This is a genomic window from Lentzea alba, from assembly GCF_011067745.1.
GTDB classification, from domain to species: domain Bacteria; phylum Actinomycetota; class Actinomycetes; order Mycobacteriales; family Pseudonocardiaceae; genus Lentzea; species Lentzea alba.
The window spans coordinates 92,281-207,623 of the sequence record NZ_JAAMPJ010000015.1; the positions used below are offsets into that span (position 1 = coordinate 92,281).

Here is a 115,343-nt window from a genome sequence, read left to right on the forward strand (position 1 = left end):
GTCTGCCCGGGGGCCAAACCCCCCGTCGGAGGGGCTCCCCCCGACCGCCGGGGGGGCCGGGCGCCACCGCGCCCGCCACCACGGTCGTTTCAGCTCAGCACGCTTCCGTCGAGCCGTTGTCGCTGAGGTACGCGTCTGCGAACCAGCCCTGTTTCTGCGTGCCCGCGATACGTCCCCAGGTCCACGCGCGGAGACCGCCCGCCTCGTCGCCGTACGTGAAGCAGTGGTAATAGATCAGCGTGTTCTTGCCGGCCAGGCCCAACGCGGCGCAGTGGGTGTGCGGGCCGACCCGGTAGCGCAGATCCGTGGTCGTCCTGCCCTCGCCGCTGTCCTTGTTCGAGTGCGAGTGGCTGCAGTCCATGGTCTGGACGGGTTCGTTCGGCGCGCCCTCGGAAGTGGCCGCGGCCACCCCACTTGCGCTCAACAGAGCCGCCGCGACGACCCCGGACATCGTCAGCATGGCCTTCCGGCGCGAATTCCTCATGGTTCCCCCTCAATCGCTCGTGATTGTCACCGGCCCGAGAAGGATGCGATGCGGCGCTTGCCTGGCGGTTTCCCCCTGCTTGCCGCAGGCCTGACCGCGGGCGCCCGCCCAGTGCGTGGTGTGCTCAGCAATCCGCACAGCAGCTGAGGCAGGCGCCGCACCAGCGCGGCGTCACCGCCACCATCCAGGAGCGCCTGCGGGACTTTCCGAGGTGGACAAGGGCAAGACGTCCGGCCCGGTCGTCCTGGAGGACGGCAGCGTGCTCGCCGGGGCCGTGGCCGGCAACCCGCGGATGGGCGGACAAGTGTGGTGAGCGAGGTGCTGGGCAACCTGATCACCAACGACTTCCTCAAGCTCCTGGATGGCCGGAACCGGCAGATCGTCGTGCTGCTGAACAGCGGCGTCACCAGCAAGACCGAGATCGCCGACGTCCTCGGGTATGCCAACCACAGCGCCGTGTCGAAGCGCCTGGTGCAGATCTGTCGGGCCGCCGAGGCGTCGGTCCTCGTCCGGCATCTCCCTCCAGCGGCGCTGAAAGTGCGCGACCAAGGACACGACGTCCTGCTCAGCGTTGAAGTACTGGTTTGCCACCATGTGCGCGGTCAGCATGGATGCGTGTGCGATCGGCTCCCCGTCGAGGCGGACACCAAGGTCCGGCGCCGTCTCGTCGGGATCTTCGTTGCCGTACAGGTGCTCGTTGAGAACAAGCATCATCCATGCCAACGACTCCGCAGCGGGCAGCGTTTCGTCGGAGGCGACGTAGCAGTGGCGCAGCGCGTACTCGATCAATTTCAGCACGTTGTGCTCGGTGACGACGTAGCTGCCCTTGTCGATCTGAGCCAACACCTGCCCGAGCACAGGTGGTGTGAAGGGCTCTTTCGCGAAGTCGCGATCGACGACTTGACGCTCAGTACCGCGTAGCGGATGTGGCGAGTCTGGAAGTAGCTGCGGACGATGTGCGGTTGGCGTTGGCGGCGACGTAGGAAGCGGCGGTCCGGTGGTGCGCGGTCATGCGCTCGTTCTCGCCGGTCGTGCCTGGGTGGGGTCCCAGCCGCTGACCGCGCCACGGAAGTCGGTCCGGTCGGCGGCGACCGCGGAGTTCGCGGTCGCCGCCTGGGGATCAGGTGCGGGTCCACCTCTGGTTGGTGCCGCCGTGGCAGTCCCAGATGATGACCTTCGTCCCGTTGGCGGTGGCGCCGCCGTTGACGTCCAGGCACTTGCCCGACGCCACCGCCGTCACGCTGCCGTCGGAGTTGACGCGGAACTGCTGGTTGCCCTGGCCATTGCAGTCCCACAACGTCACGGCGGTGCCGTTGGCCGTGCCCTGGTTGTAGGCGTCCAGGCACTTCGCGTCGTCGTAGGCGCGCAGCTCACCGGCCGCGGTCGTGGTGAAGCGCTGGTTGGTCTGGCTGTTGCAGTCCCAGATCTGGGCCAGGGCGCCGTTGGTCGGCGTGCTGCCGGGGATGTCCAGGCAGCGGCTGGAGCTCTGGCTCACCAAGGAGAACGACGTGGGCGCGGGGCCCCCGCCACCGATGACGACGTACACCGCGGTGCCGTGCGCCGGGACGCTGGCCGAGATGGCGCCGGACGTGGTGGTCGTGCCGTTGGTCCAGGCGTCGCGCAGCGTGAACGAGCTCCCCGACAGGCCGATCGCGCTCGCCGTGGTCGAGACGGTGGTCGTGCCGCCGCCCTGGTTGAACAGGGCGACCGCGACGTTGCCGTTGGCCAGCCGCTTGGCCAGGACGCGCCGGGTGCCGTCGTTGGAGACCTGCCTGGCCTGCAGGCCGAGGCTGTCCTGGTTGATGGCGATGAGGTTCGCGTTCTTCAGGATGGTCGACGTGGCGGCGTCCATGTTGCGCAGGTCGTTGCCCGCGATGAGGGGCGAGGCCATGACGGCCCACAGGGCGAAGTGGCTGCGCATCTCGGTGTCGTTCATGCCGCCGCGCCCGACTTCCATCATGTCCGGGTCGTTGAACCCGCCTGGCTGGGCGTAGGACGCCAGGGGCACGGTGACGTTGACGATGTTCTGGATGCCCATCGGGTAGCCGTTGGTCTGCCCGGTGTCCCACTTGTTGGTGATGTCCTCGGTGGTGCGCCACATGTTCGCCACGTCGCCCCAGTTGCGCCGGGGCCCGGTCTTGTCGTGGATGCTGTTGGAATTGATGCTGTAGACGATCGGGCGGCCGGTGGCGCCCAGCGCGTCGCGCATCTTGGCGAACGTGCGCACCTGGTCGTCGATCGTGCCGCTGGGCGAGCACCAGTCGTACTTGAGGAAGTCCACGCCCCAGGCCGCGAACTGGCGGGCGTCCTGCTCCTCGTGGCCCAGCGCCCCGGTCGAACCGGGGTAGGAGTTGAAGTACTGGGCGCACGTCTCGGCCAACGGCGCCTGGTAGATCCCGAACTTGAGGCCCTTGCCGTGGATGTAGTCGCCGAGCGCCTTCATGCCGCTGGGAAACCGGCTCGGGTCGCCTTGGAGGTTGCCCGCCGAGTCCCGGTTCGGGTTCATCCAGCAGTCGTCCACCACGACGTACTCGTAGCCCGCGTCACGCATGCCGGAGTTGACCATCGCATCGGCCATCTGCCTGATCAACGCCTCGTTGATGTTGCAGCCGAACGTGTTCCACGAGTTCCACCCCATCGGTGGCGTGCGTGCCACACCGTTCTCCAACGCCTCCGCGGACGACGTATGCAGTACCGCCGTCATCGCGGACAGCAGCAGCACGCCTGCCGCTAACAGCGTTGCCGCCCTGCGAGGACGGGGAAGTCGTGTTGCTGTCACCCTGATCTCACTCCTCGGTGCGTACGGCTTTCCGGCTGCCATCCGTGCTGCCGCACGGCCGGGCACAGCGCTGCCCGTTGCTCCGGAATTCCGGGTTCGACAAATCCGCCGGCGGGCTGTGACGCGGCGGCTTCCGTCAGCGGCGCAGGCTTCGACGGAGACAGTGTCGCACCCATTGTTCACGCTCACAAGAGCGTCTCCATAAGAAGGTATGAACCACCGTTCGGGAGCCCTCGTTTAGGCTTTATCACTGCTTCTACCTGCGGTTATGGGGTTCCTTTCCAGCTGTTCGACGATGGTTCGATGCCAGATAAACCTTCTTTAGCGCTAACATTTAGCACGGGAAGAAGCGTTGACTGCCAGGCCTCTGCACGATTACATCGGCTCGTATTTTTGAGTCGAAAGTGATCATCTTCCGACAAGTTGATCACTTGTGATCGAGGTCGAGGGTGCGCACCGGTTATCGCCTGCGGAGCGTGAGGTGCTGCGGTTGCGGGTGGTGGCCGCGTTGGAGTCCGGTCGGGTCGAGGGCTATCGGCGGGCCGCCGAAGTGTTCGGAGTCTCCGAACGGTCGGTGGGCACCTGGTGGCGGGGCCTACCGGCGGGACGGTCGCGACGGCCTGGCGACCCGCAAGGGGCGTCCCGGCCCTGCCGAACTGATCAGCGCGGAGGACCGGGGCACGTTGTTCGCGGCGATGGCCGACTACACCCCCGGGGAACTGCTGATCGGCGGCCCGATGTGGACCCGCCAGGCGGTGGTCGAGCTGATCCGGCTGGTCGGGGTCGCCATGACCGAGCAGGGCGTCGGTTTGTGGCTGCGCCGCCACGGGTTCACCCTGCAACGCCCGGCCCGATGCGCCTACGAACAGCAGCCCGCCGCGGTGCGCGCGTGGCTGGACGAGCAGTACCCGGCGATCGAGACCAGGGCGAAGGCCGAGGGCGCCGCGATCGCGTGGGTCGACCAGTGCGGGCTGCGCTCCGACGCAGCACCGCCGGGCCGGTCCTGGGCGCCGAAGGGCCGAACGCCGATCGTGCGGGTGACCGGCAAACGGCTGCGGGTCAACGTCATGTCCGCCGTCGCCTCACGCGGCGCGCTGTGGTTCACCGTGTTCACCGAACGCTTCACCGCCACCGTGTTCACCGCGTTCCTCGATCGCGTCGCCCGCCAGGTACACATCATCGCAGACCGGCACCCGGTGCACCGCAGCAAGGCCGTCCGCGCCTGGCTGGAGACCAACGCCGACCGGGTCGAATTGCACCTGATGCCCGGCTACAGCCCCGAACTCAACCCCGACGAACTGCTCAACGCCGACCTCAAACGCAACGTCAACGCCTCACGAGCCCACACCGTCGACCGCCTCGCCCACCAAACCCGCCGCTTCCTACGTCGCCGCCAATGCCAACCGCACATCGTCCGCAGCTACTTCCAGACTCGCCACGTCCGCTACGCCATCATGTAGGCAACCGAACACTTTCGGCTCAATAGAAGTAGTCGAAAAATGAATTACCCCACGGGATTATGATGAATCCCGTGGGGTAAGAGAATGTCCGAGGGGACTTGAGCTCCCACGCGTAGCAAGCGTGCGCGGTTTGTGTGTTCACGCGCTATTGGATAGCTCGAACCTAGTATAGAGGGCCAGTCGACACGATTCAATCTTTCGCCGCTAAGTTCTGTCGAATGGGGCCAAGAATTTTCGCGGCGACCTGTTGGACCGCACGCTGATCTGGGATCAGGCCCATCTGCGGCAAGGGCTGCGTGAGTACGAGCGGCACTACAACGAGCACCGAACCCACCAATCACTCGCTGGCGCGACACCACGAGTACCGCCATGTGTCTTAACCTGCATGGACGTAGTTTTCGGCACGCACAGAGTACTCGGCGGCTTGATCAGCGAGTACGAACCTGCGGCGGCCTGATACGCAGGTCAGCCCCATCAGTCAGTGTTTTGGTACCCCGCAGGCTGATCTTCATCATGTTCTCGTTTTCGGGACTGCGTTCTACGTTCACTGGTCAGATTAGGTCCGCATGCCAGCGCTGGGTTCGGCTCAGGTGCTGGTATCCGACCCACTCCTGGGCGATGCGGCGTCCCTGGACGAGGAGGTTCGTGGCGGTCTCGAGGTGCTCTTCCGGGAGCCAGCTGGACAGCTCGGCGGCGCGGTCCTCGCTCACGGCCATGTCGCCGGCTCGCCAGCTCCGCCCGATGGTGAACAGCTCGGCGTAGAGGTGCGTCGCAGGGCGGACCGGAGGGAGCCCGGTCGCATGTGCGGTGCGCCCGGCTGAGGCGGGGATCCGCAGCCCGGAGGAGTCGACGTCTCCGAAGTAGCGGATCCGGCGGATCTCGCGCTGTTCTCGACCACCAGCAACAGGTCGCCGTCGCCGACGCGCTTCAGGTGGTTCTCGTTCAACTCTTCCAGCAGCTGCTTGCTGAACAACGGCGGGGGGTGTCGCTGTGGCGTGCTGCAGATCGAGCAATCGCTCCTGGTCACCGAACAGCGGACCCTCTTCCAGCTGTCGTGAGCCGGACCACGACGTTCCTCCGCGACGTGTTGGGCCGAGTGACGAGCGACGGCCCGAGGACGGTGTGACCATATTCGGCCACGACGATGCCGATCGCCTGGTCAGCGCGACCAACCACTGCTCAACATCGGGCCGACACGACCGGATCGGGTAGTTCCACCCCGGCTGGTTGGTTGGTGATGGTCGGGATGGACAAGAATGCGGATTCGAGCAAGGTGTCTCGAAGCTCCGATTTCAACGGCGAGGATCAAACATGTCGACTGCGCGGCCCACTGCGATCATCACCGGGGGGACCGGCGGCATGGGGCTGGCAACGGCAAGGCTCATGGGTCACGACCATCGCATCGTGCTGGCAGACCTCGATCAGACGCGCCTTGATGATGCGGTGCGTGAGCTGGCCACGGCTGGAGTTGACGCGATTGGCGTGGTGTGCGACATCACCGACAAGGCATCCGTCGAGCAGCTGTTCCAGTGCGCGGAGTCTGAAGGAAGTCACGTTCGCGCAGTGGTCCACGCCGCTGGGATCAGTCCGCACATGGGTACGGCCGAACGCATTGCTCGCATCAACGCGACCGGCACCGTCAACATCGCGCGGGCATTCCTCGCACGAGCTGCGGACGGTGACGCACTCGTCAACGTGGCATCCACCGCCGGGCACAGCATTCCCAAGATCCTCATCCCGCTCCGTGCTTTCCGCCTTGCCGAGCGACGACCCGACGACTTCGAGAAGGCGATCGTCAGTCGCGCGAGGGTCGTCGGCCGAAAGCTGAAACCCGGACTGGCCTACGCGATCAGCAAGAACTTCGTCCACTGGTACAGCCGGTACCTCGCAGCCGAGTTCGGCGAGCGGGGAGCGCGCGTCGTCTCCGTCTCTCCGGGGAGCTTTGACACCGCGATGGGGCGTTTGGAGGAGAACCACGGCGCCGGTGAACTGGTGAAGTCGGCAGCGATCAAGCGATTCGGCAAGCCTGAGGAGGTCGCGGCTGTTCTCGCGTTCTGCGCGAGCGAAGCGCCCGGTTATCTGACTGGGGTCGACATCCTGGTCGACGGGGGCACCAAGGCCGGGAAAGAGTTCGCAACGGCTCAGTAAGCCGCCCAGACTCGGACCCGGTGCTGTGGATCGAGGATGATGATTACCCCCTCGGCGCGAACTCCGTCGTGTCGTCGACGAAGCCGGAGTCGCGTGCGGACGGCGGTTGGACCGGAGGCAATAAGCGCACCTGCGAGACATGCGGCCCGTTCGGCAGGCGCACAGTGGTGTTGCCCGGTTCGCGCAGTGTCTCGGGACCTGCCTGGATCAGGTCCACAGCCACGTCGGCCAAGCCTGGGTGGGCAACGCCGCCCGAAATCTCGAGGTCGACGTTTAAGGTGGGAACACAAAGGTGCACTTGTGTTTCTTCAACTTCCTGAAGCTCGGAGCGTCGTGAAGCGCTCTTCGGCCCGGTCGATCTCGCCGAGCTGAGTGAGGATCGAGCTGGGGGTCGAGTCGCCGACCACCTTCTGCATCAGCCGGGTGTGGTCCAGGATCGCGTCCCGGATGGGTCGCAGCGCGCGCGGCGCGTGATGGAAGACCTGCCCGAGGACGTAGGCCTGCTGGGACTGCCGGGCGGTGTGCGGCTTGCGGGGGGCCTCGAAGGCGTCGAGTGCCTCGCGGACGGCCTGGTAGTCCGTCAGGTCGATCCCGCCCAAGCGGCGGCCGATGAAGTATCCGTCCTCGATGGCCATACCGGCGCCGTACGCGGCGTACGGGGATGTGGGATGCGCGGCGTCGCCGACGAGGGTCGCGCGGCCCTTGGACCACTGGCCCAGTGGCTTGCGGTCGCGGATCGCCCAGCGCTGGACGTGCGCGGGGTCGGTCGCGGCGATCAGCTGGGGAAGCGGACGGGCGAAGGCCTGGCCGAGGGTGGTCGCGATCGAGTGCGGGTCCCCGGTGAATTCCTGGCTCGTGTCGAACGCCTCGAGCACCCACCACTGGTGGCCGTCACGTCCCTTGTCGCGGATGGCTGTCCAGCTGCCCTGGACGGTGCGGCTGTGGGAAAGGACGCACATGCCGGGCTCGGCTTCGATGCTCTTGTCGAAGGTGTAGCCGCCGATGACGTGCAGGTTGTGCTCGCGCTTGGGGCTGTCACCCCACAGCGTGCGGCGGACCAGGGAATCGATGCCGTCGGCGCCGATCACGACGTCCGTCTCGTGGATCCGTCCGTCCGCGAAGTGCAGCCGAACACCGCTCTCGTCCTGCTCGACGCGTTCCACCGTGTGGTTGACCCGCAGGACTCCCTCAGGCAGCGCGTCGAGCAGCCGCTCGTACAGTTCGGGCCGCAGCAGGCCGATGAAGCCGCCGCCGTAGTCGCGGACGACGTCCTCCGGGATGGCCGCGCTGACCCTGCGGCGGCCGCTGGCGTTGCGGAACTCGGCCTTGCAGGGTGCGCCCAGGTCTTCGATGTTCACCCCGAGCAGCCCGAGTGCCTTGATGGGGGCCGGCCACAGGTTGAGGATGGTGCCGGCCGGTCGGGCCTGTGGGTAGCGCTCGAACAGCACGACGTCGTGGCCGGCCTGGTGGACGGAGAGTGCGGCGGCCAGACCACCAGGGCCGGCGCCGATGACGGCGACGCGGCCACGCTTGCCGGGGGACTTCGTCATGGCGCGTTCCTCGATCCTGGTTGTCGTTGACCCGGTAGACGATGAGGGTGGGTTTGTCACGCGGTTCCTGGGCGCGTTCGCGGGCGCGGGGGATGGCCACCGGTTCGGCACCGGGTACGACGGTGTTCGAGATGGTGCCGATGCCCTCGACGGTGAGGGTGACGGTGTTGCCGGGCTCGAGCGGTGGTAGGTCCTGGCGGACAGCAGGTCCTTGCCGACGACCTCGCCGTTGATCTCGGCGGTCAGCGCCAGGCGCAGGAGTCCGTCGCTGTCGCGGTACGGCTCCAGTTCGTCCGCGGTGACGAGGTACGGGCCGAGGGTGGTGACGGTGTACTTGCCCTTGCAGGGACCGAGGCCGACCTGCATCTCGCGGGACTGGAGGTCGCGGGCTGACCAGTCGTTGTAGATGGTGTAACCGATGATGTGGTCGCGGGCCTGTTCCGGGGTGAGGTCACAGTCCTCGCGGCCGATGACGGCGTAGGGGTTGGTGAAGTAGGAGGTCGGCGCGTCGTACCAGGCGTCCGGGACGCCCGTGGTCCCGTCCATGCTGCGTCGTACACCCTCGACGTGCTCCTCGAACGTGACGAAGTCGCGTATGGACGGCGGTTGGAGCGGTGGCAGCAAACGCACCTGCGAGACATGCGGCCCGCCCGGCACGCGCAGGGTGGCGTTGCCCGCTTCGCGCAGTGCCTCGGGACCTGCCTGGATCAGGTCGAGAAGCGACGCCGTGCCAGGCTGAGGATGGAGGACGCCGTCGTCCCCCACGGTGGCGACGCGGCTGCGACCGTGTTGTTCGTAGGTGGCGAAACGCATGGCAGTCCTGGGTAGCTGGGCGAGTTGGCATTGACCGGGGTGCGGCGGCACGTCAGGGCTGGACAGTTCGACGCATCCCCGGATCGCGGGGTCAGACCGGCGGAGCGACGAATGGGAGACACGCCCTCGTCGCTCTTGGCGGGTTCACCGGGAGCCGAGCGTGGATGCGGCCGCGAGGCGGGTGCCCTGTCGCCAGACCGCGCGAATCGACAGGCTGTCGTTGATGGTCGTGGTGGGATCACCGTCGACCAGGACGAGATCTGCCCGCAGGCCTTGCTCGACGCGGCCCGATCGTGGAGGCCGAACCGTCGTGCTGTCAGTGAAGTCGCCGAGCGCAGGGCTTCGGCGGGGCTGAAACCGGCCTGTACGAACAGTTGCAGCTCGCCGTGCAGACTTGCCCCGTGGGTCACGCCGCGCACGGTCAGAGCCGCGGCGTCGGTGCCTGCGATCACGTCGACCCCAGCCTGGCGCAGGGCTGCGATCGTGGCCAGTGCCATGTCGAAGTGCGAGGCGGGCAAGGCGCCGAACGTGTCGGAGAGGTGCGCCCGCAATTCCGGCGAAAGCTTTTCCGCAACGCGGGGATCCTGCGCCAGGTCCGTGCTGTGCGACAGCCCGACGAGGGAGGCAAGGGGGGTCAGTGTCGGCACCACGAACACGTTCGCGCTTGCGATGCGGTCGACGATCTCCGGGGTGTGGGCCGTGTCGGCGAACAGATGGGCGAGGCCGTCGACGCCGGCGTCGACCATCTGTTCGGTCTCGTGCAGCGTCATGGCGTGGGCCATCACCATCTTCCCGCGAGCGTGCGCCTCGGCGATCACGGCGGCGTGAATCTCCAGTGGTACGTGCGGCAGCTGGAAGCCGAACGCCCCGCCACTCTCGGCTATCACCTTGATGTAGTCGGCGCCCTCGCTGATCCGGTCGTCGACGAACCCGGCCGCCTCCGCCACGGTGGTCGCGGTCGGCCAGACCGGATCGTTGAGGCCCTTCCGGAACCGATGAGGGTGGCCGTCGAGGTGGGTGAGCGAAAAGGAGGCGCTCCGCACGTCCGCGAAAGTCCGGTCGGCCTCGACCTCGGCGCGCAGCGGAATCATGGTGGCGGGCACCGAGCCCATGTCGAGCTCGGTGGTGACGCCGAAGGTCAGCGCCTGGCGCAGCATCGAGGCATCTGTGTGGGTGTGTGCGTCGATCAGGCCCGGCAGCAGGGTTGCGCCGATGGCGTCGACGACTTCCACCCCGGTGACCCGCGGCCCGCCCACCGAGACGATGACGCCGTCGGCGACGTGCACGTCGACCTGGCCCAGGTTCTTCTCGCCGTCGAACACCTTCGCGCCGACGATGACGAACTCGTTGATCGGACTCTCCTCGCAATGCTGGACATGTACTGGGTAGGGCTTCACTGCTCACGCGCGCGACGGCGACCCAACGGGGGCCCTTCCGGACAGACTGGGCCTACCGGCCCCGTCGTGCGGGTGGGATGGGAATCGGCTCGACTCCTGGCACGACGCGGGTCGTCAGGGTGCCGAGTTGTTCGACGGTGACGGTGACGACGTCGCCGGGTTGCAGGGGGCGGTGGGCGTTCAGGCCTTCGCGACCCCACAGTTCGGCGAGGCAGCCGCCGCCGCAGGTGCCGGAGCCGAGGACGTCGCCCGGGCGGATCTCGGCGCCACGGGAGGCGTAGGCGATCATGTCGGCGTAGGAGAACGCCATGGACGACCAGCGGTCCTGCCCCAGCCGTTCGCCGTTGATCTCGACGGTCATCGTCAGGCCGAACGAGGTGTCGGTGCGCCAGGGTTGCAGCTCGTCGGGGGTGACCAGGACCGGTCCGAGGGTGGTGGCGGTGTCCTTGCCCTTGGTGGGGCCGAGCCGGACCTGCATCTCGGCGAACTGGACGTCGCGGGCCGACCAGTCGACGAGGATGGTGTAGCCGGCGACGTAGGCGTCGGCGTCGTCGGGGTGGATGTCGCGGCCGGTGCGGCCGATGACGGCGGCGACCTCCAGCTCCAGGTCGAACATCCGGCTGCCGGGCGGTACGGGGACGTCGTCGGCGGGGCCGAGGATCGCGTAGGGGTTGGTGAAGTAGAACGCGGGTGCCTCGTACCAGCGTTCGGGGACGGTCGCGTCGGTTCCGCCGAGTCTGGCGACACCTTCGACGTGCCGTTCGAAGGTCATGAAGTCCCGCACGGCGGGAGGATCGGGGATCGGCGCACGCAGCCGAAGGTCGCCGACTGCCAGGGTCGGGGCAGGTGCGGCCAGGGCCTGCTCCCCGGCCTCCCGCAGGGTGCCGTCGCGCAGGAGGCCGAGCATCGTGACGCCGCGACCCAGGGGATGGACCTGGTCGTGGTGGAGGACGCCGACCCGATCACCGTCGTCGTCGGCGTAGGTCACGAATCGCACAGTCGCGCTTCCCTTCAGACGGAGGTGTGCATCGGGCGGCCGAGCCAGGCGATCGCGTCCCCGAAGGCGGCGATCGGGTCGAGGTCCCGGCCGGCGTGGTCGGCGTAGACGCGGTGCAGGTTGAGCACGATTCGTTCGGCGTCGGCCCAGCCCGTGAACTCGCCCAGGTCGACCTGGCGGGCGGCCTGCAGGGGCGTCAGACCCTGGGAGAGCCCGTCCTGGGCGATGTCGAGGATGAGCCGGTAGTAGCGGCGGTGCTCGTCCAGGACCCGGGTGATGTCGGCGCCGGTGAGGACCGGGCCGTGGCCGGGGACGACGACGTCGGGTTGCAGGGACTCCAGCCAGTCGACCGCGGCGAGGGCCCCGTCCACCGAGCCCATGAAGACCAGCGGGGTGAGTCCGGCGAACACCAGATCGCCGGCGAACAGTACGCGTTCTTCGGGCAGCCAGGCGATCAGATCTCCACTGGTGTGCGCCGGGCGGCCGGGGTGCAGCAGCTCGATCCGCCGACCTGCGACGTGCAGGGTGAGTGCGGAGCCGACCGAGATGTCGGGGAGCCTGCGGGTCACCGGCCCCCAGTCCGGGACCGGGTTCCACAGCGGCGGGCAGCCGTCGATGACCGGGTCGGCCTGAAGCCCTTCCCGCATCCGGCTGTGCCCGACGATCACTGTCGTGGAGGGGAGGAGGCTGTTGCCGTAGGTGTGGTCACCGTGCTGGTGGGTGTTCACCGCCAGCCTGACGGGCGCCCCGCCGGTGGCCGTGTCCACGGCGTCGAGAAACCGGCGGGTGCGGGCCGCGGTGGCACAGGTGTCGATCACCAGGACCCCGTCGTCGCCGGCCACCACGCCTGCGTTGTTGACCCACCAGGTCCCGTCCGGCTGCACCCAGGCGTGGATCCCGGGGAGCAACTCCTGGAGTTCCGCCGCGTCCGCTGTGGGAGGAGGAGCGGAGTTCGTGTCCGGGGTGTCGGTCATGACCCGGCCTGTCCGTCGTCCTTCACGGTGGCGACGCGGCTGCGACCGTGCTGTTCGTAGGTGGCGAAACGCATGGCAGTCCTAGGTAGCTGGGCGAGTTGGCATTGACCGGGGGCGCGGCGGCACGTCAGGGCCGGACAGTTCGCCGCCCCCCGGATCGCGGGGTCAGACCGGCGGAGCGACGAAGACGCCGCGGTCGACGTCGTTGTGCATCTCCTTGGCGACCATCTCGTTCATCGGGTTGGCCGTGCCCCACTGGTCGGCGTTCTCGGGCTTCGTCAGGTCGTAGATGTGCGGGTGCCAGGTGTCCTCGTCCAGCTCTTCGAGCTCGGTGGTGTACTCCACGGTGTTGCCGTGCGGGTCGAGGAAGTACGTGAAGGTGTTGTCGCCCGCCATGTGCCGTCCGGGGCCCCAGAGCTTGGTGGCGCCGGAGCGCAGCAGCCGGCCGGTGCCGCGCATGTACTCGTCGATGCCGCGCATCTCGAAGGAGAGGTGTTGCAGGGAGGTGTGCGGGCCACGGGCAATGGCCATGGAGTGGTGCTGGCTGCTGATCCGCATGAAGTGCATGAGCTCGCCCATGTGCGGGATGGCCATCGTGTCGGACAGCCGGAAGCCGAGGTGCTGCTCGTACCAGGTGCGGGTGGCGTTGATGTCGGTGGAGTTCAGCACGACGTGCGACAGACGGACGGGGATGGATTCCTTCTCCTCGACCCGGCGGTGCTTGCGTGCCTCGACGTCGGCGGAGACCTCGATGGTGCGGCCGTCGATGTCGAAGAAGCGGAAGCCGTAGCCGCCGCCGGGGGTGTCGAGCTTCCCGGGCTGGGAGATCAACTGCACTTCACCCGCGAGGAGCTGTTCGGCAAGTGTGTCCACATCGGCGGGGTTCGCGGCACCGTAGGAGATGAGGTCGAGGCGCTTCTCGTCGGCCTTGCGGAGCCGGACGATGTACTGCTCGGGCGAACCTTCGGCAGCGAGGAAGGAGATGCCGGAGTCCTCGGCGACCTTGGTCAGGCCCCAGACGCCGGCGTAGAAGTCGAGCTGCTTGTTGTAGTCCGGCACGGCGAGGTCGACGTGCCGCAAGTGGGTGAGTAGACGGTTGGTCATGTCGGGCTCCTCAGATGAGACGCAGCAACGCTGCCGCGTTGCCGCCGCGCACGGCGTGGAAGTGGGGGTCGGGCAAATCCTTGACGGCGTGCAGCGCGCCGAGCGGGTCGTCGGTGCCCATGTCGAAGGGGAAGTCGGAGCCGAGCAGCACCCGGTCGGGGCCGGCCACCCGGATCAGTTCGCGCAGGACGTGCGGGTCGTGGACGAGGGAGTCGAAGTACAGCCGCTTGAGGTAGCTGCTGGGCGGGTGCGCGCAGCCGCGGGCGTCGGCGCGGGCACGCCATGCGTGGTCGGAGCGGCCGATGTGGGTGGGCAGGTAGCCGCCGCCGTGGGCGGCGACGACGCGCAGCCCGGGATGGTTGTCCAGGACGCCGGAGAAGATGAGGTGGGAGAGCGCGACGGCGTTCTCGGCGGGCTGGCCGACGGTGTTGGACAGGTACCACCGGTCGAGGCGTTCGTCGAGGGTGCAGCCGAAGGGGTGCAGGAAGAGGATCGCTCCGGTTTCCTCGGCACGCTTCCAGAACGGTTCGTAGGCGGGGTCCGACAGCTCGCGCCCTGGCGCGTGGCTGGAGATCTCGACACCGCGCAGGCCCAGGCTGAGGGCGTGGTCGAGGGCTTCGACGGCGTGGTTCGGGTGCTGGAGCGGGACGAGGCCGAGGCCGTGCAGTCGTTGCGGGGCTTGGGAAACGTGTTCGGCGGTGCCGGTGTTGGCCTCTTCCCAGACCGTGCGGGCCAGCGTCTCCTCGGCCCAGTAGTGGTAGTGCGAGGGGGAGGGGGAGACCAGTTGGACGTCGATCCCGGCGGCGTCCATCGCGGCGAGCCGGGCCTTGACGTCGGTCAGTTTCGGGATGCGGTCGCGCAACATCGGGCCGCTGACGGCAGCGGCCTCGGGGCCGTTGCGGCGGGCGTCGAGAGCACGGGCGGCGGCCAGGGCGGGGTGTCCTGCGACGGCGTCCTCGATGCGCGGGAGCAGGACGTGCGCGTGCACGTCGATCGTGGGTGCGCTGCTGAGCGGACGCGCGGAGTTCACGGGGTTTCCTTGATGACGGACATCGTGCGGGACATCAGACCGGCCATGTCGACGTTCCGGTTGCCCTCCAGCTGCCACTGACCGAGTTGCACCGAGGCGTCGACCACCGTGCGGACACGGTCGATCCGGCGTTCGTAGAAGCCGGTCAGCAGGGTGTCCAGGGAACTCCAGTCCTGTTGGCCGCTCAGCATTTCGGCGAGCACGGAGGCGTCTTCCAGCGACATGGCCGCGCCCTGGGCGATGGTGGGGGGACAGGAGTGGGCGGCGTCGCCGATCAGGACGACCCGGCCGCGGTGCCAGGCGCCCTCGACGAGCAGCCGGGTGAACCACGTGTAGTTGACCTTGGCCGGGTCGGTGATGCTCGCGGCGATTTCCGGCCACACGCCGCCGTAGCCCGCGGCCAGCCGGCGCATCTCCTCCGCGTAGGAGGCGGGGTCGATGGTGGTGCGGTCGCGGTTGGCCTCCACGAGATAGGCGTAGATGGTGTCCTGGCCGGTGGGGCAGTAACCGGCGATGTAGCAGGCGCCGCCGTAGCTCAGGTCGGAGCGCACCACGCCCTCGGGGCGGTGCGTGGCGACGCGCCAGATGGCCATGCCGGTCGGCTCGGGCTGGTCGCTGATGCCGATCATGGCGCGGGTGGCGGAGTTGACGCCGTCGGCGGCGATGACGAGGTCGTAGCGCCCCTCGGTGCCGTCGCTGAAGCGGACGGTGACGCCGGTTCCGTCCTGGGCCAGCTCGTTCGCGGTGGTGCCGAGACGGACGCTCGCGCCGCTGGCGCGGACGGCCTCGCACAGGATCTCCTGAAGCTGCGCCCGCTGCATGCCCGCGATCGCGGGCAGGTCCTCGCCACCCGTGCGGATGTTCTGCTGGACGTGGAACACCGTCCCGTCGGGCGCGGCGAGGCCCACGGAGTCGAAGGCGAAGCCGGTCTTCTCGACCTCGTCCCACACGCCCAGTTCGCGCAGGACGCGCAGCGCGTTGCCCTGCAAGGTGATGCCGGAGCCGAGGACGCCCCAGTCAGGTCGTGCCTCGATCAGCTCCACGGTGATGCCTGCCCGCCGTAGCAGCACGGTCACGGCGTTGCCGGATGCTCCACCGCCGATGACGAGGACGGTGCGAGGACGGGGATCTGTCATGGGGTCTCCCGGTGAGGGCCGCGCGACGTCGGGCGGCAAGGGCGGGGCCGGGGCGCGCCTGTCGGAGCCGCCCGGCCGTTTTCAGGGCGCTACTTGACGGCGATGGGGTCGACCGGCGCGCCGACGGCTGCCGCTTCCTGCACGACACAGCGGGTGCACTGGGCGCCGAGCCCGGTGATCGAGCCGTCCATCACGTCGCCGTCGCGCAGCAGCCGGCCCCAGCGGATGCCGTTTCCTGCCGGGCTGCCGGTCAGGACCAGGTCGCCGGGGAGGAGCCGGGCGGTCTGGGAGATGTACGAGACCAGCCGTGCCACACCGAAGATCATGTCCTTTGTGGACTCGTCCTGCATGGTCTTCCCGTTGAGCTTGAGGGTGATCTGCAGGTCTGACAGGTCGGCGACGGAGCCTGCCGGGACGATCCAGGGGCCCAGCGGAGTGAAACCGGGAGCGTTCTTGCAACGCAGCCAGTCGGTGCCGATCGGGGGCATGTCCCGGCGGAAGACGGTCGCCCGGTCGGTGAGGTCGTTGGCGATGGTGTACCCCGCAACGTGGTCGAGGGCCTCCGCCACGGTGACCCGGTAGGCGGGGCGGGAGATCACCGCGGCCAGTTCCAGCTCCCAGTCGGGCTGCTCGGCCCACGAGGGGAGCACCACGTCGTCGTAGGGACCGGTGATCGCGGTCGGCAGGCCGATGAAGACGTACGGGAGGTCCTCCGCGGCCCGCTTGTCCATGATCGCCGCGACCTCGGCGCGGGCCTCCTCGGCGGTGCGCGGGTCGTCCGGGGCGCGGTGCGCGACCGCCAGGTCGATCACGTGCTGCCGGTAGTTGGCGCCCGACTGGAAGATCTGCCGGGGCTCGAGGGGCGCGTGCACCGCCAGGTCCGCCAGCGGCCGCCAGTCGCCCGCCGGGTCCTCCGCGAGGGTGCGCAGGAGTGGCAGCCGTTCGTCCCAGTGCTCCAGGAGTGCCAGCGTGGTCAGCGTGGATTCGCCCAGTGCCGCGCACAGGTCGAGGACACGGCCGTCCGGTACCACGAGGCCGGGGAACCTGGCCCCGTCCGAAGCCGAAAGGGTGCCGATGGCGAACGGGCCCGAGAAGGGGGCCGACGCGGCGGTGGATGTCACGGAGATGTCCTCCCGATTGAGATGTCACCAATTTGGCCCGGAAGGTACGATCTGGCAAATTGATTCCTTGGATCGTCACGATCCATCGCGCAGATACTCGTCAGGCCCGACTCCGCACTTGGGGTGCTTTGTGAATCTGGCAAGCCTCGACCTCAACCTGGTCGTCGCCCTGCGTGCCCTCCTGGAGGAGCGCAACGTCACCAAGGCGGGACGACGCATCGGGCTCAGCCAGCCCGCCATGAGCGCCGCGCTGGCCCGGCTGCGACACCATTTCGACGACGACCTGCTCGTCAGGGTCGGCGCACACTACGAACTGACCACTCTCGGCCTGGCGCTCCTCGCCCGCACCGCCACCGCCTGTGACCTGCTGGAGCGCGTCTTCGCCAGCCAGGTTGACTTCGACCCCGCCCGCGAGGAACACGAGTTCACCCTGGTCGCCTCCGACTACGCGGTGGCCGTGTTCGGCGCCGAACTCGCCCGGACGATCCATGCCGAGGCGCCAGGCATCCGGCTCCGGTTCAAACAGGCGTCGACGGAGATCATCGAGGACACCGCGACGCTGCTGAGCAGCGTCGACGGGTTGCTGATGCCACACGGCATCATCCGTGGCTTCCCCGCGGTCGATCTCTACCGGGACAGCTGGGTCTACCTCGTCGCCGACGACAACCCCGATGTCGGTGAGGAACTCACCCTCGACGACCTGGCCCGGCTGCCGTGGGTGACGTACCAGCGCACCTACGACGCGCCCGCCGCTCGCCAGATCGGCATGCTCGGCATCGAGCCGCGCGTGGAGGTCTCCGTCGACAGCTTCGGGTTGATGCCTCAACTGGTCGCGGGTACCCGCCGGGTGGCCCTCGTCCAGCGACGTCTCGCCGAGCAGTTGGGCGGGCTCGTCCCGGTCCGCGTCATGGAACCGCCCTACGACGCCGTACCACTCCAAGAAGCCCTGTGGTGGCACCCCGTGCACACGCACGACGCGGCGCATATCTGGCTGCGTGAGACGGCGGCCAGGGTCGGCGAGGCCGTCAAGGACGATCGGCCAGCGGTCTCCAGTTCGCCGATCTGACAGCTCATCGACGGGGTGTGCTGTCCCGCAGGACGACGTTCGTGGAGATGGGTACGACCCGCGAGACGTCGTCGTTGGAGAGCGCGAGTTCCATCGCGCAGAGGCCGACCTGCCGCAGAGGTACGGCCACGGAGGTCAGCGCCGGAACGACGTCCACCGCTGGGCCGATGTCGCCGAAGCCGGCGACGGCGATGTCCCGGCCGGGGACCAGCCCGGCGTCGCGGAAGGCGGTCATCACACCGATCGCCATGACGTCGTTGGCGGCAATGACGAGTTCCGTGTCGCCGAGGCCCTGCCGGACGAGTTCGCGGCCGGCGGCAAGACCGCCGCGGCGGCTGAACTCGGCTTCGACCACGAGCCGTGCCTCGACGCCGATGCCGAACTCGCGAAGGCCATCCACGAAGCCTTCGCACCGGTCGCGGGACGTCCTGAGCGCGGCAGACGCGCGGACGACCGCGAATCGCCGGTAGCCCAGCCCCACCAGCTCGCGGGCAAGCTGCCGCGCTCCTCCGTAGTTGTCGATGCTGACGGTGCAGAACGGCAGGTCGTACTGGCTTATCAGGACGACGCTTCCGCCCGCCCTCCGGTAGGCGTCGAGTTCCTCGATGAGGGCGGCGCGGGTATCGGTGCCATCGATGCGGCTGCCGGTGAGGATGATGGCGCGGGGCCGCATGCCGCGCAGCGTCCTGACGATCTGGAGCTCTCGTTCGGGGGAGCGGTCCGCGACCGCCATGGTCACGATGAGTCCGGCGGCCTCCGCCGCCTGCGTCGCCCCGCCCGCGACGGTGGAGAAGTACGGGTCGTCGACGCCGCTGACGACCAGCGCGGCGGTGTTCGTCGTCCCTCTCGCGATCGCCTGCGCGGACAGGTGCGGCGTGTAGTCCAGTTCGGCGGCCGCGGCGAGCACCTGGGCGACGTTCTCCTGGCGGACGTTGCGGATGCTGCCGTTGAGCACGCGCGACGCCGTTGCCTGTGAGACGCCCGCCGTTCGTGCTACATCGTGCAGGGTCGCCTGGCGCTGTGCGGCCGCGGCACCCTCGTGCTGCTGCGGAGGCGCAGCCGACCCGTCTTCCATACCCGAATTGTGCACCGGAGTCCCACAACTCCCTGGCAACGGAGGGTTGACCACGGGAGCGCCCCTCATTGAGCGAACTGCCCCGCTCGTAACGGAATACGATTTCCCAGCAGCGGTCCACCGTGGACATCTTCCGATACCGTCGACTGCGGCGCGTTCGTGGTACGGGAGGGATTACTGCACTGTGCCCCATCCAGCCAGACCGACCGTCACCCTGCGCGAGGTGGCGGCGGCCGCCGGTGTGTCGGTCGCGACCGCGTCGCGAGTCCTGGGCGGCAGTTCTCGGACTGTTGCGCCGGAGTATCGGCGGCGGGTCCTCGCCGTCGCGGCCGAGCTGCGTTACACCGCGGACGCCTCGGCCCGGTCGATGCGCCGCGCGAACGACTCGATCGCGGTCGTCGCCGACGACCTCACCACCCCGTCGATCGGGATCGCCGTCGCGGCGATGGAACGGCAGGCGCGCGACACCGGCGCGTTCGTCACCGTCTCGTCGACCCACGGCGCCGTTGAGCGCCAGTTCGAAACCGTGCGGTTGCAGCGTGCACTGCGGCCGCGGGCGCTCATCCTGACCTCGAGCCGCGTCGAGGCGAACGCCCTGGAGGGGCGCCTGCTCGGCGAGTTGCTCGGCTACGAACGCGAGGGCGGCAGGGTGGTGATCGTCGGTGACACCGACATGCCGTTCAGCTCCATCAGCTTCGACAACCGCGACTCCGCCAAGGAGCTCGCCGCCCATGTCGCCGGGTCGGGACACCGGCACGTGACGATCCTCGCGGGTGCGCGTGGGACGGGGAACGTCGCCGCCCGTACGTCGGGCTTCGTGGAGGGGCTTCGCCACGGCGGTGTCGACGGGCGGCACATCCGCATCTCGCACTGCGCGGTGAGTCGCCAAGGCGGCTTCGACGCGACGCGGCGGCTGCTCGCCAAGGGACTGGCGAGCACCGACGCGATCCTCGCCGCCAACGACACCATCGCCATCGGTGCGATGTCCGCCCTCCGGGCTGCCGGCATGGCGGTTCCAGCCGACGTCTCGGTGACCGGCTTCGACGACATCGAGCTCGCGACCGACGTGACACCGCGGCTGACAACCGTGTCGTTGCCGCTGGCGCGGGCAGGAGCCGAGGCGATCCGCCTCGCCCTTGCGGCTCACCCGGAAGTCGAGCACCTGACGATGCGCGGGCAGGTCGTTGTGCGCGACAGCACGGCGATCCGCGCCGGCTGACCTCAGCCGTTCGCTCCGCAGCCATCGCTGACGGCCAGTTCGTCCACGGGCGCACCGATGTCACCTCGTTGACGCATTCAGCTGCCTGAACCTTGACGCGCTCAGCCGAACACTGCTTTTCTTCGCGGAATACGTTTTCCCGCGAGGCCGCGCGTGCTCCCGGTGCGTCCTCGCCTGGACGTGAGCCGCCGCGCCCTGAGCCGTCAGTCAGGTTCGCCGCTTGAGGCGAACACAACCACCACGACGAGAAGAGGCATCAGTGATCGCTCACCGTCGAAGCGCGCCGGGAGCGCTCGCCAGCGCGTTATGCGCGTTGGCAGCTGTTTTCCTCTCGATCGCACTCGTCCCAGCGGGGACCGCCAACGCCGCGAGCTCCACGTACTACGTCAGTGCGACCGGCAACGACACCAACGCCGGGACCAGCAGCGAAGCGCCCTGGCGCACGTTGGGCAAGGTGAACTCGACGAGCTTCCAGCCCGGCGACACCATTCGCTTCCACGCGGGGGACAGCTGGGTCGGGCAGTTGTGGCCGAAGGGGTCCGGCGCTGACGGCGCACCGATCGTCATCGACCGCTACGGAGATGGCGCCAAGCCGAAGCTCGTCGGCCAGGGTGCCGTCGGCGAGGTGGTGCGGCTGTTCAACCAGGAGTACTGGGAGATCCGCAACCTCGACGTGTCGAACGCGAAGCCCGCCACGGGGACGCCCGGTGCGAACCTCGGTGACTTCCGCGGCATCGGCGTGCACGGCGACAACGGCCGGACCCTGCGTCACTTCGTGGTCGATTCGGTCGACGTGCACGACGTGACGGGCGAGGTCAAGTGGATCGGCGGCGACCCGGCGAACAACTCGCCCGGCGTCACCTGGAAAACCGGCTGGGACCGATCCAAGAACACCGGCGGCATCGTCTTCACCACCACCGTCCCCAACATCGCCGCGCCCGGCAATCCGACTGTGCTCACCGGTATCACCGTGCAGAACTCCACGATCAAGAACACCTCGTTCGCGGGCGTCACGGTGAAGCAGTACACCGGTGACGCGCCGGGAGCCGTCCGGACGGGCTGGGGCACCCGTCGAACGGCCGACGACGTCCTCTTCAAGCCGCACACCAACGTCACGATCCGCGGCAACTACATCACGCAGGCGAACACGGCCTTCGGCGGCAACGGCGTCTACCTCACCAACGTCCGGGACGGGCTCGTCGAACGCAACGTGATCGATCGGGTCGGCGTGTCCGGTATCGAGACCTACTACGCAGACCGCGTCACCGTCCAGCACAACGAGGTCATGGGGACCCACCACGCCCAGGGCAGTGCCGACGCGAACGGCCTCGATCCCGACGTCGGCACCACCAACCAGCTGTTCCAGTACAACTACCTGCACGACAACGGCGACGGCATCCTGCTCTGCGGGTGCGGCACGCCCAAGTTCGGCAGCGCGGTGATCCGCTACAACGTCGTGACCGGCAGCAAGCGGTGGAACCTGCACATGTGGCAAGAGGCAGGCACGGTGGCGTCCATCTACAACAACACCTTCTACAGCACCGACGCGCCGAACATGGTGAGCGGCAACAACTCCGGCAGGGCCACGCTGACCAACAACCTGTTCGTGTCCGGCCGGTCCGCCTCGTTCCTGCAGCAGTCGAGTCTCACCTACAGCAACAACGGGTACTCGTCGAACCTCACGACCCGGCCCTCGTCGGACTCGAGGCGCGTCGTCGGTGACCCGAAGTTCGTGAATCCCGCCGTCAGGGGACCCTACGGCGACGAGAACGGGCCGAGGCTCGACACGGCGGCGAACTTCGCGCTCCAGAACGGATCGGTGTTCGTCGACGCCGGCGCCACCGTCACCGGCAGCGGCGGTCGCGACTTCGCCGGAACGCCCGTGCCGAGCGGGAGCCGGCCGGACATCGGCGCGTTCGAACGCGGCGGAGCGGCGCCTGGTATCTCGTTCGAGGAGTCGTTCGACGGCCTGGCCACCGGCCTGCTCGCCAACGGCACGAACGGGTGGCGGGTCATCTCGACCGGGAACGAGGTTCGCGTGGTGGACACGCCTTCCGCGACCGACAAGAGCATCCGGCTCAACCGCACGACCGACGGCGGCGGCACCGACGGGACCAACCTCGCCCGGATCTTCGACACCCCTTTGCAGGGCACGGTCACGATCGAGGCGCAGGTGATGCGCAACGACACACAAGCGGGCTGGTTCGGGTTGCCCTACGTGTACAACTCCAGCGGCATTCAGGCAGTCAGCGTCGCGTTCGCACGCGGCGAGATCCTCGCGTACGAGGGCGGTACGAGCCGTGTGATCGGCACATACGCCTCCGGCCAGTGGTATCGGATCACGCTCACTGTGGACACGGTGAACCAGCGCTTCGACCTGGACATCGACGGCCGCCGGGTGCTGACCGACGCCGCGTTCCGCACCTCGATGCCGGGGATCGGGAAGATCGCGTGGTACGCGAACGCGGCAGAGCGCGGGGCGGTGCACGTCGACGACGTGCGGATCTCGGGCGGTCCCGCGGCCACCAACTGACGTTGTGAGGCCAATGCGGCTCTGCCGGGTCCGCCCGACCGGCGGAGCCGCCCGTGCTTCCGATCGCTGCTGCTACTCGAAGGGAATCCACATGCATCCCGGCCAACGGCGAACCCGCCGATTTCTCCGGCCCGCGGCCGTCGCCGCCATGGTGGCGGCAGCGGTCCTCGTCGTCCCCACGGCGCAGGCAGCCGCTGGCGTTCTCATCGACGAGACGTTCAGCGCCCAGACGACTCCGGCCAACTTCGGTTTTCCCGCTGGCGCCGCGGTGAGCGGCGGCGTCCTGAACGTCACCAAGGGGATGGGCAACTACACCACCTCGGTCAAGGCGTTCGATGGAGCCGTCGCGGGGGAGCGCACCCTCGACCTGACGTTCGACTGGAAGACAGCGGTCGCCGCCGGCGGACAGAAGACGGGCATCGAACTACGTGACAGTCAAGGAAATCTCGTGTTCGCACTCGCCGCCACCGCCACCGAACTCCGGTACGGCCTGACCGGCCCGGTGTCCGACTCGGCGTCCGCGCCGGACTCGCTCAACCCGGCGTGGACCAGGATCGCCTACAACCGCGCCAAGTGGTACACGGTGAACCTGCACCTCGACTTCACGCTGCAGCGAGTGCAGTACACGATCGCCACCAAGGAGACCGCTGCGACGGTCATGGCTTCCGGCACGGCGAGCATCACCGGTAAGGACCTCGCGAAGCTCGTCGCCTGCAACTACTACGGAACCGGCGTGCAGTCCCTCGACAACTTCCGCCTCACCGCACCAGCGAATGCGGCGAACGGGCGGCTGAAGGGCAAGACGGTGTACGCGTTCGGCGACAGCATCGTCGCCGGCCACACCTACTCGCGCAGCTTCGTGAACCTCACGGCCGAGCGCGAGCTCATGAACCTCAAGAAGTACGCCGTGAACGGCGCGGCGATCGGCCCCGTCGGCGCCTCCGGGGGCCAGATCCTCACGCAGGTGCGAAACGCCGCCTCACAGTCGCCCGACCACGTGGTGTTCGACGGCGGCACCAACGACGCCGAACTCATCCACAACAACCGGTACGAAGTCGGCACGATGGCGGCCGGCTTCGATCCCGCCACCTTCGACAGGTCCACCTACGCGGGGTCGCTCGAGACCACCATCCACACGATGCGGGCCAAGTGGCCGGCCGCGCGGATCGCGCACGTCACCGCGCACAAGCTCGGCTCCCGCGACTGGAACACGCAGCTCGCCATCCGCTCGGTGACGCAGCGGATCTGCGCCAAGTGGGGCGTCACGGTCGCAGACGTCTTCGGTGACTCCACTTTGGACACCCGCAACGACGGCCAGCGGGTGGCCTACACGTTCAACGGCCTGGCCAACGGTTACCCCGGAACCGGAGGAACCGGGACACATCCGAACATCGCCGGAATGAACTTCTACATTCCGGTGCTCACCGCCGCACTGACCGCGCCATGAATGTGGGGCCAGAACTTGCCTCGAATATCGACGTGTTCGACATTCGACGAGTATCGGATCACGGCTGGACAGCAGAAGGTGCGGTGCGTGTTGACCGTCATTTGACCGGCCCTCTTGAATGACCTTTGAATTGCTCGAATCTTTCGCGACAGCGCAACCTGCGTCTGCGCGACGAGCCCGGCTACGACCATGCGACACACGTGCTTGGACTCGATTGGCAGCGGAGGAACTCGGCATGGCGGCGCACGACGCGGCAAGCGGTGAAGGCTCGGTCTGGTCAGCGGAGCTGAACCGGCGCCAGTTCTTGGGTGGCGTGGTGCTCGGCGCGGGGGCGGTCGTGGCGGCGCAGCTACCGCTCACCCGCGTGGCCGCCGCCGAGGTACCGGTCGTGCTGAACCCGGCGGCGCTGAGACCGGACGTGCGGATCCGCGAGCTGATCGCCGCGTTGACGCTGGACGAGAAGGTGGGCTTGCTGCACCAGTTCAGCGTCGCCATCATCCGCCTCGGGATCCCGCAGTTCCGCGCTGGAACCGAGGGGCTGCACGGGTTGTCCTGGCTGGGCTACGCCACTGTTTTCCCGCAGAACACGGGACTGGCGATGACCTGGAACCCGGCGCTCATGCAGAAGGTGGGCGACGTCATCGGGCGGGAGGCGCGCGCGTACAACAGTGTCGATGCCCGGTTCAACGGCATTGACATCTGGGGACCGGTCGTCGATCTCGCGCGTGATCCGCGCAGCGGGCGCGCCTCGGAGAGCATGGGCGAGTCCGTCACGCTGGCCGCCACCTTGTCGACGGCGATGGCGCGGGGAATGAAGGGGAACGACCCCTTCTACTACCAGAGCATCCCGACGCTCAAGCACATCGCGGCCTACGGTCAGGAGGCTTCGCGCACCTCGTACTCGGCCAACGCGACGCCGCGGAACCTGCACGAGTACTACTTGCGCGTCTTCCGGATGGGCATCGAGTCAGGCGCCGCGAACGGGATGATGACCTCCTACAACCTCGTCAACGGCAAGCCCACGATGGTGTTCCCCGAGATGATGTCCACCGTCTACGAGGACTGGGTTCCCGGCGGCTACGGGAACTGCGCCTACTTCAACGTCACCGACGCCGGGTCGCCCGGCAACCTGACCTTCTCGAACGGCTACTACCCCAACAGCGAGGTGGGGCAGGCGGCCGCGATGGCCGACTCGATCAAGAACGGTGTCGCCGTCATGACGCCGAGTGACACCGACACGCCCAGTACGCGGCGTCCGATCTACGAGGCGCTGGCCCGCGGCATGCTGACCGGCGCGGACATCGACAGGGCGGTCTTCGGCGTCCTGATGGTGCGCCTGCACGCCGGTGACCTCGACGCCGAGCCGGCCAACCCGTTCAAGCGGCTGAACAAGCGCAACGCCTTGACGACGCCTGCGCACAGCGCCGTGGCGGCACAAGCCGCACGGGAGCAGGTCGTGCTGCTGAAGAACACCGGCCACATCCTGCCGCTGGACAAGTCGCTGTCGCGGCTGGCGCTCGTGGGCCCGCTCGCGGATGAGAACTCCACCGACTTCTACGCCGGCAGCTATCCGTACACGACCTTCATCAAGGACGAGGTCGCGGCGAAGCTGAAGGGTGGCGTGAACGCGCTCGCCTTCACCCGCGGCCTCAACGTGGTCGGCCTGCAGGTCGTCAACGGCACCGGTACGCCCGACGGCAAGTTCCTGACCACCGGCGACACCCCGAACGCGTCCCTGACCGGATCGGCCACCTCCTCCGACGATCCGCTGGCCCAGTTCTACGACTACGACTACGGGTACAACAACCATCTGCTGCGTTCGGTCGCCCATGATCGCTACCTCGCGGCGCGGGGCGCCGGCAACACGGTGGTGGCCGATGCCGGCCCGCCCGGCTACGAAAGTCCCGACCGTTCCAGCCAGCAGTGGACGACAGACCAGAATCTCGGGATCGTCGGCCAGTCGGGGAACACGGTGTCGCTGCGCTTCGCGAAGAGTTCCGGCATCGTCAGCCCGACGGCGAACCCCAACGTGTTCGTGAACGCCAGTGCGCCGTACATGGTGCGGCACGACGGCTCGGCATCCAGCCCCAACCAGCAGTTCCAGCTCGTCACCGTCAAGGACGGCATCGCCGACGCGGTCGCCAGGGCGTCCTCGGCTCCGGTCGCGGTCGTGGCCGTCGGCGACCAGCCACATCTGACCTCGCGTGAGACGCAGGACCGGCTCACCAGCCCGCCCGACATCAAGCTGCCGCCCCACCAGCAGCAGCTCGTCGACGCGGTTGCCGCCGCCAACGCGAACACGGTCGTGGTGGTCGTCGGCAGCTACCCGTTCGACCTGCGCACCATTGCGGCGAACCCGAACGTGAAGGGAATCGTCTACACCAGCCATGCCGGCCAGGAGCTCGGCTCGGCAGTCGCCGACGTGCTCTTCGGCGACTACGCCCCGGCTGGCCGGCTCAACCAGACCTGGTATCCCGGCCTCGACGCGCTGCCGACGATCTCTGACTACGACATCATCAAAGGCAGGCGCACCTACGAATACTACGACGGCGATGTCCTCTACCCCTTCGGGTATGGACTGACCTACACGTCTTTCCGCTACCGCAACCTGACCGTGAGCCCGGCCTCGTCGCGCAACACCCGCGACCCGGACGTCTCGGTGGGACTCACGGTGACCAACACCGGAGCAGTGGCCAGCGATGACGTCGTGCAGGTGTACGCCAGGTACCGCCCCAGTGCCGAGTCGCGCGTCGAACACCCGAAGAAGCAACTCATCGGCTTCCAACGGATCCATCTCGCACCAGGCCGGTCCCAGCGCGTCACCATCGTCGCCAAGCTGTCCTGCCTCGCGATCCGGGACGTGTCACGCAGCCGCTTCTTCGTGGAACCCGGTAGCTACACGATCAGCGCCGGCCGCTCGTCGGCCGACGCGGACCAGCTGGTGTCCCGCACCCTGACCGTGACCGGTGACCCGATCCCGGCACGCGACCTGAGCCGCGCCACGCCGGCCGGCGACTTCGACGACTACTCGTTCACGAGCCGGACGCCGACCGGGCTGCAAGCCGACGTGGTACCGACATCGGTCAGCGAGGACGACACTTACGGCATCCTGGTCAGGACGGCAGGAGCTTGGGTCAAGTACGCCGACGTCAGCGTCGGACGGCGTTCGGCGGGAATCACGGTCCGCGTGTCCAACCCGAACCCCTCCGCGACGAAGGTTGCGGTGTGGAGCGGCGGGCCGAGCGCGGAGCAGGACGGAACGCAGATCGGGACGATCACCGTCGAGCCCACGGGAAGTGCCCAGACGTTCGTCAACGCCGGTGCCGACCTGGCCCGGCCCGGCGGTCGCACCGCCGACCTGTACCTCGCCTTCCCCGACTCCGGGATGATCGTCAAGTGGCTTCGCCTGGGAGCGGTGACACCGGCGACGAGTGCGGAGGTCTCGATCACCTCGAACCTCTTCAGCTCGAGTGCGCAGACGTCTCTGGGCCGCGCCCGCGTCCGGATTCCCGCCACGATCGAACAGCAGTCCGCGAGCCTGCTCCTGGAAGCACCGCTGCGCGGCACCGGAGTCGTCACCGGTCCGCCGACCTGGGCGGTGACCGCTCCCGGCGGCGGCCCGACAACGCTCGCGACGATCAACAGTTCCGGCCGGCTGACCGCCACCGGCACGGGCGACGGGACCGTACGCGCCACCGCCACCTACGCCACCCCGCACGGAACGATCGCCGCAGAGCTCACGGTCACCCTCAAGAATCAGACCGTACCTGCGGGCACCGAAGCCGAGGCGATCATCATTCGGAGTGGACACGACTCGCGCCCGCGTGACATCTCCTGGGGGCCCAACCAGTTCTCCCGGTTCGGTGCGATCGACCAGCATCGCGGCTCGCTGATGCTGTCGGCGGTCACCTACCCGTTCCCGTCGGCGGCTCGCCCCGTCACCTTCGAACTGACCGACGTACAGGGCCGCCCCACTGCTCTCGCGGAGATCACCGCATCGGCAGCCGGCTTCATCGAGGGGCAGACCTCCGGCAACAACAACCGGTCGTGGAACTGCACGATCCGCGCGACGGGTGTTGGCAACGGCGACGTCCACCTCAAGGCGACCACGGGCAACGGCTTGTCCTGCACGACCCGGATCGTGATCCAGGGGCAGACCGACAAGAACGCGTTCACCGCCCGGCACGAGGCGGAACTGTTCGATGCCTCCGGAAACGTCACCGGTGCCCCGTCGAACCTACGCGCGGACAACGTCCACGGTGATGATGCCGGCCTGCAGCTGAACCGGATCCGCAACGGCGACTGGGCGGTCTATCGCAAGATCGACTTCCGTGGCGTCACGAGAGCCGACCTGACTCTCCGCTATGTCAAGGTGTCGACCGAGCCGGCCACGATCACCGTCAAGGCCGACGACCCGGTCAACGGGACCGTGCTCGGCAGCGTGACGGTCACCGGCGACCACGACCTGAACTCGGTGGCCGACTACCGCAACCCGCTCTACCGCTGGCGGCGGACCACCGTGCCGATCACCGCACTGCCCGGAGTGCACGACCTGTACTTCGTCTTCGAGATCTCGCCCGCCATCCCCGACACCGACATCTCGAACGCCTACGGCGCGGTGGCCGGCTGGCTCGACCTCGGTATCAACTGGTTCAGGTTCGGCCACCGGCGGTGAACAGGGTGAAGGTGGGCAGCGTCGTGCCGATCAGGTTCGGGCTCGCCGGCGGAAGCACTCACACGGCGCGATTTCTGTTCAGCTGATCGGAGATGGCATTCCGTTGGGGCGGTTTTATCGCTACCGTCCGAGGCGGTGTAAATCGAAGCGTTTCGATTCGAATTCGACAATTTTTGTTCGTAGTGCCGAGGAGGGGTCGATGACAGGGGTGTGGGGGCGGTCCAGGCGGGCGCTGGCGATCACGCTGGCTGCCGCGCTGGCGATCACGGGGTGCGGGTCGGGGTCGGGTGACGACGGGCCGAGGACGCTGAAACTCTGGCACTACGAAGGCCCGGACAGCGCGATGGGCGTGGCGTGGGCCGAGGCGATCAAGCAGTTCGAGTCGACCCACCCCGGTGTGAAGGTGGAATTCGAGGAGAAGGGCTTCGAGCAGATCCAGAAGACGGCACCGATGGTGCTCAACTCCAAGGACGCGCCGGACGTCCTGGAGTACAACAAGGGCAACGCCACCGCCGGCCTGCTGTCGAGGCAGGGACTGCTGACCGACATCTCCGAGGAGGTGGCGAAGCGCGGCTGGGACAAGCAGCTGAGCCAGAACATCCAGACCACGGCCCGCTACGACGAGCGGGGCGTGATGGGGTCGGGCAAGTGGTTCGGTGTGCCGAACTACGCCGAGTACGTGATGGCCTTCTACAACAAGGACATGTTCGCGAAGCAGGGCCTCGCCGTGCCTACCACGATCGAGGAGCTGACTGCGGCGATGGACAAGTTCGTCGCGGCCGGCATCACGCCGCTCGCGGTCGGTGGCGCCGAGTACCCGGCGCACCAAATCATGTACCAGCTCGCGCTGTCCAAGGCGGACAAGGGCTGGGTGGACCGGTTCCAGCGGTACACCGGCACGGTGGACTTCCACGATCCGGCGTGGACGTACGGCGCGGAGACGTTCGCCGACTGGGTGAAGAAGGGCTACGTCAGCAAGGACTCGGCCGGGGTGAAGGCCGAGGACATGGGTGTGTCGTTCATGCAGGGCAAGCACCCGATCATGATCACGGGCTCGTGGTGGTACGGCCGGCTGGCCGCCGGGATCAAGGACTTCCAGTGGGGGTCGTTCCTGTGGCCGGGGCTGACCGCCGGGTCCGCGGGCAACATGTGGGTGGTGCCGCAGGGCTCGAAGAACAAGGACCTGGCCTACGACTTCATCGCGATCACGATGTCGCCGCAGATCCAGGACAAGCTCAGGGACGCGGGCGGTGTCCCCGTCGCGGACAGCGGTTCGCCCGCCGCGTCGCCGCAGATCAAGGAGCTCACCGAGAACTTCAAGACCCTCAGTGCGGGGGACCGCCTGGCCTTCTACCCGGACTGGCCCGCACCGGGCTACTACGACGTGCAGGTCTCCGCGGTGCAGAAGCTGATCACCGGCACGGCCACGCCGCGGCAGGCGCTGGACGAGCTGGCCAAGCCGTACCAGGAGAACCTGGCGAACGTCGGCAAATGATCGCGAAGACGGTGCGGGAGCGCGGCTCGTATCTGCTGTTCCTGATCCCCGGCGCGTTGTTGCTGGTCACGGTGATCCTGGTGCCGTTCGCGATGAACATCGGCATCAGCTTCACCCGCTGGCAGGGCGTCGGCGATCCACAGTGGACCGGGCTGGACAACTACACGCGGCTGCTCGGCGACAGCACGTTCTGGTCGTCGTTCCAGCACAACCTGGCGCTCGTCGTGGCGATGGCGATCCTGCCGACGGCCATCGGGCTGGTGATCGCGGCGGCGTTGTTCGACGTGATCGGCAAGAGGTTCGGGCAGCGGGCGGCGAGCGTGCTGCGGGCGTGCGTCTACCTGCCGCAGGTGCTGCCGATCGCGGTGGCGGGCATCGTGTGGAGCTGGATCCTGGCTCCACAGGGCGCGCTCAACGAGTTCCTCGACGCCGTCGGCCTGGGCTCGCTGGGGCAGAACTGGCTGGGCGACCCGGATGTCGCGCTGTGGAGCGTGATGGGTGTGCTGCTGTGGATCCAGCTCGGCTATCCGGTGGTGATCTTCATGGCGGGCCTGCAGCGGGCGGACCCGTCGCTGTACGAGGCCGCCGAGCTGGACGGCGCGTCGTGGTGGGGCCGGTTCTGGCACGTGACCGTGCCGCAGATCCGGCCCGAGGTCTTCGTGGTGCTGCTGACATGCACGATCGCCGCGCTGAAGGTGTTCGGGCCGATCTACGTGCTGACCAGGGGAGGCCCTGGCGGGGCGACGAACGTCCCGTCCTACTTCTCGTTCCAGAACTTCTTCGAGAAGACCCAGGTCGGCTACGGCGCGGCGATCGCGACCGTCCTCACCGTGCTGATCCTCATCCTCACCACGGTGTTCCTGAAAGTGCAGAACCGGGGTGAGCGCGCGTGAAACGGCATGCCGTGCTCTGGTCGCTGATCGTGCTCGCGGTGGTGATGCTGGCACCGTTCGCGATCGTGGCCCTGAACGCGCTCAAGACTCCGGCGCAGTACGCGTCCGACGGGCCGCTGGCGTTGCCCAGCGACATCACCTTCCAGGGCGTCATCGACTTCTGGGACCGGGTCGGGTTCGGTCAGAAACTGTTGAACAGCTTCATCATCAGCGGTTCGGTCGCGGTGCTGGCGGTCGTCGTGTCCGTGCTCAACGCCTACGCGCTGGGCATCGGCCGGATCCGCGGCAGATCGTGGATCCTGATCGCCTTCCTGGTGGCGAACACGCTGCCGCAGGAAGCGATGGTGTACCCGTTGTACTTCCTGGCCAAGGAAACCGGGCTGTACGACACGCAGCTCAGTGTGATCATCATCTTCACGATCATCCAGGCCGCGTTCGGCACCTACCTGTTGTCCTCGACGTATGCCGGGTTTCCACACGAGCTGCTCGAGGCGGCCAGGATCGACGGCGCGAACAAGTGGCAGACCCTGGTCCGGATCGTGGTGCCGATCAGCAGGCCCACCCTCGGCGTGCTGTTCGTCTTCTCGTTCATCTGGACGTGGAACGAGTTCTTCCTGCCGCTGGTCCTGCTCATCTCCAACGACACCCAGACCGTGCCGGTCGCATTGGGTGTGCTGCAGGGTCAGCGGCTGATGGACGCGACGATGACCAGCGCCTCGGCGTTGCTCGGGGTGATTCCGGCCATCGCGTTCTTCCTGATCTTCCAGCGCACTCTCACGCGGGGCATCACCGCGGGAGCGGTCAAATGAAGTTCGGCTCGGTGAGTTCCGCGAGTGGTACGAACGTGCAGCCCCGGAGTTCACGAGCGCGAGCCATTCCGGCCGCGCTGCTCGACGGTAACAGCTCGACGAGGTGGTCGACCTACTACAGCAAGGCCGCCACGGCCCTGCTGCCGGCGGTGCGTCGTGCACACGCGGCGGAGTGGGTGTCGCCGTCCGGTGTGGAGGGGCACCAATCAGCTTGGCGCAGGCCTCGCTCGTCATCGACTCGTGACACGGCCTGCCCGCGACGATCACGGTGTCCTACTGGAACGGAGCGGCGTTCGTGCCGGTCCGCAATGCGCGGATCTAGTGGGAGACGCAGTCCTGCAGACCGACCGGGTCGCTTTCAGCCCGGTGAGCACCGGACGCATCCTTCCCGGCCCGAAAGACCTGTGGGGTGTCACAGCGCGGCCAAGGACGTGGAGTTGCTCGCTCTGCGGCATGAGGTCACTGTGCCGTCACGTTGAGAGGGGCGGGCGAGCTGCGCTACTCCGCGTCTTTCTGAGGGGTTTTGACGGGACCGGGGAAGAACATGTTGGTGGTGGCCTGGTATTGCGCGTAGTCAGGGCGTTTGCGAAGGCTGTAGTACTCGGCGGGACGGGCGCCGGTGTGCTTGGTCAGCGTGGCGTACAGCGTCCAGGATGCAAGGAACAGGCCCAGGGTCAGCAGCACCCACACAAGCGGTGTGGTGTCGTGGAACCGGGCCGGCAGTGACGGCAGTGCGAGCAGAACCAGGGCGTTCCACTGCATCCATTGGAAGAAGTAGTTCGGGTGCCTGCTGTAACGCCACAGCCCTCGATCACAGGTACCCCGCTTGCCGCGGGCGGCGAACCGCTGCTTCTGGCGGTCGGCCACCGACTCCAGCACGTAGGACGCGGCCCACAGGGTCAGAGCGGCCAAGGACCAGACAGCCGGCGGCCGCTGGTGATCGGCGGCGACGATGAACGCGGGGACGGCCAGCGCCGACGCGTTCGCCAGCCCCTGCAACCAGATCTCGTACTGGACGGACCAAGCCTCGCTGTGGAACCCCTGCCGTTCCCAGCGTCGCCGCTGATACTGGTACCGAGGTAGTTCGACCTTGGGGGAGCCGGGCGTCCACCAGCCGTGCTTGATCGTCAGCACCAGGCTCCACAGTCCCATCCGCGCGCCCATGGCGAGGTAGGCCACCGCGATCGCGACCGTTACCACGTTGAGCTGGTCGGCCGTGAACACGGTGACCAGGCCGATGCCCACCAGACCCCACGGCCAGGCCACGTCGACGTACGACACGTGCCGGGTGAGATACCCCGGGATGGCCGCCGCCAGGGTGAACAACACGGCCTGCACCGCCAGGTTCGACCAGGCCGGTCCCGCGGTGCCCGGATCCAGCAGCAACGCGACTCCGACCAAGGCGAACGGCAGCATTGCCCAGAGCCGCCGCATGCGGTCCTCCTCGCACAAGGTGAGACATTCCGCTTGAATGTCTCGTGAGACAATTTGTACATGCTGTCTCACGCCGTGGCCAATGTGAACCTGGCCACCGAGCCCGAGGTGGATCCGGTGATAGCCCACGCGCTTCGGCAGTTCCTGCGCGGGAGCCGCATCGACATGGGCGAACTCGCCACCAAGGCCGGCATCGGCCGGGCCACCCTCTATCGCCGGTACGGCGATAGAGACCGCGTCCTGGGCGAGGTGCTGTGGGTCATCACGCAGAGGGCGTGGGCGCGCCTGTGGCAAGCCAGCCCGCAGCGGGGCATGGCAAGAGTGATCGCGGTACTGGACCAGGCGATGCGCGACACCGTCGCCTCACCGCCTCTGCGCGCCCTGCTCGAACGCGACCCCGAAACCGCGCTGCGGGTGCTGACCTCTCAGCAGGGGGTCGTGCAACATCGCCTCGTGACCGGACTGGCCGGCCTCATCCGCGCCGAACGCGGCGACGACACATCAGAAATCCCGCTGACCAAGCTGGCCTACGCCGTGGTCCGACTCGCCGAGTCCTTCTGCTACTCCGACATCATCACCGGTGCCCCAGCGGACATCGACACCGCCACTGACATCATCCGGAAACTCCTCACCTAGTGCCACGTGCCTGCATGGCACGGCGCAGGTCGTTGTGGCTCTTCTGCTCGGCGGCTTCTACGTGCTGGCTGAAGAAGCGACCTGGTTGAGAACGCCAACGGTGTGTCCCTGCGCCGATCGCTCTCGCCACGCCTCGCGGCCTACGCGGGGCTGAGCATGGCGATCGTTCGTGTCGCTGTCGTGCTCATCCGCGTCTGCCGGACGACGTTGTGCCCTGGCCGCATGTCCCGCTCCTGGAAGACGACTTGAAAGCCTTCCTGCTCCGGCGGGGTCGGTCGCCTGGTTTCGTGCCCTGCGCGCGGGGTTGCTCGAGTGGAGCGGGCGGCTACGTCGTCATCGTGGGCGGTCCACAATGGTCTCGAGCCGCACGCGTTCTGCCACGCGGTCGGAACCGTTCTTGGTGGTGAACCACAGGTCGGCGAAATCGTCACGATCCCTGAACACGTTGGCCCACCCGGCCAGCGAGGTGCCCACCCCTCTCAGAAGCCGTAGTTCGCGCCGGTATCGATGGCGGGGGGCGAAGACCGTCGTCCTCGCCCCCCGCCGGTTCCTGGTGTCAGCGGTCGGGCTGTTCCGCTGCTAGCTGGCGACGGCACCCATGATGGCGTTGATGATGCCCTGCTGGGTCACTGTGCGGGCCCTTCGGTCGAACAGGCCGAAGCCGTACTGGCCGTTGTGGCCGTTGTCCCAGTAGACGGTGGCTGCGCCGTACTTCTTGGAGGTGGCCACGACGGCGCGGGCGAAGTCGGCGCGGTACCTGTTGTTCGAGGAGTCGAACGAAGACTTGTCGATGGAGCCGTATTCACCGACGACCACCGGGTAGCCCTTGGAGACGAAGACGTCGCGCATCAGTTTCAGCTGTGAGTCGAGGTAGTCCTCCTGCCCCCAGGTGGACTTCTTCGCGGGGTTGGTCGATCCTCGACCCCACTGCGTGATCCTGCCGTTCTCCTCACCGGCGAAGTCCCACGGGGCGTAGTAGTGCACGGAGATCATGATGCGCTTCTCGGCGCTCGGGATCGACGGGGACCGGTACTGGTCGGTCGGCAGCCGGAAGCCGTAGTTGCCCGCAGTGTAGTCGATGTTCGTGTTCCAGCCGGGCACGAGCAACCACCGCGAGCTGTTGTTCCCGCCGGCCCTGCGCACCGTGTCGACGAAGATCTGGTTGTAGGCGTTGATGTTCGAGTAGCACGGCTGGGTCGGGCGGCCGTACTGGCCGTCGAAGTTCTCGTTCATCGACTCCAGGATCAGGCGCTGGTCGTAGTTCTGGAACCGCTGCGCGATCTGCTGCCAGGCCTTCTGGTACTTGGCCTTGATCGTGGCCTGGTCGGACGCGTCGCAGATCAGCCAGGAGCCGGCGAAGTTCTTGTACCCGTCGCCGTGCATGTTGATCAACACGTGCATGCCGCGGTTGTAGGCGTAGTTGACGACGGTCTGGATCCGGTCCAGCCAGGCGGAGTTGATCGTGTAGTTCGGCCCGGAACCGATGTACCTCAGATAGGAGACCGGGATTCGGATCGTTTTGAAGCCCGCGGCCTTCACCCTGTCTATTAGGGCTTGCGTGATGACCGGCTGGCCCCACGCCGTCTCGTTCGGAGTTCCGTCGAGGGTGCCTTCCAGTTGGTTGCCCAGATTCCAGCCCGCGCCCATGTCGGCGACGATCTGCGCGGCGTTGCGCTGGTTCATGGTGTCGGCTGATGCCGGACCCGCCAGGCCGGACGCAGACGTGGCGATCGCCAGCACGGCAGCGAGGAAGCCGACCCTGAACCTTCTTGCTTGTGAAGCCATGAGTTTCTCACTTCCGTTCCGGGGTGCCAAAACCAGTGGATCTGCCGGGCGGCTCAGCCCCAGCGCTGCAGCAGCCGGTCGTACTCGGCCTGGGTGACCGGCAGGACGGTGCCGTGGCGCGGCCGGCGGGCAGGGTGTAGCTGGAGAGGGGCGTCCACTGCCGGGTGTTGAGGTCGGTGGTCGTGAACGGGACGTAGCCCCGGCCGCCGTACTCGTCGATGAACATGTACCAGCGCTCTTCGGTGTTCGACTTGAAGACCAGCGGTCCCTCGCCCTGCCTGATCGCGTTGTTGCCGATGCAGTCTGCGACGAAGGAGTAGTTGCGGTTGAGGATCGTCGCCGACTTCTCCGCGAGGATGAACTTGCCGCACGCCGACTGTGACGAGCTCCGTTCGTCCTTCGTGAAGCGGTAGTAGGTGCCGTTGTGCTTGGTGAGGGTCGAGTCGATCGTCGAGTAGCCCTTGTCGACCCAGACCTGTGCGGCGCTGAAGGTGCGGAAGTCGGACGTCGTGGCGTACATCATGCGGTTGTAGGTGTCGCCGGTGTGGTTGGGATCGTTGGGGGAGTAGAGCTTCGAGGCCCAGAACACGACGAACTGACCGAGGGTTTCGTCGTAGTACGCCTCAGGCGCCCACGTGTTCCCGGCGGTGTCCGGCGAGACCCGCGCCAGTCGCGGTGCGCTCCAGTTCACCAGGTCGGTCGACTCCCAGACCACAATGGACTTGCTGCCGGTCCGCTGCACCTGGTCCCAGTTGCCGTTGCCGTACATCCGCAGATCGGTGGCGATCTGGTAGAACTTGTCGCCCTGCGGTGAGCGGAGGATGAACGGGTCGCGCACGCCGCGGGTCCCGATGGCCGAGGTCAGCACCGGCCGTCCACCGTTGAGCTGTCGCCATCGCGTCGGGTCGTTGCCCTGGCTGAGGGCGAAGTACACCTGTTCACCGGCGGAGGAGTTCTCGCCGGTGAAGTGGCTGAACAGGTAGCCGGCGTACTTCGGTGCCGGTACCGTGCCGACCCGGACCAGCTGCCATTGCTGGTTGGTGGCACCGGTGTCGGCGTACTGGGAGATCCGCGCTCCGTCCGCTGTGGACTGATCTCGAACGCTCAGCGGTTTACCACTGTTGCGGTTGACGAGCTTGACGTGTCCGTTGTCGGTGTCGGTCACCCGGAACTGCTGGTTGGTGCCGCCGTTGTCCGTCCACTGAACGACATTCGCGCCGTCCGCTGTGGACGCAGAGGCGATGTCCACCACCTTGCCGCTGTGCCTGGCCCGGAGCTTGTGGTAGCCACTGCCGGCGTCGACGAACTGGAACTGCTGGCCGGCCGCGTCGGTGCGGGTCCGTTGCTCAAGGCTGGCGCCGTCGGCGGTCGACTGGCCCGCGACGGTGGCGGCTTTGCCGCTGTGCCGCGACACGATCTGGTAGTAGGACGCCGGGTCGATCACCGCCGCCTGCGCCGAGGGTTGCGTGACCAGTGCCGCGGCGGCGCTCACGATCAGCGCGCCGGCGAGGACGAGTGCGGTGCGGCGTCTGCAGGCACGTCGCGGTGGGGCCGGATCGTGGAGAGGCTGTGTCATCGAACCCGTCCAGTGTGGTCGCGAAGGGGTGTCGGAGTCCTGATGGGGCACCGCCCGAGCGGTGCCCCATCGGGTCTCGGGTCAGACGCGGCGGCGAGTGAAGCGCTGGTTGGCGTTGCCGCTGTAGGTCCACTGGGAGATGCGCGCGCCTTCGGCGCTGGAGTACTCCCACACGTCCAGCGCGAGGCCGGTCTGCCGGTTGACGAGGCTGATCACGTCGTTGCCGTGGTCGACAACGCGCCATTGCTGGCTCGTGACGGTGGCGTCGGGCTGTTGGGTGACGTCGGCGCCGGTGGCGGTGCCGGCTGGCTGGAGGAACAGGCCGCTGTGCCGGGCTTTGAGGCGGACGTGGCCATCGCCGGCGTCCACGAACTCGAACTGCTGGCTGGGATTGCTGGTGGTGGTCCTCTGGACGAGCCGTGCGCCGGCGGCGGTGGAGGCCGCGTCGATCTCGGCGGCCTTGCCGCTGTGCTGGACCACCAGGGTGTAGTTGCCGGGGACCGGCATCGTGTCGCCGAGCTGGGCTTCCCACCTGGTGTTGGACCCGGCCGCGTCAGCAGGGAGGCGGTCGCGTGCGGCGGTGTCGCCGTACATGGTCCAGCGGGCCCAGTCGACGACGGTCCTGGGGAAGCGCTGGTCGCTCCAGAAGCTGGTGTGGCTGCCGCCGACGAAGGTAAGGAACGCCTTGGGCCACCTCATCTCCGTGTACGCCTGCCGGGCCGAGGAGTACGACGTGGTCGAGTCGCGGTCACCGTGCACGAACAGGACTTTGGCGTTGACGGTGCTGGAGGGGTTGCCCATGTCCACACAGGACTGCGGGTTGGCGGAGATGATCCGGCTGTCGGGCCAGGAGGTGAGTAGGCCGTGGGTGACCATGCCGCCGAGGGAATGGCCCGAGACACCGACGCCGATGCCGGTGTTGATGCGCCCGGCCAGTGGTCCGCTCGCGTTGAGGGCGAGAGTCTCGGTGAGGACCTGCGAGACGTCCTTGGAGGTGTTGCCGTTGTTGACGTCGCCGAAGTTGTGGTTGAAGTGCGGGGCGGGGACGACGAAGCCCGCCGAGGCCAGGGCGCGGATGATGAACAGGGAGTTCTGCGGACTGCTGCCGAGACCGTGGGTGAAGTTGTAGACGGGGAAGACACCGTTGGCGGCCGGGGCGTTGGTCACCGGGTTGCCGCCGGCGGTGCCGGTGGCGGGGTAGTAGACGTAGGTGTTGATCCGGCGGCTGCCGCGCATCCAGCTGTACTGGCGCACACCGACGGCGAACGGAGTGGTCGGCGCGGTCCCCAGGGTCCAGGCGGGGGCGGCATTGGCCAGGCCGGCACCGAGCAGGGTAGCGCCGCCCACGGTCGCCGCCGCGGCCGTGCTCAGCCTCAGGAAGGTGCGTCGTTGCATCGACACGATGACTCCTTGCAGGGGTGGTCGGGGACCAGGGTTCAGCGGACGTGGATGTTCGGCTGCGGTGGCGTGCTCATGCCGTTGCCGAGGAAGAAACTCGGGTGTGGTGGTTGGTTGTAGGCGGTGTTCTGCCAGGCGAGTGCCACGCGGTATTGGGCGTCGTGCAGCAGGGTGTGGATGCGTCGGTCGGTCGGTGTCGGGGTGGCGTAGATGCGCAGTGCGGCGTTGTCGTCGCGGGGCAGGACGACTTCCTCGCGCCAGTCGCCGAACAGGTCACCGGACAGCGACGGGGTGGACTTGGTGCCGTTGATGGAATGCGCGCCGGAAGCGGTGAGCAGGCGGGTGTCGCCGCCGGTGCCGTACTTGTCGACGTGGTTGCCGTCCAGCAGCTCCCGCACGGGGTCGGCGTCCCACCAGGCGAGGAAGTTCGCGCTGGCGGGTGCTCGTCCGACGCTGCCACCGGAGGCGTTGAACGCACTGGTCAGGCCGGTGCCCTTGCCCCAGAACTCGGCGCCGGGGTTACCGGCGTACACGTCTCCGGCCACGCCGCGGGCGGGGCCTTCGCAGTTGCAGGTGTTGTTCTTCTGCATGATGACGGCACCGGTGTTCGCGTCGCGTAGGGTGGCGGCGGCGCCGGAGCTCTGTTCGTGGATCTGCCAGATCTCCTGGCCGGGGCGGCTGGGCACGAAGTCGCTCACGTGCAGCGCGTCGCCGTGGGCGTAGAAGTTGGTGGTGTATCGGCCGGTGCCGTCGGCGTTGATGGTCATGCCGCCGTAGATGATCTCGTCGGTGCCGTTGCGGTCGACGTCCGCGATGGACAGTGAGTGGGTGCCTCTGCCGGTCCACTGACGTCCGGCGCTGCCGGAGTCGAACTTCCAGCGCCGGGTGAGCTGGCCGCCCCGGAAGTCCCAGGCCGCGATCGTGCTCTTCTCGTAGTAGCCGCGGCCCATGATGATGCTGGGCCGTTGCCCGTCGAGGTAGGCGGTGCCGGCCAGGAACCGGTCACCCCGGTTGCCCTTGCAGTCGCCCCAGTCGCAGATGTTGCCGCGGGCAGGCTCGAAGTTCACCGTGGACATGGCCGCGCCGGTGAGCCCGTTGAACACGGTCAGGTACTCGGGTCCGGTGATGATGTAGCCGTCGGAGTTGCGGTGGTCGGCGTTCGCGTTGCCGATCACCTGTCCGGTGCCCGACACCGTGCCGTCGCCCGTCTTGACCGCCAGTTCGGCCCGGCCGTCGCCGTCGTAGTCGTACACCTGGAACTGGGTGTAGTGTGCCCCGGCGCGGATGTTGCGGCCGAGATCGACGCGCCACAGCCGCTGTCCGTTGAGCTTGTACGCGTCGAGGTAGACGTTGCCGGTGCGGCCGGACTGCGAGTTGTCCTTCTGGTCGCTGGGATCCCATTTGAGGAAGATCTCGTACTGGCCGTCGCCGTCTGCGTCGCCGACGCTCGCGTCACCGGCTGTGTAGTTGCTTCCCGGCCGGGAGATCGGCACGTCGAGGTAGTTGCCGCCGGTGAAGCGCAGTGACGACTCGGACGGCGCCTGCTCCGTGCCGTCCACGACCGCGCGGACCGTGTACGAGGCGTCCGCCGGTGCGCCGGAGTCCAGGAAGTTCGTGGAGTTGGTGATCGGCGCGGCGGTGAGCTTCGTGGTGCCGCGGTAGACGTGGAACCCGGTCGAGGCCGGCTCGGTTCCGAGCAGCCGCCACGAGACCAGGTTGCCGGACCCGGACCGCACGCTGACCAGACCGCGGTTGAGGTCTTCCAGTTGCCTGCCCTCTTGCGGCGGGGTGCCACCGGCTTCGAGGTCGAGGTGGTCGATGTTCGCCAGGCCCGCCGCGGTGGTGGGGGCCAACCGGATCGTGTTCGCGCCGGCGGTCACCGGCACGGTGAACGTCTTCACGGCCCACGCGCTCCAGGCGCCGGTCGGCTCGAACGCGGTGCCCGGTTGGGCGACCGCACCGTTCACGAGCACGTCGGTGGGACGGTTGTCGGTTCCGCCGTTGGCGTATCGGATGGCGATGGTCGCCGGGCCGGCCGCGCCTGCGGTCACGGTGAACTGCGCAGCGGCGCCGATCGCGTTGTCGCCGTTGCAGAATCCGCTGCCGGAGTAGCCGGCGTGGTTGGACTCGATGGCACCGGCGCAGGTGGCCGGCGCGGCTTCCGCCTCGTATCGGGTCGCCGCCGCCGAGGCCGCCGAGACGACGAGACCGTTGCCGGCCAAGGTCAAGGCGACGACGCCGGCGGCGAGCGGTGTCGCGTGCCGCCGATGCAAGAGCATGGTTGACCTCCGTCAGGTGAGCCGAACGCTCAGGTCAGCGCAGATGGGCGGTGAGCGGAGCCCGGCTGAAGGCGGCAACGCCGGCGGGTCTCCGGTACGCGGTCATTCGATCTCCTTTGATCGAGTGATTCAAGGTTCGTGCGGGTGCGTTGCCGTGAACGTGCACAGTCTCAGCGGCGAACCATCTGCTTGGATGAAACCGCAGATGAGTGCTCCTTGAAAGGGCATTCGACAGAGTTTCTGTGAACGTGCACAGTCTTGTCGAAATTCGACTGCGCATTCGACCTCCGCTCATCGAGATCGACGGTGACCGGGTGCTCAGAGCACGTCGACGACCGCCGTGACCTTGCCCAGCGCCGTCGTCCCGACGACGACCAGCTCGCCCGGCCTGTCCGTCGCTCCATCCGGAAGTGCCTGCCAGCGAACGGGAACCGTGCTGATGCGGTTGTTCGAGGTGGTCAGCACCCGCATCGCGGAGGGGAGCGCCGGCGCCCTGCCCACGCGGGTGGTGACGTGGACGGTGTCTTCGAGGACGTGCCTGGCCTGGCTCGCGTTGAACACGTTGATCGACGCGTGCGGCTCCCAGGTGTTGGACATCCCCGGCACGGCGCGGAACATCGACTGCCAGCCCGCCGGTTCCCAGACCAGCACGCCGGTGCCCCGGTTGCCGACCACGTCGTTGGCAGCCTGGAAGACCCGCTGGATCGCGTCCGCCTGGCCCTGGACGGTGCGGGGGAACGGCGAGTTCGGCATCGGTGAACCGTCGCCACCGGATGCCGGGTAGGAGGTCTCGGCGACCTCGATCTCGTAGCCGGGGTACGCCGTCGTCATCGTGTGCAGGTTGACCTCCAGGGCCTCGGGCGTACCGTGCCACTCCGGGTAGTAGGAGATCGCGAGCACGTCGGGGTTCTGGCCCTTGGCCTTCACCCTGGTCAGGAACTGGTGCCAGAACTCCATTGTCTTGGCGAGCCGCCCGGTGCCGACGATCACGTGGATCTCGACCTTGGTCTTCGGTGACGTGTCGCGGACGGCTTTGATCCCGGCCGCGGCCAGCGTGGTGAACCGGTCCCAGGCCTCGTGGTAGAGCCGCTGCTCTTCGGGGTCGGTCGACTGCCAGTAGCGCCACAGCAGGCCGCCGCCGGGCTTCGACTGGTAGACGTCGGCCTGGTCGACGAAGTAGGGCGGTGCGGTCGTGCCGATGAGGGCAGCCTCGCTGCCGTACATGAAACCGTTGATGATCTCGTTCCCGACGGCGACCTTGTCGGGCCTGGTGCCCTGCCGGATCAGCCGGCCGAGGTAGTCGCGGGTGTAGCCGTACACCGCCTTGGTGAGATCGTCGAACTCCAACTGGGCCCAGGCGCGCGGTTTCGGCTGCTTGGACGGGTCAGCCCAGGAGTCCGCGTAGTGGAAGTCGATGCCGAGACCCATGTTCCGCTCCTTGACCCACCGCGCGGACTGGAGCGAGCGTTCCGGCCCCTGGCGGGGGATCGCCGCCGGCTGGCCGGTGCTCTCGCTCCTGGGCTCGTTGAAGATCCGCAACCGCGAGTACTCCATACCGCGGTCCTTGGCCACGTCGAGCAGGTGCGGCCCGGCGCCTTTGTCGGCGGCCAGGGGATTGACCCAGTGCTCCTGGTCCTGACGATCGTCCATCCAGGACATGTCGGCGCCGAGGACGAGGTCGTCGCGCAGGTAGTTGAAGACCTGGAGCTCACTCACCCCGATCCGGGGGTGGCCCGACGTGCCGATGATCGAGAGCCGGACATACCGCGTTCCTGGCCTGGTGAACAGATGCACCGCGCCCCGTTCGGCGGCGCGGTTGCGGGACTCGTCGGCGACCTCGTGCCACCGCCGGCCGTCGGCCGAGACCTGGATGGTGTACCGGTACGCCACCCCGCGGTCGGCGAAGAGCACCTTGACCTTTCGCAGGTTGTCGTAGGCTCCGCCGAGGTCGACGGTCAGCTGCTGCCGGGCGCTGGGGCCGTCCGCGTACCAGGACGTGGCAGGGTTTCCGTCGATGGCCGATCTGGCGGTGGCCGAGCCACTGCTCGCCGTGGCGGAAGCCCAGAACTTGGCGGCGATGTTGCTCTCGATCGGCTTGATGTCGGCGGTGCCGTAGATCGCGTGCGCCGGCGTGGGAGCTGTCAGCACCCCGACCGCCACGGTCGCGAAGGCGGTGAATGCCGCTGTGACTCTGGACCGGAACCGAGCGATCACGTCTCTCTCCCGACATGTGTGTCGCCGGTGGGCCTCGTTGATCCAGTCCTCTCGGGGTTGACGAGAACCAGGTTTCTCATCACCGGTTCCTTCGAACGGAAGGAAGGGGCTCGAGGCCGACCGACATCGGACATCGGGTAGTCACGATGAACCGTCTCAAGCCCCGGCGCAAGAGCTGAACCTGGTGCAACAAAGGGAGGTAAGCGGTTTCCCAACGGATCGACGGATCGGTGGAGCGTCGTGGACGCGGGTAGTCTTGAAACGATTCAAGCAGCTCGCTGGGCATGGCCTGGATATCGAGCCCCTGGGGGAAGTCCTATTGGGATGATCAGTCCACCGCTGCGCGAAGCGCGGCCGCAGGCGATTTCGCGCCAGTCGAATCGACGTGACGTTCGACGGACTCGTGTCGAAGATGGTGAACCAGTGTGCCGCGGATATTGCGGCAACGGCCGGAAAGCGCTTTCAATCAGTGCGAGGCGTGGACGGTTGCCAATGGCCACTGTGCGGTGACTCTGATGCCGCCGTCCGCGGCAGCGCGGCGCGGGTGACGTCGACCGGTCTGAACAGGGGGATGGAGCTGGCAGTGGAACGCCTCGGGTTTCATCTCCTCGAAGGACCCGGCGTGGAACGACGTGATTTGTCGAACGACGATCCTGGGCGCCGTCAGAGGAGAAGTGTCTACTATGGACGATCTTTCGGCGGTAGCACGTCGCCGAACTCGTCGAAGCCGGCCGCGCTCAGCAGCGTGATACGCAGTTCAGGGTGCTCGGCAGGGTCTGGCGCCCCATGGGTTGTCCTGGACGAACGCGTTGCAGCGCATACAAGCCACCGTTGCGGACTGCGGCCTTGTCCGAGTTCGCTGTTCGACCGCCTTCGGGTGGAACTCGGTGATCCGTTGCCCATCCACGCTGCGTGACTACCACTGTCACCTATTCGTGCAGCAGACCCAATCGGTGTTGGCTGCGTGGATCGCCGTCAGCTCGGAGCTCGAGCTCAGAAGTCGAAGTGACTGGCGGGCAGCCCAGCGATAGTGAAACTGATCGCCATCCCTGCTCGGGCGAAGTAGATCTACGCCAGCCGTTCGCTCAGTCGTCCTATCGCCAGCACCTGTCACCGCGGCTCAGCGGTGTGGACGGATGGCGATCGTCGCACGCGTCTCGGACTTTCGACAGAAGGTTCAGCAGATCGGCGTGCCGCGCTCACCGGCCTGACTCGACGCGAGCGGCCAAATCGAACCGTTCCGGAGCACGAGTACTGCGCGGACAGCAGCGACAACGCGAGTCGGATGTGCCGGACGTCGGCATCTTGGCTAGCGCCGCTTGGAGGGATCGCTGTCATAGGGGGAACGGAGCCTGTCTGGCGGCAGGAGGAGCGTTACCGGGTACTAGACCATTGACTGACCCAATGTGTCCACTATGGACGCGCATAAGGGTCTACTTTGGACTTTGGACCCCTCGTCGTCGAGGCTCAACGAGTCACAATGGGTCTGAACTGGCAAACATGTCGATGGAGCCGTCTTCGGAAGTGGTCCCGAAAACGGCCCCGTCGTGACCTGTCAGGCCTGGTCGGGCCACCACTTCTGGGTGGCTTCGCCCAGGGTGGAGATCGGGTCGTAGTAGGGGGAGCGGCGGTCGAGCGCTTCGGGGTCTTCGAGTTCGATCCCGGTGCGGTAGTTCTTGGTCCAATACGAAATCCCCAGCTCACGGTCATAGCCTTCGAGCTGGTGGACCCACCGCTTGCCCACGTACGGCACGTGACAGACGATCCGCGGCGTCGCGTACCCAGGCGAGTTGCCCATGATCGCGTAACGGCGACCCCCTCTTCACGGCCAGACGAATGAAGATCTGCTGGCAGGGGCACCGGTGAAGGTCGCGGAGAAGACCAAGGTCGGCTTCACCGACGGTGCTCGGACATGCCCGCAGTCAGGCTTCTTTCGCTGTGTGCGGGCACGCCGGGAGGGTGATGGTGACGATCAGTCCGCCGCCGTGGTGCGGATGGATCGTGGCTTCTCCGCCGTGAGCGTGGGCGATCGACCGGACGATGGACAGCCCAAGTCCGGCGCCTGTCGGGGTGTGCGGGTGGTTGGTGGGCAGGCGGCGGAACGGTTCGAAGAGAGCCGGGATCTCGTTGTCCGGCACGACGGGTCCGCTGTTGTGCACCTGAACTTCGACGTGGCCGTCGTCGCGGGTGCGACTGCTGACCCGCACGTGTCCGCCTGGTCCGGTGTTGTGCCGGATGCCGTTCTCGACGAGGTTGTGCACGAGCCGTTCGAGCAGGAGCGCGTCGCCGGCGGTGAGCGCTTCGCCGGCGTGATCGTGGACGGTGATCCCGGCCTGCGCGGCTTCGGTGGCGGTCTGTTCCACGACGTGGGTGACGAGGTCGGCCATGTCGACAGGGAGCTGCCCGGTGATCTCGTGTTCGGATTTGGCGAGCAGTAACAGGCCGCTGATCAGCTGTTCGTGCCGGGTGTTGATCTGCAGCAGTTTCTCGCCGAGGTTCCTGACGTCCGCGGAGGCCGACTTGCGGTGCATCGCCAGTTCGACCAGTGAGCGGCCCAGGGTCAGTGGGGTGCGCAGCTCGTGGGAGGCGTTGGCGACGAAACGGCGCTGGCCGTCGAAGGACCGGTCGAGCCGTTCTACCATGGTGTTGAAGGCGTTGGCGAGGTCCGTGACCTCGTCGTCGGTGCCGTGCAGGGCGATGCGTTCCTGCAGGCCTCGCTCCGCGGCTGTGGCGGTGGCGATCCGTCTGGCGGTGTCGGTGACCTGGTGCAGCGGGACGAGCACCCGGCCCGCGACCAGCCAGCCGAAGCCCGCCGCCACGCAGGCGACCAGACCGAGCGCGATGCCGCCCTGGGCGAGCAGCGAGGTGGCCGCGGCGTCGCGCAGTATCGCCTGCTGTTCCCGCATCCACCGCTCGGCGTCCGTGCCGGTGAGCATTGTGCCGTCAGCGGTGAACACGAACATGTCCTTTGTGGACGTGGTCTCGGTGACGGGTGAGGCGTTGCGGGTGATGAGTGTCCGGCCGGAGCCTGACAGCTGCTGATTGAACAGCGCGTAGGTCGCGCCGAGCAGCACGGCCCCGGCTACGAGGAACAGGCCGCCGTAGATGATGGTCAGCCGGACCCGCAGGGTGATCCGGCGCGGTAGCAGTCGCGTGCGAGGGTTCACGGGACGATCCGGTAGCCCACTCCCGTGACGGTTTCCACGACGGACGGGTCGCCGAGTTTGCGGCGCAGTTTCAGGATCGTGAGCCGGACGACGCCGGTGAACGGGTCGGCGTGCTCGTCCCACGCCTTCTCCAGCAGGAACTCGGCGGAGACCGTGGCACCGTCGGCGCGCAGCAGTTCTGTGAGCACGGCGAACTCCTTCCTCGACAGCGGGATGTAGTGCCCGTCGCGGAACACCTGGTGGCGCGCCGGGTCAAGGGTAATCCCGGCCCGGCGCAGCACTGGCGGAACGGCCGGGCGGGAGCGCCGTCCCAGCGAGTGGATCCGGGCGGCCAGTTCGGGGAAGGCGAAGGGCTTGGTGAGGTAGTCGTCCGCGCCGAGGCCCAGCCCGGCGACGCGGTCGGTGACCTCGGCGGCCGCGGTGAGCATCAGCACGCGCGTGGGGGAGGAGGACTCGACCAGCTCGCGGCAGACGTCGTCGCCGTGCACGACGGGCAGATCCCGGTCGAGGACGACGACGTCGTAGTCGTTGACCGCCAGTCGGTCGAGCGCCGCCCTGCCGTCGTGTGCGACGTCCACCGCGAGCGCCTCGTCGCGCAGCCACTCCGCGATCGCGTCGGCGAGCATCGGCTCGTCCTCCACCACCAAAACCCGCATGGGTCCATGATCGCCGACCGCCGTGTTTCCTCTCCGTTAGCGATCACAGAAACACCCGGGAAACGCGCTGCCGCGTTGCATCACCTCCCGATCGGCCGGAACCACACGGCCCGGCCAAGTACAGAAGTATTGGCCACAACCACGCAAGCCATCCGTTCTGTCCATTGTGGTCCCCTTCGAAAGGAGTCGTGCGATGACACGACACCAGCCCGCGTCCCGGCGCTCCGTGCTCGGCATGCTCGGAGCCGTCCCCGCCGCCATGCTCGTGGCCCCCGTGGCCGCACAGGCCGACGCCGGAACCTCCACGTCCGGCCGGGTACCCAAGGACCTGCGACCTGGCGGCGCGTACGACCGGTTCGTCGCGCAGCTTGCCGCCGAGGACAAGTTCTCCGGAACCGTGCTGCTCAGCCACCGGAGCAGAACAGTGCTGTCCAGGGCCTACGGCATGGCCGACAAGGAGCTGTCCGTACCCAACGAAGCGGACACCGTATTCGCTCTCGCGTCGGCGTCCAAACCGTTCACGGCCTTGGCGATCGTCCAGCTCGCGCAGCAGGGCAGGCTCAACTTCCACGACACGCTGGGGACCCACCTGGACGGCTTCCCGGCCGCGATCGCCGACACCGTCACCGTCCACCACCTGCTCACCCACACCTCTGGCATGGGTGATCTCCTCAACAACCAGGAGTTCATGGCGAAGGCCGGCACGTGGACCAGCGCGGACCAGGTCATGGACGAGCTCATGAAGATCATCCGGAAGGAGCCGCTCACGTTCACTCCCGGCACCGGGAACCGCTACAGCAACAACGGCTACGACACACTCGGTGCGATCGTGGCGAAGGTGTCCGGCCAATCCTTCTACGACTATGTCCGCCAGCACGTCTTTGCCGTGGCCGGCATGACCCGCACGGACTTCTACACCAGGCCGCAGTGGCAGACCGACCGGCGCATCGCCCACCCCTACACGCTTGACGCGTCCGGGCAACGCATCGACGCGCTCCGCGCCGGGCTGGGCGCGTCGCGCATGTTCATCGGCACCGGCGGCGGCAACGCGTTCACGACGGCGCCGGACCTCGTCCGGTTCGCGCGTGCGCTCGAAGGCGGGAAACTGCTCAACCCGGCCTACACCGAGCTCTTCATGAGCGCGAAGGTGCCCACTCGACCGCGAGGCAACAGTGATCCCAACGTGCGGGGCTTCATCGCGTACGGAGCGCCCACGCCCGTGGTGAACAACCACTGGCTCTTCGGGCACGGCGGAGGCGCCGCGGGCGAGTCGACCAACTGGACCATCTACCGCGGCCTGGACTGGTGCGGCGTCATCCTCAGCAACTACGACCAGATCGACCTAGCCGGGATCATTGAACGGGAGCGGAACCCCATCGTCGGCCTGTCATGAGTGATCAATTGTCAGCTCTCGCCTGGGGGAAGCGGCGGTGGCTTCCACCCTCGACACCTACTCGGCGGACATCGAAGACCTCGATCGCGACGCTGCCACGAACGGGTCTGCTGCGGGAGCGCCAACCTGCTGGTCCGCTACCTTAACCAGGGCCGCGCCGAAGGGGACCGCCCCGTCACGACCGCCCGCCACGCCAGCCTTCTCATACTCACCAAACCCGAGAACCTGTGTCCGAAGGACACGGCTCTGCTGGAGAAGATCGCCGCGTCCTGCCCGGAGATGACCGCACTCGCCAACCTGGTATCCGGCTTCGCCGCCCTGCTGAAACCGGCCGCGGGCAACGACGTGAAACTCACCGAGTGGATCGCGGCGGTCGAACTGGACAGTCCGGTCCACCAAGCGCTGATGGTCTTGCTCGGTGCGCAGGCTCAGCGGGAGGTGGCCCGTGCCCGGCAGCGCGTGCTCGGGGCGATGCGGGCGCAGACCAGTCAGCAGGGCAGGTTCCTCGGCGGCCGTCCGCCTTATGGGTATCGCCTGGTCGATGGTGGTCCGCATCCGAATGCGCGGCATAGTGGGTGGGGTCGGAGGTTGCAGTGCTGGCGCCGGATCCTGTGACCGCGCCGTGGGTGCGGTGGATGTTTCGGGAGCGTGCGGGTGGTCGTGCGCTGGCCTCGATCGTCCGCGAGCTGAATAGTCGTGGTGTGCCGTGTCCGTCGAGTGCGGATCCGGGACGCAACTCGCATAGGACGGGCGGGCGGTGGATGGTGACCGCGGTCGCGGCGATTCTCGAGAACCCGCGTTACACGGGCCGGCAGGTGTGGAATCGGCATGGCACGCGGGGGAGGGGACCTGGAGGCCGGCTGGGGCTCGTGCCGCGGGCCGGGTGACCCGCAACCCGGTCACGGTGTGGGAGGTGTCGGAGAAACTCTCGCATGAGCCTCTGGTCGACGATGAGACCTTCGTGGCGGTTCATCGGATCAGGGCACCGAGACAGACCAAGGATGGCGGGGCACGCAGATATGCGTTGGCTGGTCTGGTCGTATGTGTTGGACGGCACGCTGACGCGGAATCAGGCCCATCTGTGGCAAGCGCCGCATGGGTACGAGCAGCAATACAACGAGCACCGTACCCACCGATCACTCGCTGGCGGACACCCCTGGGGTCGCGCGGCCTGCCGCGTGTGCTTGAGGAGCAGTTGTCTACGAGGCATTGAATCGGCCCGGGGAGCGTCAGCTGCGCCTGTTGACGTGAGGCCTCGAGGAGTCGCCTGGTCACGCGTTCAAAGATTCCGCGAGACCTCGGTCAGCCGTTCGGTCAGGAAGACGCGTTCGACTTCGTTGTCGGTGAGGGCCAGCGCCTCCTCGTAGGCCACTGCGGCTTTCGGCCAGTTTTCCAGCTGCCGCAAGAAGTCGGCGCGGGTGGCGCTGAGATAGCCGTAGGTGGCCAGGGCCGGCTCGGCCAGCAACGGGGACAGCGCGTCGAGTCCTGCTTGGGGCCCGTCGCGCATGCCGACCGCGACGACGCGGTTGAGCTCGACCACCGGCGAGGGCCACAGCCGATGGAGGACTTCGTAGAGGCTCACGATCTCCTCCCAGTCGGTGTCGGCCCAGCTCGGCGCCTCCGCGTGCAAGGCGGCGATCGCGGCCTGCAGCGCGTAGCGGGTCGGTGGCCGTCGGAGTAGGGCCTCGGTCAGCAACGACTGGCCCTCGGCGATGAGCGGCCGGTCCCAGCGTGAGCGGTCTTGTTCGGACAGCAGCACCAGGCGCCCGTCGACGGCCATCCGAGTCTCCTGGCGGGCTGCGTTGAGCAGCAGCAGAGCCAGCAGGGCGGTGATCTCCGCATCGGCCGGCATGAGCAGGTGCAGCAGGCGGGCCAGTCGGATCGCGCTGTCGGTCAGGTCACGGCGCACCAGGTGGGAGCCGAACGGAGCGGTGTGCCCCGTGGTGAAGATGAGATGAACGACCTCGAGCACGGCGCCGACCCGTTCCTCGAGCTGGTCGGGACCCGGCACCCGGTAGGGGATGCGAGCCGCGGCGATCTTCTTCTTGGCTCTGGTGATGCGTGCCGCCATGGTGGCCGGCGGCACCAGGAAAGCCCTGGCCACCTCCGGTGTAGACAGCCCGCAGACCAGGCGCAGCGTCAGCGCCACCTGGGCGTCCGTCGACAGCGCGGGGTGGGTGCACGTGAAGATGAGCCGGAGCCGGTCGTCGTCCAAGACCTCCTCCGGCCCCTGCACCGCCTCGTCGGCGACCAGCAGGGGCATCCTGCGGCGGAAGACCGAGTCATGACGCATCACGTCGAGGGCTCGGTTGCGCGCGGACGTGGTCAGCCAGGCACCGGGCCGATCCGGGACGCCCCTTTCGCCCCACGTCTGCAACGCCTGCGCGTACGCGTCCTGTGCGCACTCTTCGGCCAGGTCAAGATCGCGGGTCATTTGGACGGTGACGCTGAGAACCTTGGCCCAGTCGCGGCGGTAGGCCTCGGCCACCGCCGCGACGACCTCGACTTGCGCGTTGCTCACCCGTGCTCGACCACAGGGCGGATCTCCACGCCGCTGTGCGTGTAGTTCAGCTCGGGCAGCAGCTTGGCCAGCTCCAGCACTTCGTCCAGGTCCGCTGCTTCGAGCAGGTAATAGCCACCCAGTCCTTCTTTGGTCTCCAGGAATGGGCCGTCGGTGATGTGGATCCGACCGGCCGCGTCGGCACGCAGTGACGTGGCCGTGGGTGCCGTCTCGAGCTGCTGACCATCGAGGAATCGGATGCCCGCCTTGGCGACGAAAGCCGCGTGCCCGGCATTGTGCGCCTGCCACTGCTCCTCGGTCATCGCATCCCACTGCTCAGCGTCGCCGTAGATGAGGATCATGTACTTCGCCACGTCTTCAGCCTCTCGGGTGCGGGCCCTCTGCGGAGGGCCTTTACCGTACGACGTGTCAGGCGTGTGCCAGATCGACAGCTTGGCGAGATTCAGTCGTCCGCACACAGTGGAAAGGCCCGGCGGCCGACCGTAGGGGACGCCGTGCGACGCACGTGGTTTGCCTCACGGAGCAGGCGCGGACGACCGCCCGAAGATGATCGGGGTAGTGCCGGCACAGCTGCGCTGGCCGTGAAGCAAGGTCCTGCGGCACAGGCTTTCGTTGATTCACCGCACGTCGCACCGTGGCTCTATAACACAACTTGTCGTGAAGCTGAGGCCGACGAGCCCGATCGCAGAGCTCGGCTGCAGGTCCGTATGTCGCCGACGAGTGCTGGGTGGCATGATCAACGAGTACGAATCTGCGGCAGCTTGATGCACAGGTCAGGCCCATTGGGCCGTGTTTGGGGACCCCGCAGGCGCCGGATCCTGTCACCGCGCCGTGGGTGCGGTGGATGTTCCGGGAGCGTGCGGATGGTCGTGCGCTGGCGTCGATCGCCCGCGAGCTGAATAGTCGTGGTGTCCCGTGCCCGTCGAGTGCAGATCCGCGACGCAACTCGCATAGGACGGGCGCGCGGTGGATGGTGACCGCGGTCGCGGCTATCCTCGAGAACCCGCGTTACACAGGCAGGCAAGTGTGGAATCGGCATGGCACGCGGGGAAGGGGACCTGGAGGCCGGCGGGGTGGTCGTGCCGCGGGCCGGGTGACCCGCAACCCGGTCACGGCGTGGGAGGTGTCCCAAAAGCTCTCGCATGAGCCTCTGGTCGACGATGAGACCTTCGTGGCGGTGCATCGGATCAGAGCGCCGAGGCAGACCAAGGACGGCGGGGCACGCAGATATGCGTTGGCTGGTCTGGTCGTGTGTGGGGTGTGTGACCGCAGGATGGACGCTCACTGGGTGCACGACCGACCTTCCTACCGCTGCCGCCACGGCTTCAACAGCGTGTCGACCCGGCCTCCGGACGCGCCGGCCAACACCTACGTCCGCGAGGACGTCGTCCTCCAGATGCTCCCAGGACTGATCACTGAGCGCGGGCACAATCCGGAGTCTGATTTAGCAGTGCAACTCCATGAATTACGGCTAGAAATCACCTGCGTAGGGTCTGGTCTGAGATTAAGAACCTGGCCGACCAGTCGAAATCCCGCGCGAACTCAACGTGCAACGCAAGCGGCGTTAGCATTGGATTGGGGATCGGGGGCGCCAGAAGTGCCTATATAAAGCAATTACCCCACGGGGAAATTGCTCCCGTGGGGTAATTCCGTGTCCGAGACATTTGAGCTGCGATGCTTTGCCGATGCGGGCAGCTTCGACGCCGCCGACCTCTTGAGATGGTCAGCAGCCATGCCGCCAACGTTTGTCCGGCACCGCAACACAGGACAATCACGAAGGCAGCCATCGCGACTCGGCGGTAGCAGCCCGAGACAGGTGACCATTTCGATGGGACGAGTCGGGCAGCCTCCAGGCCGTGCACCCGCAGACAGGGTTCGCAACCCGCAGCGTGGTCAGCCCTTGCCGGTGTTCACCACGCAGAACAAGTTGCCCTCGGTGTCGGCCAGCACGGTGAAAGCGGCATCGGGCGGATAGGTCCAGGGAACGCGTCGGGCGCCGAGAGCGAGGAGTCTTTCGACCTCGGCACGCTGTTCGTCTTCGTCGGCCGTGTGCAGGTCGAAGTGCATTCGGTCGCTGTCGTCCAGTGCGATGGGTTGGCCGTGGCCGTCCTTCGGGACGAGGACGGGCGTCTCGTCGCCGATCGGGCCGTCGCGCAGTTCGTAGCCGAGGGCTTCAGCCCAGAACTTGGCCGCTCGGTGTACGTCCGCGACATGGACGACGACGGTTCCGATGTGCACCATCGGACCATCATCGGGCGTCCCCGCAACGAGCACCGAACTCACCGATCACTCGCCGCCGCAGCACCCTTGCACCGCCTCTCACGACCCGCGAACCGGATGAGGCGCGGTCGGGTCACGTTGACGGCCTCTTACCCACGGAGCAACCGTTTCTCGCCCTCGGGAACGACGAACCGAGCGTGCGGCGTGACGGACACCTTGGCGAAGTCCGGCTCGGTTGTGCTGGACAGCTGCATGAACTCGGCGGTCAGCTGGGTGCTGGTCGCTGTGCAGCGGATGTAGCCGCGCCGGTCGTGCAGGTACTTGACGTGCGGCAGGTGGTCGGGGAGGCCGGGTTCCGGATCGGTCGGGTCCGCAGAGGGGCCGCCGCTGGAGACCGAGGTCGTCACCAGCTCGACGCCGATGTGCGCGCTGTCCGGGGCGTACGGGTTCGCCAGGAGGTCCGCGGCCCAGTGCCGGTGCACGTCGCCGGTCAGGAGCACCGGGTTGGGCACCCCCCGCTCCACCCAACCCGCGCTGATGCGGCTGCGCTGCGGCCTGTAGCCGTCCCAGGAGTCGTCGCCGTCGCAGGTGTTCGGGTTGCGATCGCGGTCCCGGTCGGCGAAGAACACCTGCTGTCCGAGGAAGTCCCACGTTGCCGGGTGCGTGGCCAGGCCGTCGAGCAGCCACTGCTCCTGGTTCGAGCTGATCATGCGGCGAGTGCCGTCGTTGCAGTCGGGAGTCGACTGCGGGGAGCGGTACTGGCGGGTGTCGAGCATGTGGAAGCGGGCAAGCGAGCCCCAGCCGAGCCGGCGGTGCATGGTCATGGCGCCACCCTGCGGCTTCTGCGCGGCCCGCACGGGCATGTTTTCGTACCAGGCCTGGAAGGCCTGCGCCCGCTGGGTTGCCGAGGGCGTCGAGTTGTTCCAGTTGTTCTTCACCTCGTGGTCGTCGAACACCACGACCCACGGCGCCGCGGCGTGTGCGGCGCGCAGCGCCGGGTCGGTCCGGTGCTGCGCGTAGCGCAACCGGTACTCGGCCAGCGTGTCGACGACGTCGGTGCCCCAGTCGACGTACTCGCGGACGTTGGTCGTCTTGTTGGTGGAGAACTCGTAGATGTAGTCACCGAGGAACAGCACAAGATCGGGGTTGTCGTTGGCGATCTGCCGGTAGGCGTGGAACCATGCCTCCTCCCAGTGTGCACAGGACGCGACAGCGAACCGCAGCTGGTTGGGCAGGACGCCCTGGCCGGGCGCCGTGCGGGTACGCCCGGTCGGCGACAGGTACGAGGGCGCGGTGTCGGTGCGGAACCGGTAGTAGTAGAACCGGCTGTGGTCGAGACCGCTCAGCTCGACGTGCACGCTGTGCGCGCTCGCCGGGGTGGCGGTGGTGGTGCCCGAGGCCACGATGGTGGCGAAGTTGCCGTCAGTGGCCACCTGCCACTGCACGTCGACGTTGGACGACGGCATCCCGCCGCGTCCGTCGGGGTTCAGCGGCGCCGGTGCGAGCCGGGTCCACAGCACGAAGCCATCGGCCGACGGGTCACCCGATGCCACACCGAGCTGGAAAGGGTCGTGCGGCAGCGAGGTTGCGGTCGCACGCACACCCGTCGCGCCAGCGGAGGGAAGGGCGATCGAACTGGCCACGGCGGCCCCGCCGAGGATGAAGGTACGTCGATGGACGTTGCGCATGGCTTCCCCTTACGCGTAGTCGGTGACACCGTCGCTGCACGTGTCCCGGAAGATCTCCCCGGCCGAGCCGATGCAGACCTTGTAGAAGATCCAGTCCCCCTCGGGGATGTCGCCGGTCGGCGCTTTGACGTCCGGCCCCGCTGAGCCTTCCCGGTTCCACGCCTCGAACGGCCCGGTGCCGTCACTGCGCCACCACTGCACGACCGCCGGGAATCCGTCGGCGAAGCGGTCGTCGACCATGAGGTGGTCGCCGTAGGACATGAAGTACGCGAGCCCGGCGCAGCCCTCGTACTTGGTGGTGCCGTCGGTGTTGAGCACCCGCTTGCTGCAGGTGGCCGTGTCCGCCGATGCCGCCTGCGGAGCGACGATCCCGAGCACACCCACCACGACCGCCGTGAATGCCAACCGAGCACGCTTTCTCATGGACCTCTCCTCTACGGAATGCCCACGTTGCCGGGCATCGAGGCAGGGCGTGCGCCCGGATTTCGCCGATATGTCGCCGAAAGCGGCGACGTATCGGCAAGGGCTGACAGTCCCGGCCGATAGCTTCCCAGGACAGCGCAAGGTCGCGTGTCGGGTGTTCACCTGACATCGCGGCAGGCAGAGTGTCCTAGTTGTTCGTCGGCATGAACGGGTGGTCTTCGGTGTTCTGGGACGGCAGGCGCGGTGTGGTTGCCAGCGTGCTCACGACCGGTTTGCTGATGACGGGAGTGCCTGCCGGTTCCGTTGCGGCGGGAACCGGCACGGCCACCCAAACTCGACATCGGTGTCCCCACTGCGGCGTTGGAGTACCAGCAGATCTTGTGCCGCTCGAAAAGTCGTTACCGCAGTGTGGCAACGCCTCTCTCCCAGGCTGAGAGCATGCTCGGGTGATCGTGTCTCTGCTGTACAAGGTGACATGGAAGATGCTGTCCGCCGCGTCGGTGCTGCTCCGCGGTGAGGCGGCGAAGGATGCGGAGCTGCTTGTGCTGCGGCACGAGAACACCGTGCTCCGTCGGCAGCTGGCCGGCCCGGTCCGCTACGAGCCAGCGGACCGATTCTGGTTCGCGGCCCTGTCCAGGCTGATACCTCGTTCGCGCTGGCGCGAGGTTTTCTCAGTCACGCCCGGCACGGTGCTGGGCTGGCATCGCAGGTTCATCGCCTGGAAGTGGGACTACACCACGCGACGACGCACCGGACGTCCACCCAGCCGAGCAGCAATCAAGGCAATCGTGCTGCGGCTCGCAGCAGAGAACCCGCGGTGGGGGACATCGACGGATCCAGGGCGAGCTGGCTCGACTCGGCCACCGGATCGCCGCCTCGACCGTCTGGGAGATCTTGAACGCCGCGGGAATCGGCCCGGTACCACGTAGATCCGGCCCATCCTGGCGCGAATTTCTCTCCGCCCAAGCAGAGGGCATCATCGCTGCAGACTTCGTCCACATCGACACCTCACTCGGCACACGCCTGTGCGCCTTGGTGTTCCTCGAACACGGCACCAGACGCCTGCACACCACCGGCGTGACTACCCACCCGACGCAGGCCTGGGCTGTTCAGCAAGCCAGGAACCTCGCCACCGACCTCGGGACGCGGATGGAGTCCCTGCGCTTCCTGCTACGCGACCGCGACGGCAAATGCGGCAAGACGTTCGACACTGTCTTCGAGGCCGAGGAACTGCGGGTGATCACAAGTGCGCCTCAAGCGCCCCGGATGAATGCACACTGCGAACGGGCCATCGGCACTCTGCGACGCGAACTGCTCGACCACGTCCTGATCACCAGCGAAGCCCACGCACGGCACGTCCTCAAGGCCTACCAAGAGCACTACAACCGACACAGACCCATACTGTCGAGCAGTTCTGCGAATCTGCTGCCCAGGCGGGTGCGGAGCCTGCTGAGTTCGTGGCGGATGGGGGTGGCCGGAGCCGATGTCACCGCCGCCATCACCGGCCGTGCGAGCTCCACGGCGGCGTCGAGGTCGCCTCGGCACGCGTGGCTGTCGGCCAGGCGCAGGGTCAGCATGAGCCTGCTGCCGTGCATCCGGGCGGGCACGTTCGCCAGTGATGTCTCCGCGTGCATCACCGCGCGGTCGGCGATCACCGATCGGCCGGTGACCTCTGCCAGGTCGCGCAGTCCGCCGGCCAGGTGCGAGGCGATGTAGGTCGCGCCCGCCGCTCCGATCAGCCACGGCGCCTCGATGCGGTCCCGGCCGTCAAACTGGTCGACAGCTCGTTGCGCGGCCCTCGACAACCTGGAGAACTCCCGATGGTCACCGAGCATGGCGTGCGCGCGGGCCTGGATCAGTTGCGCGTGCACGCCCGTCCACAGGCGGCTGGGGTCCACCGCGGACGCGGCGGCGCTGTAGTCGAGCGCGGTCGCCGCGTCGCCTTCGATCATGGCGAGCACGCCCATGCTGCTCAGCGCCTCACAGGCCGTTGCGACGCCACCGGAAGCCAGCGCCCACTCGACGCCGCGGTGCAGCCATGTCATGGCAATTCCGTGCTGCCCTCGTTTCACCCGGAGCCATCCGGCCAGGTCGGCGTACCTGGCGGCGAGTTGTAGCAGGCCGTTCGCGTGGACGCCCCGCGCCATCGGCACCAGGGTCGTGAGGGTGCGCAACGCCCGTTCGACAGGAACAGCGAGGTCACCGGCGACTTCGCTGATGTCGGCGTCGAGGTAGGTCGTCAGCAGCGCGGCGAATCCGTGCAGTGTCTCGGCACCCACGGTGAGCCCATCGACACCGGGCACCTCCGCGAGGCCGCCGGGCACCGGCGCCGCGCAGCCGTTGATGCCGTGCGAGGGGCAGGTGACGCCGAACGCCGGCAACCGGACGTACCGGGTGAGCGAGGGCCGAAGCTGGTCAGCACCATGTGGTGCTCGGGGCAACGGGACCGAGGCCTCCCCGGCGGAGGCGACGAGTCCAGCGCACAGCCGCGCACGGATCCTCGTCGCCACGGCGAGCAGCGAGCCGCCCGCTGCCAGCAGATCGTCGGCCTTGTCGGCGAACGCGATCCGCGGCTCCCGTGCGCCGCTCTCGATCTTGGAGACGTAGGAGTGGTGATAGCCGAGGCGCGCAGCCAGCTGGACCTGAGTGAGACCTGCCTGCTCACGCAGGCGGCGCAGTTCCTGCCCGAACTCGTTCCGGCCTGATTCCTCGTGCGTCATCGCCTGCCACTCCCACGCTTCGTTCGGACGCCGGACGCGGAAGGCAGCTGTGGTCGCGTCCGGCGCCGTGAACGCTACGACGGCTCTCGTCGCGTTGTCAGCAAGCTGGCAGTGAATTGATAGGCGACACCATTGTTCGAGTCGAATTTCGACGATTCCTCGATGCCCGTGAGGATCGCTGCGTCTCGGTCGGCCGGGTCGCACGGCCAGGCCGGCAGGAACTTGAGTCGCCAGGGTGTCCGGGAAGCTCCTGGGGCACGGTAGTGGCGCACCGCAAAGGCGCGCAACATGCTCACGAGTCTGTTCTGTTTGGACTGTCAGGTGGTGATGTGCCAGGAAGTCGCGGTCGTGGTTGTCGAACACTGTGGTCGACCGCGCGACTTTGACAGTTCTTGACAACCGCGTTCCGCGGCGTCGGCGTGCCTCCTCGTGCTCATACGGTGATCCTTTGCCCTGTGCAGCACGTTGTTGAGGAGATCCGAGCGATGATGAACGCACGCCCAGGCATCCGGCGCTTCAGCAGAGTCGCCGCGATTTGGCCGCTCGTGGCCGCAGCCTTCGTGGGCACCGCCCAGCCCGCCGTCGCGGCTGACGTTCCTCCGAACCCCGTGCAGAAGCCCGGTTGGATCCTCGATCGGCACGACGAGTTCAACGGTTCGCTCGACAGCAATCTGTGGATCACCAACTACCTCGAGTCGCGGACGCCGGAGTGGCGATCCAGGGCGCGGTACGGGTTCCGCAACAACGCGCTGGTGCTGCGGATCGACAACGACCAGCCGACGTACTACGCGGGCGGCGACAAGATGAAGGTCTCCAGCATCCAGACGGGGCAGAAGACCGGGCTGCACAAGGGTTCGCCCCAGGACCACACGATCCCGACGATCTGGAAGTACGCGCCCAAGTACGGATACTTCGAGATTCGCGGGAGGACGTCCGCGCGCAGCGGCCTGCACGCCGCGTTCTGGACGGTGGGCAAGCAGGACACGCCGTCCCAGAGTGCCGAGATCGATATCATGGAACACCCAGGGCGGACTCCCCGGAACTTCAACTTCAACCTGTTCAAGTGGTCGGACCCGAACATCACCCAGGTCACCCAGTCGGTCGGGACGTCGTTCGACCTCGCGGGTGGGATGCACATCTACGCGCTCGAGTGGACGCCCACCCAGATCAAGCTGTACGTCGACAACCGGCTGACCAGGACGGTCAACCAGTCGCCGGCCTACGCCTCAGGATTCCTGCTGGGCATCTACGAGAACGCCGGGTGGACGGGGAACGTGGATCCCAACGACCCGCGGCCGAAGGAGTTCGTCGTGGACTACTTCCGCGCCTACCGCAAGGCCAGCTGATCCTCGGCTGCGTGACGGCGGCCGGAGTGCGCGGTCCACAGGAGACCGCGCACTCCGATGGCCGGCAGGAATCCAGGTGACGACACCCCGACCTCGCGGAGTCACGCCTTCACCGCCCCGGCCGTCAGCCCTTCCAGCAACTGCTTGCGCAGCAGGAAGAACACCAGCAGCTGATCGGCGTCGTCGAGCGGGACCCGCACGCGCCCAGCGCGCCCACGGCCGCGGCACCCAGCGTGCCGCGCAGCAGCGCACGCCTGGTGAACAGGTTTCCCGGCGTGCTCACCACAGCTGCACCCGAGCGCGACGCACCAGCCGGACCGAGTCGACCTGGGCGGTGTCCAGCGCGGCTTTGTACTGAGCGCGCACCGAATGGTCCACGTACACCGTGCTTTCCGCTGCGCGGGGCAGGATCCTGATCTCGACGCCGTGCTCCACCACTTGATCGGCGAAGCGGCGCAGGCCGATCTCCCACTCGGGGCCGTACCAGAAGTGGTCGGTCACGAGCCGTCCTCCGACGTACGCGCGGGCCACGTCTCCGGTGTAGCCGAGCGCCAGCAGGACTTCGTCTTCGCCGTGCAGCGCTTGGGCGGGCACGTCGACGTGGAAGACGGCGGCGTGCTCGAAGTCCTCGTCCAGCGGTGCCGAAGCCCGATGCTGGGCACCACCCGTCCTGGCGGGCGGTGCCTGCGCCTTGGCGCGCACCGGTTCAAGCACCGGTTCGTGCGAGGTCCGTGGCACGGTGAGGCGGACCTGGGTGAACGCGCCGCGCGGCTCCCCGGTGACCTGCTCGGGCGCGGGCAGGAAGGACACGTCGAGGTGGTCCGCGGTCGTCTCCACCCATGCCACGTTCCCGTCCACCACCAGGGGTTCGTCGCAGAGCACCAGCGTGTCGACCCCGGCCAGGGAAACGCGTTGCAACCGCAGGCCGTTCTCCTCGTCCAGCACCAGCAGTCGCGCCACTTCGCCTTCGGGGGTGGTGGCGGTGACCACGGCGCCCGGTCCGGGATGGGCGACCGTGACCACGCCCCGGTCGTCGATCGGGGCGCCGGCCACCCAGGTCCCCGCGGGCAGGGCGAACTGCGGGGTGATGCCCGCGGTGGCGACGAACACGGCCGTGGGCACGCCGTCCCAGGTGAACCGGCCCACCGGCAGCGCGCTGGCCCAGACCAGCTCGACCTGGCCGACGCGATAGTCGATCGGCCAGGCGAAGTGGGCCTCGGACGAGATCGTCACGCCGCCGGCGGGCATCCGCACGACTCGGCTGCCGAGTGTGATCTCGAAGCGCACGTCGTGGTGGTCGGGCAGCTGCTCGTGCGGCTGGTGGTTGTTGACGAACAGGAACGCCGGACCGCCGCTCCACCGCACCGACCAGCGCGGAGTGCGCCGGTCGTCCAGGCTCGACGGCTGCTCGTCGGGCAGGTGCAGCTCGGCGGGAGCGAGGTCGGCGCCGCAGTCGCGCAGGAACAGGTGCTGGAGTCGCAGCGCCGCGAACGAAGGCCGCACCTGCCCGTACTCGCCCAGCGGCGCCTGGAAGTCGTAGTTCACCACCGGCAGGTCGTTGGGATAGCCGGTGGCGTGCGACTCCTGGTTAGTGGTCGCGAGGTCCAGCCGTTGGGAACAGCCGTGGTAGAGGTAGTAGCCCTGCCACGCCGACCCGCTCGCGAGCTTGGCCAGCGCCAGGGCCGACACGTCGGCGGCCGGGACGAGCGGGCGGCGGTGGTAGGCGATGGCCATGCCGCCGCCCAGTTCGCACGTCGCGTAGGGGTAGCGCGTGTCGTCCGGACCGCTGCCCGCCGGTGCGGTGGTGCGCAGGTCGGCGCCGATGGCGTGGTCGTCCCGGATCGGGGTGGGGAAGTAGTGCCGGCGCACCTCGCGCGCCCACCCGTCGGTGGCGTCCTCCCAGAACGCCTCGGGGTAGCCGCCGTAGAGGGGGAGCACGACGTCGGGCGGGAGTTGCGCGGCACCCCAGCCGGTCGCCGTCCACAGTGGAGCGTTGACGCCTGCTTCTTCGGCGAGTGCGCGCAACGTGGCCAGGTGACCGGGCTGGTCGTACAGCTCGTTCTCCACCTGCACCGCGACGACCGGGCCGCCGTCACCCCACCACAACCCGGCCAACTGCTCGGCGATCGCCGCGTAGTAGGGCCGCACCAGCGTGAGATAGGCAGGGTCGTCGGTGCGCGGCGTGCAGTCCACATCGGACAGCCAGTCGGGGAAACCGCCGTTGCGGCACTCGCCGTGCGACCACGGGCCGAGGCGCACCGACACGGCGAGGCCGAGCTCGGCGCACAGCTCGACGAATCGCCGTATGTCGCGGTTGCCGTCGAAGCGGTAGTGCTTGCGGATCTCCTCGTGGTGGTTCCAGAACAGGTAGGTGGCGACGAGGTCGATCCCGCCAGCCCTCATCAACAGCAGCTCGCGCCGCCACAGCGACTCGGGGAAGCGGCTGAAGTGGAACTCGCCCATCACGGGCAGCCAAGGCCGTCCGTCCCGGCTCAGCGTCCGGCTGTCCACCCGCACCGGCCTGGCGTCGCCGGGAGCGGTGCCCATCGGCAGGTGTCCCATCAGCGGTGGGGCGGGATCGTGGGCGTGCAGCGAGAGCATGTGCGCTCCTGAACTCCTGTGGTCAGCGGCGGGGTTCATCGTGGGCAGCGACCACTCCCGTGTCAAGAATTATTCATAATTAATGACGACCGGCTAAGCTGGCGGCCATCACAGCGGGAGGCAACATGGCGCGCTACACCGGCCGCGGCGTGCACTACCAAGTCGTGCAGGACATCGGCTCACGGATCGTGGGCGGGCAGTACGCGCCCGGCGACGTCCTGGACCTCCGGGCGCTGCGGGAGGAACTGGACGTCAGCCTCACGGTGCTGCGCGAGGCGCTGAAGGTGCTGACCGGCAAGGGTCTTGTCGACGCCCGGCAGAAGCGCGGCACGTTCGTGTGCCCCCGCTCGGCGTGGAACCTGCTCGACACCGACGTGATCGACTGGCGCATCGACGGCGGCGACGCCGAGCGGGTCCTGCGTGACCTGGCGGATCTGCGGTCGGTCATCGAGCCGGCGGTCGCGCGCCGCGCGGCCCTGCGGCGCGCCGACGCGGACCTGGAAACCCTCGACGCGGCGCTGGAGGCCATGACCTCGGCCGGTGACGACGCGGTGGCAGCCGAGGAAGCCGACGCGGCCTTCCATCGCGCCCTGCTCGCCGCCACCGGCAACGAGCTGTTCGCGCGCATGGACCTGCTGCTGGAACCCGGCCTGCGTGCCCGCGACCGCCTGGTGCATGCCCACTCCGGCGCCGACGATCCCGTGCCCAGCCATCGCGCCGTGCTCGACGCCGTGCGCGACAGGGACGCGCCGCGCGCCGAACTGGCCATGCTCGACCTGCTGGCCAAGGCGATGAAGGACATCGACGACATGGCCGTCCACGCGGAGTCCCGGTGACCAAGCCACTGACCGGATCGTTGGCCGGCCGCGTGGCTGTGGTGACCGGCGCGGCTCAGGGGATCGGCGAGGCCACCGCGCACCGTTTGGCCCGTGACGGCGCGGCTGTCGCCCTGCTCGACGTGTCGCCGCGGTCCGAGACCGTGGCGACGGCCATCGACGCCGCCGGTGGCCGGGCGATCGCCCTGCGTTGCGACGTCAGCTCCGAAACCGACTGGAGTGACGCGGTGCGGGCCTGCCGGGAGCAGCTGGGACCGGTCGACGTGCTGGTCGGCAACGCCTACACCGTTGACGTGCGGCCCGCACACGAGACCACCACGCAGTCCTGGGAGCGGCAGCTCGCCGTCAACCTCACCGGCGCTTTCCTCGGCGTCCGCGAGTGCCTGCCCGACCTGCGGCGCGACCGACGCGGCGCGGTGGTGCTGACGTCCTCCGTGCACGCCCTGATCGGACTGCCCGGCCGTGCCGCCTACGCGTCCGCGAAAGCGGGGCTCACCGGCCTGACTCGCCAACTGGCCGCCGAGTACGGGACCGAGGTCCGGGTCAACGCCGTGCTGCCCGGTCCCGTGTTGACCGCCGCGTGGGACGACATCGGCGAGGACGAGCGGCGTGCCACCGCCGGGCAGACCGTCGTGCGGCGCCTGGGCCGCCCCGACGAGGTGGCCGCCGTGATCGCCTTCCTGGTCGGCGACGACGCCTCGTTCGTCACCGGCGCCTCGATTCCGGTCGACGGCGGGTGGAGCGTCTACAAGACCTCGTCCTGACCGGTCACCCCGACCAGAGAGAAGCGCACCGGTTGAAGATCACCGCTGTCGAGACCTTCCTGGTCCCACCCCGCTGGCTGTTCTGCCGCGTCAGCACCGACGAGGGGGTCACCGGCTGGGGCGAACCGGTCGTGGAAGGGCGCGCGGAGACCGTGCGCGCGGCCGTCGAGGAGTTGTCCGACCTGCTCATCGGCGCTGACCCAGGCCGCATCGAGGACCTGTGGCAGCTGATGACGAAATCCGCGTTCTACCGCGGCGGCCCGATCCTCTCCAGCGCCGCCGCCGGCATCGACCAAGCCCTGTGGGACATCCTGGGCAAGTCGCTCGGCGTGCCCGTGTATCAACTGCTCGGCGGCGCCGTCCGCGACAGGGTTCGCGTCTACGGCTGGATCGGCGGCGACGAGCCCACCGAGGTCGCCGACGCCGCCGCCGCGCAGGTCGCCGCCGGGCTGACCGCCGTGAAGGTCAACGCGAGTGGCCGGATGAGTCCCGTGCCCACCCGCGCTGAGACCGCCGCAGTCGTGGACCGCGTCGCCGCCGTGCGCGCCGTCCTGGGCGACGACCGAGACGTAGCGGTGGACTTCCACGGTCGCTTCACCACCGCAGCCGCACTGCGCGTGCTGCCCGAGCTGGCCCCGCTGCACCCGCTGTTCGTCGAGGAACCCGTCCTGCCCGAGCACCGCGAGCGCCTCGCCGACGTCGTCCGGGCGAGCCCGGTGCCCATCGCCTGCGGTGAGCGCCTGTACTCGCGGGCCGACTTCCTTCCCGCGCTGCGCGCCGGCGTCGCGGTGGTGCAGCCCGACCTGTCCCATGCCGGCGGCATCTCCGAGGTGCGGCGCATCGCCTCACTGGCCGAGGTGCACGACGCACTGCTGGCGCCGCACTGCCCGCTGGGGCCGATCGCGCTGGCCGCCAGCCTCCAAGTCGCCTTCGCCACACCCAACTTCCTGATCCAGGAGCAGAGCATCGGTATCCACTACAACACCGGCGCCGAACTGCTCGACTACGTGCTGGACCGCACCCCGTTCACCTTCCACGACGGCGCCGTGCGCCGCTGGGACACCTCAGGCCTGGGGATCGAGGTCGACGAGGATGCGGTGCGCCGGGCGGACGCGGTTGGACACCGATGGCGACCCCCGGTGTGGCGGCACGAGGACGGGTCGTTCGCCGAATGGTGACGGAGAACAGCAGAGCCCCTGCAGACGGGACTCGATGGTGCCGCGCCGCCTGGTCGACGGCGCGGCTCACCACGGGGTGGCTCAGCCCCAGCGCTGCAGCAGCCGGTCGTACTCGGCCTGGGTGACCGGCAGGACGGTGCCGTGGCGCGGCCGGCCGGGCAGGGTGTAGCTGGAGAGGGGCGTCCACTGCCGGGTGTTGAGGTCGGTGGTCGTGAACGGGACGTAGCCCCGGCCGCCGTACTCGTCGATGAACATGTACCAGCGTTCCTCGGTGTTCGACTTGAAGACCAGCGGTCCCTCGCCCTGCCTGATCGCGTTGTTGCCGATGCAGTCTGCGACGAAGGAGTAGTTGCGGTTGAGGATCGTCGCCGACTTCTCCGCGAGGATGAACTTGCCGCACGCCGACTGCGAGGAACTCCGCTCGTCCTTCGTGAAGCGGTAGTAGGTGCCGTTGTGCTTGGTGAGGGTCGAGTCGATCGTCGAGTAGCCCTTGTCGACCCAGACCTGTGCGGCGCTGAAGGTGCGGAAGTCGGACGTGGTAGCGTACATCATCCGGTTGTAGGTGGTGCCGGTGTGGTTCGGATCGTTGGGGGAGTACAGCTTCGACGCCCAGAACACGACGAACTGACCGAGACTTTCGTCGTAGTACGCCTCAGGCGCCCACGTGTTCCCGGCGGTGTCCGGCGAGACCCGCGCCAGTCGGGGCGCGCTCCAGTTCACCAGGTCGGTCGACTCCCAGACCACAATGGACTTGCTGCCGGTCCGCTGCACCTGGTCCCAGTTGCCGTTGCCGTACATCCGCAGATCGGTGGCGATCTGGTAGAACTTGTCGCCCTGCGGTGAGCGGAGGATGAACGGGTCGCGCACGCCGCGGGTCCCGATGGCCGAGGTCAGCACCGGCCGTCCACCGTTGAGCTGACGCCATCGCGTCGGGTCGTTGCCCTGGCTGAGGGCGAAGTAGACCTGTTCACCGGCGGAGGTGTTCTCGCCGGTGAAGTAGGAGAACAGGTAGCCGGCGTACTTCGGTGCCGGTGCCGTGTCGACCTTGACCAGCTGCCACTGCTGGCTGACAGCGCCGGTGTCGGTGTACTGGGAGATCCGCGCTCCGTCCGCAGTGGACTGATCTCGCACGTCGAGTGCCTTGCCGCTGTTGCGGTTGATGAGCTTGACGTGTCCGCTGTCGGTGTCGGCGACCCGGAACTGCTGGTTGGTGCCGCCGTTGTCGGTCCACTGAACGACATTCGCGCCGTCCGCCTTGGACGCCGAGGCGACGTCCACCACCTTGCCGCTGTGCCTGACCCGGAGCTTGTGGTAGCCACTGCCGGCGTCGACGAACTGGAACTGCTGGCCGGTCACGTCGGCACGGGTTCGCTGCTCGACGACGGCACCGTCGGCGGTCGACTGGCCTGCGACGGTGACGGCTTTGCCGCTGTGCCGCGACACGATCTGGTAGTAGGCCGCCGGGTCGATCACCGCTGCCTGCGCCGACGGCCCCGCGACCACTGCCGCGGTGCCGCTCACGATCAGTGCGCCGGCGAGGGCGAGTGCGGTGCGGCGTCTGTACCAACGCCGCGGTGAGGCATTTTCGTGGAAAGACTGTGTCATCGAGCCCGTCCAATGTGGTCGCGAAGGTTGTCGGCACCATGCCGGGGCAACGTCCGAGCGCTGCCCCGGCAGGTCTCGGGTTATCCCAGCTGGGCTTCCCACCTGGTCCTGGAGCCGGACGCGTCGGCGGGGAGGCGGTCCCGTGCGGCGGTGTCGCCGTACATCGTCCAACGGGCCCAGTCGACGACGGTCTTCGGGAAGCGCTGGTCGCTCCAGAAGCTGGTGTGGCTGCCACCGACGAAGGTAAGGAACGCCTTGGGCCACCTCATCTCCGTGTACGCCTGCCGGGCGGAGGAGTAGGACGTGGTCGAGTCCTTGTCACCGTGCACGAACAGGACCTTGGCGGTGACCGAGCTGGACGGGTTGCCCATGTCCACACAGGACTGCGGGTTGGCGGAGATGATTCGGCTGTCGGCCCAGCGGGTCAGCAGGCCGTGGGTGACCATGCCGCCCAGGGAGTGGCCGGAGACGCCGACGCCGATGCCGGTGTTGATGTGCCCGGCCAGTGGTCCGCTTGTGTTGAGTGCGAGGGTGTTGGTGATGATCTGTGAGACGTCCTTGGAGGTGTTGCCGTTGTTGACGTCGTTGAAGTTGTGGTTGAAGTGCGGGGCGGGAACGACGAAGCCGGCCGAGGCCAGGGCCCGGATGATGAACAGGGAGTTCTGCGGGCTGCTTCCGTAGCCGTGGGTCATGTTGTAGACGGGGAAGACGCCGTTGGCGACCGGGGCGTTGTTCACCGGGTTGCCGCCGGCGGTGCCGGTGGCGGGGTAGTAGACGTAGGTGGTGCACGGGCGGCTGCCGCGGGTCCAGTTGTACCGGCGCACACCGACGGCGAACGGGGTGGTCGGCGCGGTCCCCAGGGGTGCGACGGGGGCGGCATTGGCCAGGCCGGTACCGAGCAGGGTCGCGCCGCCCACGGCCGCTGCCGCGGCCGTGCTCAGCCTCAGAAAAGAACGTCGTTGCATCGACACGATGACTCCTTGCAGGGGTGGTGAGGTGTGCGGAACTGGCGGCGAGAGACGTGGCCGCGGTCAGACGAGCCGGGTCGGTGCCGCCGACCCGCCTGACCGGCAGGTTCAGCGGAGGTGGATGTTGGGTTGTGGCGGTGCGCTCATGCCGTTGCCGAGGAAGAAACTCGGATGTGGCGGCTGGTTGTAGGCGGAGTTCTGCCACGCGATGGCGACGCGGTACTGGGGGTCGTGCAGCAGGGTGTGGATCCGCCGGTCGGTCTGGGTCGGGGTGGCGTAGATGCGCAGTGCGGCGTTGTCGTCGCGGGGGAGGATGACTTCCTCGCGCCAGTCGCCGAACAGGTCACCGGACAGCGACGGGGTGGCCTTGGTGCCGTTGATGGAATGCGCGCCGGAACCGGTGAGCAGGCGGGTGTCGCCGCCGGTGCCGTACTTGTCGACGTGGTTGCCGTCCAGCAGCTCCCGCACCGGGTCGGCGTCCCACCAGGCCAGGAAGTTCGCGCTGGCGGGTGCTCGTCCGACGCTGCCGCCGGAGGCGTTGAACGCGCTCGTCAGGCCGGTGCCTTTGCCCCAGAACTCGGCGCCGGGGTTACCGGCGTACACATCGCCGGCCACGCCGCGAGCCGGGCCCTCGCAGTTGCAGGTGTTGTTCTTCTGCATGATGACGGCACCGGTGTTCGCGTCCCGCAGCGTCGCGGCCGCGCCGGAGCTCTGCTCGTGGATCTGCCAGATCTCCTGACCTGGGCGGCTGGGCACGAAGTCGCTCACGTGCAGCGCGTCGCCGTGGGCGTAGAAGTTCGTGGTGTAGCGGCCGGTGCCGTCGGAGTTGATGGTCATGCCGCCGTAGATGATCTCGTCGGTGCCGTTGCCGTCGACGTCTGCAATGGACAGCGAGTGGGTGCCCCGGCCGGTCCACTGCCTGCCCGCGCTGCCGGAGTCGAACTTCCAGCGCCGGGTGAGCTGACCGTTGCGGAAGTCCCAGGCCGCGATCGTGCTCTTCTCGTAGTAGCCGCGGCCCATGATGATGCTGGGCCGTTGCCCGTCGAGGTAGGCGGTGCCGGCCAGGAACCGGTCACCCCGGTTGCCCTTGCAGTCGCCCCAGTCGCAGATGTTGCCGCGGGCCGGCTCGAAGTTCACCGTGGACATGACAGCGCCGGTGAGACCGTTGAACACGGTCAGGTACTCGGGCCCGGTGATGATGTAGCCGTCGGAGTTGCGGTGGTCGGCGTTCGCGTTGCCGATCACCTGTCCGGTGCCCGACACCGTGCCGTCGCCCGTCTTGACCGCCAGTTCGGCCCGGCCGTCACCGTCGTAGTCGTACACCTGGAACTGGGTGTAGTGCGCACCGGCACGGATGTTGCGGCCGAGATCGACGCGCCACAGCCGCTGTCCGTTGAGCTTGTACGCGTCGATGTACACGTTGCTGGTGCGACCGGACTGCGAGTTGTCCTTCTGGTCGCTGGGATCCCACTTGAGGATGATCTCGTACTGGCCGTCACCGTCCACGTCACCGACACTCGCGTCACCGGCTGTGTAGTTGCTTCCCGGCCGGGAGATCGGCACGTCCAGATAGTTGCCGCCGGTGAAGCGCAGCGACGCCTCGGACGGAGTCTGCTCCGTGCCGTTCACGACCGCGCGGACCGTGTACGAGGCGTCCGCCGGTGCGCCGGAGTCCAGGAAGTTCGTGGAGTTGGTGATCGGCGCGGTGTTGAGCTTCGTGGTGCCGCGGTAGACGTTGAACCCGGTCGAGGCCGGCTCGGTTCCGAGCAGCCGCCACGAGACCAGGTTGCCGGATCCGGAGCGCACGCTGACCAGGCCCCGGTTGAGGTCTTCCAGCTGCTTGCCCACAGGCTGCGGAGTGCCACCGGATTCGAGGTCGAGATAGTCGATGTTCGCCAGGCCCGCCGCAGTGGTCGGGTCCAACCGGATCGTGTTCGCACCGGCGTTCACGAACACGGTGAACGTCTTGGTGCCCCAGGTGGACCAGGCGCCGGTCGGGTCGAACGCGGTGCCCGAATGGGCGACCGCACCGTTGACGAGCACGTCGGTCGGGCGGTTGTCGGTCGCGCCGTTGGCGTATCGGATGGCGATGGTCGCCGTGCCGGCCTCAGCCGCGGTCACGGTGAACTGGGTCGCCGCGTCGACTGTGTTGTCGCCGTTGCAGAACCCGCCGCCGGAGTAACCGGCGTGGTTGGACTCGATCGCGCCGGCGCAGGTGGCCGGCGCGGCTTCCGCTTCGTACCGAGTCGCCGCCGCCGAAGCCGCCGAGCTGACAAGACCGTTGCCGGCCAAGGTCAGGGCGACGACGCCGGCGGCGAGCGGTGCGGCGCGCCGTCGGTGCAAAAGCATGGTGACCTCCACAGGTGAGGCGAAAAGTCGAATGCCTGGTTCAGCGCAGGTAGCCGGTCAGCGGCAGGTTCAGCTCGCGAACGCCTTGCACGACGAGGTCGGCCATCTCCGCGCCGCCGCGATAGGAGAAGTGGGTGTTGTCGCCGTTTTCCCTGGTGAGGTAAAGAACCTGGGATCCCGAGGGCCCCATGGACTCGACGAGAGCCTTGCTCTTGGCGGTCAGGTCGATCACCGGCACGTTGGCGCTGCGGCCGAGCGCCCGCATCGTGGCAGGCAGGTCCACGCCTTTGCCGTTGATGTGCAACGCGGTCCCGTTGAGCTTGCTACCACTGAACTGCCTGCGCACTGGTGGCGTCACCAGCACCGGAACGCCGCCGCGCTCGCGCACACCGTTGATCAACCGGGTGAGGTTGTCGCGGAAGGCCGTCGCGGTGGTCTGCTTGTCGTTGTGACCGAACTGGATGAGCACCAGGTCCTTGCTCTTGACCAGTGGCTTCATCGTCGGGAACAGCGCCCGGTTGGACAGGAAGCTGCCCGAGCTCTCCCCGGAGTCACCGTAGTTCGCGACCACGGCACCTTCGCGAACCCTGGTCGGCAGGAACTGCCCCCAGCCGGCGTAGGGCACGTAGAACTGGTCGCAGGTTGTCGAGTCACCGGCGAGGTAGACCGCAAGGGGAGCCTGAGCCGGGGTGACGGTCAGCGAGCCGATCGCGGGTGCGCTGCCGCTGAACGTGATCTGCAGGCCCGGGGTGCCGGTGCCGCCCTGGCCGGTGGGCTGGCCTTCGGGGCTGCGGACGTTGACCGTGGCCTTGGTGCGGACGACCTGGCCGGCGGTGGTGGAGACGGCGTTCAGGACCTGCCTGTTTGCCTCAACCGACATGGAGGTGTTGGCGGCCTTGGTGGTGCTGCCCAGTTCCACGGTGACGTCGTAGTTGCCTGGTGCGACGTTGAAGCTGCATTTGATCGGCGCGGTACCCGAGCACTGCGGTGGCAACGCCGTTGTTGCCGCCACCGCGGGGACCGGGGCCAGCACGGCCACGCTCAGAGCGGCCGTGAGGAGCACGAGACGCTTGAGAGACATCGATTCTCCTGTCACACGTTGAGGAAGCCGTCCATGGCGGCGGTGGGTCGGCGGTCGCTGGTCCAGGCGGTCGAGCCGTAGCCGGTGAACGGGGAGTAGCCCTCCGGCTCCCAGAAGAAGGTTCCGAGGCCGCCGAAAGCCTTGGTGCCTGTGATGAACTGCCGCAGGCCGTCGCGGACCTGGTTGGCCTTGCCGATCGGCCCGCCGTACTCGACGTGCATGATCGGCTTGCCGTAGGTGGACTGGATGGTCCGCATGTTGCCGAGGATCGGCGCCACGTTGCTGCCCTGGGCATAGGAGGACAGCCCGGTGATGTCCCACTTGCCGCCGTTGCCGCGGTAGGCGTTGAAGAACCGCTGGATGCTGTCCATCTTCTGCGGCTGGGCCAGGTGCACCATGACCGGCGTGGCCGGGAAGACCTGTTTGGACACGTCGTAGGCGGCGTTGAGCAGACCGGTCATCTGCGCCGGTTTGCTGACGCTGCCGACGGGGGAGCAGATGCCGCTGTTCTGCTCGTTGCCGATCTTCACCCAGCCCGGCGTGACACCGCCGGCCTTGAGCAGCTTCAACGAGTCGTCGACGTACTTGCGCAGGGCGTCACGCATCTGTGGGTAGCTCATGTTCGCCCACGCCTTGGGCGGCTTCTGCACGCCGACGGAGTTCCAGGTGTCACCGAAGTGGAAGCCGAGCAGAACCTGCATGCCCGCGTCACGGCACCGCTGCGCCATCTGCACGGTCTCCTGGATGCTGCAGTGGCCGTTGGCGGGGCTGCTGGACGGGTTGACCCAGGTGCGCAGGCTGATCGCGGTGAGGCCGTAGCTCTTGAGGATGGTGAACAGGTCCTGCCGCACGCCGGACTTGTTGAGCCAGTAGTAGCCGCCGGCCTCCATCTGAGGCATCCAGCTGATGTCCGCGCCCTTGACGAACGTCGCGGCGGACGCGGGCGAGGCTGTGCCCAGCGCGAGGGCACCGGCTCCGGCGGCCGCGCCGATCATCAGGCTGCGGCGGGAGATTCCGGTCATGACAATGGTCCTTCCGCGGTCAGGGACGCTTGGTCCAGGTCTGGCCGGACGCGGCGTTGCAGGTGTTGACGACGACCGGCGAGTTGTCGGCGGTGCCACCGGCGTCGAGGCAACGCCCGGAGGCCGCGTTCGTGACCGTGCCGTTGGTGTTGACGGTCCACTTTTGACTGTTGCCGCCGTTGCAGGTGTTGATCGTCACCCGCGCGCCCTGACCAGAAGCGTTGGCGTCCATGCACTTCGTGTTGCCGTAGATCCGGAGCTCGCCCGCTGGCGTCTGGGTCCACTGCTGGTTGCCCGCGTTGTTGCAGGTCCAGATGATCAACCCGGTGCCGTTGGTCTGGACCCGGCCCGGCACGTCGGCGCACTTGCCGGAAGCGGAGCCCGCCAGGCTGAAGGTGGTGCCGGGGTCGTTCGGCAGGAGCGGACAGCTGTTGCGGTAGGTCCTGATACCGGTCAAGTCCTGCAACGGGCACAGGAACTGTGTGTAGCGCGTGTCCTGGTCGATGAAGATCTTCATCCAGGGGATGACCTTGCGCGTAACCACGGAGTTGTTCGAGGTCGGGAAGCCGTGCCCGGCACCGGTGAGCTCGAGGTACACCTTCTCGGTCGAGGCCGGGATGTCGTTGTAGAAGGTGACGATGCTCGCCGGGGTGCTCGTCCCGTCGTTCTGCCCCGCGAGCAGCATGGTGGGGACCTGCATGCCCGACGTGCTCTGGGACGGGTAGTACGGCGCAAGTCCGATGGCCGCCTTCAGCGTCGGCCGGCGCAGGGCGGCCGAGATGGTTCCGCCGCCACCCATCGAGTGGCCCATCACCGCGAGGCGATTCGGGTCGACCCTCGTGCGCACGGAACTGCGCTGGGTCAGGTAGTCCAGTGCGGCCAGCAGCTGGGTACCCCGCGCGTACTCGCGGTCGTTGCGGTTGATGGTGTCGATACCGATGACGACGAAACCGAACGAGGCCAGCCAGTGCCCCATCCAGGCGCCCTCGGCGGCCCAGGTGGCCGTGTAGCCGGGCGAGACCGCGATCGCACCAAACGTGCCCTGGCTGGTGTCGGTGGGGTAGTAGATCTTCGCGCCACCGAAGCCGTTCCCGCCGCCCACACTCGTCTCCGCGGTGGCGAAGGTGCCGCGGTTCGCCGCGATGCTCGCCTGGGTGGGGTTCGGCCCACGCTGGTAGGGGTTGTCGGCGGCAGACGCCGATCCCGGGGCCACAGTGGACGCCAGGATGCCGAGAGTGGCCGCGAACGCGATCGCCGCTCTTCGCAGCGGCCCGCTGGAGTGGCCACCTCCTCGCCGGATGGGCGGATCCTCTTGGGACAGCTGGATTTGGGACATGGTGCGGCACCTCTTCCTCGGCAGGGGCGGTGAAGAGAAGTCGGAGCGGAGCCGATGTGGTCAGGCTTTGAGCAACCGCCCGAGTTGAGGTCCTTGGCGTTCGCGCTCCAGCGTGCTGAGCGAGTTCGCCGCTGAGGCAGCAGGGGCCGGCAGCGTGGAGGGACGCATGATGGCCGCCCGCAGGGCGACGTCCCTTTTCGCGCGGCCGGTGCCGTGCGCGGTCATTCGATCTCCTTTGATCGAGTGGACGGCGGCACACACGGAACAGGGTCTGTGAACGTGCACAGATTCAACGCGTGCGCTCTATGGTTGATAGAACCGCAACTATTAGATCGTTTCAAGTGGTCCGGACTTGACTGATGTGAACGTGCACAGCTAATTTCTGTCAAATCGCGCGCGATGTGACAGGGCTTGAGTCAAGCTGACTCGCGGACGACGAGCTCGATCGGCAGGATCACCGTGGCCGGCCCTTCACCGTCGATTTGAGCCAGCAGCTGGCGCACCATCATCTCGCTGATGCGATCCCACGGCTGCCGGATGGTGGTCAGTGGGGGACGGGCAGCGGTTGCGACGGGTGAGTCGTCGAAGCCGCCGACAGCGATGTCATCGGGCACGCGCAGGCCCGCCCTCTCGATCGCCGTCAGCGCCCCGTCGGCCATGAGGTCCGAGGCGACGAAGACCGCGTCGACGTTCGGAGCAGTGGCCAGCAGTCGGTGCATGGCGGCCTCACCGCTGGCCCGGCTGTAGTCCCCGATCTGCACCAGGCGCTTGTCGTAGGCGATGCCGTGTTCGGCGAGCATTTCGCGGTAACCGGCCAGCCGTTCCAGTCCACCGGGCGTGTCCTGAGGGCCGGCGATGGTCGCGATGCGTTGGCGTCCGGACTCGAGCAGGCAGCGCACCATGGCCATGGCGCCTTCACGATCGTCGGCGGCGACATAGGACATGGCGCCGCGCTCGCCGAGCGGCTTGCCGCAGCACACGAACGGCAGGTTCGCCTGGCGCAGGTGGTCGATCATCGGGTTGCCGCGGTGCGAGGAGATCAGCAGCACGCCGTCGACGTGGTGCGTCGACAGGAACGGGGTGACGCGGCGGCGTTCGGCCTCGGTGCCCGCGGTGATCAGGACGAGTGGGATGTCGTGCTCGCCCAGCGCCGTGGTGCAGCCGCGGAGCAAGGTGGTGAAGTTGGGGTCCTCGAAGAACCGCTCCTGGGGCTCCGACAGCAAGAACGCCACCGAGCCCGCGCGCTGGGTCACCAGGCTGCGGGCCGCCCGGTTCACCACGTAGCCGAGCTTGCGGATCGCCGCGTGGACCGCCTCCTGGGAGGCGGGGCTGACTTTGTGCCCGCCCTGCAGGACGCGCGAGACGGTGCCACGCGACACGCCGGCGTGATCGGCGACGTCGATGATGGTCGGCGGGCGCTTCGTCCGCGAGTGCGCTCGCCGTTGTGGCGCGGTGTTCGTCATCTGGCCTCATCTGCGGCGACTGGTGTTCACGACTTCACGGCCCCGGACAGCAGGTCGACGCGCCAGTAACGCTGCAACCCGAGGAACAACGCTGAGGGCGGTGCGGCGCTGCATCCGTGCCTCCGATGTCGGGGTGGGAGATGCAGGACTGTGCACGTTCACAGTAGAGATCCAGCCTCGACACTTTCAATAGGCGAAATGTACGGTTGTGAGTAAGAAATCGGCGGAGTGCTTGCTGTGCACGATTACAGAGACAGGAGTCCGTGGATGAAACGGCGGCACTGGCCGACTGGTCTGGACGTCCTCGCGTACGGCGGTGACTACACCCCCGAACAGTGGCCGAAGCCGCTGTGGCAGGAGGACGTGCGCCTGATGCGCGAGGCCGGCGTGACGATGGTCAGCGTCGGGATCTTCGCCTGGGCGCTGCTGGAGCCCGAGCCCGGCCAGTACGACTTCGGCTGGCTGGACCACCTGCTGGACCTGTTGCACGACAACGGTGTCCGCGTCGACCTCGCCACTCCGACGGTCGTGCCGCCCGCGTGGTTCTACGAGCGTCATCCCGAAGCGCTGCCGGTGAACCGTGAGGGTGTGCGGTACGCGTTCGGAGGGAGGGGCGCGATCTGTTACAGCTCACCGGACTATGGGCGCGCCGCTGTCTCGCTCACCGAGCAGCTGGGCCGCCGCTACGGCGAACACCCTGCCGTAGCGCTGTGGCACGTCCACAACGAGTACGGCGCCCCGGTGAACGCGTGCTACTGCGACACCTCCGCTGCCGCGTTCCGCGTCTGGCTGGCCGACCGCTACATCACAGTCAAGGAGCTCAACGAGGCGTGGGGGACCACGTTCTGGGGCCAGGCCTACAACTCCTGGAAACAGGTACAGCCACCGCGCCTCACCCCCACAGTGGGCAATCCGACCCAGCGGCTGGACTGGGCTCGCTTCACCAGCGACACCCTGCTGGCGAGCTTCAAGCGGGAACGGGACGTGCTGCACGCCCTGTCGCCAGGCATCCCGGTGACGACGAACTTCCACGCCGCGCTGTCCCAGTGCGACTCGCTCGACTACTGGGCTTGGGCCAAGGAGGTCGACCTCGTCACCAATGACCACTACCTGACCGCCGACGGCGACCGCAAGCACGTCAATCTCGCGATGAGTGCCGACATCACGCGCTCGCTGGCGGGCGGCCGACCGTGGCTGCTGCTCGAACATTCCACCAGCGCGGTGTCCTGGCAACCCCGCAACATCGCCAAGCGGCCAGGGGAGATGGCGCGCAACAGCCTCGCGCACGTCGCACGCGGCTCGGACGGCGCCATGTTCTTCCAGTGGCGCGGTTCTCGCTTCGGCGCCGAGAAGTTCCACTCGGCGATGCTTCCCCAAGCGGGCACGGAGAGCAGGATCTGGCGCGAGGTCGTGCGGCTCGGCCAGGATCTCGACGCGCTCACCCGCATCCGCGGCAGCCGCGTGGTGCCGGACGTGGCGATGCTGTGGGACTGGCAGTCCTGGTGGGCACAACGACTCGAGTGGCGGCCGAGCGTCGACCTCGACGCCCGCGAGCGAGCAGAAGCCTGGTACGCCGCGGCCTACGACCAGCACCTCACGGTGGACTTCGCGCACCCGGAAGCTGACCTGAGCCGCTATCCCCTGGTCATCGTGCCGGCCCTGTACTCGATGACGGAGGCCGCAGGAGTCAACCTCCGCCGCTACGCGGAGGCCGGCGGTACCCTGGTCGTGTCCTGCTTCTCCGGGATCGTGGACGAACGCGACACCTTCCACCTCGGCCCTCACCCCGGCGCGTTGCGCGACGTGCTGGGCCTGACGGTCGAGGAGTTCACGCCACTGCCCGCGGGTCACCGGGTGCGACTGGACAACGACACGACGGGCAACGTGTGGTCCGAGGTCGTGACCCTCCGCGGCGCCGAGCGGATATGGTCCTATGTGGATGGTCCGGCGGCCGGTCTTCCCGCCGTCACGCGGCACGCCACCGGAAGCGGCAACGCCTGGTACGTCTCCACGTGCCTGGCCGCGGACGGCCTCGACGCCGCGCTGCGTGCCGCGATCGCACCCACCACGATCGCCCAGCGCGAGCTGCCACGCGACGTCGAGGTGGTCGAACGCGCCGGATCGGAGGGACGGTACCTGTTCGCGATCAACCACACCGATGACAACGCCACGATCCACGTCAGCGAGTCCGGCACGGAGTTGCTCACGGGTGATGACATCGTCGGCAGCCTCCACGTGCCCGCGGGCGGAGTCCGTGTCGTCTTCCGATCGTGGTGAGGGGCCCTCGACCCACTGTCCGATGTGGATGGAATGGAGCTGCTGCCGCTGCTGATCCGCCGGCTGAAGATTGACAGTCACCCCTGGGGGTCGCGTTCGTTCGCCGCCAGGAGCCGAGTGCGCGCGCCGTTGGTGGAAGCTGCCGCGCGCTTCGGGAGCAGTGGCCGGCCGCGTCGGATTTCCGTTGCCCGGCAAGGGTGTTCGACCAGTCACCTGGTCCTTCGACGGCTGATCGACGCCCTGGAAAGCGCTTTCTTGACAGCGTTTCTACGTGTGCCGAGACTGATCGGACGGCGCACTTGTACTCGGAATGACGGTTCCCGCCAGGCTGATTCGCGCGACGACGAACCCGTCGTCGCTCTCGAAGAAACGTTGTCGGTCGGTGAACTGGAGTCCGCGTGGATATTGGACGGCGCAACTTCCTCGAACTAGGTGCCGCGAGCGTCGGCACCACTTGGCTCACCACCGGCGGCACCGGTGGCGCGGCTTCTGGGGCGTCTGCGAGCTGGTTGACCGACACCTTCCTGCTGACGGGGGAAGACGCCGACCACACGGTCGACTGGGAGTTCCAGTGCACGAGCGGGCGGAACAGCGGGGTGTGGAGCACCATCCCGACGCCGTCGAACTGGGAGTGCCGGGGCTATGGCACCTACAACTACGGCGGGACCCTGGTGCCCGAGGAGAAGGGGCTCTACCGGCACCGTTTCACCCCGCCGGCGTCGTGGGCGCCGCGCCGGGTCTTCCTGGTGTTCGAAGGTTCCATGACCGACACCGAGGTGCGGGTCAACGGCGCGTCCGCGGGTCCTGTCCACCGGGGTGGTTTCTACCGGTTCCGGTACGACGTGACGACGCTGTTGCGGCTGGGCCAGCCGAACCTGCTGGAGGTCGTGGTCAGCAAGGAGTCGGCCGACAACTCCGTCAACAACGACGAGCGCCGAGCCGACTACTGGAACTTCGGCGGGATCTACCGGCCGGTGTCGCTGCAGGCGTTCCCCGCGGCCAGCGTCGACCGGATCGCTGTCGACGCCCGCGCGGACGGGACGTTCGCCGCCGAAGTCCACCTCGACGGGCTGACCTCCTCCGGTCACGTAGTGGGGCAGGTGAAACGACTCGACGGCACGAACGTCGGCAGTGCGTTCTCGGTTCCGATCGCGGCAGGTGAGACGAAGGCGAGAGTGACGACGGCGGTCGCGCAGCCGCAGCTGTGGACCGCCGAGACACCGAACCTCTACCGGGTCGAGATCAGCCTCATCGGCGGAGACGGCACTGTGCTGCACCAGGTCGGGGAGCGGTTCGGTTTCCGCACCGTCGAAGTCCGCGCAGGTGATGGCGTGTACGTCAACGGCAAGAAGATCATCCTGAAAGGTTCGAACCGGCACACCATCTGGCCGACTCTCGGCCGCGCGTCGAGCCCGCGTCTTGCCCGCCAGGACATCCTCCTGATGAAGGAGATGAACATGAACGCGGTGCGGATGTCGCACTATCCGCCCGACACCTTCTTCCTGGACCTGTGCGACGAACTGGGGCTCTACGTCCTCGACGAGCTCGCGGGCTGGAGCAAGCGGTACGACGAGCGTGCCGGCGCGCCGCTGGTGGCCTCGATGGTGACCCGAGACGTCAACCACCCGTCGATCCTCTTCTGGGCCAACGGCAACGAGGGTGGTTGGAACACCGCGCTGGACGATAACTTCGCCCAGTACGACCCGCAGCGGCGCACCGTGCTGCACCCGTGGGCCAACTTTGGCGGCATCAACACCGACCACTACGAGAACTACGAGAGCACCCGCACCATCCTCGGCGGACCGGACGTCTTCATGCCGACCGAGTTCCTGCACGGGTTGTACGACGGCGGTGCCGGCGCCGGGCTCAACGACTGCTGGAAACTGATGGGTACCGCGCCGCGTTCGGCTGGTGGCTTCATCTGGGCGTTCTGCGACGAAGGAGTCGCACGGGGCGACCGCGGCGGCGCCATCGACGTTGTGGGCAACGCCGCCCCGGACGGCATTGTCGGCCCTTATCGGGAGAAGGAAGGCAGCTTCTTCACGATCAAGGACATCTGGTCGCCGGTTCAGCTCGCGAATCCCGACTACTACCGCACGTCGTTCCCGGCGGGCTTCGACCGCACGGTGAGGAAATCAACACGTGGGTCTGGAGGATCGAGAAGGCGGCTGACTTCGCCCGTCGGCTGGTGGTGTCGAACCCCGGTGCGTCCGCGGTCAGGGTAACCGAGAACGCGAGCGGGGTGACCATGACCGCAGGCACGACCAGCGTGACGATCGGCAAGGCGGACGGCAGGCTGCTGCGTGTCACTCGCAACGGAACCGCGGTGTCACTCGCCAACGGCCCTGCGCCCGCGGTCGGCACGGCCACGCTGACCAGGTTCAGCCACCGCCCCGACGGCGCCGCGCATGTCGTGCGGGCCGACTACACGGGGGACCTGACTTCGGTGTCGTGGCGGCTGAGCCCGAGCGGGTGGCTGCGGATGGAGTACCGCTACCACCGGACCGGGCCCCACGACTTCCTGGGCGTGAACCTCGACTACCCGGAGTCGAAGGTGACCGGCGTGACGTGGCTCGGCCACGGCCCGTACCGCGTCTGGAAGAACCGGCTACGCGGTGTCCACCACGGCGTGTGGTCCAAGGACTACAACGACACGGCGACAGGGGCCGCCATCTGGCAGTATCCCGAGTTCAAGGGATACCACGCGGGTGTCTGCTGGGTGGTGCTGCGCACCACCGAGGGCGCCATCACAGTGGTCGCGGAGCAGGACGACCTCTTCCTGCGCCTGTTCACTCCGCGAGTGGGTCCTGATCCGCGCAACACGGCTCCGCCGTTCCCCGCAGGCGGCATCTCGTTGCTGGACGCGATTCCGCCGATCGGCTACAAGTTCGCGCCAGCCGCCCAGCTGGGACCGGAAGGTGAGCCGACCACTGCGACTGGCGACTACCACCGCACCGTGCACTTCCTGTTTGGGCCATGAGCGCGCCAGACGGTCGGCAACCGCCCGCCTGAACGTACCTCGCCGGTTCAGGCCCAGGTTCGCGCGTGCGCGCGTCGAACAGGGCCGGGTCACCTGCTGTGCACCGGGACACCTCGGTCGCGCCCAAACCCAACAGTCGCCACCTCGGCATCGACATCGTCTGTCTCGATGCCGAGGTGGTAGCGACCACGGTCCTCGATGGTCTGGATAGCCGTGCTGATGCCGGGATCGCGTTTCGAGCATCTTGAACTGAGGCTCTTCTCTGCTCTGGCGAGGTGGCGTCCCGAACACCCCGGACCAGAAGGCGGAGGCGGCGGCGTCGGCATGAGCGCGTCGCTGCTCGGCACATGATCAGCGGCATGGAGAGTGCGTCTCGGATCAGGCCACACCGACGGCGTTGTGTGCGCTGTCCCGCCAGCGCGCGGCATGTCAGAGGATCGGGTTCGTCGTCGACGATGGCTACAGCGGCTCGTCGACCACCGACTCGCTCCAGGTCCAGTAACAGCGCCATCGCCGGTGGAGCCTTCACGGAAGGCTCCACCGCGAAAAAGCGATCTTTGAACCGCGATGTGAGAACGTGTTCACCTTGCTGCCTTCGCAATCAGTGGGTGATGCGGAAGGTCGCGTCGCGTTTGTCCCACCGGCCAGGTGATCAGCGCGGTCAAACGCCGTCACAGGACGTACTCAGGCCGTAGCAGTTGGCCGGTGCCCACGTTGACGAAGGTCCACGCATCGGAGGCCCGTGCTCAGAAGGAGTGCGGCCTTTGCGCTGTCGCAGATCCTTGGCGGGACTGATGAGGTGGCCGTGGCAGTGGAGGAACGGCTGCGGGCGACTGTCTATTGTGGACTTTGGTGCTTGGGCGTGTTCGTCGGCTTGCCGGTCCGCGCCTGGCGCAAGCGTCGTTGGTGGAACCGCGGCGACCGGCTGAAGAATGCCGCAACACCGCCGTGGTCGCCGGCCGAGCCGGCAAGCCCTACGCCGCGTGGGATCACCTCGCCGTAGCTCATAGAACCGCCCGTGAGGTGTCTGAATGTGTCTGCTCAACGGCGACATCGAGCTCGATGTCTGTTGTCGCTCATCGGGAGTAGGCGGAGCAGGGTGCTTTCCGGCCGCGTCAGGTAGCGGCGGCCAGATCGAACTACACGCCTGTGACAAGGTCGACGAGCGTGGTGATCAGGGATTCGTCGCTGACTCCGGCGGGCGGGTGTCCGAAGAAGCCGACCGATAGGTGGTAGCCGGTGAGCGCGAACGTGACGACCGCCGCGAGTGCCTCCGCATCACGCGTCGGGATCGCCCCGGCTGCCATCCAGCCGGCCAGCCGTTGCGAACGGATGTCGACGTTGCGGGTGACCAAGAGCTCGCCGAGATGATCGACCGATGCTCCGAGATGGTCACGCTCGCGTGCGACGAGCTTCATGAGCGGGTGGAGTCGCCGCAGGTTGTTGAGCCGGCGCTCGAACTCGAGCGCGAGCGCGATCCGTACGTCGCCTCCGATCTCTTCGGGCCCAGGGTTGATCTGCCGCTCTGCATTGATGCGGTCGACCTCGCGGTCGACGACCGCCTGGAGCAGCTCCTCCTTAGACCTGAAGTGCCGGTAGAAGCTGCCGCTCCCGGCTGACAAGCCCGCCGCCGCCTCGATCTGCGTCACGGTCGTCCCGGCGAATCCTTGTCGCAGGAACAGATCCCATGCCGCGTCAAGGATCCTCGCCCGTGTTGGTACTGACACCGGCGCAATTCTAAGGAAGGAGACGCTACAGCTCGAGGTCAGGGATCTTCTTGCGATGTGCAAGAAGATTCTTGCGTCCGCCTAGGCAAGCTGCCAGGCTGGCGAACATGAGGAACTTTCGCTTAGCGACGCTCGCGGGATCGGTCGTCCTGGCGGGCCTGCTGGTTCAGGTTCACGCGCTGCCGGTCATGGCGGCGGACACCGACACGTCGTCGGTCATGGCCACGGGCCAGCTGCAGGGGATCAACTTCGATCCGAAGAAGGGCACCCTTGATGGCTCGCCGGCCGACCATCTGCCCGGCAACATCCGGCGGCTCGACATCGACCTGCCGAACGGCGCGGCGCAACGGGCCGACTGGTCTCCCGACGGGAATCGCCTTGTCTTCCTGGACGCTCCGATCGGTGACCTCTGGCAGCACGACCTGGCGACCGGCGCGACCCGCAACCTGACCGAGTCGTCCGCGCTTCACAAGGGAGTGCTGCGGGCGCACCACCTGACCAACGGCGACGTCGTCCTGTGCGCGTTGACCGAGCGCAGTGCCGAGGACCCCGAAGGAGACCGCTTCCGCGGCCAACTGTGGGTGCTCCAGCAGCCTTTGGGCACACTTGCCCCGGTCGGTCTCGGCGAGAGCTGCTGGGAGGGCATCGCGGTTTCCAAGAACCCGGCTTCCACCCGCATCGCGTGGAACCAGTCAACCATCGACTTCACCAAGCCGGACGTGCCCATCCAAGCCCTGTTCGGCAAGTCGAAGATCCTGACGGGCCGAATCGTCTACCGCAACGGCCGACCGGAGATCGCCGGTCGGACGGTCGCCCTCGACAAGCGCGACGTCTCCCTGGACACGCCCGCCGTCGAGGCACAGGACTTCCGAGCCCTGCCCGACGCGGACACCGACCCCGACGATGAGCTGATCTTCAGCGCCTACTTCCACAAGGGCGGACAGGCCATGCGCGTCAACCTCGACACCGGTGCCGTCACCGACCTCGCGCCGAAGTCGATCCTCTACGAGGAAGCGGAAGGCATCGACCCGTCCGGCCGTTACCTGATGGTCGAGCGAGACCTCGCCATCACCCTGTTCCCCGGCATGGTCGACATCTGGCGCCTCCCGTTGGACGGCTCAGGGAAGTTCGAGCGGATGACGACGTTCAACTACTACAAGAACTTCGGGGCCAACAACCCGGTCATCTCGCCCGACGGCATGCAGATGGCCTTCGGACTGAAAGTCGAGGGCGCCGAGGGCGAGGGCGACGGTATCTTCCTGATGGACCTCAGCAGCTGACGCAGGGTCGGCGCCGGCGGTGACGGTGGGCGGTGAGCCGTCGCTGGGCACAGTGTTCGACGCCGGCTACCGCAGGCTCAGCCGCTCGGCCAGCCCTGCTATCGCGCACTGGGGCTCCATCCGCACGGCAACGACCTGTCCGTGGTGGTGCCGGCGGCCGCCACAGGGCGGCCCGAGGCGGAGTTGCGCCCGGTGATCCGTGAACTGCGCGACATGCGAACGATCGACCAGCCTCGTCCCGGCCGGTTGACCGTCCAGAAGCTGGTGCACGAGCACGCCCGTCTGGTGGCCGACACCGTCGACGACGCAGCGCACCGTCTCGCCGCTGCCCGCGCGATGGTCGTGTGATGTGCGACAGGGCCGATCACGGCGGCCACCCAGGTGAACCGAAGGTCGGGCGAGCAGGGTGTCAGTACGCGACGGTGATGCGGCGTCGGATGACCTGGTTCTGCTCGAGTTCGTCCACCAGGGCCACCGCGTGGTCCTCGGCGCTGACGAAGCTGCTGCCGTCCGCCGCGATGAGCATCTGGTCGCCGCCGAGCCCAGCAGGGCCGGGTCAGGCGATCCGGTGCAGGTCGCTGGAGCAGATGGTGCCGTGCAACGGTTCGCCCCCGGCGAAGCGCGCGACCTCGGCCACGGTGAACTCGCCCAGGCGCCGCAGTTCGTGGCCTTGTGAACCGGCCAGGTGCGGGGTGACGAGCACGTTCGGCAGTTGCAGCAGCGGGTGGCCGGGCGGCAACGGGTTGGGATCGGTCACGTCGAGCACGGCGTCGAGGCGGCCAGAAGCGCAGTGGTGGGTGAGGGCGACGGTGTCCACCAGGGATCCGCGCGCGGTGTTGATGAGCGTCGCGCCGTCCTGGAGCAGGGCGAGCCGCCGGGAGTCGAGCAGGTGGTGGGTTTCCGGCAGTGCCGGCGCGTGGACGGAGACCAGCTCGCTGCGGCGGCACAGCTCGTCCGTGTCGACCAGTTCCGCGCCGAGTGCGCGAGCTTCCTGGGTGGTGACGTATGGATCGGCGAGGAGGAGCTGGACGTTGTGCGCGCGTAGCCGTTCCAGCACGAGCCGGCCTGTCCGCGAGGCGCCGATGATTCCGATCGTGCGGCCGAAGAGCCCGGTGCCTGCACCCGAACGCCAGTCACCCGCCGTGCGGTCCTGTGCGTACCAGTTGGCTCGGGTGAACACGCGTTTCGCCGCGAAGACGATGGCGGACACCGTGTACTCGGCGACCGGCACCGCGTTCGCCTGTGCGGCCGACGAGACCGTGACGCCGTGGGCGAAGACCGCGGGATCGACATGTCCTTTCACCGACCCGGCCGCGTGGATCACGGCGCGCAGCTGCGGCGCGGTGGCGAGCACGGCACTGTCGATGCGCGGGCACCCCCAGCCGGTCACCAGCACGTCCACGTCGCGCAGCACGGACGCGGCTTCCTCCGTCCCGAAGGACGTGAGGGCCGGCCCCGGTTTCAGCCGCACCAGGGTTCGCAGCCGTTCCAGCAGATCCGCGGGGAACAGGTCCGGCAGCGCCCAGGGCTGCATGGCGAGCACCGCGACAGGATGTTCCGACACGGATGGATCCCCTCCGTGAGGCGTGGCTGAGGTAAAACGTTTTACCACGACAGGAGCCCTAGTTGTCAAAGGGTATGGCATCCAAGGTTGACCCACAGATGTAACCGTTTTATCTTCGTGGTCGCCGTGTTCCGGTCAAGGATGATCGCATCGATGGGGGGCCACCGAAGGTGACTGCGGTCGAGACCAGACGGCCATCCCGCGACGTGCACCAGGAGACGCCACGCGCCCGAAAACCGGGACATCGCCGGCGGATCCGCCGGGATTGGCTGCTGCTGGCCGTGATGGCGCCAGGCGCCCTCTACTTCCTGGTCTTCCACTACGGCGCGCTGTTCGGGAACGCGCTGGCCTTCGTCGACTACGTGCCGTTCCTGGGACTCGCGGACAGCGCGTGGGTCGGACTGGCCAACTTCCAGCAGATGCTCGGCGATCCGCAGTTCTGGAACGCGGTCGCGAACACGATCGTGATCGCCGGCCTCCAGCTGGTGTTCTTCTTCCCGGCTCCGCTCGCCCTGGCGCTGCTGCTGCACAGCCTGGTCGGCACGACCGTCAAACGGTTCGTGCAGAGCGTGGTCTACCTGCCGCACTTCCTGTCGTGGGTGATCGTCGTGGCGCTGTTCCAGCACATGCTCGGCGGTGCCGGAGTGGTCAACGGCTGGATGGGCGAGTTCGGTCTCGGGGCGATCCACGTCATCGGCAACCCGGACGCGTACAAGCCGCTGGTGGTCGCGCAGCTGATCTGGAAGGAATGCGGCTGGGCCACGATCATCTTCCTGGCCGCACTGTCCCAAGTGGATGATCAACAGTACGAAGCGGCGGCACTGGACGGCGCCGGCTGGTGGCGCAGGCTTTGGCACGTGACGCTGCCGGGCATCCGCCCGGTGATCGTGCTGCTGCTGATCCTCCGGCTGGGCGAGTTCCTCGAGGTCGGCTTCGAGCAGTTCTTCCTGCAACGGCAGGCGGTCGGGCCGGAGGCGGGCGAGGTGCTCGACACCTTCGTGTACTTCACCGGCTTCGCCAACGGCGAGTTCGGCTACGCGGCCGCCGCCGGGCTGTTCAAGGGGCTCATCGGCGTCGCGCTGGTGTACTCGGCGAACAGGATCGCGCATCGGCTCGGTGAACAGGGGGTGTACCGGCGTTGAGGGCGACATATCCGGCGTGGCAGGGCAAACCAGGGCCGGGGCTGCGGCTCGCGAAGGCGGTGGCGCTCGTCGTCATCGTGCTGCTCGTGTTGTTCCCGTTGTGGACGGTCGTGGCAACGAGCCTCGCCTCGCCCCAGGACGTGATCGCCAACGGTGGCTGGGTGGTGTGGCCGGAGCGGTTCACGTTCGGCGCGTACTCGGAGATCCTGGACGGCGGAGTCGTGACGCGGGCGCTGCTGGTCAGTGGCGGCGTCACGGTGATCGGCACGGCGCTCAGCCTGGTCTGCACGGTGGGCCTCGCGTACGCGCTGTCACGGCCCCACGTCTACGGCGGCCGGCCGATGTTGCTGCTGATCCTGTTCACGTTCCTGTTCCCGCCAGGGATGATCCCGCTGTTCCTGGTGGTGCGCACGACCGGCCTGTTCGACTCCTACGCCGCGTTGGTCCTGCCGTTCCTGATCAACGTGTTCAACTTGATCGTGCTGCGGGGCTTCTTCCAGTCCATCCCGGCCGAACTGCTGGAGGCCGCCCGCATCGACGGCGCCGGCGAACTGACCATGCTGTGGCGGATCGTGTTGCCGCTGTCCAAGGCGGTGCTGGCGGTGGTGAGCCTGTTCTACGCGGTCGCCTACTGGAACCGCTTCTTCGAAGCCATCATCTACTTCAACGACCAGACCAAGTGGCCGATCGGCACGGTGCTGCGCCAGTACGTCACCGGCGGAGCCGACCTCAGCGGTGACTCGACGGTCACCTCCGCTCCGCAGTCGACGCAGATGGCGGTGGTGGTCCTGGCCGTCGCGCCCATCGTGTGCATCTACCCGCTGCTTCAACGCTATTTCGTCAAAGGCGTGCTCACCGGCGCCGTCAAGGCCTGATCCACCCTTCAACGAGGAAGGAGCCACGCATGTCTTCTCACCTCCGCCGACGGTCGTTGCTGAAGTTCGCCGGTGCCGGTGCGCTCGCCACCGTGGCCGGATCCGCGCTCGCCGGCTGCGGCAGCGGATCCACCGGCAACGTCGGCAACGCCGGCAAGAACGTGGTGCCGTGGCCCACATACGTGCCGTTCTCCGGTCCGACGCCTGATGCGCCCGGCGACAAGTCCGGCGTGCAACCGCTGTACCTGAACTATCCGCAGAACCTCGTTCGGTCGGTGCCGGAAGCACCGGGTGACGGTTCGGACGTCACCGCGATGGTCATCACCTACGGCGCCCCGCCCAAGCCGTTGGAGAGCAACCAGTTCTGGCAGGCGATCAACAAGGCGCTGAACGTCAATCTCAAGGTCGTGGTCGTCCCTGACGCCGAGTACGGACAGAAGATGGCCACGCTGATGGCCTCCGGCGACGACCTGCCCGACATCATCATGTTCAGCAACCTCCAGCTGCCCCGCTCCCATGAGTTCGTCCAGAGCCGGTGCGCAGACCTGTCCGACTTCGTCGGCGGGGATGCGGTCAAGGACTATCCCAGCCTGGCCAACATCCCCACGTACGCCTGGCAGGGCATGGGCCGCGTCGGCGGCCGGATCTACGGCGTGCCGCTGGAGCGGCCGAAGCCGGGCAACAGCCTGTACGTCAACCGCACGGCGTTCCAGCAGGCCGGTGTCCCGCGAGAGTGGCGCACGGAGGAGTTCGTCGCCGCGATGACCGGGCAGTCGGGCGGCGGGAGGTGGGGCATCGGCGGCTCCAAGAGCCTTTTCGGCGGCTTCGGCTCGATTGCCTACCACGCCGGTTCGCTCGGTGCACCGAACGCCTGGGAACTGCGCGACGGCCAGTTCGTCAGCACCCTCACCACGCCGCAGTTCGAGGAGGCGCTCGGCGTGATGCGCCGGCTCGCCGAGAAGGGCGCCTACCACCCGGACACCCTCACGCTCAGCGCGACGGACATGAAGACCTTCTGGTACAACGGTTCCGTCCTGTCGATCACCGACGGTTTCGGCGCGGTGGCGAGGGAGACGATGGACGGCATCAACCGCCGGTTCGAGTTCGACCTCGCCCGCCCGTACGGGCCGAACGCGACCCCCTGGCAGAGCGCCGGCATCTTCGGCTACGTCACGTTCAAGAAGGCCAGCGCCGACCGGATCAAGTTGCTGCTGCGCGTCTCCAACTACCTCAGCGCCCCGTTCGGCACCTCCGAGTACGAGCTGGTCAACTACGGCGTGGAGGGCACGCACTTCACCAAGTACTCCGGCGGAATCAGGACCACCGACCTGTTCAAGGTGGAGAACAACGTCAACCTGCCGATCAAGTACCTCGGGGTCGCGCCGGCCGTGCTGCACCTGCCCGGCTACCCGGAGGCGGCCAAGGCCGTCCACGAGTGGGAGAAGGCGGTGTTGCCGGGGAGCGTGGCAGATCCGGAGGCGGGGCTGCGGTCCGCGACCCGTACCAGCAAGGGCGCCGAGCTGACCCGGACCGTCGGCGACGCGATCGGGGCCATCGTGTTCGGCCGCAAGCCGGTGTCCGCCTGGAAGGACGCGGTCACCCAGTGGCGGCAGGCCGGTGGCGACAAGGTGGCCGAGGAACTGGCCAAGGAGCACGCCGCCGCCAAGTAGCCCGCCCGAAGCCGACCGTCGTGTTGACGTGATGTGCAAACCCTCGGATACGACTGGCGCAACAGGATGAACTCTCGCCCTCGCGTGCTGTGAACGTTCCCCGGCCGAGACTGTTCGCGGAGCTCCCGAGTGGCACTTCGGCGCAGCATTTCGCCGAAGTGCCACTCGGGGCTTCAAGCCGCCCTCGTCAGTGCGTACCGGCCGTGGTGAGGCCTGGCGGCCACGTCGGCGTGAGGGGATCCAGCTCAGGCGTCGTGCGACGATCGCGACGATCTCCGTTCGTGAAAACGCTTACTTCGATTCGTTCGACAATCGGGCTGCCCTGGATCGACGGGGGACATCGAGCCGCTGTTGACAGCTTCGACCCATCCCCTTAACTTGGGCTTCCGGACGTGTAACCGTTTTAACTCGCCGGTCCTGCCGGTTACTTCCTGCCGGGCGACGATCGACTGTCGTGTACCCCGGAGTGGATCCGGGTGCACTGGAAGCGGTGACCGGCCGCCTGCGTCGCGGGGCTGTGCCGACAGGCCGCTCGGCCGGGCCGCCCAGCCATGTGGGCCGGCATCCGGCGATAAGCGCGAACAGATCTTGCTCGCAAGGAGGCGAAGCGTGATCCTGTTGGAAAATTGGTGCTCGGGCCGTCTTCACCGAGCTGGACTTTTCGCCTAGCCGGCCGTTTCGGCCGGCAGGCTCCGCGCCGCCCGCGTTGCCGGTGTCGTCTGCTGTGCCGCAACGCCCTGTCGAACCGCAGATTGTCAACGCCAGCAACGTGAAGCCGCACGGTGCGCGACTCCGATGGTGGTCGAGCGCCGGTCCCGGACTCGGCCGGCCCGCCGCAGGTCGTCCGAACTCCCACCCGTTCCCGTCATCAGGAGTGCCCCATGATGCTCGTCCACCGGCGCGGTGCGGGCCGGCGAGCCCTGTCGCTCGTCGCCGCGCTCATCGTCGCCCTGCCCATGATCGTGGTGGGCCAGAACCGAGCGGACGCCGCTCCCGGCCCTTCGTTCACCAATCCCGTCGTTCCCGCGCCCAACAGCGCAGACCCGACGTTGGTGCAGTACAACGGCCAGTACTACTACGTCGCCACCACGTGGACGTCCAACATCCTGATGCGCCGGTCGTCCACCATCGCCGGCCTGCGCAGCGCCCAGGAGAGGCGGATCTTCACCGCGACCCAGAACACGGGCTGCTGCACGATGTGGGCTCCTCATCTGGAGCAGATCAACAACCGTTGGTACATCTACTACTCGGTTGCACCGCGGGCCGGATATGGATCGCGCCGCACGCACGTGCTGGAGAGCGCCGCGAACGACCCGATGGGCCCTTACACCTATCGGGGTGTGCTCAACTTGATGCCGAACGACGGCTGGGCGATCGATGGCGCGGTGCTCAAGCTCAACGGTGCCCTGTACTTCCACTACTCGGCGTTCCACGCCGACAAGCTCCAGTCGATCTACATCGCACCGATGAGCAGTCCGACCTCCGTTTCGGCCTACGGCACCCGCATCTCGGCGCCGACGCTCGCGTGGGAGCGGCAGGGGCAGCCGGTCAACGAGGGATCGTTCGCCCTCCAGCGCAACGGCCGCACGTTCCTCACCTACTCCGCCAGCTACTGCGGCACGGCGGACTACAAGCTGGGCATGCTGGAGTACCGCGGCGGCAACCCGCTCGAGGCGTCGTCCTGGACGAAGTTCCCCAGCCCGATCTTCCAGCGCAGCAACGCCAACGGCGTCTACGGTCCAGGCCACCACTCGTTCTTCACCTCACCCGACGGCACCGAGATCTGGATCGCCTACCACGCCAACTCCTCTGCGTCCCAGGGCTGCGGCACGACCCGGACCACGCGCGTGCAGAAGATCTCCTGGAACGCCGACGGCACCCCGAACCTCGGCGTTCCGGTGCCCACTTCCAAGGTCCTCGCCCCTCCCTCAGGCGAGGCCGCCCGCTCCGGTAGCTGAGTCCGCAACCAGCACAGCAACCTGTGCCTGGACAACCAGAACCTCGGCACCGCGCCCTGGCGCACAACCTGCCTACCGCAACGACATGAACGTCAAGGGTTACCTGCGGTCCCACCACGTCGACTACTCACTCGCCGCCGGCACGGCCCTGCCGCCCCGGCCGGACATCACCTGCTCCGGAGGTGATTCGGTGTCAGGCACGAAGTCGGCTGTTTCGTGTCCACGAACGCCAGCGCAGTACGGCCTGGTCGCGATCACCGGTTGGACCCGGCCACGGCAGCCGGACTACCCGACATCGACCACCCGACGTCCGAGGTGCCGCTGTCCGACATCCCGGTCCGACATCCCCCCGCCCGCACCGCTCCTTCCCGACATCCGTTGGCAACGCGCGACAAAGCTTCTGCCCACGCCCGTCCCCGCACCCCCGGAGTTACTCATGACCATGCAACGACGGACTTTCCTCAGCCTGAGCACGGCCGGAGCGGCGGGCGTTGGCCTGTCCCTGCTCGGAGCGGGGCAGGCGTCGGCCGGCGTCGGGCCGTTGGACACGGCGCTGGCCGCGCCGTTCGCCGTCGGTGTGCGCCGGTATGACTGGACGCGCGGCAGTCGCCGGTGCACCACCTACGTCTACTACCCCGCTACCGGCACCCCCGGCGGCAACCCGGTGACGAACGCCCCGGTCGCCGACGGGGTCTTCCCCGTCTACAACTACACCCACGGCTTCGGCAGCAGCCCGCAGGGCTCGCTGTTCTTCATCCGGCCGCTGGTCGCCGCGGGCTTCATCGTCCCCGCCCCGCACTTCAACTACAGCGGCGCCGGCGAGGTCCGGAGCGGCGAGCCGTCGAAGGACGTCTCGCAGATCCTCACCAACACCCTCGCCCTCAATTCGAGCGGGCCGCTGGCCGGGCACATCAACACCGGCATCGGCGTGGGCGTCTCGGGCCACTCCCTGGGTGGCATGACCACCCACGGTCTGCTGACCGCCTGGCCGGACAGCCGAATCATTTCCGCGAACCCGCAGTCCTGTGAGGACATGGGCACTCCCGCCGCCTCGATCACGGCCAAGGTCGTGTTCGTCCACGGCGACCGCGACGACCTCACCCGGTACTCCTCGGCCCGGCAGGCCTACAACGAGATGAGCTGGCCCAAGGCGTTCCTCACCTTTGTCGGGGGTAGTCACACGAGTTTCTGGAGTGACAACCGTTTCCCGAACACTGTTGTCGAGTGGGCTCGGTGGACCATGAACGGCGACACCGCCGCGCGGGATCGTCTCCCGTCCGCCGCGGCCGGGCCGAACACCCGGTGGGAGGCCCAGTTGGGCGACACGCCCGGCGGCCCGGGTCACTACACCCTGGTGGCCCGGCACAGCGGCAAGGCCGCCGAGATCAACGCGGCCTCCACCGCCGTCGGCGCCCGGCTCGTCCAGCGGACCCCCACCAGCAACCCCAGCCAGCAGTTCGAGTTCGTCGACGCCGCCGACGGCCACGTACGTCTGAAGGCCCGGCACAGTGGCCTGTTCCTCCAGACCACCGGCACCGCGAACGGAGCGGACATCGTCCAACAGACCGACACCGCCGCCACCACCCAGCAATGGCGCGTGATCGACCACGGCAGCGGCGTGATCAGCCTCGTCAACCGGGCATCCGGCCTCGCCCTGGACGTCTGGGAGAACTCCTCCGCCGACGGCGCCCGCATCTCCCAGTACACCTACACCGGCAACGCCAACCAGCGCTTCACCCGCCGGCGCGTCTGAGGTGTGACGGGGCGGGCCGATGATCCGGTGAACCCGCCCAGCCACACGATGCCACTGCTCTGTCCAGGCGATTCGATCACTCTTCGGAGGTCCATCATGCGTTCACTCAGACAGCGTGTGGCGCTGCTTTGTGCCGCGGCACTGGCCGGCGGCGGTCTCGTCATCAGCTCCACGGTGGCATCCGCCGCGGCGGCGACCCGCTACGAGGCCGAAACGGCGCCGGCCGCCTGCGACGGGATCATCGAGTCCAACCACAGCGGCTACTCCGGCGCCGGATTCTGCAACGGCGACAACGAGATCGGCGCGGCGGCACAGTTCACCGTGAGCGCCCCGGAGGCCGACACGGCCACGATCACCATCCGCTACGCCAACGGCACCACCGCACGCCCCGCCGATCTGATCGTCAACGGCGCCACCGCGCTGTCGATGTCGTTCGAGCCCACCGGCGCATGGAACAACTGGACCACGAAAACCGCGGCCGTGCGACTGAACTCGGGCAGCAACACGATCCGGCTCAACCCCACCAGCACTACCGGTCTGCCCAATGTGGACCATCTCGACGTCGAACTGGGAGGCGCCCAGCCGCCGCCCGGCTGGCCATCGCAGTGCACCCGCACCTCGCCCATCGTCTGCCACTTCGACGTCGCTCCCGGCAACTACGAAGTCACCGCATGGATCGGCGACCGTGACACGGCCGGCAACACCTCGATGTCGGTGGAGGCGCGCCGCCGCATCCTGCCCGCGGTCAACACCGCGGCCGGCACGATCACCGCGCACACTTTCACCATCAACGTCCGGCAGCCAGAGGGCCAGCCGACGGGGCAGGGCGGGACGGGTAAGTCCGGACTGGACATCACCTTTGCGGGTTCGGCGCCGAAGCTGTCTGGTCTGACGGTCCGTGCGGCGAACAACCCCCTGGTGGTGTACCTGGCGGGTGACTCGACGACGTGTGACCAGATGCTCGCCCCGTGGACAGGTTGGGGGCAGCTCATGCCGACGCACGTGTCGGCGGGCGCGGTGGTGGCCAACTACGGCGACTCCGGCGAGAGTTCGGGGAGCTTCCTGCGCAACTCGGCGCTGTTCCCGACCCTGAAGCCGCTGATCAAGACGAACGATCTGGTACTCATCCAGTTCGGGCACAACGACAAGTCCACCTCGGCATCGGCGTTCCGCGGCAACCTCACTTCCATGATCAACCAGGTGCGGGAGAGGGGCGGAAACCCCGTTCTCGTCACGCCACCGGTACGGCGGCACTTCGACGGCAACCGGCTCACTCCCACCGCGCAACACGTCAACGGCGCGGGCGTCAACCTGCCGGCGGAGATGCACAGGCTCGGCGACCAGCTCAACGTGCCGGTGATCGACCTGACCGCCAAGAGCAAGGCGCTGGTGGAGTCGATGGGCCCGAACGACTCCGCCAGGCTCTACCTGCGCCAGGCGGAGGACGGATACAAGGACAACACCCACTTCTCCGAGTACGGCGCAGGGCGGATGGCCGACCTGGTCGTCGAGGGAGTCCGCGAACACAACCTGTCCCTGGTCAGCTACCTGCGCTGACAGAGCAGACAGCGCCCCCTCCGACGGGCCCTCATCACCACAACACTCACGAGATTGGTCGATCAGATGCCACCGACAGGTATCCGCACACGCTCAGCACCTCACACCCGTTCCCTGCGCCGCACTCTGGTCAGCGTTCTCAGCACGTTGGTTCTACTGCCGGTGGTCGCAGTTACCGGTGCATCACCGGCCAGCGCGGACACATCCCAGTTCAGAGGCGTGAACTGGGCCGTGCGTGGCGACAACTTCGTCAAAGGCCCGCTCGTCCTCGACGGGCTGAGTCAGTCGGACAGCTACTCGACCGTCCTGGCCAAGGCGGATGCCATCTACAACGGGTTCAAGAACCAGCTCGGCGTCAACACCGTCCGGCTGCCGGTCAACACCCACACCGTCGGCACGTCGTGGTGGAACGCCTACCGCGGCACGATCGACGCCGCCACCGCCAAAGGCTTCAAGGTCATCCTCGCCTACTGGGAGGACGGAGCCGCGTCCGGCGGCCGGATCACCAACATGAACGCCTTCAACTCGATGTGGAACACCGTCACTGCCCAGTACGGCTCCAACAGCCTGGTCTACTTCGAGCCGATGAACGAACCCCACGGCTACAGCGCCTCCCAATGGATCAACCTCGCTGCCTCGTGGATCAACGCTCGCGCGTCGATCCCGAAGGGCCGGATCCTGGTGGGCGGCACCGGTTACAGCCAGGACGTCAGGCCGGTCTGTGCCGACACACGTCTCGACGGGACGCTCCTGTCCTATCACCACTACGTCTTCTTCTACGGCGAGATGGACTACAACGGCTGGGTCCAGAGCTTCCGGCAGCGACTGGGCAACTGCGCCTCGCGCGCCGTCCTGACCGAGTTCGGCGCTCCGATGGACACCGGCCTGAACTACAACAACGCGAACAGCTCCAACAACTTCGTCCGGTACCTCCGCGCGGACACCGACTCCCTGCGGGCACTCAAGATGGGCGCGGTCTACTGGCCCGCGCTCGGCGGCAAGATCACCGCCGGACAGAACTACGACTGGTACTCCATGTTCGCGCTCCACGGCAGCGGCACCAACCTGAGCGTGAGCATCCGCAGCTCCACCGGCGCTGACCGGCTCAGGCACGGCTGGGGTACCGACAGCCCGCAGCCAGGGCAGCGTTACGAGGCGGAGTCCGCTCCCGCGGTGTGTGACGGCACGATTGACACGAATCACGCGGGCTATTCGGGCAGCGGGTTTTGCAACGGTGGCAACGCCGTCGGCGCGGCAGCACAGTTCACGGTGATCCCGGCGGCGGCTGGTACGGCGACGGTGGGGATCCGGTTCGCCAACGGCGGGGATGCGCGGCCGGCGAACGTGATTGTCAACGGGACTACGGTGGCCACCGTGTCGTTCGAGCCCACCGGCTCTTGGTCCGCATGGTCGACCAAGTCCGTGCCGGTGTCGCTCAACGCCGGCAGCAACACCATCCGGATCGCCCCGACCGCGGCAGCCGGACTACCCAACGTCGACGCCCTCGACATCGGAGCCGCCGCCTGACAGCTCGGAGGGCGTCAGGACACGCGGGGACGGACTGAATCGCGGCGGATCACCAGGTGTGTCCCGAGAACGACGTGCGGAGGTGTGCCGCCGCGTGCCTCGTGCTCCAGTGCGAGGCGCACGGCGGTGCGCCCGATCTCCTCGTGCCACTCCATCGTCGTGCCAAGGAGGAGAACCCTCCTCGTCCACCTGGGTGATCGCAAACGTTGGTGTTGACACTCTTCAGAGCATGACGTTACGTTCCCAACTCCCCACTGTTAAAGCGTTTTAACTTGACCTTCGAGTGGAGTGCTCGTGCCCCAGCCTCCTCACCACACCCAACTCAGTCGGCGACGTTTCCTCACCAGTTCGGCGCTGGTCGCCGGTAGCGCGTTGACAGCGCCGCTGCTCGGAGCCTGCAACGCCGGCACGGAGTCCGGCGACGGCAAGACCGTCCTGACCATCATGTACAAGAACAACGAGCTGACGAAGGAGCAGATCGCCGACTTCGAGGCCAAGAACCCCGATATCAGGATCAGCTTCATCGAGCATGACGGCACGCGGCTCAACGCGATGCTCGCCTCGAACGAGCCGCCGGACCTCGTCCGCGCGCCGGCCGTCGGCAGCGCGCGGACCAACGCGCAGGGGTTGGCCACCGATCTGGACCCGTACCTGGCCAAGAGCAGCGTGTTGAAGAAGGAGCACCTGCTGCCGGTCAACGACAGCTTCCGGTGGGACGGCAAGCGGATCGGCCACGGCCCGTACTACGGGATCATCAAGGACTGGAGCCAGGACGCGACGCTCTGGTACAACCGGGCGCTGTTCGAGCAGGCCGGGATTCAGCCGCTGAGCACCGCCGAGCCGATCTCCTACGACGAGCTGTTGGAGATCGCGACGAAGCTGACGAAGAAGAGCGGCGGCAAGACCGAGGCCTACGGCCTCGGCGTGGAGTGGGCCTGGAACCTGTTCGCGCCGATCTCGACGATGATCCTCCAGCAGGGCGGCGAGGTGTACAACACCGACCTGACCAAGACCGACATGACCACACCGCAGGCCCTGCGGGCGCTGAAGTGGTACGTCGACTTCGCCAAGGCGGGCGTCGGTCCCACCTCGCTCGACCCGGCGCCGGACGGAGCCGACCTGTCGCTCTTCCTCGCCAAGCGGATGGCGATCACCCAGGACGGTTACTGGTACGGCGGCAACTTCGTGAAAGAGTCGGACGAGATCAAGAACAACATCGCCATGGCGCCCGCGCCGGTGATGGGCGACAAGCGGATCAGCCCGACGTACGCGGGCTGGGGTGCCTACATCCCCGCGAAGGCCAAGCACAAGGACGAGGCCTGGAGGTTCATGGAGTACTACATGGCCGGGCCGCCGTCGGAGGATCGGGCCAAGGGCGGCTGGGGCATTCCGGCACTGAAGTCGCAGCTGTCGCTCATGCCACAGGAGCTGCCGTACCAGAAGCAGGTCTTCGAGACGCAGCAGGCCGAGTTGCAGCACGCCGGGCAACTGCCCGACTCTCCGTACATCGGCGGCGCCACTGCCTGGGACCCCGTGCTGGACAAGCACCTTCAGCGGGCCATCAAGAACGAGGTCACCGTCGAGGCCGCCGGCAAGGCGATCACCGATGAGATCAACGAGCTGTTGCGGCAAGGCAAGGACCAGATCGGCTAGTGACCGCCACGGCAACGGAAGAGGCGAGGCGCGGCAGGAAACGCTGGCAGCGGTACTCCAGCCGGACGTTCTACCTGTTCGTCTCGCCCTGGGTGCTCGGATTCGCGTTGCTCACCGCGCTGCCGCTCGGCTACGCGTTCGCGATCAGCCTGACCAACTTCAACGGCACCAGCTCACAGTGGCGCTGGGTGGGCCTAGGCAACTACGTCGAGTTCCTGTCCGACACGGATGCCATCACCAGCCTGGTCCGCACCCTCGCGTTCACCGCGATCGCGGTGCCGATCATGGTGGCTGGCGGGCTCGGTTTGGCGGTGCTGCTCAACCGGCGACTGAAGCTGGTCGGCCTGTTCCGGACGGTCTTCTTCCTGCCCTCGGTCGTCCCGGTGGTCGCCGCGGCCATCATGTGGAAGCTGATCTTCAACCGGGACGCCGGCATCCTCAACGCCATCCTCGAGAAGATCAGCATCGGTCCGATCGCCTGGCTGGTCGACCCGAACGCGTTCTACGCGCTGATCATCCTCATCCTGTGGGGACTCGGCGGCGGGATGGTGATCATGCTTGCCGCCCTGCAGGGCGTACCGGCCGAACTGGAGGAGGCGGCGGTCCTCGACGGCGCCAACCGCTGGCACGTGCTCCGCCACATCATCGTGCCGATGATCTCGCCGGTCATCTTCTTCCAGGTGGTGACCGGCATCATCTTCACCTTCCAGATCGTCATTCAGCCGCTGCTGCTGGCCCACTCGAGAGAGGTCGGCCAGGTGACTCACGTGCCGCAGAGCACCCACCTGTACATGGTGCAGGTCTACGAGGAGTACTTCGCCAACAATCGCTACGGTTATGGCTCCGCGATGCTGTGGGTGTTCTTCGTGGTCATCCTGATCATCACGCTCATCATGCTGCGGTCCAGCCGGCTGTGGGTGCACTACGAGGTCGACAGCGAGGCCGAACGATGACCGTCACGCGGACCCCCGCGACCACGCCCGCCACCAGCACACCGCCGGCGGCGCCGTCCCGGAGCTCACGGCGTCGGCGCAATGCGGCGGGCACCTACCTGCTCCTCATGACGCTCGCGGTGCTGTTCGCCGGTCCGTTCGCCTGGCTTGTGCTTGCCGCGTTGAAGACCAAGGCGGAATGGGTTTCCATCCCGACGAAGATCCTGCCGGAGACGCCCCAGTGGGGGAACTTCGTTCAGGCCTTCACCGAGATCAACTTCCCGGCGTACCTGGGGAACTCGCTGTTCCTGTCGTTCATGTTCGCGACTATCGTGACTTTCTCCAGCGCGGCGGTCGGGTTTGGCTTCGCCCGCCTGCGTGGGCGCGGCAAACGCCCGCTTTTCGTGCTGGTGCTGGCCACCATGATGCTGCCGCAGATCCTCACCCTGATCCCGACCTACGTGCTGTTCGCCCGGATGGGGCTGGTCAACACGTACTGGCCATGGGTGATGTGGGCCCTCGGGGCGTCGCCGTTCTTTGTGTTCTTGTTCCGCCAGTTCTTCGCCGCCATCCCCGCCGAACTGGAGGAGGCGGCGATCATCGACGGTTGCGGGTACGGCCGGATCTTCCTGCAGATCTTCCTGCCGCTGTCCAGGCCCGTGCTGTTGACCTCCTTCCTGCTCTCATTCACCTGGACCTGGGGTGATTACATCGCGCCGGCCCTGTTCCTCGACCCCGACCAGACCACACTGTCGGTGGCGATCGCCGCGTTCTACCTCGACCCTCATGGCAACCCCGACGCCACGGTGCAGGCGGCCGCCGCCGCCATGTACGTGGTACCCGTCCTGGTGATCTTCCTGTTCGGTCAGCGCTACTTCATCCGCGGTGTTGTCAGTTCGGGCGTGAAGGGATAACCCACGACACGCTTGGCGAATCGGTTGCGCAGGCCGCACGGGACATTGGATGCTGCAGGGAATCCTGTTCGTGCTGCACACCGGCATCCAGTGGGAGTTCCTGCCGCAGGAGTTGGGCTTCGGCTCCGGTATGACCTGCTGGCGGCGGCTGCGTGAACGCCCGACCCGGCTCCAAGCACCACGTCCTGACCGACGACGGCGGCATCCCGCTCGCGGCGATCCTGACCGGCGGCAACCGTCACGACGTCACCCAGTTGGAACCACTGCTGGACGCGGTGCCGAACGTGCGCGGCTCAGGTCAGGACACGCGGGGACGGACCGAGTCGCGGATCACCAGGTGTGTCCCGAGAATGACGTGCGGAGGTGTGCCGCCGCGTGCCTCGTGCTCCAGTGCGAGGCGCACGGCGGTGCGCCCGATCTCCTCGTGTGGCAGGTGCACGCTGGTCAGGTTGAGGTCGAGCGAGGGCTGCAGATCGTCGAATCCGACCATCGACACGTCGTCGGGCACCCGCAGCCCGTGCTCGGCCAGTGCCCGGTAGGCGCCGCCGGCGATGAGGTCGTTGAGGGCGAAGACCGCGGTGAAGTCGCGAGGACCGGTGGCCAGCCGCTCCTTCATCATCCGGTAGCCCTCGTGCCACTCCATCGTCGTGCCCTCGACCTCGAGCGCGGGGTCGTGCGGCACGCGGTGCGCGGCCAGCGCCTTGCGGTACCCGGCCACCCGGCCGTCCTGCGTGGTGTGGCCGGGACGCCTGCCGAGGCACAGGATCCGCTCGTGTCCGGCGGACAGCAGGTGGCTGGTCGCCGCGAACGCGCCACCGGCGTTGTCGTACTCCACGACCACCGCGGGCACATCGGGGCCGAGCGGCGGGCGGCCGCACAGCACCAGCCGGGAACCGATCGCGGTCAGGGCGTGCGCGTACTGGCTCATGCGCTTGCCGTACTTCTCGTCGGCCACCACGTTGCCGACCAGGATGACCGCCTCGGCGTGCTGCTCCCGCATGAACTTCACCATGGCGAGCTCACGCTCGGCGTCGCCGCCGGTCGTACCGATCAGGCACAGCCGTCCTTCGACGGCGGTCTGGGCCTCCACGCCCTGCGCGACATGCGCGTAGTGCGGCGAGATCACCGAGTTGAGCACAATGGCGATGCTCTTGGCAGAGGTGCCCGCGAGCGCACGGGCGTGGGCGTTGGCGACGTAGTCGAGTTCCTCGACGGCACGCATGACGCGCTTGCGGGTGGCGGGGGAGGCCGGGTAGTCGCCGCTCAGGATGCGCGAGACGGTGGCGACGGACACGCCGGCCCGTTCCGCCACCTCGCGGATCGTGGACCGCCGCCGGCCGTTCACTGGTTCGCTCGCCCGTCGCGTCATCGTCCACCGGCCCTTCCCGTGACCCTGTAACCGGGAACATTGTTTCAGAAAACGGTTACTGAATCATTTATACCCCGTGCTGGGGGTGTCGTCCGTCGGCCAGCGCTCGGGCGCGCCGTCCACGGGATAGCGCGCGTAGGTGACCTGGGCGCCGAGCACCACCTCGATCCGCTCCCCGTCCGGCAGCCGCATCGTGGCTCGGTCACCGGCGACGGACGCGGTGACCGACTCTCGCAGCGCGGCGGGATCGACCCGATCGCCGGTGAGCACGATCAGCGAGGCGTAGACGGCGCTTCCGCCAGGGTGATCAGGTGCCACCAGGTACGGCGTGGCGGAACATACGCCGAATGCGTTGGCGTCCATGGCTTCCGCGGTCGCAGCCGCACAGAAACCGTGCAGGGCGAGCACGACGCTCGTCAGACCGTCCGGCAAACTGACCTGGCTCCACCGGTCACCGGTGCCCACCGCCGGCGGTCGGGAACCGGCCAGTGCGTAGCCGCCGTCCCGGACGACATGGCCAGGTGGGGCGGTCACGCGGTGGACGCGCAGTTCCCACGGTCCGCGCACGATCGAAGCCGTCTGCACCCGCACCGGGCCGTCCTCGTAGGCCGACGCGGCGAACCGGTCGTGGACCGCGATCGGCTCGATGCGCCGCCGGCGGGAGACGACGCCGTCTGGCCCGATCACCGCGAGATGACCGTCCACCGCCCGCACCCGAGCATCTTCGCCGACTTCGGGAGCAGCATGCGACGTGTACCCGAGCCGGGTGTAGTGCGGGTCGTCGATCCCGTCCGCGGACAGGTGCCGCGCCCGGTCGCTGCCGTGGTTGACCACGCGCACCACCCCGTCATGGCGGGTGGCGTGCAGGAGCCAGCCGGGGCCGGGCATCGCGACGACCTGGTCGCCGTCGTCGATCGCCGCGGCGCTCTCCGGCACTGTCCACGCCGGATGGTCCGCGGGCAGCAGCAGTCCGAGGAACGCCTTGCTCGCCCAGTACGGCGAAGCCGGACCGGAGTAGTGCTGAGTGCTCGGCAGGAAGCGGTCGTGCCAGCCGAGGTTGAGCAGGCCGCGCTCGTCCGGTACGCCGCGCTCGACGAAGTGCCGCAGCACGCCGCTGGCGATCCGCCGGGAGCGGCCGGCGGGCAGCGGGGTCGCGTCCATCAGTTCACCCAGCCACAACGGTGCGACGCAGGCGAACCGGTAGCACAGTGACCGCCCCTGATACACCGGCGCGCCGTCACCGGCGAACATGTGCTGGTACTGCTCCAGGAAGAGGCGTAGCCTCTCCCGGTACACCTCGCCGCGTCGCTCGTCGCCCGACATCCGGGACCACAGCAACGGGTACAGGTGCAGAGCCCACCCGGCGTAGTAGTCGAAGCTCCGCCCGGCCCCGTCGGTGTACCAGCCGTCGCCGACGTACCACTGTTCGATCCGGTCGAGCCCGTCGGAGATTCCGGCCGGGTCGTGCGGTCCGCCGACGCCCGCGAGGAACTGCTGAACCATCACGGGGAACAGCACCCAGTTGCTCTGCCACGTCCGTTTGCCCGCCGCGGCGGCGAGCCAGGCCACGACTCGGTCCTGCACCGAGGAGTCGAATCGGTCGAACAGCCATCGACGGGTCTCGTGCAGTGCCAGCGCGATCGAGGCCGCTTCCACGAGCTGTTGCGAGCAGTCGGCAGGTGCCGGCCAGGCGTACCGGTGGCCGGGGTCGGTGCCGTGGGCGAGGCCGTCGGCATACCGCTCGATGAGCTCCGCGGGCACGTCACCACCGGCACCGGCGATGCGGAAGGCCGCGAGCAGGAAAGTCCTTGCGTAGCCCTCCAAACCGTCGCTGTCCAGGCCCGCGCGGCCCGGTCGGCCTGGCATTCGGTACTGGGCACCGCCCGGGGTGGCGTAGGGCGCTACGCCGTCCAGAAGATGATCTGCCACTGCTTCCCAGTGCGCCCTGGTCCACCCTGTGTAGGGCGATAGCAGTCCATCTGTCGAAGGAAGTCGAATGCGAGTTAAACCGTTTGTATCGATGGTTCGAATCTAGGGTCGAGTCGCGATGCGGTCAATACCGTTGCTAGCAACGAAAAACTGACCAACGGTCTTGACACGATCAAGAAATCCTTGGTTCGCTGCCCTCAGCAATAGTAAACGTTTCAACTCTGGCTCAGGTGGAGGGCAACGATGCCCGAACTGTCTCGCCGCACTCTTCTTGTGGGCGTCGCGATGACCGGTGCGGCAAGCGGACTGCACGCACCGGCGCAAGCCGGCGCCGCACTGGGCGGTCAGCCGCCACCGATCCCCGCCGCGGCCGCGGAAGTGCCACTGCGCTGGTTGGAAAGCGAGGCGCCTCAGGCACTCGTCGGCACCACCTGGGGAGTGCCGTGGGCGCGGGGTGCCCTGCCCAAAGGCAGCGAGTTGTCCCTCACCACCGCCGCGGGACAGGACGTGCCCGTGCAGACGTGGCCGACTGGTTTCTGGCCGGACGGGACGGTCAAGTGGACCGCACACGCGATCGGTACGGAGGTCGCGCCGGCGCGGGAGTACCTGCTGCGCACCGGAAAGCCCGCCGCGCCCGCGACCCCGTTGCGGGTCAGCGAGAACCGCAAGGAGATCGAGGTCGACACCGGCGTCATCCGCTGCCGGATCGCTCGCCACGGGCGCGTCCTGGTTCCGTCGATCTCCAGGGGAGACCGGACCATCGCCACCGGCGGCACCCTGGTCTGCCTGCGCAAGAACACCGCGGACGACACGCCTGAGGTGGTGCGCACTGAGCGGTTCACCGCCGACATCCGTGCGGTGACCGTCGAGCAACGTGGCCCGGTTCGCGCCGTGGTGCGTGTCGAAGGTGTGCACCGCGCCGACCGGGGCCCTCGGGTGTGGCTGCCGTTCACCATCCGGCTGTACCTGTACGCGGGCAGCGACGGCATCCGCATGGTGCACACCTTCGTCTTCGACGGCGACGCGAACAAGGACTTCATCTCCGGCCTCGGTGTCCGCTTCCAGGTGCCGATGACCGATCAGCCGCACGACCGTCACGTGCGGTTCGCCGGTGACGGTGACGGCGTGCTCGGCGAGGCCGTCCGCGGCATCACCGGTCTGCGCCGTGACCCCGGTGCGGCGGTGCGGCAGGCGCAGATCGCCGGACGAGCGACACCTCCGGTGTCCACTTGGGACACCCGTGTGAGCAGCCGGTTGCAGTACGTCCCGGCCTGGGGCGACTACAGCCTGCGGCAGTTGTCCGAGGGCTGCTTCGACATCCGCAAGCGCACCCGCGCGGGCCACGGCTGGATCCCGGTGGACTCCGGCCGCCGGGCGTCCGGCCTCGGCTACGTCGGCGGGATCAGCGGAGGGTTCGCGTTCGGCATGCGCGACTTCTGGCAGCTGCACCCCACGCAGCTCGACGTCCGCGGCGCGGCGGGAGAGACAGCCGAGGTGACGATGTGGCTCTGGTCGCCCGACGCCACCCCGATGGACCTGCGCTTCTACCACGACGGGATGGGCCAGGACACCTACCCGAAACAGCTCGAAGGGCTGGAGATCACCTACGAGGACTACGAACCCGGCTTCGGCACGCCGTACGGGATCGCCCGCACCACCGAGCTGTCGTTCTGGGCCTTGGGGGCCACACCGTCCGCGGAACGGTTCGCCCAGCTGGCCGCGGCCGTCCGCACGCCACCGTTGATCGTCGCCGCACCGGCCCACCTGCACGGCGCCGGTGTCTTCGGCGACTGGAGCCCGGTCGACCGCAGCACACCGGCGCGGCGGGAGATCGAGGACCGGCTGGACTTCCTCTTCGACCACCACCGCGGCCAGGTCGAGCAGCGCAGCTGGTACGGGTTCTGGGACTACGGCGACATCATGCACACCTACGACTCCGACCGGCACGTGTGGCGCTACGACATCGGCGGGTACGCCTGGGACAACTCCGAGCTCTCGCCGGATCTGTGGCTGTGGTACCAGTACCTGAGATCCGGGCGCGCCGACGTGTTCCGGTTCGCCGAGGCCATGACCAGGCACACCGGCGAGGTGGATGTCTACCACCTGGGCAAGTGGCGTGACCTCGGCACCAGGCACGGCGTGCAGCACTGGGCGGACAGCGCCAAGCAGCTGCGGATCAGCACCGCCGCGTACCGGCGGTTCTACTACTTCCTCACTGCCGACGAACGGGTCGGCGACCTGATGCGCGATCTCGTCGACGGCGATCGGACGTTCCTCGTGCTCGACCCGATCCGCAAGATCCGTACCGAGCCCTACCAACCGGACCCGCACGCGTTGTCCGTCTCGCTCGGCACCGACTGGAGCGGTCTCGCCGCCGCCTTCCTGGCCGAGTGGGAGCGTGGGGGAGACCCGGTCGCGCTGCGCAAGCTGCAGGCGGGTGCCCGCACCATCGGGGCACTGCCCAACGGTTTCGTCCAGGGCAGCGGACTGTACGACCTGGACACCGGAGCCTTCGCGCAGGCGTCACCGGCCGTCTCCGTGGGCTCGCTCGGCGCGGTGTTCGGCCTCGTCGAGATGTGCAGTGAGCTCGTCGACCTGCTCGACATTCCGGAGTTCACGAACGCCTGGTTGCAGTACTGCCGGCTGTACAACGCCACGGCCGAGGAACAGAAGGCCGAGACCGGTCAGTCGTTCGGCAACCAGAACCTGCGGCAGGCCCACTCCCGGCTCACCGCGTTCGCCGCGGCGAAGACCGGCAACGCCACGCTGGCCGCCAGAGCGTGGCAGGAGTTCTACACCGGCCACGCCGGCTATCCGCGCAACGCACCCTGGAGAACGGTGCGGGTCGACGGCCCGGCCGTGCTCAAACCGGTGGACGAGGCGAGCTTCGTGTCGACGAATGCCTCCGCACAGTACGGCTTGGCCGCGATCCAGTGCCTCGCGCTGGTCGGTGATCACCTGCCCTGACCCGGCACCCGCACCCTGCCCTGACCCTGCACAGGGAGGATTCATGAAACTGTCCAAAAAGGTCTCGACAGCCGGGGCCGTAGTCGCCCTGCTGTCCGCCACGGTGACGGCTTCTGCCGTCGCACCGGCCGCCGCGACGCCCCCGGTCGGCGTCGCGGCGGCCGCCAGACCGATGGAGAACCTCGGCCGCGGCGTCGTCGCCGTGCGGTCGAGCAACACCGCTGTGCTGGTCTCCTGGCGGCTGCTGGGGCTCGACCCGGACGGCATCGGGTTCAACGTGTACCGGTCCACTGCCGGAGGCCAGGAGGTCAAGCTCAACTCCGCGGTTCTGACCGGAGGCACCAACTTCACCGACTCGACGGCGGACCTGACCCGGTCGAACAGCTACCGGGTACGGCCCGTGGTCGACGGCGCGGAACAGCCACCGAGCGGCGCCTTCACGCTGACCGCCAACCACGCCGTCGAGCCGGTCGTCCGCGTGCCGCTGCGCTCCGGCGGCCCGGTGAAGTTCGTCTGGGTCGGCGACCTCGACGGCGACGGTGAGTACGACTACGTTCTGGACCGCCAGACGTCGCCGCAGACCCTCGAGGCCTACCGGCGTGACGGCCAGCTCCTCTGGTCGGTCAACATGGGACCCAACAGCACCAACCAGAACAACATCGAAGGTGGATCGTCCACCATCGACGTCGGCCACAACGACGGCGTCACCGTCTACGACTTCGACAGCGACGGCCGTGCCGAGGTCGCCGTGCGGATCGCCAACGGCGTTCGCTTCGGCAACGGCACCACCTTCACCAACAGCGACAACAACCGTCAGTTCATCGCGATCCTCGACGGCATGACCGGGGCACCCCGCGCCACCGCTCCCGTGCCGACGGACTACCTGCGGGACGGCCCGATGTACGCCCGGTTCGGCGTGGGCCACCTCGACGGTACGCGGCCGAGTCTGGTCGCCTTCATGAAGAACCGGATCGGCAGCGGGGCGTTCAACCTCATGATGGGCGCCTGGCAGTTCGACGGCCAGGAGCTGACCCAGCAGTGGAAGTGGCTGCGCGGCAACCAGAACGCACCCGACGGGCACAACACCCGCGTCATCGACGTCAACGGCGACGGTACCGACGAGGTCGCCGAGATCGGGTTCGTGCTCAACGGAAACGGCACCCTGCGGTACTCCCTGGGGCCCTCGGGCATCATCCACGGCGACCGCTTCCACATCGCCAAGATGGACCCCAGTCGCCCAGGCCTGCAGGGTTACGGCGTTCAACAGGACAACCCCAGCGGCCTGCGCGAGTACTACTACGACGCCACTGACGGCTCCATCATCTGGCGACACACCGCGTCCGGTACCGCCGACGTGGGACGCGGCATGGCGGGCGACATCGACCCGCGGTTCCCCGGCATGGAGGTCTGGTCCTTCTCTGGCCTCTACAACGCACCCGCCAACCGCCTCACCGAACCGAACACGTCGCTGAGGCCGTGGCCGCAACTGGGCCTGTGGTGGGACGGCGACATGACGATGGAACTGCTCAACGACGGCAAGTTCGAGAAGTGGGACCCGAACAACCCCAAGCCCACCAACGGCTTGCAACGGCTGCTCAACACCTCGACCTACGGCGCGGTCGACGCGAGCCAGGAAGTCCAGCCGACCTTCTACGCCGACATCCTCGGCGACTGGCGTGAAGAAGCCGTGTACACCAACGCGAGCTACAACCAGCTGATCATCTTCACCACCAACCAGCCCACGAGCACAAGGCTTTACACGCTGGCGCACAACCCCGCCTACCGCAACGCCATGACGCTCAAGGGGTACATGCAGTCCCACCACGTCGACTACTTCCTGGGCGTCGGCATGAGCCGGCCACCCAGGCCGAACATCACTTACCCAGGCAGGTAAAGCTGTGAAGAACACGATCTACCTGACCCGCGCGCTCCTTGTCGCGGTGATCACGGCGACCCCTCTTGTGATTGCCGCAGGCCCGGCATCGGCCGCGAGCGTCTACTACGTCGCTCCCAACGGAAATGACAGTGCGGCCGGTACGCAGGCCGCTCCGTGGGCGTCGATCGCCCGCGCGCAGACAGCCGCCAAGCCGGGGGACACCGTCTACTTCCGAGGCGGCAGGTACGCCTACACCCGTGCGAACAGCGCCTGCTCGAGCCAGACGGCCAGAGTCGACGCGATCACCCTGAACAAGAGCGGCAGCTCGGGCAACCCGATCCGGTACTGGGCCCATCCGGGGGAGAAGCCGGTCTTCGACTTCTCGCGAATGAGGGACGACTGCCGCATCAAGGGCTTCAGCGTCACCGGCAACTGGATCCACCTCAAAGGACTGGAAGTCACCGGCGTACCGCAGAACAACAACCGCAACGCCGAGTCCTGGGGGCTCTGGATCTCCGGCAGCAACAACACCTTCGAGCAGATCGACACCCACCACCACATGGGCACCGGTCTGTTCATCAACGGAGGGGGCGGCAACCTCGTCCTCAACTCGGACTCGCACGAGAACTACGACCTGCGCAGCAACGACAGCCCCGGCGAGAACGCCGACGGGTTCGGTTCGCACTACACGCCCGCCGGGCGGCCCGCGAACGTGTTCCGGGGGTGCCGCGCGTGGTGGAACGCCGATGACGGGTACGACCTGATCTCCACCTACTCGCCTGTGCTCATCGAGAACTCGTGGGCGTGGCGCAACGGGTACGTGCCGGGGACGACGACGTCCGCGGGCAACGGTGCCGGTTTCAAGATGGGTGGCTTCGGCCGCGAGTACGACGCCGGGGCGGTGAAGCACACCGTCCGCTTCTCGGTGGCGTTCAACAACAAGGCCGCTGGCTTCTACTCCAACCACCACCCGGTGGCCAACGACTACTTCGACAACACCAGCTACGGCAACCGCCCCGATTTCGACATGCGGGGAATCAACTCGAGCGGCGCCTCCGTCGGCAGGGGCACCCTGCGCAACAACATCGCCTACACCGGCACGCTGCTCGCGAACATGAACGGCACGACGGCCTCGCACAACTCCTGGAACCTCAACGTCCCGTTGTCGGACGCGCAGTTCCGGAGCGTGTCGACGTCCGGCTGGGACGCCCCCCGCCAGGCCGACGGCAATTTGCCCGTGCTGCCGCACCTCCGCCTCGCCGCGAACAGCGCGTTGATCGACAAGGGCACCAACGTGGGTCTGCCCTTCAGTGGAAGCGCGCCGGATCTCGGCGCCTTCGAGAACGATGGAAGGTGACATCTTGAGGCAAACATCGCGCGTCGCTTCGAAGTACTGGAAGTTGTCCGCCACCGCACTCTTGGCTGTGGCGCTGGCGGTACCGCTCTCAGTGAGCACCGCTGCGGCGGACCCACCGGCAGCCCAGATACAGCAAGCCCAGATGCAGGCAGACCAGCCACCTGCGACGGAACTCCAGGACCAGGGCGCCGGACCGGTGATGGATCGCGGTCTCGACTTCCTGGTGTCCGACTACCAGACCCGCGTTCCGTCGAAGTACACGGCTGACTCCTGGGCTCCCTTCGCCAAGGCGTTGACCACCGCTGCCGGTGTCGCCGGTAACAGGTCGGCCGCTGTTTCGGAGGTCGCTGCCGCGAAGACGGCGCTGATGAACGCCGCCGGCGAGCTGAAGGCGGCTGACGAGGGCACGTTCCAGACCATCACGAACAACAAGTTCTGGAACGACACCAGCGGCAACCCGATCTATTCGCAGGGTGGCGGCGTCTTCAAGTTCGGTGACACCTACTACTGGTACGGCGTGCACTACTCCGGTGCCGAGCTCTACCGGGCCAACCCGACGCGCAAGTACGACGGGAACGTCAGCTTCGTGTCGATCCCGGTGTACTCGTCGAAGGACCTGGTGAACTGGAAGTTCGAGAACCGGGTCGCGACGCGTTCCACCGGCGTCGGCAGCGGCGCCAACATGGGAGGTGCGGGCTGGGTCGGGCGTCTCGGTGTCTCGTACAACGAGAACACCGGCAAGTACGTGCTCGCCACGCAGATGTGGCACACCGGTCGCGGCGGACACGGTGTTCTGCTGCTGCAGGGCGACTCGCCCACCGACACCTTCGACTACGGCTACTTCCAGACCCAGATCACCAACTCGCCCACGACCGGCACCGGTGACCAGACGGTCTTCACCGACGACAACGGCAAGGACTACCTGATCTTCTCCAACCGCGAAGGGCGTTCGCGCGGCTTCGTGGCCAAGTTCCGGGAGTCCGACTCGCTGCGGATCGAGCCGGGCGTGGAGATCCGCCGCGGCTCCGGTCGCGAGGGCAACGCCATGTTCAAGCTCGACGGCAAGTACTACCACGCGGCGTCGGACCTGCACGGCTGGAACACCTCGGTCAACTACGTCAACGAGTCGACCAGCAGCAACGTCCAGGGCTCCTACAGCAGCGAGTACGTCCTTGCCGGCACCGAGATGGACTACAGCCACGTGACCCAGACCGGGTTCTTCGTGACGGTCAAGGGCACCAAGCAGAACACGGTGATCTACGCCGGCGACCGCTGGGCCGACTTCGCCTGGAACGGTATCGGCTACAACCAGTGGGTGCCGATCACCAAGACCGGTGCGCGGCCACGGTTCCACTCGGTGAGCCAGTGGGAGTTCAACGTCACGACCGGCGAATGGCGCACCGGGCCGGCGAACAACTACATCCTCAACCCGGACATCCAGGCCGACCGCATCATCGTCTCCAGTGTGCGTGGATGGCGGAACCTCGGCGGTTCGGTGACCAACGTCAACGGTGGTGTGAACGGGTCTCGCTTCGCCCTTCAGGTGAGCAACAGTGGCGGCGTGGAGCAGCGGATCGAGTCGGTGCCCGCGGGCACCTACACCCTGTCCACGTACGCTCGGGGCAGTGCCGGACAGGTCGTGATCACCGGCGCCAACGGCAGCCAACGCACCCTGAGCATCCCGTCGTCGAGCGGCTGGGCCAAGCGCGAGCTCACCGGCATCGTGCTACCCAGCGGGGGCGCCACTGTCACCGTGCGGGCGTCGGGTTCAGGCGGTGTTGTCGTCGACCAGTTCTCACTGGTCAAGACCTCAGCGTAACCAGGGCAGAGACCGCGTCAGCGGTGTGATCGCCGACCTCCACCACGGCCATCGGCGCCGGGGTGGAGGTCGGTCGCGTGACGGCACCAGTCAGTTGCCGTGCGGGGCCATGCCGTTGAGCACCGCGACAACCTGCTCGTAGTCGCCACGAGCCTCGGCGTACCGCAGGAATTTGACCTGTTCCACCTGGATCTCCGTCGTCTCGGGCTGGGTCTCGATGATGCTCATGACCTCGGCGATGTAGGCGTCGAGCGGTACGGCGTGCTCACTGTCGGCCTGTCCGGGCATCAGATCCGTCTGAACCATCGGGGGTTCGAGTTCGGCGACCCGCACCGTCGTGTCGGCGAGCTGGAGCCGCAGTGACTCGCTGAGCATGTGGATGGCGGCCTTGGACGCGTTGTAGCTCGGTGTCATCTTCAGCGGGGCGAACGCGAGTCCGGAGGAGACGGTCATGATGGTGGCGTCGGGCCGGGTCTGCAGGTGCTCGACGAAGGCGGCGATCAGGCGGATCGGGCCGAGGAGGTTGGTGGTCACGATGCGCTCGGCCGAGTCGAGGAACGTCTCGGGGCGGTGCCAGTCCTCCGCGCTCATGATGCCGGCCATGGTGATCAGCACGTTGAGCTCGGGGTGGCGGGCGAGCACGTCCTTGGCCGCGGACTGGATGCTGTCCGGGTCGGCGGTGTCGATGCGGACGGTGTCGACGCCGGGGTGTTCAAGAGCGATCTTGTCGAGCAGTTCGGTGCGCCGGCCGCCGATGATCACGGTGTTGCCGCGCTTCCGCAGAGCGAGGGCCAGCGCCAGGCCGATGCCGCTGGTGGCCCCAGGGATGAAGACGGTGTTGCCGGTGATGTCCATGCCAAGACTTTCGCGCTGAAGCCTCAACGCGAGGCAGAGATCACTTATCGGGGGATCGGCGATCCCTGGCTCACGTGAGCAGGAGCCGGATACTGGGGGTGTGGATCGTGCGGAGCTCGCGGCCTTCCTGCGCCGTCGCCGGGAGGACCTGCGTCCGGAAGACGTCGGGTTGTCGGAGGGTGCGCGCAGGCGGGCGCCGGGGCTGCGGCGGGAGGAGGTCGCGGCGCTGGCGGTGATGTCCACGGACTACTACACGCGGCTGGAGCAGCAGCGAGGTCCGCAGCCGAGTGAGCAGATGCTGGCCTCGCTGGCCCGCGCGCTGCGGTTGAGCGACGACGAGCGGGATTATCTGTTCCGGGTGGCCGGCCGCAACGCCCCGTCGCCGCAGATGACCGCCACGCACGTCGCGCCCGCGTTGCAACGGGTGCTGGACCGGCTGTCGGACACGCCCGCGTTGGTCCTGTCCAGCCTCGGCGAGGTGCTCGTGCAGAACCGGTTCGCCGAGGCGTTGTACGGAGACACCTCCCGGTACACAGGGTTGGCCCGCAGCTGGAGCTACCGCTGGTTCACCGACCCCGACGCGCGCCTGATCTACCCGGAGCGCGACCGCGCCCGGCACAGCCGGGCGCAGGTGGCGAACCTGCGCGCCGCGTACGGGCCGTTGGGTCCGCGATCACGTGCCGGTGAGCTGGTGCGCGCGCTACGCAAGGAGAGCGTCGAGTTCGCGGAGCTGTGGGAACGGCACGAGGTCGCGAAACGGTTCGTGGAGCACAAGGTGCTGGTGCACCCGCAGCTCGGCGAGATCGAGGTCGACTGTCAGGCGTTGTTCACCGAGGACCAGTCACAAATGCTGCTGGTGCTCACCGCGCCGCCGCGCACGGAGGCGTTCGAGAAGCTGCAGTTGCTCGGAGTGCTGGGCACCGAGAAGTTCGGCGACGCGCAGCGGGCCGGCCTCTCCGCCGGTCAGGCCGGCGAGAGCGGGTACCGGTAGCTGCCTGCCGCCGGAGTCACCCGGTCGGCATGCCGACCCGCGCGGCCTCCACGGTCCGTCGCAAGACGGCGACGGTGCCTGCCAGCTGCTCGAGTGATCGGCCGGTCAGCGGGTCGGCGAGCCAGATGCGCAACTCGTTCTCGAACGTGGGGGTGGCGGCATCCATCAGTCGCCGGCCCTCATCGGTCAGAACGATCAGCGAGGAGCGGCGGTTCTCCGGGTTCGGGCGCCGGCTCACCCACCCCGCGGCCTCGAGCCGGTCGACCGCCTTGCTGGTCGCGCCCACGGTGATCGCGACCTCGTGGGCGAGGTCGTTGACCCGGCAGTTGTCCCGGCCGCCGATGATCCGCAGGAACTCGAACTGCGCCGTGGTCAGGCCGTGCTCGGCCCGCAACCGCTCGCCGAGGACGTTGTAGAGCCTCGTCTCGTACCTGACGAGGTCGGCGAACACCTGTGCGACATCCACCACAGGGTGATCCTTCCCTGAAAGGTCATTCCTTGGAATAAACTATCGGACACCGGTTCGCTCCGTCATCGGACCCGTCCGTTGTCCCGCATACGAAGGCATGATCCAGAATGACCGACTCCTACCTGGTCGACACCGCTGCCGGCACGCTACGCGGCATGCCCCTGCCCGGCGGCAGCATCCTGTTCGCGGGTGTCCCGTTCGCCGCTCCACCGGTCGGACCGCTGCGGTTGCGTCCGCCCCGACCACGGCAACCGTGGCCCGGTGTCCTGGATGCCACCCTGTTCCGCCCCGCACCCGCGCAGCGCGTCAGCGCCCTGGTGTCCGGGCAGGCCGCGCCTCCGCCTTTCCCGGGCAGCGACCTGTGGGCCCCGCCGACGCACTGCGACGAGGACTGCCTCTACCTCAACGTCTGGACCCCCGACCCCGCCGGCAGTCGCCCCGTGATCGTCTGGATCTACGGTGGGGGCTTCGACAGCGGCTCGGCGGCACCCCCGATGACCGACGGTGCCGCACTGTCCCGGCTGACCGGCGCGGTGGTGGTCGCGGCCAACTACCGGCTCGGCGCGCTCGGGTACCTGCACCTGGCCGATCTCGGCGGTCCGGACTGGGCGAACTGCACCAACCTCGGTCTCCAAGACCAGGCCGCGGCCCTGCGCTGGGTCCGCGACAACATCGCGGCCTTCGGCGGGGACCCCGGCAACATCACGGTCGCAGGACAGTCCGCAGGAGCCTCCTCCATCGGCGCGCTGCTCGCCGCGCCCGCCGCGGCGGGCACCTTCCACCGGGCGATCCTGCAAAGCGGACACGCCCAACGGGTCGTCGACACCGCCACCGGCACCGCGATCGCCACAGACCTGATGGCCGCCCTCGGCCTCGACGAGATGGACGATCTTCTCGACGTTCCGGTCTCTGCGATCCTCGAGGTGCAGAGCAGTGTCATCGACGCCGACCTCGGCCGCCGCAGCCTGCCCGGCGGGCGTGGGTGGGGCGTGGTGGTGGACGGCAACGTCCTTCCCGAGCACCCGCAGCAGGCAGTCGCCGACGGCGCCGCCTCCGGGATCGGCCTGCTCGTCGGAGCCAACCGAGACGAGATGCGCCTCTTCCAAGCCCTGCAAGGGCCTGCCTACGCGCCCGCGGACGAACGTGCGCTCCTGGCCGAAATGCGGCAGGCCGGCATCGCCTCTCCCGAGCGGCTGCTCGCCGCCTACCGGCATCGGGCGCCCGACGCGGACCTGCCCGGGCTGCGCACGCTGTTCCTGACCGACGCCGTCTACCGGCGACCTGCCGGCGGGCTCGCCGCCGCCCAGGTCGCCGCCGGTGGACGTGCCCACACCTACCTGTTCTCAGCCGAACCACTAGGCCCGGTGCTCGGCGCGAGCCACGGCGCGGAGCTTGCCCTGCTCTTCGACCACGTCGACCCGGCCTCCCCGCAACTGCTCGAAGTCCGCGACGACCTCGCCTCCGCATGGGCCCGCTTCGTCGCCACCGGCGACCCGGGATGGCCGCTCTACGACCCTCAGGCCCAGCCCAACACCCGCCAGTTCGGCGCCAACGCCGGCATGGTCACCGACCCACCTGCCGACGACGTCGCCGCCGCATGGGCCGAACGAGCCTGATCCACGCCGGGAGCCGGCAGCGTTACCGGGTGGAAAGGCCGGGGAGTTCCGCCACCGCCGACTCCGGAGATCCCCACGGCTCCTCCAGTGCGGCCCGAAGCGCGGTGACGGTGTCCACGCCGACGCGCCCGGCGAGCGCGGCTTCGAGCCCGGCCAGCATCTGCATCGTCTCCGCGCGGCGCCGAGCACCGGCCACCGTGAGGCGCACGAGCTTCGACCGAGCTGACTGCGGGTCGGTCTCCACGGTCACCACGCCCGCGGCGACGAGTTCATGGACCCACTGGTGCGCGGTCGGGGCGCTGACGCCCAGACGCCGGGCCAGTTCGGCGATGCTCGCCCCTTCCGACGGGAGCTGACTCAGCAGGGTCCTCGGGGCCGTCCAGGCCATCGGCGCCGACCGGCTGCTGTTCGCCGTCGACTACCCCTACGAATCGACCGCCGAGGCAGTCGAGTTCCTCCGCACAGCGCCGTTCTGCCGCGCCGACCTCGAACGCATCGCACACCTCAACGCGGCGCACCTGCTGCGTCTCTGAACGGAGTTCCGGCTTGATCAGAGGGTCGGGACGATCGTGGCGATGGTGCCGTCGGGGTTGAACGTCATGCGGTCGATGGTCACCTCGCGGTTGGTGCCGTTTCCCGCGGGCATCGCGAAGCGGTGGTAGGCAACGTGCCAGGTGTCGGTGCCGGGCGTCTTGACGACCGAGTGGTGCCCGGTGCCCTTGATGCCGAGGCTGAGCCGTTTCTGGAGCACGACACCGCGCTTGGTCCACGGTCCGAGCGGGGACGAGCCGGTCGCGTAGGCGACCTGGTAGTTCTCGTCGCGCGTGTCGCCCTCCGACCACATGAAGTAGTAGGTGCCGTTGCGCTTCAACACGAACGCCGCCTCGCGGAACCCGGAAGTCGTGATCGTGCGCACCGCCGCCGGGTTGAACGAGATCATGTCCGGGTTCAGCGGAACGACGTGCGCCGCCCCGTTGCCCCAGTAGAGATAGGACTGTCCGTTGTCGTCGGTGAACACCATCGGGTCGATGGCCTGTCCTGAGTACGCTCCGGCCCGGATCAGCGGTGTGCCCAGGGCATCCCGGAACGGGCCGGTGGGGGAGTCGGACACGGCGACGCCGAGGTGCTTGGCGGTGTTGCCGGACGCGGCGCCGCCGCTGAAGTACAGGTAGTAGCGGCCGTTCTTGGCGACCACCGCCGGCGCCCACGCCGAGTTGTCGGCCCACGACACGTCCGGTCCGTGGTTCAGGATCACGCCGTGGTCGGTCCAGTTGACCAGGTCGGTTGAGGAGAAGGCTTTGTAGTGGGGCGCGGACCAGCTCGCGTAGCCATCGGTCGTGGGGTAGAGGTAGTACCGGCCGTTGAAGTGGGTGATGTGCGGGTCCGCGAACAGCCCGGGGATGACCGGCCCCTTGGTGGTCT

87 protein-coding genes and 4 pseudogenes (1 of these 91 running past the window's edge) are annotated in these 115,343 nt (G+C 67.7%); 46 read left to right on the top strand and 45 right to left on the bottom strand.

Annotation, left to right across the window (positions count from 1 at the left end; all coding sequences use genetic code 11):
- Positions 1–94: 94 nt before the first annotated feature.
- A complete protein-coding gene (locus G7043_RS40380) occupies positions 95–484 on the bottom strand; it encodes a hypothetical protein (RefSeq protein WP_166054000.1) in 390 nt (129 codons plus the stop codon).
- Positions 485–793: 309 nt separating this feature from the next.
- Here G7043_RS40380 and G7043_RS47865 point away from each other — a divergent pair, with 309 nt between their 5' ends.
- A complete protein-coding gene (locus G7043_RS47865; RefSeq protein WP_207312383.1) occupies positions 794–1,405 on the top strand; it encodes a hypothetical protein in 612 nt (203 codons plus the stop codon).
- A 199-nt stretch (positions 1,406–1,604) separates the two neighbouring features.
- Here G7043_RS47865 and G7043_RS40390 read toward each other — a convergent pair whose 3' ends face one another.
- Positions 1,605–3,263 carry a glycoside hydrolase family 27 protein gene (locus G7043_RS40390; RefSeq protein ID WP_313888319.1) on the bottom strand — a complete coding sequence of 553 codons (1,659 nt, stop codon included), beginning with the start codon at positions 3,261–3,263 and terminating at the stop codon, positions 1,605–1,607.
- Between the two features lie 476 nt (positions 3,264–3,739).
- Between G7043_RS40390 and G7043_RS40395 the strand changes: the two genes are divergently transcribed.
- Both G7043_RS40395 and G7043_RS40400 read left to right on the top strand, forming a co-directional pair.
- Positions 3,740–4,723 (top strand): IS630 family transposase, encoded by a 984-nt coding sequence (locus tag G7043_RS40395; protein ID WP_166054001.1) that lies wholly within the window; start codon positions 3,740–3,742, stop codon positions 4,721–4,723.
- 247 nt (positions 4,724–4,970) lie between these two features.
- Positions 4,971–5,180 carry a transposase gene (locus tag G7043_RS40400; RefSeq protein ID WP_242643214.1) on the top strand — a complete coding sequence of 70 codons (210 nt, stop codon included), beginning with the start codon at positions 4,971–4,973 and terminating at the stop codon, positions 5,178–5,180.
- 94 nt (positions 5,181–5,274) lie between these two features.
- Here the strand turns inward: G7043_RS40400 and G7043_RS47870 are convergent, their stop codons facing one another.
- Positions 5,275–5,439, bottom strand: coding sequence for a hypothetical protein (locus G7043_RS47870; RefSeq protein WP_207312384.1), 165 nt, complete (start codon positions 5,437–5,439; stop codon positions 5,275–5,277).
- Positions 5,440–6,034: 595 nt separating this feature from the next.
- Here G7043_RS47870 and G7043_RS40410 point away from each other — a divergent pair.
- The gene (locus G7043_RS40410; protein ID WP_166054002.1) at positions 6,035–6,871 is read left to right on the top strand and encodes an SDR family NAD(P)-dependent oxidoreductase; all 837 of its coding nucleotides are present in this window, start codon (positions 6,035–6,037) and stop codon (positions 6,869–6,871) included.
- Between the two features lie 308 nt (positions 6,872–7,179).
- On the opposite strand, the gene G7043_RS50185 is transcribed toward G7043_RS40410, so the two are convergent.
- The 8 genes from G7043_RS50185 to G7043_RS40455 form a co-directional block, all read right to left on the bottom strand.
- The gene (locus G7043_RS50185; protein WP_313888320.1) at positions 7,180–9,234 is read right to left on the bottom strand and encodes an FAD-dependent monooxygenase; all 2,055 of its coding nucleotides are present in this window, start codon (positions 9,232–9,234) and stop codon (positions 7,180–7,182) included.
- Complete coding sequence (locus G7043_RS40425) at positions 9,129–10,556, bottom strand: amidohydrolase family protein (protein ID WP_166054004.1); 1,428 nt, start codon at positions 10,554–10,556, stop codon at positions 9,129–9,131. The genes G7043_RS50185 and G7043_RS40425 overlap by 106 nt, the downstream gene beginning before the upstream one ends.
- Positions 10,557–10,683: 127 nt before the next feature.
- Positions 10,684–11,619, bottom strand: a complete 936-nt coding sequence (locus tag G7043_RS40430) for a fumarylacetoacetate hydrolase family protein (protein WP_313888321.1) — start codon at positions 11,617–11,619, stop codon at positions 10,684–10,686.
- A gap of 23 nt (positions 11,620–11,642) precedes the next feature.
- Positions 11,643–12,602, bottom strand: a complete 960-nt coding sequence (locus G7043_RS40435) for an MBL fold metallo-hydrolase (protein WP_166054005.1) — start codon at positions 12,600–12,602, stop codon at positions 11,643–11,645.
- 165 nt (positions 12,603–12,767) lie between these two features.
- A complete protein-coding gene (locus G7043_RS40440; protein ID WP_166054006.1) occupies positions 12,768–13,706 on the bottom strand; it encodes a VOC family protein in 939 nt (312 codons plus the stop codon).
- A gap of 10 nt (positions 13,707–13,716) precedes the next feature.
- On the bottom strand, positions 13,717–14,736 hold the full coding sequence (locus G7043_RS40445) for an amidohydrolase family protein (protein WP_166054007.1): 1,020 nt from the start codon (positions 14,734–14,736) through the stop codon (positions 13,717–13,719).
- Positions 14,733–15,872 carry an FAD-dependent oxidoreductase gene (locus G7043_RS40450; RefSeq protein WP_166054008.1) on the bottom strand — a complete coding sequence of 380 codons (1,140 nt, stop codon included), beginning with the start codon at positions 15,870–15,872 and terminating at the stop codon, positions 14,733–14,735. Before G7043_RS40450 ends, G7043_RS40445 begins: the two co-directional genes overlap by 4 nt.
- An 89-nt stretch (positions 15,873–15,961) precedes the next feature.
- The gene (locus G7043_RS40455) at positions 15,962–16,993 is read right to left on the bottom strand and encodes a fumarylacetoacetate hydrolase family protein (protein ID WP_313888322.1); all 1,032 of its coding nucleotides are present in this window, start codon (positions 16,991–16,993) and stop codon (positions 15,962–15,964) included.
- A 130-nt stretch (positions 16,994–17,123) separates the two neighbouring features.
- On the opposite strand from G7043_RS40455, the gene G7043_RS40460 reads away from it, so the two are divergent.
- Positions 17,124–18,059: a LysR substrate-binding domain-containing protein gene (locus G7043_RS40460; RefSeq protein ID WP_166054009.1), complete on the top strand. Its 936-nt coding sequence runs from the start codon at positions 17,124–17,126 to the stop codon at positions 18,057–18,059.
- A 4-nt stretch (positions 18,060–18,063) separates the two neighbouring features.
- Here the strand turns inward: G7043_RS40460 and G7043_RS40465 are convergent, their stop codons facing one another.
- A complete protein-coding gene (locus G7043_RS40465; protein ID WP_166054010.1) occupies positions 18,064–19,134 on the bottom strand; it encodes a LacI family DNA-binding transcriptional regulator in 1,071 nt (356 codons plus the stop codon).
- Between the two features lie 184 nt (positions 19,135–19,318).
- On the opposite strand from G7043_RS40465, the gene G7043_RS40470 reads away from it, so the two are divergent.
- From G7043_RS40470 to G7043_RS40500, 7 genes are all read left to right on the top strand, one after another.
- A complete protein-coding gene (locus G7043_RS40470) occupies positions 19,319–20,353 on the top strand; it encodes a LacI family DNA-binding transcriptional regulator (RefSeq protein WP_166054011.1) in 1,035 nt (344 codons plus the stop codon).
- 313 nt (positions 20,354–20,666) lie between these two features.
- Positions 20,667–22,886 carry a right-handed parallel beta-helix repeat-containing protein gene (locus tag G7043_RS40475; RefSeq protein WP_166054012.1) on the top strand — a complete coding sequence of 740 codons (2,220 nt, stop codon included), beginning with the start codon at positions 20,667–20,669 and terminating at the stop codon, positions 22,884–22,886.
- Positions 22,887–22,977: 91 nt separating this feature from the next.
- On the top strand, positions 22,978–24,333 hold the full coding sequence (locus G7043_RS40480) for an SGNH/GDSL hydrolase family protein (protein ID WP_166054013.1): 1,356 nt from the start codon (positions 22,978–22,980) through the stop codon (positions 24,331–24,333).
- Positions 24,334–24,568: 235 nt separating this feature from the next.
- A complete protein-coding gene (locus G7043_RS40485; protein WP_166054014.1) occupies positions 24,569–29,008 on the top strand; it encodes a glycoside hydrolase family 3 protein in 4,440 nt (1,479 codons plus the stop codon).
- Between the two features lie 199 nt (positions 29,009–29,207).
- Positions 29,208–30,503, top strand: coding sequence for an ABC transporter substrate-binding protein (locus tag G7043_RS40490; protein ID WP_166054015.1), 1,296 nt, complete (start codon positions 29,208–29,210; stop codon positions 30,501–30,503).
- Positions 30,500–31,396 carry a carbohydrate ABC transporter permease gene (locus tag G7043_RS40495; protein WP_166054016.1) on the top strand — a complete coding sequence of 299 codons (897 nt, stop codon included), beginning with the start codon at positions 30,500–30,502 and terminating at the stop codon, positions 31,394–31,396. Before G7043_RS40490 ends, G7043_RS40495 begins: the two co-directional genes overlap by 4 nt.
- A complete protein-coding gene (locus G7043_RS40500; RefSeq protein WP_313888323.1) occupies positions 31,393–32,205 on the top strand; it encodes a carbohydrate ABC transporter permease in 813 nt (270 codons plus the stop codon). The genes G7043_RS40495 and G7043_RS40500 overlap by 4 nt, the downstream gene beginning before the upstream one ends.
- Before the next feature lie 498 nt (positions 32,206–32,703).
- Here G7043_RS40500 and G7043_RS40505 read toward each other — a convergent pair whose 3' ends face one another.
- Positions 32,704–33,639, bottom strand: coding sequence for a DUF1295 domain-containing protein (locus G7043_RS40505; protein ID WP_166054017.1), 936 nt, complete (start codon positions 33,637–33,639; stop codon positions 32,704–32,706).
- Between the two features lie 60 nt (positions 33,640–33,699).
- On the opposite strand from G7043_RS40505, the gene G7043_RS40510 reads away from it, so the two are divergent.
- A complete protein-coding gene (locus G7043_RS40510; protein ID WP_166054018.1) occupies positions 33,700–34,275 on the top strand; it encodes a QsdR family transcriptional regulator in 576 nt (191 codons plus the stop codon).
- A 333-nt stretch (positions 34,276–34,608) separates the two neighbouring features.
- Here the strand turns inward: G7043_RS40510 and G7043_RS40515 are convergent, their stop codons facing one another.
- The 9 genes and pseudogenes from G7043_RS40515 to G7043_RS40560 form a co-directional block, all read right to left on the bottom strand.
- Positions 34,609–34,749: a hypothetical protein gene (locus G7043_RS40515; RefSeq protein WP_166053926.1), complete on the bottom strand. Its 141-nt coding sequence runs from the start codon at positions 34,747–34,749 to the stop codon at positions 34,609–34,611.
- A 105-nt stretch (positions 34,750–34,854) separates the two neighbouring features.
- Positions 34,855–36,060, bottom strand: a complete 1,206-nt coding sequence (locus G7043_RS40520; protein WP_166054019.1) for a glycoside hydrolase family 5 protein — start codon at positions 36,058–36,060, stop codon at positions 34,855–34,857.
- A gap of 7 nt (positions 36,061–36,067) precedes the next feature.
- Entirely contained in the window at positions 36,068–37,636 is a 1,569-nt protein-coding gene (locus G7043_RS48940; RefSeq protein WP_242643216.1) for an RICIN domain-containing protein, read from the bottom strand.
- Positions 37,637–37,717: 81 nt separating this feature from the next.
- Positions 37,718–39,031, bottom strand: a complete 1,314-nt coding sequence (locus tag G7043_RS40535; RefSeq protein WP_207312415.1) for an RICIN domain-containing protein — start codon at positions 39,029–39,031, stop codon at positions 37,718–37,720.
- Positions 39,032–39,072: 41 nt separating this feature from the next.
- Positions 39,073–41,313: a rhamnogalacturonan lyase family protein gene (locus G7043_RS40540; protein ID WP_166054020.1), complete on the bottom strand. Its 2,241-nt coding sequence runs from the start codon at positions 41,311–41,313 to the stop codon at positions 39,073–39,075.
- Between the two features lie 318 nt (positions 41,314–41,631).
- Positions 41,632–43,527 (bottom strand): glycosyl hydrolase 53 family protein, encoded by a 1,896-nt coding sequence (locus tag G7043_RS40545; protein ID WP_166054021.1) that lies wholly within the window; start codon positions 43,525–43,527, stop codon positions 41,632–41,634.
- A gap of 1,555 nt (positions 43,528–45,082) precedes the next feature.
- A pseudogene (locus G7043_RS40550) lies at positions 45,083–45,337 on the bottom strand (lysine 2,3-aminomutase); the annotation flags it as partial.
- Positions 45,338–45,449: 112 nt separating this feature from the next.
- Positions 45,450–46,694 carry a sensor histidine kinase gene (locus G7043_RS40555; RefSeq protein WP_166054022.1) on the bottom strand — a complete coding sequence of 415 codons (1,245 nt, stop codon included), beginning with the start codon at positions 46,692–46,694 and terminating at the stop codon, positions 45,450–45,452.
- Complete coding sequence (locus tag G7043_RS40560; protein ID WP_166054023.1) at positions 46,691–47,350, bottom strand: response regulator transcription factor; 660 nt, start codon at positions 47,348–47,350, stop codon at positions 46,691–46,693. The genes G7043_RS40555 and G7043_RS40560 overlap by 4 nt, the downstream gene beginning before the upstream one ends.
- Before the next feature lie 193 nt (positions 47,351–47,543).
- On the opposite strand from G7043_RS40560, the gene G7043_RS40565 reads away from it, so the two are divergent.
- From G7043_RS40565 to G7043_RS50455, 3 genes and pseudogenes are all read left to right on the top strand, one after another.
- Complete coding sequence (locus tag G7043_RS40565; protein ID WP_166054024.1) at positions 47,544–48,743, top strand: serine hydrolase domain-containing protein; 1,200 nt, start codon at positions 47,544–47,546, stop codon at positions 48,741–48,743.
- A 114-nt stretch (positions 48,744–48,857) separates the two neighbouring features.
- Positions 48,858–49,118 (top strand): annotated as a pseudogene (locus tag G7043_RS48945) (ISL3 family transposase); the annotation flags it as partial.
- Positions 49,119–49,378: 260 nt separating this feature from the next.
- Positions 49,379–49,630 carry a recombinase family protein gene (locus tag G7043_RS50455; protein ID WP_207312386.1) on the top strand — a complete coding sequence of 84 codons (252 nt, stop codon included), beginning with the start codon at positions 49,379–49,381 and terminating at the stop codon, positions 49,628–49,630.
- Positions 49,631–50,022: 392 nt separating this feature from the next.
- On the opposite strand, the gene G7043_RS40575 is transcribed toward G7043_RS50455, so the two are convergent.
- Together G7043_RS40575 and G7043_RS40580 are read right to left on the bottom strand one after the other, a co-directional pair.
- Entirely contained in the window at positions 50,023–51,264 is a 1,242-nt protein-coding gene (locus G7043_RS40575; RefSeq protein WP_166054025.1) for an RNA polymerase sigma factor, read from the bottom strand.
- Complete coding sequence (locus G7043_RS40580; protein ID WP_207312387.1) at positions 51,261–51,617, bottom strand: YciI family protein; 357 nt, start codon at positions 51,615–51,617, stop codon at positions 51,261–51,263. The genes G7043_RS40575 and G7043_RS40580 overlap by 4 nt, the downstream gene beginning before the upstream one ends.
- A gap of 440 nt (positions 51,618–52,057) precedes the next feature.
- Here G7043_RS40580 and G7043_RS50460 point away from each other — a divergent pair, with 440 nt between their 5' ends.
- On the top strand, positions 52,058–52,873 hold the full coding sequence (locus G7043_RS50460; protein ID WP_390829299.1) for a recombinase family protein: 816 nt from the start codon (positions 52,058–52,060) through the stop codon (positions 52,871–52,873).
- A gap of 284 nt (positions 52,874–53,157) precedes the next feature.
- Here the strand turns inward: G7043_RS50460 and G7043_RS40590 are convergent, their stop codons facing one another.
- The 3 genes from G7043_RS40590 to G7043_RS40600 all read right to left on the bottom strand — a co-directional run bounded on the left by G7043_RS40590 (position 53,158) and on the right by G7043_RS40600 (position 55,595).
- The gene (locus G7043_RS40590; protein WP_166054027.1) at positions 53,158–53,505 is read right to left on the bottom strand and encodes a VOC family protein; all 348 of its coding nucleotides are present in this window, start codon (positions 53,503–53,505) and stop codon (positions 53,158–53,160) included.
- Positions 53,506–53,633: 128 nt separating this feature from the next.
- Positions 53,634–55,172, bottom strand: a complete 1,539-nt coding sequence (locus G7043_RS40595) for an alkaline phosphatase D family protein (RefSeq protein ID WP_166054028.1) — start codon at positions 55,170–55,172, stop codon at positions 53,634–53,636.
- A 9-nt stretch (positions 55,173–55,181) separates the two neighbouring features.
- Entirely contained in the window at positions 55,182–55,595 is a 414-nt protein-coding gene (locus tag G7043_RS40600; protein ID WP_166054029.1) for a hypothetical protein, read from the bottom strand.
- A 1,266-nt stretch (positions 55,596–56,861) separates the two neighbouring features.
- Here G7043_RS40600 and G7043_RS48950 point away from each other — a divergent pair.
- Positions 56,862–56,933 (top strand): annotated as a pseudogene (locus G7043_RS48950) (hypothetical protein); the annotation flags it as partial.
- 41 nt (positions 56,934–56,974) lie between these two features.
- On the opposite strand, the gene G7043_RS48955 reads toward G7043_RS48950, so the two are convergent.
- A complete protein-coding gene (locus G7043_RS48955; protein WP_166054030.1) occupies positions 56,975–58,315 on the bottom strand; it encodes a helix-turn-helix domain-containing protein in 1,341 nt (446 codons plus the stop codon).
- Between the two features lie 485 nt (positions 58,316–58,800).
- Here G7043_RS48955 and G7043_RS40615 point away from each other — a divergent pair, with 485 nt between their 5' ends.
- Complete coding sequence (locus tag G7043_RS40615) at positions 58,801–59,661, top strand: glycoside hydrolase family 16 protein (protein WP_207312388.1); 861 nt, start codon at positions 58,801–58,803, stop codon at positions 59,659–59,661.
- Positions 59,662–59,940: 279 nt separating this feature from the next.
- Here G7043_RS40615 and G7043_RS40620 read toward each other — a convergent pair whose 3' ends face one another.
- On the bottom strand, positions 59,941–62,262 hold the full coding sequence (locus G7043_RS40620) for a beta-galactosidase (protein ID WP_166054032.1): 2,322 nt from the start codon (positions 62,260–62,262) through the stop codon (positions 59,941–59,943).
- A 125-nt stretch (positions 62,263–62,387) separates the two neighbouring features.
- Here G7043_RS40620 and G7043_RS40625 point away from each other — a divergent pair, with 125 nt between their 5' ends.
- Genes G7043_RS40625 through dgoD form a run of 3 tightly spaced genes read left to right on the top strand, consistent with a single transcriptional unit; the run spans position 62,388 to position 65,040 of the window.
- Positions 62,388–63,098, top strand: coding sequence for a FadR/GntR family transcriptional regulator (locus G7043_RS40625; RefSeq protein WP_166054033.1), 711 nt, complete (start codon positions 62,388–62,390; stop codon positions 63,096–63,098).
- Positions 63,095–63,862, top strand: a complete 768-nt coding sequence (locus tag G7043_RS40630; RefSeq protein ID WP_313888324.1) for an SDR family NAD(P)-dependent oxidoreductase — start codon at positions 63,095–63,097, stop codon at positions 63,860–63,862. The genes G7043_RS40625 and G7043_RS40630 overlap by 4 nt, the downstream gene beginning before the upstream one ends.
- A gap of 32 nt (positions 63,863–63,894) precedes the next feature.
- Positions 63,895–65,040, top strand: coding sequence for a galactonate dehydratase (dgoD, locus tag G7043_RS40635; protein WP_166054034.1), 1,146 nt, complete (start codon positions 63,895–63,897; stop codon positions 65,038–65,040).
- Positions 65,041–65,121: 81 nt separating this feature from the next.
- Here the strand turns inward: dgoD and G7043_RS40640 are convergent, their stop codons facing one another.
- The 8 genes from G7043_RS40640 to G7043_RS40675 all read right to left on the bottom strand — a co-directional run bounded on the left by G7043_RS40640 (position 65,122) and on the right by G7043_RS40675 (position 74,864).
- Entirely contained in the window at positions 65,122–66,645 is a 1,524-nt protein-coding gene (locus G7043_RS40640; RefSeq protein ID WP_166054035.1) for an RICIN domain-containing protein, read from the bottom strand.
- A gap of 80 nt (positions 66,646–66,725) precedes the next feature.
- The gene (locus G7043_RS40645; RefSeq protein WP_207312419.1) at positions 66,726–67,610 is read right to left on the bottom strand and encodes an alpha/beta hydrolase family protein; all 885 of its coding nucleotides are present in this window, start codon (positions 67,608–67,610) and stop codon (positions 66,726–66,728) included.
- A gap of 111 nt (positions 67,611–67,721) precedes the next feature.
- On the bottom strand, positions 67,722–69,962 hold the full coding sequence (locus G7043_RS40650; protein WP_166054036.1) for a rhamnogalacturonan lyase family protein: 2,241 nt from the start codon (positions 69,960–69,962) through the stop codon (positions 67,722–67,724).
- 40 nt (positions 69,963–70,002) lie between these two features.
- Positions 70,003–71,043, bottom strand: coding sequence for a rhamnogalacturonan acetylesterase (locus G7043_RS40655; protein WP_166054037.1), 1,041 nt, complete (start codon positions 71,041–71,043; stop codon positions 70,003–70,005).
- Positions 71,044–71,054: 11 nt separating this feature from the next.
- On the bottom strand, positions 71,055–72,065 hold the full coding sequence (locus G7043_RS40660) for a glycosyl hydrolase 53 family protein (RefSeq protein ID WP_166054039.1): 1,011 nt from the start codon (positions 72,063–72,065) through the stop codon (positions 71,055–71,057).
- Positions 72,066–72,084: 19 nt separating this feature from the next.
- On the bottom strand, positions 72,085–73,401 hold the full coding sequence (locus G7043_RS40665) for an RICIN domain-containing protein (protein WP_166054040.1): 1,317 nt from the start codon (positions 73,399–73,401) through the stop codon (positions 72,085–72,087).
- Positions 73,402–73,461: 60 nt separating this feature from the next.
- Entirely contained in the window at positions 73,462–73,626 is a 165-nt protein-coding gene (locus G7043_RS40670) for a hypothetical protein (protein WP_166054041.1), read from the bottom strand.
- 191 nt (positions 73,627–73,817) lie between these two features.
- On the bottom strand, positions 73,818–74,864 hold the full coding sequence (locus G7043_RS40675) for a LacI family DNA-binding transcriptional regulator (protein WP_166054042.1): 1,047 nt from the start codon (positions 74,862–74,864) through the stop codon (positions 73,818–73,820).
- A gap of 267 nt (positions 74,865–75,131) precedes the next feature.
- On the opposite strand from G7043_RS40675, the gene G7043_RS40680 reads away from it, so the two are divergent.
- The 4 genes from G7043_RS40680 to G7043_RS48960 are packed head-to-tail and all read left to right on the top strand — an operon-like array spanning position 75,132 to position 80,121.
- A complete protein-coding gene (locus tag G7043_RS40680) occupies positions 75,132–77,141 on the top strand; it encodes a beta-galactosidase (protein ID WP_166054043.1) in 2,010 nt (669 codons plus the stop codon).
- Between the two features lie 33 nt (positions 77,142–77,174).
- Positions 77,175–77,573: a hypothetical protein gene (locus G7043_RS40685; protein WP_166054045.1), complete on the top strand. Its 399-nt coding sequence runs from the start codon at positions 77,175–77,177 to the stop codon at positions 77,571–77,573.
- Complete coding sequence (locus G7043_RS40690) at positions 77,540–79,366, top strand: glycoside hydrolase family 2 protein (protein ID WP_313888325.1); 1,827 nt, start codon at positions 77,540–77,542, stop codon at positions 79,364–79,366. The genes G7043_RS40685 and G7043_RS40690 overlap by 34 nt, the downstream gene beginning before the upstream one ends.
- A 23-nt stretch (positions 79,367–79,389) precedes the next feature.
- Positions 79,390–80,121, top strand: coding sequence for a hypothetical protein (locus G7043_RS48960; protein ID WP_242643217.1), 732 nt, complete (start codon positions 79,390–79,392; stop codon positions 80,119–80,121).
- A gap of 1,139 nt (positions 80,122–81,260) precedes the next feature.
- On the opposite strand, the gene G7043_RS40695 is transcribed toward G7043_RS48960, so the two are convergent.
- The gene (locus G7043_RS40695) at positions 81,261–81,848 is read right to left on the bottom strand and encodes a TetR/AcrR family transcriptional regulator (RefSeq protein ID WP_313888340.1); all 588 of its coding nucleotides are present in this window, start codon (positions 81,846–81,848) and stop codon (positions 81,261–81,263) included.
- A gap of 107 nt (positions 81,849–81,955) precedes the next feature.
- On the opposite strand from G7043_RS40695, the gene G7043_RS40700 reads away from it, so the two are divergent.
- Both G7043_RS40700 and G7043_RS40705 read left to right on the top strand, forming a co-directional pair.
- Entirely contained in the window at positions 81,956–83,128 is a 1,173-nt protein-coding gene (locus G7043_RS40700) for a TolB family protein (protein WP_166054047.1), read from the top strand.
- 141 nt (positions 83,129–83,269) lie between these two features.
- Positions 83,270–83,476, top strand: a complete 207-nt coding sequence (locus tag G7043_RS40705) for a hypothetical protein (protein WP_166054048.1) — start codon at positions 83,270–83,272, stop codon at positions 83,474–83,476.
- A gap of 208 nt (positions 83,477–83,684) precedes the next feature.
- On the opposite strand, the gene G7043_RS40715 is transcribed toward G7043_RS40705, so the two are convergent.
- Positions 83,685–84,692, bottom strand: coding sequence for a hydroxyacid dehydrogenase (locus G7043_RS40715; protein WP_207312389.1), 1,008 nt, complete (start codon positions 84,690–84,692; stop codon positions 83,685–83,687).
- A 170-nt stretch (positions 84,693–84,862) separates the two neighbouring features.
- Here G7043_RS40715 and G7043_RS40720 point away from each other — a divergent pair, with 170 nt between their 5' ends.
- From G7043_RS40720 to G7043_RS40770, 11 genes and pseudogenes are all read left to right on the top strand, one after another.
- On the top strand, positions 84,863–85,834 hold the full coding sequence (locus tag G7043_RS40720; RefSeq protein WP_313888326.1) for an ABC transporter permease: 972 nt from the start codon (positions 84,863–84,865) through the stop codon (positions 85,832–85,834).
- Positions 85,831–86,709 carry a carbohydrate ABC transporter permease gene (locus G7043_RS40725; protein ID WP_166054049.1) on the top strand — a complete coding sequence of 293 codons (879 nt, stop codon included), beginning with the start codon at positions 85,831–85,833 and terminating at the stop codon, positions 86,707–86,709. Before G7043_RS40720 ends, G7043_RS40725 begins: the two co-directional genes overlap by 4 nt.
- 29 nt (positions 86,710–86,738) lie before the next feature.
- The gene (locus tag G7043_RS40730; RefSeq protein ID WP_166054050.1) at positions 86,739–88,379 is read left to right on the top strand and encodes an extracellular solute-binding protein; all 1,641 of its coding nucleotides are present in this window, start codon (positions 86,739–86,741) and stop codon (positions 88,377–88,379) included.
- Between the two features lie 881 nt (positions 88,380–89,260).
- Positions 89,261–90,337, top strand: coding sequence for a glycoside hydrolase family 43 protein (locus tag G7043_RS40735; RefSeq protein WP_207312390.1), 1,077 nt, complete (start codon positions 89,261–89,263; stop codon positions 90,335–90,337).
- Between the two features lie 436 nt (positions 90,338–90,773).
- Complete coding sequence (locus G7043_RS40740; RefSeq protein WP_166054051.1) at positions 90,774–92,090, top strand: RICIN domain-containing protein; 1,317 nt, start codon at positions 90,774–90,776, stop codon at positions 92,088–92,090.
- Positions 92,091–92,186: 96 nt separating this feature from the next.
- On the top strand, positions 92,187–93,647 hold the full coding sequence (locus tag G7043_RS40745) for a GDSL-type esterase/lipase family protein (protein ID WP_207312391.1): 1,461 nt from the start codon (positions 92,187–92,189) through the stop codon (positions 93,645–93,647).
- Between the two features lie 219 nt (positions 93,648–93,866).
- Positions 93,867–95,174 carry a cellulase family glycosylhydrolase gene (locus G7043_RS40750; protein WP_313888327.1) on the top strand — a complete coding sequence of 436 codons (1,308 nt, stop codon included), beginning with the start codon at positions 93,867–93,869 and terminating at the stop codon, positions 95,172–95,174.
- A gap of 294 nt (positions 95,175–95,468) precedes the next feature.
- Positions 95,469–96,827 carry an ABC transporter substrate-binding protein gene (locus G7043_RS40755; protein WP_166054053.1) on the top strand — a complete coding sequence of 453 codons (1,359 nt, stop codon included), beginning with the start codon at positions 95,469–95,471 and terminating at the stop codon, positions 96,825–96,827.
- Positions 96,827–97,780: a carbohydrate ABC transporter permease gene (locus tag G7043_RS40760; protein WP_166054054.1), complete on the top strand. Its 954-nt coding sequence runs from the start codon at positions 96,827–96,829 to the stop codon at positions 97,778–97,780. Before G7043_RS40755 ends, G7043_RS40760 begins: the two co-directional genes overlap by 1 nt.
- Positions 97,781–97,887: 107 nt before the next feature.
- Positions 97,888–98,673 carry a carbohydrate ABC transporter permease gene (locus tag G7043_RS40765; RefSeq protein ID WP_207312392.1) on the top strand — a complete coding sequence of 262 codons (786 nt, stop codon included), beginning with the start codon at positions 97,888–97,890 and terminating at the stop codon, positions 98,671–98,673.
- 52 nt (positions 98,674–98,725) lie between these two features.
- Positions 98,726–98,990: pseudogene (locus G7043_RS40770) on the top strand (transposase); the annotation flags it as partial.
- Here G7043_RS40770 and G7043_RS40775 read toward each other — a convergent pair.
- Both G7043_RS40775 and G7043_RS40780 read right to left on the bottom strand, forming a co-directional pair.
- The gene (locus G7043_RS40775) at positions 98,972–99,985 is read right to left on the bottom strand and encodes a LacI family DNA-binding transcriptional regulator (RefSeq protein ID WP_313888341.1); all 1,014 of its coding nucleotides are present in this window, start codon (positions 99,983–99,985) and stop codon (positions 98,972–98,974) included. The pseudogene G7043_RS40770 and the gene G7043_RS40775 overlap by 19 nt on opposite strands.
- A 120-nt stretch (positions 99,986–100,105) precedes the next feature.
- Entirely contained in the window at positions 100,106–102,073 is a 1,968-nt protein-coding gene (locus G7043_RS40780) for a DUF2264 domain-containing protein (RefSeq protein ID WP_313888342.1), read from the bottom strand.
- 141 nt (positions 102,074–102,214) lie between these two features.
- Between G7043_RS40780 and G7043_RS40785 the strand changes: the two genes are divergently transcribed.
- From G7043_RS40785 to G7043_RS40800, 4 genes are read left to right on the top strand one after another with little or no spacing between them, the layout of a single operon-like run.
- On the top strand, positions 102,215–104,938 hold the full coding sequence (locus G7043_RS40785; RefSeq protein ID WP_166054057.1) for an exo-rhamnogalacturonan lyase family protein: 2,724 nt from the start codon (positions 102,215–102,217) through the stop codon (positions 104,936–104,938).
- 43 nt (positions 104,939–104,981) lie between these two features.
- Positions 104,982–106,832, top strand: coding sequence for a rhamnogalacturonan lyase family protein (locus G7043_RS40790; RefSeq protein WP_166054058.1), 1,851 nt, complete (start codon positions 104,982–104,984; stop codon positions 106,830–106,832).
- Positions 106,833–106,836: 4 nt separating this feature from the next.
- The gene (locus G7043_RS40795; protein ID WP_313888328.1) at positions 106,837–108,171 is read left to right on the top strand and encodes a right-handed parallel beta-helix repeat-containing protein; all 1,335 of its coding nucleotides are present in this window, start codon (positions 106,837–106,839) and stop codon (positions 108,169–108,171) included.
- Positions 108,172–108,175: 4 nt separating this feature from the next.
- Entirely contained in the window at positions 108,176–109,990 is a 1,815-nt protein-coding gene (locus G7043_RS40800; RefSeq protein WP_207312394.1) for a family 43 glycosylhydrolase, read from the top strand.
- A 90-nt stretch (positions 109,991–110,080) separates the two neighbouring features.
- Here G7043_RS40800 and G7043_RS40805 read toward each other — a convergent pair whose 3' ends face one another.
- Complete coding sequence (locus tag G7043_RS40805; RefSeq protein ID WP_166054060.1) at positions 110,081–110,845, bottom strand: SDR family oxidoreductase; 765 nt, start codon at positions 110,843–110,845, stop codon at positions 110,081–110,083.
- Positions 110,846–110,945: 100 nt separating this feature from the next.
- On the opposite strand from G7043_RS40805, the gene G7043_RS40810 reads away from it, so the two are divergent.
- A complete protein-coding gene (locus G7043_RS40810; protein ID WP_166054061.1) occupies positions 110,946–111,836 on the top strand; it encodes a helix-turn-helix transcriptional regulator in 891 nt (296 codons plus the stop codon).
- Positions 111,837–111,852: 16 nt separating this feature from the next.
- On the opposite strand, the gene G7043_RS40815 is transcribed toward G7043_RS40810, so the two are convergent.
- Positions 111,853–112,305, bottom strand: a complete 453-nt coding sequence (locus G7043_RS40815) for a MarR family winged helix-turn-helix transcriptional regulator (RefSeq protein ID WP_166054062.1) — start codon at positions 112,303–112,305, stop codon at positions 111,853–111,855.
- Between the two features lie 107 nt (positions 112,306–112,412).
- Between G7043_RS40815 and G7043_RS40820 the strand changes: the two genes are divergently transcribed.
- Positions 112,413–113,921: a carboxylesterase/lipase family protein gene (locus G7043_RS40820; RefSeq protein WP_166054063.1), complete on the top strand. Its 1,509-nt coding sequence runs from the start codon at positions 112,413–112,415 to the stop codon at positions 113,919–113,921.
- Positions 113,922–113,943: 22 nt separating this feature from the next.
- Here the strand turns inward: G7043_RS40820 and G7043_RS40825 are convergent, their stop codons facing one another.
- Positions 113,944–114,309, bottom strand: a complete 366-nt coding sequence (locus G7043_RS40825) for a MarR family winged helix-turn-helix transcriptional regulator (RefSeq protein ID WP_166054064.1) — start codon at positions 114,307–114,309, stop codon at positions 113,944–113,946.
- A gap of 16 nt (positions 114,310–114,325) precedes the next feature.
- On the opposite strand from G7043_RS40825, the gene G7043_RS40830 reads away from it, so the two are divergent.
- Entirely contained in the window at positions 114,326–114,454 is a 129-nt protein-coding gene (locus tag G7043_RS40830; RefSeq protein WP_242643248.1) for a hypothetical protein, read from the top strand.
- A 17-nt stretch (positions 114,455–114,471) separates the two neighbouring features.
- Here the strand turns inward: G7043_RS40830 and G7043_RS40835 are convergent, their stop codons facing one another.
- On the bottom strand, positions 114,472–115,343 hold the 3' portion of the coding sequence (locus G7043_RS40835; RefSeq protein WP_207312395.1) for a family 43 glycosylhydrolase. Its footprint extends 538 nt past the window's final position; the window shows 872 of its 1,410 coding nt (coding positions 539–1,410); its start codon lies beyond the right edge, outside the window; the stop codon is at positions 114,472–114,474.

What these genes read in the sequence shown, in the direction of transcription:
- G7043_RS40820 (WP_166054063.1), top strand. Translation starts at nt 112,413, where the DNA reads ATGACCGACTCCTACCTGGTCGACACCGCTGCCGGCACGCTACGCGGC.
- G7043_RS40685 (WP_166054045.1), top strand. Translation starts at nt 77,175, where the DNA reads ATGGAGCTGCTGCCGCTGCTGATCCGCCGGCTGAAGATTGACAGTCAC.
- G7043_RS50185 (WP_313888320.1), bottom strand. Translation starts at nt 9,234, where the DNA reads ATGCGTTTCGCCACCTACGAACAACACGGTCGCAGCCGCGTCGCCACC.
- G7043_RS40380 (WP_166054000.1), bottom strand. Translation starts at nt 484, where the DNA reads ATGAGGAATTCGCGCCGGAAGGCCATGCTGACGATGTCCGGGGTCGTC.
- G7043_RS40490 (WP_166054015.1), top strand. Translation starts at nt 29,208, where the DNA reads ATGACAGGGGTGTGGGGGCGGTCCAGGCGGGCGCTGGCGATCACGCTG.
- G7043_RS40410 (WP_166054002.1), top strand. Translation starts at nt 6,035, where the DNA reads ATGTCGACTGCGCGGCCCACTGCGATCATCACCGGGGGGACCGGCGGC.
- G7043_RS40510 (WP_166054018.1), top strand. Translation starts at nt 33,700, where the DNA reads ATGCTGTCTCACGCCGTGGCCAATGTGAACCTGGCCACCGAGCCCGAG.
- G7043_RS40480 (WP_166054013.1), top strand. Translation starts at nt 22,978, where the DNA reads ATGCATCCCGGCCAACGGCGAACCCGCCGATTTCTCCGGCCCGCGGCC.
- G7043_RS40825 (WP_166054064.1), bottom strand. Translation starts at nt 114,309, where the DNA reads ATGGCCTGGACGGCCCCGAGGACCCTGCTGAGTCAGCTCCCGTCGGAA.
- G7043_RS40700 (WP_166054047.1), top strand. Translation starts at nt 81,956, where the DNA reads ATGAGGAACTTTCGCTTAGCGACGCTCGCGGGATCGGTCGTCCTGGCG.
- G7043_RS40745 (WP_207312391.1), top strand. Translation starts at nt 92,187, where the DNA reads ATGCGTTCACTCAGACAGCGTGTGGCGCTGCTTTGTGCCGCGGCACTG.
- G7043_RS40565 (WP_166054024.1), top strand. Translation starts at nt 47,544, where the DNA reads ATGACACGACACCAGCCCGCGTCCCGGCGCTCCGTGCTCGGCATGCTC.
- G7043_RS40640 (WP_166054035.1), bottom strand. Translation starts at nt 66,645, where the DNA reads ATGACACAGTCTTTCCACGAAAATGCCTCACCGCGGCGTTGGTACAGA.
- G7043_RS40450 (WP_166054008.1), bottom strand. Translation starts at nt 15,872, where the DNA reads ATGACAGATCCCCGTCCTCGCACCGTCCTCGTCATCGGCGGTGGAGCA.
- G7043_RS40735 (WP_207312390.1), top strand. Translation starts at nt 89,261, where the DNA reads ATGATGCTCGTCCACCGGCGCGGTGCGGGCCGGCGAGCCCTGTCGCTC.
- G7043_RS40595 (WP_166054028.1), bottom strand. Translation starts at nt 55,172, where the DNA reads ATGCGCAACGTCCATCGACGTACCTTCATCCTCGGCGGGGCCGCCGTG.
- G7043_RS40625 (WP_166054033.1), top strand. Translation starts at nt 62,388, where the DNA reads ATGGCGCGCTACACCGGCCGCGGCGTGCACTACCAAGTCGTGCAGGAC.
- G7043_RS40540 (WP_166054020.1), bottom strand. Translation starts at nt 41,313, where the DNA reads ATGCTCTTGCATCGGCGGCACGCGACACCGCTCGCCGCCGGCGTCGTC.
- G7043_RS40730 (WP_166054050.1), top strand. Translation starts at nt 86,739, where the DNA reads ATGTCTTCTCACCTCCGCCGACGGTCGTTGCTGAAGTTCGCCGGTGCC.
- G7043_RS40785 (WP_166054057.1), top strand. Translation starts at nt 102,215, where the DNA reads ATGCCCGAACTGTCTCGCCGCACTCTTCTTGTGGGCGTCGCGATGACC.
- G7043_RS40560 (WP_166054023.1), bottom strand. Translation starts at nt 47,350, where the DNA reads ATGCGGGTTTTGGTGGTGGAGGACGAGCCGATGCTCGCCGACGCGATC.
- G7043_RS40660 (WP_166054039.1), bottom strand. Translation starts at nt 72,065, where the DNA reads ATGACCGGAATCTCCCGCCGCAGCCTGATGATCGGCGCGGCCGCCGGA.
- G7043_RS40665 (WP_166054040.1), bottom strand. Translation starts at nt 73,401, where the DNA reads ATGTCCCAAATCCAGCTGTCCCAAGAGGATCCGCCCATCCGGCGAGGA.
- G7043_RS40535 (WP_207312415.1), bottom strand. Translation starts at nt 39,031, where the DNA reads ATGCAACGACGCACCTTCCTGAGGCTGAGCACGGCCGCGGCGGCGACC.
- G7043_RS40675 (WP_166054042.1), bottom strand. Translation starts at nt 74,864, where the DNA reads ATGACGAACACCGCGCCACAACGGCGAGCGCACTCGCGGACGAAGCGC.
- G7043_RS40520 (WP_166054019.1), bottom strand. Translation starts at nt 36,060, where the DNA reads ATGGCTTCACAAGCAAGAAGGTTCAGGGTCGGCTTCCTCGCTGCCGTG.
- G7043_RS40435 (WP_166054005.1), bottom strand. Translation starts at nt 12,602, where the DNA reads ATGACCGACACCCCGGACACGAACTCCGCTCCTCCTCCCACAGCGGAC.
- G7043_RS40670 (WP_166054041.1), bottom strand. Translation starts at nt 73,626, where the DNA reads ATGACCGCGCACGGCACCGGCCGCGCGAAAAGGGACGTCGCCCTGCGG.
- G7043_RS40790 (WP_166054058.1), top strand. Translation starts at nt 104,982, where the DNA reads ATGAAACTGTCCAAAAAGGTCTCGACAGCCGGGGCCGTAGTCGCCCTG.
- G7043_RS40680 (WP_166054043.1), top strand. Translation starts at nt 75,132, where the DNA reads ATGAAACGGCGGCACTGGCCGACTGGTCTGGACGTCCTCGCGTACGGC.
- G7043_RS40805 (WP_166054060.1), bottom strand. Translation starts at nt 110,845, where the DNA reads ATGGACATCACCGGCAACACCGTCTTCATCCCTGGGGCCACCAGCGGC.
- G7043_RS47870 (WP_207312384.1), bottom strand. Translation starts at nt 5,439, where the DNA reads ATGGCCGTGAGCGAGGACCGCGCCGCCGAGCTGTCCAGCTGGCTCCCG.
- G7043_RS50455 (WP_207312386.1), top strand. Translation starts at nt 49,379, where the DNA reads ATGTTTCGGGAGCGTGCGGGTGGTCGTGCGCTGGCCTCGATCGTCCGC.
- G7043_RS40655 (WP_166054037.1), bottom strand. Translation starts at nt 71,043, where the DNA reads ATGTCTCTCAAGCGTCTCGTGCTCCTCACGGCCGCTCTGAGCGTGGCC.
- G7043_RS48940 (WP_242643216.1), bottom strand. Translation starts at nt 37,636, where the DNA reads ATGACACAGCCTCTCCACGATCCGGCCCCACCGCGACGTGCCTGCAGA.
- G7043_RS40620 (WP_166054032.1), bottom strand. Translation starts at nt 62,262, where the DNA reads ATGCTCTCGCTGCACGCCCACGATCCCGCCCCACCGCTGATGGGACAC.
- G7043_RS48955 (WP_166054030.1), bottom strand. Translation starts at nt 58,315, where the DNA reads ATGACGCACGAGGAATCAGGCCGGAACGAGTTCGGGCAGGAACTGCGC.
- G7043_RS40765 (WP_207312392.1), top strand. Translation starts at nt 97,888, where the DNA reads ATGACGCTCGCGGTGCTGTTCGCCGGTCCGTTCGCCTGGCTTGTGCTT.
- G7043_RS40590 (WP_166054027.1), bottom strand. Translation starts at nt 53,505, where the DNA reads ATGGTGCACATCGGAACCGTCGTCGTCCATGTCGCGGACGTACACCGA.
- G7043_RS48960 (WP_242643217.1), top strand. Translation starts at nt 79,390, where the DNA reads ATGACCGCAGGCACGACCAGCGTGACGATCGGCAAGGCGGACGGCAGG.
- G7043_RS40485 (WP_166054014.1), top strand. Translation starts at nt 24,569, where the DNA reads ATGGCGGCGCACGACGCGGCAAGCGGTGAAGGCTCGGTCTGGTCAGCG.
- G7043_RS40600 (WP_166054029.1), bottom strand. Translation starts at nt 55,595, where the DNA reads ATGAGAAAGCGTGCTCGGTTGGCATTCACGGCGGTCGTGGTGGGTGTG.
- G7043_RS40645 (WP_207312419.1), bottom strand. Translation starts at nt 67,610, where the DNA reads ATGCAACGACGTTCTTTTCTGAGGCTGAGCACGGCCGCGGCAGCGGCC.
- G7043_RS40615 (WP_207312388.1), top strand. Translation starts at nt 58,801, where the DNA reads ATGATGAACGCACGCCCAGGCATCCGGCGCTTCAGCAGAGTCGCCGCG.
- G7043_RS40440 (WP_166054006.1), bottom strand. Translation starts at nt 13,706, where the DNA reads ATGACCAACCGTCTACTCACCCACTTGCGGCACGTCGACCTCGCCGTG.
- G7043_RS40465 (WP_166054010.1), bottom strand. Translation starts at nt 19,134, where the DNA reads ATGGAAGACGGGTCGGCTGCGCCTCCGCAGCAGCACGAGGGTGCCGCG.
- G7043_RS40740 (WP_166054051.1), top strand. Translation starts at nt 90,774, where the DNA reads ATGACCATGCAACGACGGACTTTCCTCAGCCTGAGCACGGCCGGAGCG.
- G7043_RS40495 (WP_166054016.1), top strand. Translation starts at nt 30,500, where the DNA reads ATGATCGCGAAGACGGTGCGGGAGCGCGGCTCGTATCTGCTGTTCCTG.
- G7043_RS40650 (WP_166054036.1), bottom strand. Translation starts at nt 69,962, where the DNA reads ATGCTTTTGCACCGACGGCGCGCCGCACCGCTCGCCGCCGGCGTCGTC.
- G7043_RS40505 (WP_166054017.1), bottom strand. Translation starts at nt 33,639, where the DNA reads ATGCGGCGGCTCTGGGCAATGCTGCCGTTCGCCTTGGTCGGAGTCGCG.